Here is a 115,343-nt window from a genome sequence, read left to right on the forward strand (position 1 = left end):
TCAGTAGGATGATGAAGTTGTCCTTTGCGGATTATCTGTAACAGCTCAATACTAGGCGGATACACTGAGCAATAATATCGACGGGATAATGCAGGCGATAGAAGGCGTCTCGGATCAGAGACATGGGCAGGTAACATCACAAAAAAAAACAGCATGTTACCTAACAACGTCTTAATGCGACAGAGCCTGCTATATCCCATTCGCTCTCATCGGGCTAAATTTGTACTAAATTGATTGGGACTTTGATAGATAAAGTCTGTGATGAAGATAAGTACTCACTATTTACTGACTTACCACTATTAATGCAACACAGTCGTATAACCATCAATTCGTATTTATTTGAATAATTAATAAAAGCATCTATTTTTATTAAAACAATTCAACTTTATATGAATTATAATCCTTTGTTTTAATTCAATATTAAAAATTAAATTTGAATAAATAAAAATAAACTCGATCTCCCTTGCATTTTATATTTACCAGCTATAATTAATTTTGCATGACTACTTAGCGAATTATTCATCATGCATGTTCATTTGTTGGTTAATTCTTCTGAAATATTACGAAGGTGGATGCCCGTGTTTTTAATTTAATATTAAATTAATTTATCGGCTGTGTTCCGTTCAATGATGATTAAGTCCAATTACGTGGAAATTTATCTATGAAAGCAAGTAGTAATAAAGTTGTCGATCAGCTTGATGCCGCGATATCACGGAGTGGTTATAATGCAGTAAGCGAGTTTTTTCAGTATCATGCGCGTGGTGAAGACTTAGTGATTAACGGTAAGCCTTCTTACTCCAATGAAGATGCTGGATTACAAATTACTCGCACTGATCAAACGTGGAATGGTAAATATATTTTTGATCAGCCGGTAAAGCTGACTTATTCATTTTTAGATAGTGTTACTCGAATTCCGGGGGGCGATAAGGGTTTTGTTAAATTTAACCCCGCACAAATTGCCACTGCTAAATTATCATTACAGTCATGGTCAGATGCTGCCAATATTACATTCACAGAAATCACTCCCAACCAAAAAGCTAATGTTACATTTGGCAATTTTACACTTTCTCACGACGGGTCACTGGCTGATTCACAGGCCTATGCACTTTTGCCCGGCAGTGGAAGTTCATCTGGTTCTACCTGGTACAATTATAACGTCGATAATATACGCCACCCGGATACCATGGAATATGGACGGCAAACACTAACCCATGAAATAGGGCATGCTCTAGGCCTTAGCCATCCCGGTAATTATAATGCAGGGGAGGGAACACCGACTTATAAAGATGTGACTTATGCGGAAGATACCCGTCAGTTCAGTATTATGAGTTATTGGAACGAAAAAAACACCGGAGGCGATAACAAAGGGCATTATGCTGCTGCACCGATGTTGGATGATATTGCTGCTATTCAGCATTTATACGGAGCGAATATGACGACCCGCACCGGTGATACCATATACGGTTTTCATTCCAATACCAATCGTGATTATTACACTGCAGCGGACAGCAGTAAGGCATTAATTTTTTCGGTCTGGGATGCCGATGGTAACGATACCTTTGATTTTTCCGGTTATAGCAATGATCAACGTATTAACTTGCATGAGAAATCCTTCACTGATGTCGGTGGTCTGAAAGGCAACGTTTCCATTGCGGCCGGTGTGACTATCGAAAATGCGATTGGTGGCTCAGGTAACGATATCATCGTGGGTAACGACGCTCGTAATACCTTAATGGGAGGTGATGGTAATGATATCTTGTTCGGCGATGGCGGTGCTGATGTGTTGTGGGGAGGGACAGGTAAAGATATTTTTGTATTTGGCAAAGTTAGTGACTCCACCCCACAAGCTGCTGATTGGATAATGGATTTTGAACGTGGCATTGACAAGATTGATCTTTCAGCTTTCAATTTTGCCAACAATGGCGGCTTCCATTTTGTTAATAGTTTCAGCGGTAAAGCAGGCGAAGCTATGCTGACTTATGATGCTGGAAGCAATGTTAGTGAGCTAGCATTAAATAATGTGACAGGCGACCATTTATTCTCCGATTTTTTAGTGAAAATAATTGGGCAGCCAGCACAAGAAACAGATTTTATTGTTTGATAACCTATATTTATGAAACAAAAATAACGTCTAATGAATTTTATTAGACGTTATTAGTAAGTTAAACCAAGAATGATGAGGTTATATAGTGATATCGTCTGTGCTTTATGCAAGTAATTAGATATTTTGGTTTTGTTGATTTTAATTGCCATTCCTTGATTTTAATAATTCAAAGCATATAATTAGAATGCATCGTGATGATTTGATAATTATTTTTTACCTATTAATTAGTCGGCAAATTATATTATGTCATAGTATAGCTTTATGTGATGCCACTACAAAGGATATGACATGGATTCACTTTCTTACATGGGAAAATATTTATCCATTAATTAATGTGGGCTGTCGACGTGGTGGTAAATTTAATTAATTACAAGGAACTTGACGTTGAAATCAATCAATAAAATAGCTAATGATCAGATCGATAACACTATTAACCAAAGTGGCTATAGTGCTGTTATTGATTTATTTCGTGACTCAGTTCGAGGTGATGGTTTTACTACGTCAAGTGGAAAGGTTAGTTTTGATTTAGGTAAGTCGGCTCTGCAGTTAAACCGTAGCGAACTAAATTGGAATGGAAAAACGACCTTAGGGCACGATGTTGATCTAACTTATTCATTCCTCGATTTGCAGTCTCAAAAATCGGATGATGTTCACTGGTTTATTAAATTCAATCCTGAGCAAGTGGCACAAACTAAATTTTCACTGCAATCCTGGTCTGATGTCGCTAATATCCACTTCACCGAGGTGGGGCCAACCGAAAAAGCCAATATTACATTGGGCAACTATTCATTAACGGCTGATGGGCAGTTGGCGGGAGGGCAGGCATATACCAGTTCCAGTTACACTTCTGGTCCTAACGAAAGAATTGCTGATACCAGCACTTGGTATAATTACAATATGGATAATATCCGAGAGCCAGAGAAAATGGAGTATGGTCGCTTGACTCTGGCGCACGAATTGGGACATGCACTTGGTCTGAGTCACCCTGCGAATTATAACGCCGGACAGGGTAATACTTTTGCCAAGGATGCGGTTTATGGTGAAGATACTCGTCAGTTCAGTATCATGAGTTATTGGGATGCTTGGCAATCCGGGGCTGACCATCAGGGGCACTACGCGTCAACGCCACTGGTAGATGATATTTTTGCAATTCAGCGTCTTTACGGTGCGAATATGGATACCCGCACGGAAGATAATATCTATGGTTTCAACTCCAACACTCAGCGCGACTCTTTTACCCTGACAGATAGCAGTGATCAGAAAGTATTCTCTGTTTGGGATGCGGGCGGCATTGATACCTTTGATTTCTCAGGCTATAGCGTTGATCAACGTATCAATCTGGAAGAAGCTGCTTTTTCTGATGTCGGGGGATTAAAAGCTAACGTTTCAATCGCCGCCAACGTGACGATTGAGAATGCCATTGGTGGTTCTGGTAATGATGTTCTGGTGGGTAATGGAGCAGATAACGAACTACGTGGTGGCGCAGGTAATGATGTTCTGTTCGGCGGCGGCGGCGCAGATAAACTTTGGGGGGGCAGCGGTAGCGATATTTTCGTTTTCGGCCGGACCACGGATTCTTCACCAAGTGCGCCAGACTGGATCATGGATTTTGAGGGCGGTATAGATAAAATCGATTTATCCGTTTTTAATACTGGCAGCGGTGGTATTCACTTTGTCGATCATTTTAGCGGTTCTGCCAGTGAAGCATTATTAACTTATGATCCGCAGACTAATATCAGCGATTTGGCATTAAATGTTGATGGCGGGCAATTATTACCTGATTTTCTTGTGAAAATTGTGGGGCAGCCAACTCAGGCAACTGATTTTATTGTTTGATGTGATTGCTATCCAACGTCTGGTTGATTTAATCAGACGTTTTTATCACGTATTACAGAAGTAGTAATTAAAAAACTCTCAACCGTGTTAGAGATGAAAATAGCATATAAATCAAGAATAATGAGTTTTATAGTTGCATGTAGAGTGGGTTAATTATTGCTGAATGCCTCTTTATATTATGAATTATGGAACAGTCTGATCTAAAGATAGCGTTTATCTTATAGGGCTGTGCTGATAAGAGTAAACCAGCGTCCGGGTGATAAGCCGAGCACTGTTTATAATGGAGTATTTATGGTGAAGAGGTCATTACGTCAACCTTATCGGTCACTGTTTAGTGCCATATTGGCGATATCAACTTTAATGAGTTCAGGAGCGATGATGGCGAGCAGTCTGGTGCTACCGAATGCCAGTGATTTAAGTGGTCAATGGCAATTACAGTTAAATAGCTCTGTTGTGAAAGTCTGCGGCATTGAGCTGAAATCCACGGCAATTAAACCCAACTTGACCTGGCATGCCAGCGGAGAATCCTCCTGCCTTAAACAGTTACTGGGTAGTGCTCCGCAGGGCTGGCGTCCAACGCCGGACGGCATTACTTTAACTGATGGGACTGGTAATGCATTGGCATTTTTTGAACGAGCACAAGAAGGTTATGAAATGACTTTGCCGGATAATACCGGAGTGGTCACATTGCGCCGTATACCGAATTAACACCAATCTACTTCATCTAATGACTTTATTTTTTTCCTTGAGAGGTAAAGCCATAAACATAATATTTCGCTTGTCAGAAAACCATTAAAGGAAAGATATGGTTTCTCATTCAATTCCTAATTATGACCGATTGCGAGAAGCGCTAGGTGCATGTCGTCAGAGTTTCTACGGTGTGGGTGTATTCAGTGCCATTATTAATATACTGATGTTGGCACCTTCCTTGTATATGTTGCAGGTGTATGACCGGGTTTTGGCTTCGGGTAATGAGATGACATTGCTGATGCTAACATTACTCATGGTTGGTTTATGTTTTTTTATGGGAGCGCTAGAGTGGGTGCGTAGTCTGGTGGTTATCCGTCTTGGTACCCGACTGGATTTGCGTCTCAATCAACAGGTTTTCAATGCGGCTTTTGAGCGTAACTTGCGTGATGGTGATGCCAAAGCAGGACAGGCGTTAACGGATTTAACTCAATTACGCCAGTTTGTCACCGGTAATGCTCTGTTTGCCTTCTTCGATGCTCCTTGGTTTCCGTTATTTCTCGCTGTGGTTTTCCTGTTACATCCGTGGCTGGGTCTGCTGGCGTTGGGGGGTGCTATTTTTCTGATCATCCTCACCTGGTTAAACCAACGTATTACCCACCACCCATTGGCGCAAGCCAATAAGCTGTCAATGCAAGCAACCCATCAGGCCAATACGCATTTACGCAATGCGGAAGTGATTGAAGCGATGGGAATGTTAGGCAATATGCGTAAGCGCTGGTTAGCGCAGCACTATGGTTTTATCCGTCAGCAGAATCTGGCGAGTGAACGCTCTGCGGCTGTGACTGCTTTATCGAAAAGCTCGCGCATTGTTTTACAATCTTTGATGCTAGGTTTGGGGGCATTACTGGCGGTAAACGGTGAGATTACCGCGGGTATGATGATCGCCGGATCTATTTTGGTCGGGCGAGTGCTTAGTCCTATCGACCAGTTAATTGGGGTCTGGAAGCAATGGGTTGCAGCACGTCAAGCCTGGAACCGCTTGCATTTACTGTTACACAATCATCCCCATCGTGAAGACAGCATGTCCTTGCCAGCACCGACAGGTGAGCTGAGTGTTGAACACATCACTTTCCGCCCCAATACCAATCAACCTCCGCGTTTGCATAATATTCATTTTTCTCTTAATGCGGGGGAAACTCTGGGGATTCTGGGTGCTTCCGGCTCGGGGAAATCCACTTTGGCACGCTTGTTAGTTGCAGTACAAGCGCCGAGTCAAGGGACTGTGCGGCTGGATTCAGCCGATATGAATCAGTTAGATAAAGAAGTATCGGGTGCATATATCGGCTACCTTCCACAAGATATTCAATTATTCAGCGGTACTCTGGCGGAGAACATTGCCCGATTCGGTACCACTGACAGTGGGAAAGTGGTTGCCGCTGCAAAGTTGGCCGGGGTTCATGAGCTGATCCTCTCACTGCCTCAAGGTTATGACACGGAGCTTGGTGAGAGTGGTGCGGGTCTGTCGGGCGGTCAACGCCAACGGATAGCGCTGGCAAGAGCAGTATATGGTGATCCTTGTTTTTTGGTGCTGGATGAGCCGAATGCCAGTTTGGATACCGCCGGGGATCGTGCCCTGTTGACGGCACTGGATGCGCTACAAAAACGCGGTTGTACCTTGGTGTTGATCACTCATCGTCCTGCGTTGACCGCTCGTGCACATAAGTTATTGATCCTGAATCAGGGGCAACAGCAGCGATTTGGTCCGGCAGGTGAAGTGATGGCCGAGCTACAGCAGCTAAATGCGTCCAATCAGCCTGAACTAAAGCGCGCTGCGCAAACAACAGGCATACCGGGTTGAGTGGCAATAAGAAGAGAAGCAAGTCATATGTCCGAACACAATAAAAAAACGGAACAGGTATTTTTGCAGGAAATACAACGCAGTGAGAATCGGGCATTGTCTTGGGGATGGGGGTTGGTATTGGCCGGTTTTGGCGGTTTTATCCTTTGGGCTCTACTGGCCCCGTTGGATAAAGGGGTTCCGATTACGGGTACTGTGGTGGTTTCTGGCAACCGAAAAGCCATTCAGCACCCCGAAGGCGGTATTGTTGACCACATTATGGTTCATGATGGCGACAGGGTCGTTGCCGGTGAAGTGCTACTGACTTTAAATGCTGTCAGGGCACGCTCCGCCAGTGATGGACTAACATCGCAGTACTATCAGTTGCTGGCGAACGAAGCTCGTTTATTGGCCGAGCAAAAGGGGGATAAACAGTTGGTGGAGACGCCTCGTTTACAACAGGTGAAGCGGCAGACTGGTATGGATGAAATACTGGCCTTACAACAACTATTACTTGATAGCCGCCAACAGGCATTACAGTTGGAAAGTGATGGATTACGCGCCAATATTGCCGGTTTACAGGCCGCGATGGGGGCGCAGAAGCAAGTTCTTGGTAGCAAGAATAGCCAAAAGCAAGCATTGTCCCAACAGTTGGACGGATTGAAATCGTTAGCGGATGAGAACTATGTCCCGCGCAATAAAATGCTGGAAAGTAAGCAGCTTTATGCGCAACTTAACGGCGAAATAGCGCAGATTGTCGGCGAAATCAAGCGGGGCGAGCGGGAAATACAGGAACAAAATTTCCGTATCCAACTGCGTCAACAAGAATATCGGAAAGAGGTCAACACCCAGATGGCGGAAGTGCAGTCCACCATAACTGAAGTGTTCAGCCAGTTGGAAAAAGCGAATTTCGATCTGGCAAATATACAAATGCGGTCGCCGGTAGCCGGTACCGTGGTGGAGATGAAAGTCTTTACCGAAGGTGGTGTTATCGCTGCAGGCCAGTCCTTGATGGAAATTTTGCCTGATGACCAACCGCTCTTTGTGGATGCGCGAGTACCGGTAGAAATGGTGGATAAAATCCACTCTGGCTTAGTGGTGGAATTGCAGTTCACAGCGTTTAATCAGAGCACTACGCCGAAAGTAGAAGGGACGGTAAAATTGTTGTCTGCTGACCGGATATTAGATGAACGAACCCAAGAGCCTTATTACAGTTTATGGGTAGAAGTCAGTGAGGCGGCGCGGCAGAAGTTGGATCACTTAGAAATCAAGCCCGGTATGCCGGTTCAAGGATTTGTCCGTACCGGTGAACGCTCAATGATTAATTATCTATTTAAGCCATTGATGGATCGCTTGCACATAGCATTAACGGAAGAGTAGGGAGCATTGGATGCCATTAACTTTACGAATCATTTTTTTCATCCTGTTAGTGTTACCTGAGCGGGGAGATGCACTGGGATTACTCGATGCATGGGAATTGGCAGTACATAATGATCCACAATTTCGGGCTGCGGGTTATGAGCGGGATGCAGGGCAAGAGGAGGTCGCTTTGGGTTTATCTGGCTTATTACCCTCCTTGCAATACAGCTATGGGGCGAACACCAATTACTCCACAGTGAGTCAGGCTGATAACCGTAGTAACAGTAAGGTGAAACGGGATTACGATAGCTATGTCTCCATGCTGTCTTTGCGGCAACCATTAATTGATTACGGCGCCTATGCCCGCTATCGCCAAGGCATTGCGCGTAAGTTATTCGCAGATCAACGCTATCGTGATAAAAGTCAGGAATTGATCGTCCGGCTGTATCGGGCTTATAGCAGCGCCTTATTAGCTCAGGAAAAAACATCCCTATTAAATGCCCAATTACGTGCTTATGAGGAACAGATCCAACTGAATCGTCGGTTATTGGTTGCCGGGGAGGGCACACAAACAGATATTGATGAAACGGCTGCACGCCTGACGTTGACTCAGGTACAACTTATTGAGCAACAAGATGCGTTGGATAGCCAGTTAACCGAACTGGAAAATATGATGGGTCGATCGGTTAATTTGGCAGAGTTACGGCCATTAACGTTGGACACTCTGCCACAGAATATCAGCGATGACCGCACACTGGCGCAGTGGCGCTGTCTGGCTATTCGCTATAATGCCCGTCTTGCCGGCCAGCGGGAGAATCTGGATGCCAAACATTATGAAATAGAAAACAGTCGTAGCGGTCATCTGCCGACCTTGCAACTGGTGGCCTCCTCCCGTAATTCTCGCTCTGAAGCGGAATATAATTATAACCAGAAATATGATACGCAAAACATTGGTCTACAGTTGAATGTGCCTATTTATGCGGGGGGGAGTGTTTCCAGTGCGACTCGGCAGGCAACGGCACATTATCAACAGTCGCAGGCGGAGCTCGATCAAGAAACCAGACAGGTATTGGCGGAACTCAAACGCCAGTTCAATCTCACGAGTAGTGGTGCCGCCAAAATACGTGCGTGGCAAATGACGGTAGATTCAGCGCAAAAGGTACTGCTGGCTACCCGGCGCAGCGTATTGGGCGGTGAACGAATCAATCTGGATGTCTTATTGGCTGAGCAGCAACTGTATAACTCGCGGCGGGATTTGGCAGAAGCGAAATACAGTTGGCTCCAATCATGGCTAGAGCTACGCTACAACGCAGGGACTTTGCAAGAAAATGATATTCTGCAATTAGCTGCGTGGTTTGAGCCAGAGAAACGCTAAAACTGGTTGTCACTCCCAACCTCAGAGCAGACACTTCAAGCCTGAATGTTCCGAGATAACGTTTTTGCATCAATAAGCTCCTCTTCTATAGCGGCTTAGACATCAAGTTTACGGCCAGTCAGCCATTCCACCATTACCGGGTCGCGATGCGAGAAGAACGCGCTGGTTGCGGTATCAAGAGCTGCTATCTGTAGCATGTCTTCAGAACTGAGTTCAAAATCGAGAATGTTGATATTCTCTTCCATACGCTCTTTTCGCACTGATTTTGCCAGCGAAACGATGCCGCGTTGGACGATCCAGCGCAGGATAACCTGACCCACGTTTTTGCCGTACTTCTCACCAATCGCAGTTAATACGGGATGCTGGAATAGCCCGTTTTTCCCTTCAGCAAAAGGTGCCCAGGCTTCAGGTTGAATCCCATGGTTTTGCATCCACGGTAGTGTTACGTGCTCCGAAGGCAGCTGCCAATAGCCGTTCCCCGCGTATTTCAGCCAGTAGCGGCATGCGACTCATTAGGACGGATAAGAAAGAGTATGTCAGCGGCCTGCTGGACTCTGACCTGTGGGAAATCACCCGCGATGAGTGGAATGCCCTTCAGATCAGCTGATAGTAGTCATGGATTGTCCGCTCACAGCGGACCTGATGACCTTGCTATCTGTTCACATATCATTCAGAGCCCACACCAATTGTCTTAACGTTCGTAAAGGCGGAGACCAAATGCTGATGGATAAAGGGAACTAAACTATTTGGCATCAGTGGTTATCTCGCTGGATGCACGATTTATGCTTACGACCCAGTAATCAAGCAAGTATTCAGTTGCTCTGCTATGAAGAAAGAATTCCTAAAACTGTTGTTTGAAGAGTCGCGAACAAAAAATTGATACCGTAATAAACGTGAGATATCCCTATGCCGATATTCTAGAAAGTAGCTCACTGGCCGCTACTGGGTGGCCAGTTGCCGCTTGCTCACTGGGAGGAACGAATACCATTGATATAATAGAAAGATAATTTTCAATAGGAGCAAATATTATTGCCAGATAATTCTTAATCTAGAATCGTACTCGATTAACCATGCAATATAAGAAGAGGTCAGAGTTCATTCACCTTTATAAGATATGTTATGCTGACCAGATTAATGCCACATAAAAATAAATTAAAATATTTGGTGAAGTAATTTAGTAAGTAGACAAGGGAAATGGAGATAAAAATGGATAAAAGCTATATTATCAATGGGAATGTCATATTCTATCCTGGCAGCGGTATAGTATCTTCACTATTAACTGGTAATACAGTTAAACTTAATGCCCCTACGGCACAATTATTAGAGGCTTTTGTCTCCCGTGTGGGAATGACAATTTCACAAAGTGAACTTTATAATATTGCCTGGGGTGAAAAAGGTTCGAGTGTCACTCCTAACACGTTGTATCAAAATATCTCTTTATTACGAAAAGCACTCAAAGATGTTGGTGTTATCGGTGAGTCTGTAACAACTGTTAGAGGGAAAGGTTTTATTTTTACTATGGCAACAGTTATAGAGAATATGACTGATAACGAGATTGTGAAAAACATCAGTTTAGAGTGTAGCGATAACAAAACAAAAAAAAAGATGATTATTGTATATTCAATAATGATGGGGGTTTGTTTTATACTAATTTTACTGTACTTTTTTATAAAATCACAACCTGGTTATTTTGTTGCAAGAAAGTCTGATGGATTTTCCTTTAGTCATATAAATGAAAAATGTTTCATATATTATGATAATAGTAATGATATGAATTCAATCATCCCCGATATAGATGTTTTTTTAGAAGGCACTCTATCATCTTGCCAAGTTTACCCCTATGTTTATATATCTCTGAGTGAACTTCACTCCACTATTTCACTAACATCGTGTAAAAATGAAATCATAAACAACAGTAAAAATGTATGTAAGACAGAGTTGTTTTATGATTTTGACTCACTAAATAGATAATACTGCATTACCGTACGTCAGATAATAATGCTGTATAACCAGATTGTTTTTTGAGCGATCAATACCTCTTCTAATGTATTCATCTAATTTTTCAGTATATCCCCACATTTTAAATAGATATAAATTAATTAAGGGAGCCAAGGTGTGAGTATTGTACTCATACATGGCTTTAGGTTATCAAGAGGATGGTAAAAATGATATTTTTAATATTAATCAATATGTTGCATTTGAATTTCGGATGGGCGTTAAGTAGGATAGGCAACTGAAAAATTTAAGTTATCTATCTTAACTATATATATTGTGCTAGTTAAGAATTAATTAAAACTGTTTTATTTTATTTTTTGCAGACATGAAGTAATAATCCCACCTCTTAAAAAACGAAGAGTGGAAGTTTAGTTATGTGCAAAAGGAATAAAGATATTATTAAGGATGGTGGTAATTTAAGAACAAAAATTGCCACCATTGTGTGTTTCGCATTTTCAGTACTCTCTACTTCACCTCAAGCTGCGGCTGAAGATGGCACCATTACTTTTACGGGAGCAGTCTCTGCTGTTACTTGTAAAATTACTGGTGGAACAGAAGCAGGGAGTGCCGGGACTAATGATTTTACCGTTCCGCTTAAAACTGTCAGTACTTCTGCATTATCAAGTGTTGGTCAACGTGCGCAAGCAACTAAATTTTATATAGCACTAACAGGAGCAGAATGTACTGATGGCGCAAAAGCAAATGTGAATTTTGAAAGAGCCAGAGGCACGATTGACGATAGCACTGGCAATTTGAAGAATTCTGCTGTAGACGCTGCAGCTAATGTGCAAATTAGTATTCTAAATAAAGATACTACTCCTTTAAATTTAGCGGTAGCAAATGATAAACATCAAGAAGAAACTATTTCAGGTAACAGTGCTCGATTTGATTATTGGGCAGAATATGTAGCCACCGGAGTGGTGACTGCGGGTAATGTAGAATCAAGTCTTATTTATTCTATAGTTTATAACTAATTTTTGGGGGCTTGCTCTTTAAGAGCCAGTCCCCGATGATTATTTTTTTCAATGGTTTTAGGATGTAGGAAATGAAGTTATTAAAAATACTTCTAATAGGTTTTTTTGCGTGTGGAGGATATTCGGCCTATGCCTCTATTCAAATTATGGCAACGCGAATAATTTTTGATGAAAAAAGTAAAGAACAAGTTATTAGAGTCAATAATATTGGGGGGCTCCCCTCATTAGTCCAAGTGTGGTTAGAATCCGATAGGGATTCCATAGATTCTGGTGATGTGGAAAAAGAAGATTTGCCTTTTGTTATTAGCCCTCCAGTTTCGCGAATAAATGCAGGGAAAGGAAAGTCGTTTAGAGTTTTTAAAACAGAAGAAGCAAAAGTAAAATTTCCCCGTGATAGAGAGACATTGCTCTGGGTAAATGTGCTTGATATACCACCAGAGGTGGAAAATGATAATGCAAAAAATAAGCTAAATCTTGCATTTCGTACACGCTTAAAGTTCTTATATCGCCCAATCGGCTTATCTTCAGATCCAAGAGTTGCGGCTGAAAGTGTTAGTTGGGTGGCAAAAAGGACAGGTAAGGCGATTAATATCAAAGGTGAGAATAAGTCACCGTATCACATATCAATCGGTAAATTTGTAGTAACTGATGGCAGCAAGAAAATTGATTTAACGGGAGGGATGATCCTTCCTTATTCGAACTATGAATTTGATTTTAAGGTTACAGACCTTAGTAATCAGCCTATTAAATTATTTTATAGCTATATTACTGATTTAGGTGCATTTGTAGAAAAGGAAATAATATTAGAATAATAAGTTAAATATAAAATAACAATACAGGCGCTATGATTATAATGAAATTTTTCATTTTTGGTATTACCCTATGTTTTTTCCCACTACAGTCATTTGCTGTGGGGAAATATAATTCTATTCCACAGGGACAGGTTAAATTTAAGTCTGGCTTTATGAAGTTTTATGATCATGGGATTAATTTAGAGGATTTTGATGGTGAAGATACAGTAAAAGCTGGAAAGTATTATGTAGAAATGAATTTAAACTCAAAAAATATTGAAAGTTTAAGTGTTAACTTTATTGAAACAGATAAAGAACAAGGTGTTCAACCTTGTTTCACTCCGAAAGATATACTGGCTTTTGGTGTAAGACTGAGCATGCTCCCTCAGGACTGGCAAGGCAATGGTTGCATCTTAATTAACGATATTATCCCAGATGCAACAATAACTTTTGACGATAGCGATCAGAAGCTATATCTGACGATACCACAGGTCTATGTGGAGAGTACGCCTAATGGATATATTAGACCAGAGTTATGGGATGAGGGTGTACCAGCATTAACCTTAGCTTATAGTTTTAATGCATCTAATTATAAAAACTCATCTGAATATAATGATAATAAAAAAAACAAACAATTTTATTATGGCAGCTTGAATACATCAGCAAAGCTAGGACCATGGCGATTTTATACTAATGGTATGGCAAATAGTAGTAGTGATGAAAGTGTAACGTGGAATAACCAATCTGCTTATATACAGAGATCATTCGCGGCCAATCAGTCACAATTTATCCTTGGAGATGTGAATACTACTGGGGCTATGTTTAATACCACGCCACTTCGGGGGCCAGTCTATATACTGATGATCGCATGCTGCCAAATTCTATGCGGGGATATGCACCAGTAATCAGAGGGGTCGCCGATAGTAATGCCTTGGTCACCATCCGACAAAATGGCAATGTTATCCATGAAACAAATGTTCTCTCCTGGCGAGTTTATTATAAATGATTTAAATACAGCCGGTTATGGTGGGAATCTTGAAGTAACTATCAGAGAAGCAAGCGGGAATATAAGAGTACAAGTTGTGCCTTATTCTAGTATTCCTCAACTTTTACGTGAAGGATACTCAAGATACACGGCCACAGTAGGTGAAATAAGAAGCTCAAACCTTAGTGATCCACCTATGTTATTTGAGGGGAGCTATCAATATGGATTTAATAATTATATTACTGGCTATGGTGGTATACAGAAAACTATATCAACTGATTATTTTGCATTGCTTGGTGGGGTTGCATTTAATACACCAATCGGTGCGTTAAGTTTTGATGCGACACGTTTTCAACTTCAGTTAAAGCAGATGATGAATCGCAATGTGACTCTACATTTTGCAATATGAGTTTTAAAGTAAGCCTGGCGAAGGTCGTTGAACCAACAAAAACTAATTTTAGCTTAATGGCATATCGCTATTCAAGTAGTAATTATTTTACATTAATGGATGCGCTTAATACCGTTGAGGCCCAAAAGAGTGGCAAAGGTATTCGGACTGAAAATTATCGCGAAGTACTTGAAGCAAATATAAATCAAAATCTATCCCCTGGTTGGGGAAGCCTCTTTTTAACAACCTACTATGGTCGATACTGGCATAAAGATGTTAATGAGAAGAATACGTTAAACTACCAAGTTGGCTATGCAAACTCGGTAGGGTCAGTCAATTATAGCTTAGGTTTTAATCGGTTAAATAATCGCTATGGTAATGGTGAGAATACCTTACGTTTATCACTCAGCATTCCATTAGATACGGCTTCAAGTTATCGTAATAGGCCAAGATTAACGTCGACAATAAGTCATAATGATCGCGAGTCCCGATTAAAAACAGCGATTAGTGGTACTGTGGGCGAACATCAAGAATATAGCTATGGATCTTGGATCGATGGAACAAGCAATAGTGATCGCAATTTCGGCGTTAACGGTGGATATAGTGGTAACACATCATTAATAAATCTTGGTTATAGCCAAGGTAGATCGAACTCTATGGCTTCAGTAAATTTAAGTAGTGGTATTGTCGTGCATGCCGGCGGAGTGAACCTATCGCATTCTATTAGCGATACCCTGGGTATTATTGAAGCCAAAGGTGCGACTGGAGCCAGTATTTATCCTTATACAAATGCGCGGGTAGCTAAAAATGGATATGCTATTTTACCGTATTTGTCACCATTTCAATATAATGATATCTCTCTTAATGTAAAAGATATGCCAACTAATATAGAGATTGAAGAGGATAGAATTAAAATAGTGCCAACAGCAGGTGCTTCTGTATTGGTTAAGTTTGATACTAAAAATATTAATAACCAAATTCTTAAGATTAAGAATGAAGAAGGACACTATATCCCCTTTGGGGCCAACGCCTATAATGCTGCTGGTGATTCACTAGGTGTGGTTGGTCAAGGTGGGAATATCATTCTCTCGAGTGAGAAATCGCAGAGTATTACTATTGTTTGGAACAGTAAAGAAGGTATACAGAAATGTTTTATCAACTATATACCTGAACTCTATTCTGACTATGAAAACATAAAAATCGTCAACACTATTTGTCGTAATGAAAGTAGCCAACCTAATTGAGGTGAATGTTATATGTTAATTATTAGGATGTTAACCCTTATTGCTTTGTCGTTAGGTTGGATGAGTTCGAGTGTAATAGCTGCAACCTGTTCGGGAAATGTAGCAACGGTTGCTATGCCTCAATTGGTTCTTAACCCAGCAGAAAATGGAGCAATAGGTACTGTTCTTGGATCGCGGCTTATTCCCGTTAATACATTAAATTATACCTGTGGGGTGGGGGTAAAAACCCGCCTAACGTCTACTTATACGCGCGGTAATTCTTTATCAGCTCTTCCTGATGTATACAGTACTGAAATTGGTGGTGTAGGAATCAGAATAAAATGGCCCGTTAGCCGTGACGCTGCTTATTTTCCAACGATTCAAGATTGTCAATCGCCTTGCACCATAAATAATGACGGTTTATTAATCGAATTTATTCAAATCGGAAAAATAACAGCGGGGGATATCCCCCAGGGTGAAATTGCAAAGGTTGTCCTTACTGCAGCTGAGGAGACAAGCAATAGTGTAACATTATTATCTATAGTGTTAACAGCCAATACTTCAGTTGTTGTACGTTCCTGCATGATCGCAAATTCAAATTTAAATATTGATTTGGGCAGCTATCCTCTTTCTGATTTCAATACAGGTAATAAACATGGAACTCAAGTTCCATTTTCAATCTCAGTATATTGTCCACAGGCGTCTTCTGTAAAAATAGCATTTACCACTGTTGAACAACAACCTGTAGGCTCCTCTAGAGGGGTTATCCGAAATACTATTCCCGTTGAAAATGGTGGTGCGAAAGGGAATAGGGACAAGGATGTTAACTGGGAATGGGATTATTGCTCAACAGGTGGATGGTACAAAATCATCCGAAATTATATTTAACGTAGATGAACATAAAGATCTGAACTATTTTGCTCAAATATACATAGTGGATTCAGATAGGAAAAACATCACATCAGGAAATGTTGCTGGCCAAGTTTATTTCAATTTAACGATAGAGTAATATCATGTTTGGTATCGTCAGAATGGTTATTATTAATAGGATGTATTTAACAGGCTGCATTGTCGCGCCATTCGCATTTATGTGCGCACAGGTTAATGCTCAAATACAGCCACCACAATTAAATACTCAAGCATCAAACGCATCCAGAGAATTAGATAGACTGGAACGTAGCCGTACACGCTCAATGATTCAAGATGAAAAACGTAGAGAGAGCGAAATAAGACGTCAGAATAATATTCTCAATGAGCAGCATGAGGATAGTCTTTTGAAGTCAAAATATACGTTTTTTATTCATCATATTAGTATTGAAAACGATGATATCTATGCCAATTCACCACAAAGGCAGAAGATTATTATGCAATTCTTAGATACTGAGATGGGACAAAAGGAGATAATGGAATTGGTTAAGGATTTGACCAATTTCTATGTTGGCAAGGGTTATGCGACAACGCTGGTGACTGTTCAACCGGGTAGTTTACGTGAGGGGGTACTTAAATTAGAGGTATTATGGGGGAAGATTTCAGGATTTAGTGTCGAGGGGAATCCACCCACATTCTTTGAAAAAACCAGACTGTTTAGTGCAATTCCTTTTGCCCAAGGGAATAAGCTTAAAATGTCAGATATTGACCAAGGGTTGGATAACTTACTTCGAGTTTCGAGGACTGATAAATTACAAATTGTTCCATCGGATGACTTTGGCTACTCAACTTTAGATCTCAGTAATTCAGCGTATTTCCCTATCTCACTCTCTGTAGGGATGAATAACTCAGGCCGTGAGGCTGATGGTTGGCATCAATACAATTCGACTTTGACAGTAAATAATTTTTCCGGATTTAATGACTCTTTATCTTTCTATTATGCTTACAATGATTTGTATGCCAAAACCGATAGTCAAAGTTCTTGGTCTATGAATTACAGTTTACCACTTGGCTATTGGTTGCTAGATGCTTCCTTATATCGTTTCGAATATGAGAAGGTTATTGGTGGATACTTTGGTGGCTATCATAGTGAAGGTTCTTCCCAGCGAGCTTCTACTAAATTAAGCCGAGTTATTTTTCGAGACGCAGTGGGGAAGTTTAGTGCTTATACAAAAGTCGAAGGCCGCGATAATACTAATAAAATAGAAGATATAAAAATAGGGTTAGTAGTAAAAAATACAGCAGTATTGCCCTTGGGGTAACTCGGGTTGGCACACTTTGGGGGGGCGGTTTATTTTGGGATCTGAGTTCGACTGCGGGTGTTCCCTGGTTTGGTGCAGCATGGAAAAATGAACCTGACTTAAAAGGGTTTGATCTAAACTACATAAAATATAATGGCATAATTAGCTGGTCTAAGTCATTGGCCCAATATGGTCCAGTGAGTTTATCATATGAAGTTAACTCAGGATTTCAATTTACAAAAGATATATTAGTGAGTGATGGTAAACAATCAATTGGTGATGAATATACCGTTCGTGGTTACAAAGAAAGTTCAGTATCGGGACATAACGGTGGTTACATTTCCAATACAGTTCAGCTGCCCATTGCTATCAATAAATTGGGGATATGGCAGGTGTCGCCTTTTGCTGGCTATGATCTTGGTTTTATTAAAAACAACTGTACTGATGATATGGGCTCGTGCCCTGCAGAGTATTTAACTGGAGCTGCTCTTGGCCTTAAGGCTGTAGGTAGTCATTTCTCCACTTCATTAACATTGGGTTATCCTCTAACCAAACCATCAACATTAAGGAATTCTGATATTGATTCTAGAACACTAAGTTACAGGTTTGATTTACGATTCTAAATAAATAATAAATTCTATCTTAATAAAGTTATATCCAGCAAACCGCAGGAGCTTTACGCATGAGCAAAAATAAAGGTAAGACCAATAATTCTACATCATCTTTTATTGGGAAACTAACTCAAGAAAATCTACATAAAAAGTTGTGCCCTATTTATTTGGCATTGGTTGCAGTATTGCCCAGTTTGTCTTATGCAAACTTAGTTCCCGATACAAGTTCAAATGCGCCAACGATTTCAGAGTCAGCCAATGGAACACCGACAGTAAATATTATTAATCCAAACGGTAATGGGATTTCTCACAATAAGTTTGACGACTTTAATGTTGGCCCAGATGGTTTGATTTTTAATAACAGCATGCAGGATGGTGTCAGTAGCATAGGTGGTTATATAATTAAAAACGGTCAGCTACAACAAGAAGCTAGCGCTATCATTAGTGAAGTTACGGGTGCCAAGGGATCGTATTTAAATGGCACAATGGAAGTGTTTGGGAAAAAGCTGACCTTATCATTGCAAATGAAAATGGCATATCTGTGAATGGCGTATCAACCATTAATGCGAATAACTTAACTCTCAGTACAGGTCGAGTGGAATATGGTGAGAATGGTAATATTCAATTAAATGTTAATAAGGGTATGATTGCAGTAGAAGGACAGGGACTATCTACTGAAGGATTAACCCACTTTGATATGATCAGCCGTACGGTAAAACTCGATGGTGAAGTCTCTGGGAGTGCCGATATTAAAGTTGTTGCGGGGCTAAATACTTACGACACACAAACGCGACAGCACCAGATTCGTAACTTATCGGCTGCAGATACCCCTAAAGTTGCTATTGATGGCAGTTCATTGGGTTCCATGTATGGGGGAAGAATACAGCTAATCAGTACCGAAAGCGGTGTTGGGGTTAGACATAAAGGTAGCTTAGTCGGTAATCAGACTGTTGAGATATCGGCCGATGGTGATTTAGCACTGACAGCAATTAGCAGCAAGTCAGGTGATGTTAATTTATCTGGCAACAATATCGATATTTCAGTTAATGAAAATACAGGCTTTGGTGGTGTTATCAGTAATGGTGACCTAATTATTAGAGCTTTATCTCAAGCTAAACTCAGTGCTGATGCAGTATCAAAAAATGGCAATATTAGAATTACTGCTGACTCATTGTTGCAAAATGCAGCACGTATTTTTGCAATGAGCGGTGATAGTGACAAAATAGATGTAACATCAATTTTCATTGATGTTAAGGGTGAATATAAAATAACAGGGACACTTTTCGCTCTTGATGCTTCAGGTAAAAAAATAGAGAATGCAATTATATCCCTTGTGGATGGTAATTATATTGTATCGATTAACGGCGAAACTATTGATTCCGCAACTATAAGTTTCGATGCTGCTATTAGCAGTCAGTCAGGCAATGTTATAGTTAATGCTAATTCATTTTTAAATCAAGGTGCGGGAGTTAATAGCCAGAAGGGGACGTTAAGCTTCACTATTAACGAACTATTTGACAATGATGGTGTTGTCAATGCGAGTGGTCCGCTGAGCATTGTCGCTAATGATTTACATAATAAAGGTGTTTTATATACTGAGCAAGACGCAAATCTTATTCTCGGATCTCTAATTAATAAAGGATTACTGCAAGCTGATAAAAAAAATACCATTAAGTCAAATAGTATTAATAATAGTGGGCGAATTGTCTCAGCCGCCTCAATGTTAGATATTTCCATTGTCAATGGAAGTGCCATTAATAGTGGTGTATTGTCCGGTAAAAATGTTGCTATTCGCCAAGTTAGTGATGGCGGTTTATTGGAAAATACCGGGGTAATTAACTCAGAAGAATCTATTGATATAACAACAGAAAGTGTTTTCAATAGTGGTGATATCACAGCAGCTAAAGATTTATCACTAAATATCAGTAAGGAAGTTAATAATCAAAATGGGGGTAGTATACTCTCAGGTGCCAATCTGAAAATAAATAGCAGTGGGGTTCATGCAGTTAATATAAATAATAACAACAGTTTAATTCAAGGTGGTGCTATTGAAATTAGTAACGCTAACACTATTACAAATAGTAATAATGCAAAACTAATTTCAGAAGGCTCACTTAAGCTTGATGACATTAAAGAGTTAAATAACAAAGGTAGTTCGTCACTCATTCAAGCGAACGAGATTATATTAACGAATATTGATAGCATTAAAAATACTGATGAAGCAAAAATACTCGCGGCTGATCAGTTGTCAATTAGCCATTCGTCAGAATTAATTAATCAGAACTCATCTATACTCGCCTCTGGTGATATTCATTTGAGTAATATAGAAACGATAAAGAATGTAGATGGATTTATTAATGCAGATGGAACTGTAAGCATAAATAATAGTACTAATCTGTTTAATACAGGAACTGGAACCACCCAATATTCTGGTTCAGGGATAATCGCGAATAATATTGATATTCATTCTGTTGCCAATGTGGAAAATTCCGGTGGAAGTTATATTTCAGCATTGGGAGAATGGTTAAAACTAGAACTTATTAATAGTATTATAAATGATAAGAGTGGTGTTATAACATCAGATAATGGCCTAATGATATCTAATATAGATAATCTAAATAACAAAGGCGTTATATACTCTGGTGCTGATATGTCTCTAGCTAATATTGGGTCTTTATCCAATATAGGTGATGGGACGGGAAATGTTGGTGTTATTAATGCGGGTAGAAATTTATACGTCAGTTATGTCAGTAGTTTTATTAATTCCATTGCGGCAATTATTAATTCTGATGGTGACGCCACCTTCAAAAACATCAATAAACTAGATAATATTAATGCGATAATTCAGGCATCAGGGATATTGTCCGTAGAGGCTAATACTATTGTAAACAGTAGTGATAAAGGGTCATCAGCTGGTGACGCTATCATTATTGGTGTTGGTGGGCTTACAGTGGAGTCAGACTCTATTTCTAACCTGAATGGAGCGACCTTATTTTCTGATGCTGATATTTCTATTAGATCAAAAAATGTAAATAACAGTGGCTCTAATATCAGTGGTAATAATGTTGATATTCAATCTGATAACTTAAATAACAGTGTCGGTTATATTTATTCGGCTAAAAATTTATTAATTAAGCTAGCTGAATCTTTGAATAATTTATCTGGTGACATTTTTAGTGATAATAATCTCTCTTTAATTCTCTCTAAAGATTATCGCTACAATGATGATAGTGGTGATATTAATGCTAGAGGTGAGTTTCTATTAAGACTACGGGTTCTATCATTATTGACCGTATTCTGGAAAGTGCTGCAAGCATACTACTTAATGCAGATGAGAACATTAAAATTTCAAGTAATCAATCTATTTTGAGTCTTAAGGATGTCATTCTTAAGGCAATTAATATTACTAATAGTAGTGGGGCTTTGATTTTCTCCTCGCAAGATATTATTATTGATGCAGAGAAAGGTAAGTTTCTAAATGAAGAAAATGCTAATGTTCTTAGTATGGGTAAAATTGATATTGTTGCAGAGAATATAAAGAATGATGGTGGTAATATTCGTTCTCAAGGCGATATGGCATTAGATGCTAAAATTATTGATAATATTAGTAAGTATGATAATCCTGGATGGGTTACAGGCCCTGCACAAAATGCTGAAGGTTCACATGAATGGAAGCAAGGGTTTATTAGCCTGGTATATTATAACGCAAAACTCTCAGGTTCAATTCCAACGTGGATTGGTGATTTTAAATTAACTAAAATGGCCGAAATTTCATCCGGCGGTATTTAAATATTAATCAAAAGAATATTTATAGTACTAAAACGTTAAATAATACAGGTGGTATTATTCAATCAAGTAAGGATATGATAATATCTGGAACTGTTAATAATGCACCTGAATATAATGAAATGTCATTTTTCTATTATTTGACGGAGACGCTGAGTACCCCGATTGAGCTGGAGGTATATAGAAAAGTGATAGGTAGCGATTCTGGTTATGCTCAGTTTAATACGCTATATCAATTGCTGGACTTTTATTTCGGTGATGGAAGTCCGGAGTCTGTCTCAGGGCAGGGGTCATATATATATGATTCTAAGTCCAACAGCTTTAATAGCTTAAAAGAAATGGCCAAACAGAGTGAACAATTAAACAGTGTTATGAAAAGATTGTTCGGCGATGCATGGTTATCTGAAAGCCAAGAAAAACTATCACAAGATTGGGCCAGGGTAACTGGCTCCAATAATGCTTCTTTGAAAGATTTAAAAGATTATGGTTTGTCGGATAATAACGGTGGGATTATCGCAGGCGGTAATCTGACTCACAATGGTGGAGCATTTAACAATGGATTATTCGGTGCGAAACTTGAAGGTGAAAAAATAACAGTTGCCATCGGTGATAAGGAGGTTGTGGTAACTCAAAATCCTTATGAAATTAATATTGGGTTGAAAACAATTGCCGCCGAACGACGAAAGGATTAAGTACCACAAAAACCTATACCGAACTCGCTAAAATTCAGGGGTTATTTGTTTCTAACCAGAAATGGAAAGATGTTGATTTCACTGCCAAGGTCGGGGATGGTGCCAGTAACCCTATTTATCCGTTTTATGAAACTCGAACTGAGATGATTGATCAGAGCCTTTTCTTTGGTTCGCAATATTTCTTTGACCAAATTGGCTATATACCAGAAACACCTGTTTTGGTTGTGGGCGATAATTATTTTATTAGTGAAGTTATTCGCCGCCAATTAAACGAGTCTGTTGGGACATTCTTCAGTGTGCGCGATGGTGTTGATGGCACCGAGTTGGTTGAGAAATTAATGTCCAATGCTGCAACTGTGAATGGAGTAGAAGATTTTACCGTCGGTAAAGCTTTAACTGATGAGCAGATTGCCGGACTGGATAAAGATATTGTTTGGTTTGTAACGGAAAATATCGATGGTCATGATGTACTCACACCTAAAATTTATTTCGCAACAACGACGTTAGAACAATTAGAAAGTGGCCGCTATGATGGTTCCGCCATAGTCCACGCTGGCGGTAATATGGATGTTGATGCATCCTCCTTTAATAATGTTAATGGCCAGATCAGTGCCGGTGGCAATATTAATATTCAATCAGAAGGCAATATTAATAATAGTAGTGTGGGCATGAATGGTGGTATCACTTCAGGTGGAGATTTATCATTGGTCTCCAGTGGTGGTTCTATAACCAACAGTGGCGCTGCTCTTAGTGCCGGTAATGATCTCACTTTGCAGGCAGATAATGGTTCAATTGAGCTTACTGCCAGCCAAGGCGCTAATGTTTCCGGTAATCAAGAACTTCATTATTATAATGATGGTGTCACCGCCGGTGGTAGCATTGACATGAGTGCCAAAGATATTACGGTTAATGCTGTTGATATTGCTGCGGAAAAAGATATCAGCCTGACTTCAACTGAAGGTGATGTCACCTTCAATAATATGTATGAGGTTGAGGGGAATTATGAATACAGCCATAAATCTACGGGGATACTAAGTCACGAATCGACAGAAACTGTCAGCTCAAGTGCTACGAGTGTTGATAGTTCGGTCAACGCCGGCGGCAAGTTTACCGTTAATTCCGCGAATGATATTGTTCTCAAAGGTGGTGAATATAATGCCCAATCGGGTGAATTGAAGGCTGCTGGCGATGTAGACATCCAAACATCACAAGATTACAGCTATTCTGAAACCACGGTTGAACGCACTGATCTAAAATTTGGTGCAGGCGCGAGTGGTTTTGGGCAATCGGCAGGTTATGATATTAGCGGTCTGGATGGGGAAAGTAGTAGTACCAGCACCGGTGAGCATAATAATCTTGGGTCGGATATCACCAATGCCGGGTCTAAGCCTGGTCGTGCTCCAACATCTTCCTCGGGTAATTTCCAAGCCGGGTTAGAAACCGTCACGACGGTTGATACTCAGCAAACGACGACAAATAATAATGCTTCACTTAACTTTACCGATTCTATGACATTAGAAGCGGGAAACACGGTTGATATTGGCGGTGGTAATTTTAACACTGAAGGTGCGTTGACTATTGTTGCCGATGAAGTCAAGTCTACAAAGTATGAAGATGAAGTGATAACCACGAGTGAGGAAACCGTTTCGTTTTATGGCGTAAAGGGTGAAGCTCATGGTTCAGTGGCTGATGCTGCTGATAAAGTCGGTAATTTGGTTGAAAAGGGCAATGACGGGCAAGAAATTGATGCCGGTTTAACGGCGGCAGAAGTGGCAGGTAGTGCTTCTAACCTTATGTTTAATGATTTGCTTGGAGGCTCAGTCTCAGTTGGATTCGATACCACGACGACCAGTAGTTCATCGACGACTAAAAGTGAAAACATCACTAATATAAATGCTGGTAATGTATCAATTACTAGTAATGGCGATACCACGTTAAAAGGTGTCGAATTATCGGCAGACAGTGTAGAGATCACTACTGGCGGTGATTTGAATATTTTAGCCGCCGAGTCCTCAACTGAGAGTTGGTCGCAAAAAGATACCCACTCTGCAGGCGTCAGTGCCGGGGCCTCCGCCGCTCCTACAGGAGCTGGCGCGGGAGTTTCTGTTGATTACCATGGCAGCACTTCAACCTCAACTGGCTCAAGCCACACATATACTAACTCCAACCTTAATAGCAGTGATATTAGCATTAACACTGGGGGAGATATGACTTTAGCTGGCGGTAATATTCAGTCAGAAACCGCCAACCTTAATATTACTGGCGATCTGAATGTGCAGAGTGTGCAAGATACGGTCAATAACCAGACTAATAGTAATGAGTGGGGTGGATCAGTCGGGGTTGCTGTTTCAACCAATGGAGGACTTATCCCAACATTGGCTGGGAACTACGGCCAAGGTGGCGAACATTATGATTCGAAGACTACAGGGACCCAGACCGGTATTAATACCACCGGTGAGCTGAATATCTCTACAGGAGGGGACCTCAATCTTACTGGCGCGCACATTGTTTCTGATTCCAAAACCGGTACTGTAGATGTTGCGGGCAATATTAACGCAGTCGAGCTATCAGATACTATTGATCAAGATGGTGCTTACGGTGGTGGTGGTGGTGGTATTTCTAAAACAGGCTTACCGACAGTCAATGGCTATTACAACACTGTGGAAAAAGTTGAATATCAGGAAGATCAAAAAGCGACCATCGATGTTGGTAATATTAAAGGAAATGTACAAGGTGAACTGAATACCGATGGTGAAACACTTTCTCAAGTAAATGTTGATAAAGTTACAGCATCAAATAGTATTTCATTTACTGCTGGCGGTTTATCGAGTTCAAATAAACCGGCAAAAAATGGCAATACATCAAAACCACCGAAAACCGCGCCGGTGAAAACTGACAAACCGACACCACCGAAACCTACTCCGGTGGAAACTGACAAACCGACACCACCGAAACCTACTCCGGTGGAAACTGACAAACCGACGCCACCGAAACCTACTCCGGTGGAAACTGACAAACCGACACCACCGAAACCTACTCCGGTGGAAACTGACAAACCGACACCACCGAAACCCACTCCGGTGGAAACTGACAAACCGACACCACCGAAACCCACTCCGGTGGAGACTGACAAACCGACACCACCGAAACCCACTCCGGTGGAAACTGACAAACCGACCCCACCGAAACCCACTCCGGTGGAAACTGACAAACCGACACCACCGAAACCCGCTCCGGTGGAAACTGACAAACCGACACCACCGAAACCCGCTCCGGTGGAAACTGACAAACCGACACCACCAAAGAATCGACCATCAAAACCAGTGAAAGGAGAGGAGAAGCCAAATCATATGAGCCCTAGTTATCCAGGTTCTAAACTAGGTGGTGATTTCAAAGGTCATTTACCAAAAGATGATAAAAACTCTTCTCGGTGGATCAAAAAAACTGCCACAGGAGATGAGCCAGTATCATACCCTAAGCCATCCGAGATTCGGCAGTCTACACCGCCGTCTAAAGCGCCAGTTTCTTCGGGTAAGCCGCCTGCAGAAAGCAATCCAAATCATATGAGCCCAAGTTACCCAGGCTCGAAACAGGATGGTAGTTTTGTCGGTAGTTTACCTAAAGATGATGGTACATCGTCAGGTTGGATCAAACACCCGACAATATCAGTGCCAACGGATTCGTCCAAACGATAGCCTAGACTAGGTCTATCGAGATAATACTAACAACAGGCTGCCATTACTTTGCAGCCTGTAATTTAACAATAGGATCTATTTATCCAATTCTTTCTACCGATGCTGAGTTTTAAAGGTGATATAACATGATGGAGATGATTCGGTATAATAAGGCTGTTATAAAAGCCGAACAAATTGTACCTACTTAATTATAATGGAATTTAGGATCATCTTTACGAGATGAAAATAGAATGTTTATGAAAAATATACTCTCCATCTGCATTAAAAAAAATTTGAAGATTTCTATTTTTATTTTTATCATGATCTCTATTTGTTTGTTTCTCTTTTTAAGAGGCAGTAATGATGAAAAAGAGAGAGGATTAAATGTAATAAAATGTAATGCTGAAGTCATCATTCACAGTAATGTACCTGGTATGGTTGCCAATGTTAACATTGATTTTTCAGTCAATTCTACTAATGGTATTGTTTCTATTGATGGTAAGCTTTATAAGGATCATAAGAGTATAGGGGTGATTAGTCGCAGGATTATTTTTTACGTCTACTCGATTAATGATATACTCTTATTAAGATCAGTAAACAATTGGGCTAGCGAGATAAATAGTATTGATGATACTTTGATTAATGAAGTCATGATCCATGAGTTCTACACCACACCAAATAGAAAAATGCAAATTACGTTCTCGAAAAAAGAGGAGGGCTATTATGGGATATCTACAAAAAGCATTCCATTTATATATTGCTCGCCACGGTAGACTTGCTGATGAGTATAATTGTTGATGGTTTTAATTTTTACAAACAGTCCTTACTTTAGATAGCACATGTCATTTAACTGCTATATTGCTCCAGTCGTTATGGTATATAATATTTAAAATTGTGGTGAGGATCCTGGCTCGTCGTTCTTCAACCCTAGAAACGAAATGTAAGTTCAAGTTGCATTCATCTGTCGCTACTCATTCAGTTTACTGTGAAAAAAAGTAGTCTTAGCAGAGAAGTACTGCACAATACTCTCAATGGGTCGTATCTTACTTAATCTGATATTGTCAATCCGAGTCAGATTAACCTTTGTGACGAACTGCTAATCCTTGGTAGATTTGCCATCGCAATGTTCTCTTTTATTGATTATTATTGCTGACTATCTATAATAAATTTTTGATACGTATCATTGGAAATAATTGGCATGAGTAAATGTTATACTATAAATGATAATATTACATTTTACCCTGAAAGTGGTATCCTCTCATCCTCTTTGGGTGGCGCTCGCATTAAGATCAACGTGCCAACAGCACAATTACTAGAGGCGTTTGTTAATAGAGTTGGTTTGATAATATCGCAAAGTGATTTGTATTCAATTGCTTGGGGTGATAATGGTGTGAATGTCACACCGAACACTCTGTATCAAAACATTTCATTATTACGTAAAGCATTGCAAGATATCGGGTTGTCTGGTGAAGCCATCACGACTGTAAGAGGAAAAGGGTTTATCTTTACGGTCACTAAAGTTGCAGAATGCGAAGTCGATATTGACCCTGAAGATGAAGTTGATGAAATTATTATCGAGAATATTGTCCCTCAGCAGCAAGATGAGAAATTAGTAACCAAAAATAAATATAAAATATATAATATAGTATTACTATTCGCATCTGTGTTGATTTTCTTTGGCGCTGTGTTTTATTTTATCCATAAAAGTATTCCTAAGCGTATAATCGATTATCCTAAAAACTTCACATTTTTATCAAAAATTGATGGGTGCAGTATATTCACCAGCACTGAATTACATAACTTGGAAAGTCAGGAGAAAGTTAATACGTTTCTAAGTGGCCAATCATTAGAGTGTAATAATTACCCTTATATTTACTTAAACTATACAATAAGACACCCTACAATATCAGTTATTTCTTGTGAGTTTGAAGTTAATTATAGTAAGAAGAATAATTGTAGAACTGAAATATTCGTCAATCATGGTGGTTTTAATGAAATCAAATACTAAATACATACTGCTGATTTTCATCTCAGTCATCATGATTGTTTCCGCTATTGCTTATGCTTATTTTTTAGCGGATAACAACAATAAAAAACTAAATTGCCATGGTGTGCATTATACGTATAGTAAAAATTTTAACATCAAGTCCAATGTTGAAATAAATCTATATAGCAAAAATGGTTATATGATAATAAATGGAATTGTTACTAATAATAACATACCCTATCAATTGACCAGGAAGACACTATTTAATATCTCTGATATTGATAATAAAACGATTCTGACTTTTACTGGCGTTGAGATTAGTCTTTCAGACGAAGTGAGCCGAACTGATCTTGAGCAAATGCTACCTAGTTTTATGTCTCAAGTAGGTAGTAATCTCTTAATTTCTATTTATAGAATTAACAATAATAATTATATTATTGAGTCTAATGGTGTGGCAAGTTTTCTGTGTAATAAGGATTAGTTTATTGGGTGTTCTGCTTAAAGGTCGGCATGGTTTTGACTATTTTAAATAGAGATATTTAAGCAGTTTTTTATCATACCCTATATCTTTATTATTTCTTTTTAAGGTTATATTCATTATTCTGAATATTAACCAAGTCTTAACTTGGCTAAATTCCGCTCAACTAAAGCCCATTTTCCTCTCGCAGTTGTAGTGAAATTCCCATGCAAGAAAATGACATAATTATTCTTTATTTCAATATGTTATGGTGCATACGTGACACTTTGATATGGGCTTCTTTGCATAATTTCATTAATTAATTTTTATTAAGACCTTATGATTTATATTATTTTTTAGCTTATGTTTTAATTGCTGCTCTAATTTTTTAATTCAAGTAAAGAGTACATTTCTATGCGCTGCATGGTAACTATATCTGACCACAATAATTTTTTTTCGTATGGGTTGTATCATTTATTTAAGAGCCACCTTAAAGTTTGTTTATTGGTTAAGACTACGAGTCTTGACAATGAAACTGATGATGGCTTTATCGCTATATCCTTTTGTGAGAATGTCAGCGTTACTCTTAAAATTAGAGACAAAAAACATATGGCAAAAGAACTGGCTTCGGAAGTTGTCATTTTTAGGAATGACAGCATTAATCAATTAAGCCGTAAAGTTGAATGTATAATCGCCAATATGTTAAAGCATGGTCACGGGCATGATGTTATCTATAATGATCGTGGGGTAATTAAATTAACGTCAACTCAAATAAAAATTTGCAAATTTTTTTATGATGGGATTACCACTAAGACTGCTTCTCTTTTGCTGAATTTAAGTGAGAAAACCATTAGCACTCACAAACGAAATGTTATGAGGAAGATAAATGTTATTAATAATCAAGGGCTATATCTCTGGATTGAAAAGAATAAGAATCACTATTTTTAAATAGACGTGAAAATAAATTAATTTAAAATAATAAGGTTTTGCTTTGATGAACGATGTTGCTCTTGTTAATAAAATTTATTTCATATTGAAAATAATACTGTCTATCGTGTTCGTCTATTCCGTTTCATTTTTACTGCTAAAATTTAGATATGATAAAAATGATGTTATTAATTGTAATGCGAATCTGACCATTCATAGAGAAGAGTTGGGACTAATGACAAAACTTATGGTCGAATTTTCTATGAATAATAAAAATGGAATTGTCTATATTGATGGCGTTGTTTATAAAAATAATGAGAAAGTAGGCACGATAAGTCGTAGAACCTTTTTTGATGTAACAGCGATTAATGATGATTTGTTATTAACATCGAAGAGAAACTGGGTGACTGAAACTAATAATGTGGATGAATCTTTATTTTCAGATCTGATGCTATCGAGGTTTTATTTAGTTGATGATCATCCCATGGCTGCTTTCTTCACTAAAAATCGTAACGGAAGTTATTATATTTCGACTAAAACAATGCCCTATGTGTACTGCTCTAAGGTTTTAAGAGATCGCTAGAGTTTAGCTTTTTAGAAATAGTGCTCTATTAGCATACTGAGGATATCATTGCTGGTCAGCCTCCTGTAAGTAACCCGTCAACGCGAACCACTCATTCCGGCATACTGATTATGTCCCCTGGAGGAGACAGCCATGTGCAAGCTCCATTATCTGTTAATTGTCTTTATGCAGTCTATTGGGGTTAGGGAACCTGAAAAGATGTCGGCCAGCAAAGCTGGGCTATCTCAGGTAACTGACTTCAACACATAATCCCAATTGGTGGATTTAGCTGTCATGTTTCAAACATATTCGGACTGATATTCTGTATTGTCGGTGTTGAACAATACATTTAAGAGTAAAGTTAAATGTATTTAAAATCAATTGGTTAGATATTTATTTTTATTAAAAGTAAACCTGAAGAGTCTTAACTCCACCTTAATTAGACTAAATCATTAAATTTTTAGCTCTCTCTAGGACACACTCAAATCCTTAATCAACGTGTCATTAGAGGAATAAATACATGCGTTCAACACTTTTAACTTTATCACCTGCCGCTTTGTTATTGTTGGCTTCGGCTGGAACGGCCTTTGCAGCAGAATCTGGGCGTAATGCTATGATAACGATAGAGGCTAGCATCGTAACTGCCACCTGTGATGTATCGGTCACTGACCGATTGAATTTGAATAACCACACAGCAGCCGTTTTCACTGCCGCTAATACTTTTATTGATACGACGGCACAAAATTTTGATGTGAGACTTATGAATTGTGGAAAACCGTCGGCGGAGGATGATAAGGCGAGCTTGCGTATTTCGGGTTCAACACTGAGCGGTGGCAGTAACAATATCTTTAACAGCGATAATAGCTCTAGTGTTGGTGTCATGGTCAAACATGAAGGCACCATCCTACAAAGTGGAGACTCTATTCTTGTTGGGACTGCGGGTAGCACGCCAGCACCTGGAGATTTTGAAAAATCGATTTCTTTAAGTGCCGCGTTAGCTACCACTAATATATCAGCCATCGAAAATACAACGATTAGTGCACCAATTACATTTAGTTTTGTTTATAACTAACCATTTCTGATGGCAGGTGATGATAACTCCCTGCCATCAGGCAAGAGGAGTTTGAGTAATGAAATTTTTATTTCGCACGCTGTCTTTGATATTTGTTGGTTTGACTGCCACTCAAACCGTTCAGGCTGGCGGATTTGGTATTAGTGCCACTCGGCTGATTTACCCACAGGGAGCGTCGAGTGTTTCACTCACTTTGCGCAATACGCAACCAGATGCTCCTTATTTGGTACAGACCACAGTCAGCACTTCTATTGATGGGAAAGGAGTCGCCCCTTTTTTGGTCACTCCTCCGTTATTTCGCCTCGAACCAAATAGTAGCAACCAAATTCGGATTTCTGCTAATGGCGGGGCTTTGCCCAGTGATCGTGAATCGGTTTTCTATATTAATGCTCGGGCTATACCCAGTAGTGTTGCAGGAACAGGAGAAGATCAGCAACAAAGCGTGGGTGGTGAAGTAAAACTGGGCGTTGCGAACGTCATCAAGTTATTTTATCGCCCTGCTGGATTAGCCCCGACTGTCGCCAATGCCCATAAGAATCTACAATTTACCCTAGTGAAAGAGGGATTACAGGTTAATAACGCCTCACCCTATTTTATTAACTTTTCTGGCATCAGTTTTGCCGGAGAGGCGCTATCTTTGGCGCGCGCCGAAGCCAGTATGATTGCCCCTTTCAGCAGCCATATCTTCCCGACCAAAGTTAAACAAGGGGAGATCCGCTGGCGGGTGATCAACGATCTTGGAGGTATCGATGCCTTTACTAAAGTGGTGCCGTAATGCGGGTTCTGCGAGCTTTTTCATCTGTGTAGTCGCTCTGCCGGTACAAGCTGCTGAAATAGTGGATTTCCGTGCCACCATTGTTCCTGGAACTTGCGAAATTAAGCTAGATCAAGAGTTTTTGGATTTGGGGAGCGTCCAAACAAGCTCGTTGTTATCGGGAGCCGTGGCTGCATCCAATACTTTCTCTCTGAAAGTACAAAATTGTAGCGGGACGGCACCTGGTAGCAAAAAACCTGTCATCCAGGTCACTGGCAATGGTGATGGCAGTGGCAGCAAATGGCTGTTTCGTGACGCTGACTCAGACGCTCAAGGGGTTGGTGTGCTGCTAACTCAAAACATGAATACCGTTCGCCATGCTGACAAGCTGCAATTTCAAGGAATAGTCCCGCCAGCCACTGGTGCCGCTATGGCATTTTCCGCAGGGGTATCCTGTATTGATTCGGGGGGCTGTAATCCAACCACCGGTAAACTCATTGCTCGAGTTACCTTCAATTTTCTTTACGATTAAGAGCACATTATGATTCGAGCCCTTCGTTTCCGAGACTTGCAACTTATCAGTGGCTTACTCCTTAGCCTCTGGGGAAATAGCGTTTTTGCTGCTGATGGCGGAATAAGCCTTGGACAAACGCGGGTCGTATTTAATGAAACTGATCGGGCGCGCACTGTTCTGGTTAAGAATGATGGCGATAAAACTTATTTAATTCAGTCTCTGGTTCAACTGGGCCCAGATAATAAGCAAGCAACACCATTTATCGTGACACCACCCTTATTTCGGCTGGAGCCTAATAGTCGTAATTTGCTGCGTATTATACGTCAGAATGAAGGAACATTATCGCAGCAACATGAATCGGTGTTTTATTTATCTGTTCTGGCGATTCCTGCTCAAGCCTCCGAGCTGACAGAGCAGGCCCAGTTATCAATGGGAATTCGTTTTTTGATTAAGCTGTTCTATCGCCCCGATGGGTTGAATATGACCCCGGAAGACGCTTACTGCAAATTACAATTTACCCAAGTCGCTGAGGGTATCCGTGTAGAAAATCCTACACCCTATTTTTTAACGCTGGGGCAATTGAATATTAATCATCGCGCCGTTAGTTTCGAGCAGTACCCGGCAATGATTGCCCCTCACAGTAATCAAATTTATCCAGCTATTTCACCGTTGGCAATGGCTGACTGGCGAGTGATTACCGATTACGGGATCCTCTCGCCGAAATGCGAATATTCACCGCCATAATTTCTGGAGAGTAAATGAAAAGTTTCTGGACTCGCCTGTCATTAATAATGATTGGGAGCTTACTGATGCTGAACAGTTTATCGGTGAGCGCAAATCAGGCTGAACTTAAAGGTATTTCCTTTTATGTGATGCGGGTTATTTACCCGGAAAAAGCCAGTCAGGGTGTTGCATTAACCGTCTATAACAAAAGTGATCAGCCTTTTTTAATGCAATCTTGGATTCGGAGTATGGATCCTCAAACTGGCGGCGTTGCACCGCAGGGCAAAGTCGTTACTCCGATGCCCTTTATTGTCACTCCGCCGCTGCAACGACTGGAGCCTAATAGTGATTTGACCTTGCGTATTCGGCGTACCGGAGGGGAGTTAGCACAGGATCGGGAGTCAGTATTTTATATTGCTACCAAGGCTATCCCATCTACACCTGCGAATATGGCGCAAAACGGCGGTCAATTAACGTTAGCTGTTGTCAGTAATCTTAAACTATTTTACCGCCCGTCCAGCCTGCCGGACAGTGGGGTGGCAGGTGCTGCCTCACAATTACGCTTCCATCTGGAAGGTAATACGCTGGTTGCTGAAAACCCAACGCCGTTTTGGTTGACATTTTCTCGGTTAAAAGTTGGTAACTATTTGTTTGATAATGCGGCTATGCGCCTGATGGTTCCACCAAAAGGGCAGCAACGCTATAACTTGCCTGCGGGTACAAAGGGGCCAGTTGAGTGGCAATTGCTTGATGAGACAGCGTGGAATACGCCATTAGAACAACAAAAATCACTTACTGGCTCATCTCGATATTGATATCCAGTTTACCGACAAACTTATTTTAACTGCTGGTTAATCATATGTTTTTAATTCCAATTTTGTGTATTGGCAAAACAGATAAACCAGGTTGAGCTAAATATCATGAAACGACACGTTAATGGGATAAAAATATCACCTATATTTACGGGTGCGATATTACTTACGTCTGTTCTGCCCGCTTGGGGCCGGGATTATTTTGATGCCGGGCTACTAATGCTTGATCAAGAGCAGTCTGAAAAAGTGGATTTGACTCAGTTTGAGACTACCGATCAGGTGCCTGAAGGGGCCTATCTGGTGACGGTATTTGTTAATCAGATTGAGCGCGGCGAGCAAACAATCACTTTCCAAAAAGGCTCGCGGAATAAGGTTGAGCCACTCCTCACACCAGCGTTACTGAATGAGTTAGGCGTGAATACTAGTGCACTGCCGACATTCTCAAATTTACCACTGGATAAGCCAGTGGAGGATTTGCCTGCCCTGATCCCTCATGCACAGGTGCAATTTTCGTTGGCCAAGTTGCGGCTGGATATCAGTATCCCCCAAGTCGCAATGCAGCCAAATAGCAGCAGTCAGGTTGATCCCTCATTGTGGAATCAAGGTATTCCGGCATTTTTGCTGAATTATAACTTGAACGGCAGCCGCAGCCGACGTTCTTCCCAATCAGACTTGGGAACATCAGAGCAAACAAGCCTCTTTGCCAACTTACGGGCGGGGTTGAACTTTGATGCCTGGCGTTTACGCAGCCTGATTACCCATAGCCGGAATACGACGAATGGTGATAATCGCGCGGGTGAAAGTACGCAGGACACCCAGTTTATCAATAGCTACCTGCAGCGGGATATCCAGGCTTGGCATTCTGAAATATTGGCAGGTGAAAGCAGCAGTGGCGGGGATGTTTTTGACAGCATTCCGTTCCGTGGTGTCAAACTTAACTCAACCGAAGAGATGTTGCCCAACAATCTGCGTGGCTTTGCTCCGGTTATCTCTGGTGTTGCGCAAAGCAATGCGAGGGTAACCGTGAGGCAGAATGGCAACATTGTGTATCAAACCTATGTTGCACCAGGCCCGTTTACGCTAAATGACTTGGGGCAGAGTGGTTCTTCAGGTGATTTGACGGTAACGATAACTGAAGCTGATGGTTCCGTTCGCACCCAGACTGTCGCCTATTCAACACTGCCGGTAATGTTACGTCCTGGTGCATTTAAGTATGAACTGACCAGTGGGAAATATAATGGCAGCACCACTGTTGGTTCTCAGGAGTCAACCTTTGGACTCGGCACTTTGGTTTATGGCTTGCCCTATAATCTCACGCTGTATGGTGGTGGACTGGTCGCGGATGATTACTTCTCAAGCGTGGTGGGGAGCGGGCTGTCTTTAGGGAACTTTGGCGCATTGTCTGCGGATGTCACTCAGTCGAACGCTAAGCTGAAGGATGTGGATGACCGGCAAAAAGGGGAGTCATATCGGTTGCGCTATGCCAAAAATATTGCCAGTACCGGCACATCAATTGATGTCGCGACTATGCGCTACTCGACCCGAAATTATTACAGTTTTTCCGATGTTAACAACAATGGCTACCAATTACGCGACGATCAGTTGCCCTGGTCACAAGACCGTAAGCGCAATAGTTACCAGTTACGTTTGTCTCAGAATATGGGGGATTTAGGATCGCTATATATCTCTGGGATGCGGGATAACTATTGGGACAACAGTAAGGTCAATAACAACCTTACTGCGGGCTATAGCAACAGCTACCACGGGGTGACTTACGGCATGAATTACAGTATTGACCGCATTAAAGGGGACAATAGCTGGCCGGAGAACAGACAGTTATCCATGAACGTTCAAGTACCATTAAGTTTGTTGAGCGGTTCATCACTTGCTAACCGTAGCTTCGCCAGTTATCAGATGACAAATAACAACCAAGGTAGTGTTCAGAATCAGGCGGGTATTAACGGAACATCAATGGATGACCGTCTTTCTTACAATGTGACACAAGGCTGGTCTAACGACGGCAGCAGTGACATGGGGTCGGTGAATACTGGTTACCGTGGCAGCAAGGGCATGGCGAGTATGGGATATAGCTATGGTAGTGGCTACCGCGCGGTGAATATGAATGCCAGCGGCGGGGTGGTGGCACATGCCGACGGAGTCACATTGAGTCAACCTTTGGGCGATACCGTTGCATTAGTCAGTGCACCAGGCGCCAGAGGAAGTAAGGTGATGAGCGGCAATAATCAGGTGGACAGTCGTGGTTATGCGGTGGTGCCTTATCTCTCAAACTACCAGCGCAATAATATTAGCCTGGATCCGGCAACCCTACCTGAAGGGGTTGACATAACGCAGTCAAGCCAAAATCTCTACCCAACTAAAGGTGCAGTGGTTAAGGCTAACTTTGCAACACGCGTCGGTTATCAAGTATTGGTTACTTTGAGTAAAAGTGGCGGATTAATACCTTTCGGTGCCGTGGTTGCCGTTGAAGGGAGTGCGGGTGAAGAGCCGAATACCAGCATTGTTGGAGATGCAGGGCAGGTCTATCTCAGCGGGCTACCAGAAAGTGGTCGTCTAAAAGTGAAGTGGGGGGGGGATACTAGCCAGCAATGCAATGTAGCGTTCAATTTGGCGAACACTCCAGCCCCGTCAGCGGCTAATCCGATACGTCATTTGCCATTACGTTGTGAGGTTTAACATGTTGAGCACCGAGAATTCACCCAATAGAGGGGTAAACACCGTGACAAATAAAATAAGCACCACTGGTTTTACGCGGTTACGAATAGGGCTTTGTCTGCTGTCGTTGGGCGTTATTATGCCATTACAGGCAGCTATCATTGAGATTGGTAGTGGTAGCCAACAATGGGCAGGCCCAGCCATTAATCAAAATATTTCCACCAGTTTTGGTGACTACGATATGTATATGACGCTCAATCCAAATTATGGTCTTGTTGCCATCACGGGGGCGGGAATTCCTGAAACCTTGGGTTGCGTTAATAACACCGCCCTAAGTGATGTTGATGGAATTCAAGGGTATAAGATTGCTCAAGGTATTTTTTTGGTACCGCAGGCATCTTTCACTATGATTTATCAGTTAAATGCTGGCTTATCAGAAACCATGAGCGGAACTTTTAGCAATTCGGGAGTCCAGGGGACAGTCTCTGGATCTGGAAATGCTGCTGCAACGCCTGCAAATTCTGCCTGGTGTTTATCACCCCGGGCAATCTCGACACCCTCTTTTTTCGAGGAATCTAGCGTCCGCAGTGGATCAATAACGGGCAATTGGGTCATTATCACCGATGGGACCCAGCAAGATGGAGTATTCCCCATTCCTGAGATGTATTTTAGCAGCAGTGCATTATCGAGTGCTACGAAGGCAAGTATTCTTACTGGCTATCAGGTTAAAGTTTCCACACGGCAATGCTCGATCAATATTAACAAATCGATCAACTTTGGCGAAGTAGAACATAATTCGACTTTGGGGGCTGAATTAGAACTAGTGAAGGATAGTCTGGTGGTGGGATGTACCCAAAATGGCGCTAATCCTGCCGCTAATATTAATATAAAATTTCAGGCTAATTCAGGGCTTTATAATGGTGAGACGACTCGATTATCCCTCAATGAGGGAGGCGGCTATATCACAGGTGAAATAACGGGAGTTACAGGAGCTGGAACATGTAATCTCACGCAAGGTCTGAAGTTTAATGGTGAACCAATGAAATTAGGTTCAATTAATGCGGGTGAATCTAGTGAAGTTTTCTCAAATGAACTCACCTGGCGACTATGTTCCGGTGGCGACACATTACCTGTTGGTAACGTTACCGCCTCGGCAACTGTCGATGTTATTTTCAACTGATAGTCGAATAAGTCTAGTGAACATATATTATTATATTTAATCTACAGTATATAAAAATATTCTAATTTATAGATAAATAAACAAGTAACTGGAGTGGTGGCATGTTGGGATCAGCATGCCGTGTCGTATTCTTGTATGAAAATCCTTCATTGAGGCTAAGAAGTTATTCTCATCGAGACAGTCAGTGACATACTCATTAGAAATTTGAGTATGGAATACCTTAGGTTTAGACGACCTGTATCATTGAATCGGCCTAAAAAACCATTTAGGCCACTCAATTATTATAGAGATAATAGGCGAAATGAAGAGATTCTGAGCTTTAAAATAACAGTAATACAGTCGGATTTTACACTTGAGGAAACTTGATTTAATCAATTAAAACAAAAGGTTAACTCTTAATTTAATTTGATTAAGACTGTGTTTCTTTCTTTTGAAAACAATAAGTATTAAATTTATATCACGTTTTAGATATCGGGAAACTGAGGGACTAACAATGAGCGAAATTATTATGGATAGGAAAGTGAGACGACGTTTTTTATGTAAAGATGTTAACGCTGGCACCAGAGGTAAACTGGCTTTAGGTATTGTACTTGTTTTTATTGGTGCAATGGGGATGCTATTTGCAATTACTCAATAGTTTAGTCAAAAGCCCTGAGTTGGCAAAATTTCATCAATATTATTTATTTCATATTTTAAGATGGATGTAAGAGTGACATGTTATGACATCCATCTTTATTACTCCATCGATACACATTGTTTTCCTAAAAATGATATGCATACCATGTTAATTAAAATGGTCAAATTTCCACTATCACTAAGCCATTCTATCCTGCTGTGAACCTATCTCTGCAAATAACCTTCTTCAGTCTCTAAAATTATTATCCAGAATCATAATGTTTTACTTAACCCCCTATGAAATGGATAAATGAGTTTTTAGTTTAGATTGTGGGATTTTAGTATTAAATGTAAATATTTGTTTTTATTTTTAACTTCGTCTATCACATATTAAAAAAAATTAAAATAGGATATATCGTCTTTATAGTGCGACATAATGCCTCACTTTATGATGAATATTTAAACATAATATCATCATTATTTTAAAACAAAATGACTTATCATTAAAAATTGAAAATATTTTCAATATCATTAAATTCTTGTTTTATTTTTTTAATATGTGCTCTATGTTTTAATCGTGGATTGGCCGAGAGGTTTATCCATGCTGAAATCTTAAATTATATTATCTAAATTCTATTAAAGGATATTCCTATGAAAAAGATTAACGTAATTATGTTAGCTGCAACCTCAGTATTATCAGCATGTTCCTTTTATGTATCAGCCGCTACGGTTGATGTATCGAAATTGATGAAGGATACAAGTTACACACAAAATACGTCCATGACCTCCGACTTGATGTTGATTAAGCACGGCGGCCATGGTGGTGGTCATGGAGGGAATGGAAACGGAGGCAACGGTAACGGCGGTAACGGCAACGGTGGTAATGGTAACGGTGGCAATGGTGGTAATGGCGGTAATGGTAACGGTGGTAATGGCAACGGCGGCAATGGAGGTAATGGGGGGAACGGGGGCAATGGTGGTAGTGGTAATGGTGGTAACGGCAATGGGGGGAATGGTAGCGGTGGGAATGGTAACGCGGGCAACGGAAGTATGTAATAACGAATCCCCCCTTATTGGGGGGATATCAATTACGCCTGGGAATTAATAGCCATAGATGAAATATAAATACATTGTTAAACAGGGGTTAAACAAAAGTTAATTTAATTTATATTTTATGTTGATCTAAGCAATTTTGTAATCTATGTTTCATTTTATATATATACGTGACTGATTAAAATGAAAATATTACAGGCACTACCTCAGCATAAGAAGCTAGCTATCATTACTTGGGCTAGGATTTTTGCAATATGTAGTCAGCTTCTATTAAGTGTTATTTTATTTAAAGGGAAATCAAACTACATCTATTCATTTGTATTCCCCATTGCTATTATTTTATTTTTATTGTTACTCAGTATCGTTGTGACATTATACAGGATGAGGCTTCCTTCACCACTAGAAGAAAGAGAACTTGTTGCTCAGATTTGTATTGACTTACTTTTATTTACTCTCTGGGAGGAGTTGAATTTCCATGGAGAAATATTAAGTGTTTCATTTTACCTTCCAAGTGTAGTAATGGCCTTTGCTATTCTATCTAATAAAAACATTGCATTCATAGTGATTTACTCGGCTATTTTATTTTATATTTCATCTAAGTTAACATTATCAAATCATCTCGAAATTACGCATAGACCTAAAAGTATAGAATACTATGCTCCGTGGGTGAGTTTTTTAATGTCCACATTTATTATCATTTTCTTTATAAAAAAGATGAATGACGTGTCAATTGAATACAATAATGATTTAATTCGCTCAAAAGAATATCAAAAACAGTCGGATATAATATTTTCTTTTGGTCTGCAAGCTGCGTCTTCTGCCCACGACATATCAAAACCTATATCAACAGCGGTTCTGGCCTTAGAGGAGATTAAGCTATTTAAACCAGGGGAGCGATCGGGTAAAGAGTTTGATGAGTATTTAAATTTAGCCTTGGAACAAGCAAAAGAGTGTACGGAAAAATTAGCTAATATGTCATTTTCATTAGGATTTAATGAGTTTGAAAATGAAGAAGCTATCAACTTATGTTTATGGCTTGACGGCGTATTTGGTTCATTTAAACTTAAGTGTAATAAAAATATAATTTATAAATTACCCAACACCTGCGTATATATCAAAAATGCTGGCATTCTCCATACTATTATTGTTAATTTACTTGAGAATGCTAATTCGGCTATTCCCAGTGACAATGGTTTCATTCAATGTGGTTGTAAGATAGAAAATGGTAATGCAATTATAAGCATAACTGATAATGGATGTGGTATACCAAATGATTTAATCAACCTCCTAGGAAAACAACCGGTAAAAAGCACAACCTCTGGATATGGTATTGGCTTGATGTTAGCCTTTTCTAATGCAGTCAGAATTGGTGCTAAAATAAAACTATACTCAGATTATACCGGAACAACAGCCACTATTAGGGTGAGATTGTTATGATGGAAAAGATCTTAATTTTGGATGATGATGATGTATTTACTAATACGCTATCAACGATTCTGCTTAGAAAAGGATTCTTTGTTAATATAGCAACCACTGGAGTGCAGGCCGTCAGAATGGCCGAATCTACTCAGCATATGTATATTGTGATAGATCTGCAGTTGAAAGATGACTCTGGGCTAGCATGGGTTTCTGCATTAAGACATCTTAACCCATTATCTAGAATTTTAATTCTGACAAATTACTCTAGCATCACTTCAGCCATCATTGCGTTAAAGAAAGGGGCTGATAATCTTCTGCAAAAGCCAGTGAGTGTGGATAACATTCTATTAAGTCTTCGTAATGAAATACCAACATTAAAAAATGATAAGGGTAGCCCATTTACCTACCCCTCACTAGAACAAATGGAATGGGAGTATATAAATAAAGTTGTGGATGATCATCTTGGTAATATTTCTGCTTCGGCAAGAGCGTTGAATATGCATCGACGAACATTACAACGCAAACTTTTGAAAAAGAATATTCCTAAACCTTCATAGAAATGATTTATGCTGGAGAGGTATATTTCAATGTTTAGTTTACTGGCCGAAACTTACCGTTTTTCTCAATAACTATTTCTGGTTCTGTCGCATTAAGGTGCCGTTCGGTAACATGCTGTTTTTTGAGATGTTACCTGCTCATGTCTCTGATCCGAAACGCTTTCAGCCGCCTGCATTATCCCGTCGATATTATTGCTCAGTGTGTCCGCTGGTATTTGGCTTACTCACTGAGTTTACGCAACCTGGAAGAGATAATGGCAGAGCGTGGTATTGTCGTTGACCATTCAACGCTGCATCGTTGGGTTAAAAGTGGTGCCAACACGGCAGCGCTGACTATACTCAACGCCGACAAACCAGAAGAAGAAATCATTACTGTCAGGCAGAACAAGTATCTGAATAATCTGGTTGAACAAGATCATCTGAATATTAAACGCCGCATACGCCCGATGCTGGGATTCAAATCGTTTCGACGGGCACAGACGATCCTGGCTGGCATCGAACTGATACATATGATACGCAAAGGACAATATCAACCTCCGAAAAATGAGGGATTGTCACCAGCAGAACAATTTTATCTGTTGGCTGCCTAAAAAAACGGCAGCCCAACCTTTGCTGACTGGCCTACGCTAATGCGACAGAACCATAAAAATGCTGCCTATCAATTCCTTAAACGGGTGTTAAAACCCTATCCTGTTGAAAGACAGCAGAAAATACTCAATACCGATAAACATTCGTCATACGGTTACGCTATTACTCGTTTGATGAAAGAAGGAAAGCTACGGGATGATGAGAAGCAGCGGCAAGTCAAATACCTGAATAATCGTATCAAGTCTGACCATGTCCCCATCAAAAAATTGGTAAAAGCGGCCGGGGGGTTCAAACGGCCAAATCGAACCTGGTCAACGCTTCAGGGATTTGAAACATTGCGACGACTGAATAAAGGTCAATTTGATATTTGGCTACGCGGTGACGAACCTGAATATCGAGTGCGGGAAAGATCCGCCTTTATGAATCGGCTCTTTAACATTGAGACGGTTTTAGCCTAATGATTCCACCCATCAATGAGTAAAATCACCGACTCTCATTATTTGCAACAAGCCCATTTAGATGGGGTAACCATACTGGTTAAAGGAAATGTGAGCAATCAACACTACTCGGCTGTAAGAGTTTATATGGGTTATGGGTACCGACGAAAAACCCAAAAATATCAGCTATCGCGTTGATGTTGATAGTAAAATAACTGAACCAATGATATGTAAAAAATTAAATAAAATTGTAAGTTATCTCTTTTCAAGAGTATCAAATTATGCGATCTTAATAATTCAGTTCCAACTTTTTTTTAACTTATTTTTACCATATCAATATACAAATACAAGGAAGGTTAGTCACTATGCAAATTCCAATGGTAGCTCTCATTCTCGGGGTTATAACCCTATCCGGGTGTGCTACGCCTAAACAATGGGAAGCAACTGGAGGTGGAAAGTCTGATGGGATCGTTCAGATTTCTTATGAACAAGGCCAGTTTGAAAACGGACAAAGTTCAGACTCCCAAGGTTTAACAGTAGCCACAGAGCGTTGCAAATTTTGGGGATATAAGAGTGCATTGAAGTCGGGTACTGAGAAATCTATTTGCAAGACTATGGGGAAGTACAATTGTTTGCAAACGACAGTAACTCAGGATTATATCTGCGAGAAATGACTTTAGAATTCACTTAATCTTTTGTGAGCTCCTGCTAAAGGGGCTCAACTGTTTGTCAGCCTCCATTAAGGCTCTGTCGCATTAGCGTAAGAAGTTAGCAAAAGTGGCACTGCGAGTTGTTTAGGCCGCCAACAGATAAAATTGTTCTGCAGGTGGCAATCCCTCACTTTGCGGATGTTGATATTGCCCTTTACGTATCATGTGGATTAATTCGATGCCCGCCGGAACGATGTGAATCCCAGCATCATGCGTATCCGACGTTTGATATTTCGGTTATCCTCGGCGATGGTTAGCAGTTGTCCCAATTGGCCCGGGCAATCCCAACCTTGGCCTTTGCAGTACAAAAAATCATCTTAACGTACAATATTTTCCGTTTCCCAAACGGAGTCCATAATGAGGAGCAAAGGCTGGGATATAAAATGTGGGAGAAGACTTGAATAACAATAAACATATAAAAACCACTACTTACATATGGAAATACTTTTCATCCAAGCGCTCTAAATAAACCATTGAATATGATTCAGCGATGTGAGTATTTACTGCTAATTAAAAATTAATAATTGTCTGAAGTTTATATATTCATTAACGAGTTACAGTAAAAGTCAGACTTTCGCACCACAAATTAGCTCATTAAATGCACTATTAGTGCTTCTTTTATGAGCTTTAATGTGTAGAATGCCGCTCTCCAGAAGGATTTTAGTCAATGTGTTAACCAAGGAAAGCCATTCACCTCATATTTCAGATACCCTTATGTTTAAGACTATAACCCCCGTTATGATTGCGATTGTCTCTTTATTTACATTTCCCGCGCTTGCCGAACCCTCAGGGAAATTGGTGAGCTCATCATCCTTACAAAATGCGTCAATCCAGTCTGCGTCTGGGCGTCATGAGACACAAAAACTCAAAAAAATCCTGACCCATTATGATGAGTGGGAAGGTGTCAGTTACAAGCTTGGCGGGAATACACGTAAAGGTATCGATTGTTCTGCTTATATGCAGCGCATTTTTGAAGATGAGTTTTCCCTGAGTTTGCCAAGAAGTGCCCAGGAACAAATGAAACAAGGCTCTCGGATCACCAAGGAAGCTTTAGATACAGGCGATCTGGTTTTTTTCAAAACCTCACGACAAACACGACATGTGGGTGTTTACATCGGGGAGGGCAAATTTATCCATGCCTCGAGCAGCGTGGGTGTGACCATCTCAAAGCTTGATAATAAATACTGGGGAGCGCGGTATGAGCAAGCACGGCGTATTAATCATACGGAAGCATAAACTCACTATACCACTACAATCATAGCTCTTACCCATTGCCGCCAGTTCCTGGCGCATTCCCGAGCACTGTGCGGACGACAGATTTTGACATGTTGCATCAATTGCAGCATCAAAAGCTTTATCCTTCGCATCAAGGTCACTTACCAGATTCTCAGTCTGAGTTTTCTTCTCACCTTCCAGATACGGCAGTGACCATTTCGCATCCTGACGTTGTTTCTCGTTAGTCGCATTCAGCGCATTATTTTCCACTAAAAATATATTTTGAATCAACGAGCTAGATCTTTAGATAGTAAAAGAACCAGTAGGCACATCCAACACCAACCCCCACTAAACTAGTCTTCAATACTTTATGAAAGTTATCATTCAAATATCCTAGCATCTGATCACCATCACCATCACCAATCCAATACCCAAGCACTTGAAAAATAAAACTTACAAAAAAAAGCATTAAAGAGAAAGCAACGCATAAATACAACAGTACCAGTAGTGATTTTTTACTTATTAACATTGCTATTCTCCTTATTTTTTATTGAGTTTTGTAATGCATCTATCGCCGGTGCTTTTCTTAATCACTTCAGCCAGATACGGGGCTGAGGCGCCTGCTAGCGTTTTCGTCATATCGCCACCTGCCAGGCCCTGTATGGCCGCTGTTGCCGCCTGAAGACCTTGTTGCAGTGCACTGCCGGTGCCGTATTTTTGCATTTCGGCTTTGTATTCTTTTGTCTCACGCAAGGCTTTCAACTCAGGATGGCGTTTCAAAGCTTCCTCAAGCCCGAGGATATCTCCCTGCGTCCGCGCAATATCCATTGCCTGACCGCCAATTTCGCCAGTCAGTTGCGCTTCTTTCAGGCGATTCTGCTCTTTCTCTTTATCAAAGATCGGATTGATGCTGCCATTGGCATTGTCGGTGTCGCGGCTCAGGTCATCGACATTCTGCTGTTGTTTATCGGTGTCACGAATAGTGATGGTAATGTTCTCTTTCGCCCGCAGATTAATGTCGTTATCGGCCACCACATGACTGCCGATGACCGCGATATTGTTGCCGCTGACATCAATGCTGCCTGCCGATAGCATGGAGCCGACCGCCAGTGTCTGACTCAAGCTATCTTCGGTGCGCGTGGTGGTGCTGGAGGCCAAGGTGATCTCCTGCGGGTAGTCAACAGCGGCAAGATTTAGGCGCGGATTGGGTACGGCAGAGCGGCGAACTGGTGATTGGTGGCGACTGGCTTACCGAGTACGGGATCACCGATGTTGAGCAACGGGAGATTACCGCTGCGCCCGGTGTTATTCGGTTGCAGCGGCGGGGAGTTGGAGTGTTTAGGTCTTAAAGGCAGTAACCCCGGCTTTGGCCGGTGTAATAGGTCTAAGATTATTGCCCAAAATATTTCCATGCTAGTGCATGCTTTTTTGATTCAACATGCAGATAACTTTCAATTTCTTGCCAAACTGACTCATTTTCATCAGATGCTGTAATTAACGATTCAACAAGCCCAGTTGCAACAGCAGTAGCTAGCTCATCATTATCAGACCGCATACCTGTTTCGATGTGCTGGAACAAGGTTGATTTCTCCAACTGGCTTAATGAACCTAGCTGGTTTACCAGTGCTTTACCCACTAGTGAAAACAGCAAGATCGTAGGCGGAGGTTCTGGCAACCAATATTCGATACATCTGTTTACTTCATTTTTTATATACTCTGATGTTTGAGCAAAAACACTCAGATAATCATCAATACATTTATCCATTATTACTTACCCTTAAGAGCATTTTGCATGTCTTTCAGAACGTTTTCTGCCGCAGCTTTATCACTTGAAGAAGCTTGAGGATTCTTATTTAGCCAATCTTGCAATGCCTTGGAATATGTTTGAGCCTTTTCAACGTGCCCTCTACCACCAACTTTTTCTCCAGTAGCTAATTCGTAGCGAACAGCATCCGCTGTACTTCCACTGCCAACTTTGGCATTCGGTCGGTATAAGTCATCAATTAAGTTTTTAAGATTTTCATCTTTAACATTTGGTTTTTCCATCGATGCACGTAATGAGTCCACATATTCTTCATGCTGCCCCCTACTTTTAGGGTCTGATGAAGAGTTACTATTTCGTCCTGCTTCCTCATCCTCTGGCCCCCACCCTCCCGGTGTTCCTGAACCCGCCCCACCAATCTCTTTCTTCTGTTCATCCGTCAGATCCTTGCCGATATTCGGATTCTGGCTACCGTTAGAGTCTGATTGGTTCTGCGCTGCAACCACCGCCAACAGCACACAGCTTGCATTTTTCAGACAGGCCGCGTCTAACCCTTCCTTCACTTTCTTGGTCAGCGCCAGCGCGGCTTGCTCGTTAGCTCCGCCTTTGCCTGCTTCGGCCATCGCGGCGGCGTTCAGCGTTTCTTGCGCCATCATCTGCGATATGAGGCCAAGACTGGTCATATTGTTGCTGAGTTCGTTCTTACCTGCCTGCGCACCGGATACCGCGCCAGCAGTATCACCACCGGCCAAGCCACCAGCCAGACCCGCCGCCAAGCTACCCAGTGCAACCAGCGTTTGCTTCTGCTCTTCGCTCAGTTGGCTGACCGGGATATCACCGTACAGTGATTTCTTGATGTTTTCACCGATCAGCGCCGAGGTTGCCGCACCCGCAGCTCCCGCCAGACCGCTGTTACCACTGGCCTGCGCCACCACTGCGCCCAGAACCGCATGAGCCATGACTCGACTGGCTTCATCCGGCGCGTACTGTTTTATGATTTCCGCCAGATACGGCGCTGCAGCACCACTCAGCGCCTGCGCCATATTCCCACCTGCCAAGCCTTGCACCGCCGCCGTAGCAGCTTGGATGCCTTGCTGCAATGCGCTGCCAGTGCCGTATTGGGCTTGTGTGGTTTTATAGGCGGAAGTGCTGGTTAGCAGCTTGTCATACATCGCTCGCTCTTCCGGTGTCGCGTCCTGGCCTGGTGCCTTGATGCCTTTCGCTTCCAGCTCCGCTTTACCGGCGTTTGTCGCCAGGATCTTACCTTGCGTTGCCGCAATGTCTATCGCCTGACTACCAATATCACCAATCAACTGCGCTTCCCGCAGCCGGTTTTGCTCTTTCTCTTTATCAAAGATAGGGGAGAGGGCGTTGTTGGCGTGTTCAGCATCGCGGCTCAGGTCATCAACATTTTGCTGTTGCTTATCCGTGTCACGCACCGTGATAGTGCCATCGGAGACTGCGGCATGGGTGGTGCTGTCGGCGTGGCCTTCATTGTTAGCCCCGACCAGCAAGCCGTTGGCCATATTCCCGGCAAACTGACCGCCGATGCTACCGCCGGTACTGATGCCGACACTTTGATGCTCTACCTTGAAGTCCGCTTTATTACCGATATCACTGAACCCCAGCGTGCCGGTATCCAGACTGTTTTTGCTCTTGTCCGCGGTGCTGGCAATCACTGCGCCATCGAGCTGAGTGTGTTCACCCACGGTGATATCAAAGCCGCCAGAGCCTGCAAAAATACCGGTCTGCTCCTGTACCGAGTCATAATTGCTGTGCAACTTGTCTTTACTGATGCTCAGGTTGGCAGAGCCACCGCCGCCGACCACCGCCATGCTGACACCGCCGCTGGTACTGGTCTGCTTCGAATCATAGTTATCGCTGTCTTGCTGGCTTTGCAGCAGCAAGTCGCGGCCGACATCGACCTTGACGGTTTCGCCGCTGGCTTGCGCACCTATCAGCGAAGTGTCACGCCCGCTGCTGAGCGACAGTGTGCCGCCTGTGTCAATCTGCGTTTCAGTCCAGAAGGTGCCGTCACCGTGCTCATTGCCCTGACCCTTGTTGGCATTGGCAAAGATGCTCAGACCACCGCCAGCGCTACCGAACCCCAGACTGACACCCACGCTTCCGCCGCTGCTGCTGTTGCTGCCGTCGGTTTTCTGCGTGTTGGCGGCACCGAGCAACAGCACATCACGCGCCGCATCCAGGGTGGTGTCGCCGCCGGCTTTGAGCTGGCTGCCTTGCACCACAATATCGCCGCTGTTCGCCGGGTTCCCCTCACCGGTGGCCGTCACGCTCAGGTTGTTGCCCGCCGTCAGAGTCGAGCCTGTCACACTGGTCTGTTCCTGATGTTGCTGCGAGGCCGATTTTTGTGAGCCTAATGAAGCGCTGACGCCGAACATGCTGGCAGTATCGCCCCCTTGCGCCTGTACCAACTGACCGGCTTGCACCGCCTGCGCACCACTGAGTGCCGCTTTAACCCCTTGCAACGCAGACAGTCGGCCATTGCTCTCTTCGCGGGCATCTTTGGCGGTGGTGACCGCGGTATTGAGGGCGCTGCCAACCGCGCCAGACAGTGCCAGTGTCAGGCCGCTACTTTTTTGCTCAACGGTATGGGTCTGGCTGCTTTGATTCTCCGCCGCCAGAATAGCGACGTTTTTGCCGGTCAGATTGATGTCTTTCCCGGCCAACACATCAGAGCCTTGCACCGTCAGGTCTTCACCGGCAGTCATGCTGACATTGCCCAGTACGCTGCCCACCGTGCTGCCGACAGTAGAAATCGATTGACCGGTATCGATCATTTTGGTGCTGTTGCTGCCCACGGTGACACCAATCCCGCCAGTACTCATCAGGCCGGATTTTTTCTGCTCGAACAGGTGAGATTCACTCTTGCTTTTCCTCGCAGTACCGCATGAACATCACCTTTACCCCCGAACCGATCCCTGAACTGACACTGGCAGTCGGCACGTTGGCCGCATTGGGATTTACCACTGATACCCCGTTGCAACTGACACGCCAGCATCACACGCTCTGGATCACTGTCGTCACTGCCGAAGCCACCTAGGAAGTGCTGTGCGAAGCCAGCCAAGACCGGCAGGATTTAGGGGCGGATTGGGTGTTGGATAACGGCGAGCTGATTATCGGCGGCGACTGGCTCACCGGGTCCGGCATTGCCAGCTCTAAACAACTGGATGTGACCGCTGCACCCGGTGTTATTCGGTTGCAACGGCAGGAAGAAGGAGTTTTTAGGGCTTAAAAGTAAAGTTCCCGGCCAGTATGGTATGACTGGGAACTTTTCAATTTTTTATTGTGAAAGAGATATAGATGTTGTCGCCCTTTAATTTGTTTAAATGCTCTTTAGCATAATTGCAGCTATCAGAAGAATCGACCAAATTGCAGTACCAGTCCGCATAAAAATTCTTCATCTTATTATCTTCATGCTGATAAACGTCTCCCCCAAGTACAATCCACTTAGCTTCAACAAATAGCTCCAAAGCCTGATTTGTTACAGACATCGGCAGGACTGCATCATTAAGTCCGTTATCTAGGAGGCTTTTTCCACAACGTGCGTACAACTCTAATATTTTATTTATCATTTTCCAAACCACTTCCATTTATTATTTAGGTACAAAGAGGCGATGATTTATGGCTCCACTTGGCTCACGGATATATTCGAATACACCTTCTTTTCCACGATAACTACCAGATATCTCTAGCTTTAGACGCTCCACACCATCACCCCCTGTAATTACTGATATTTTCCCCTGACCAGCATGACCATCTACTGATTCTGGGAACGAATGGAAGTCCCCAGAAGAAGCTTGTTGTTTGACTTTATCTGTGTACGCCGTCCCTTTGAAGAAATCACCTGCACTAATAGGGCTATTTTTATCGGATGACTCAGAGATATAACCAGTATTTGTATTATCTATCGGTTTAGGATTGATGAATATTCCATCATTTTTCCCTGGCTGGGTTTCAGGAGATATAGTGATAAGATAGCTATTCTTGTCGGCCTGATTCGGCGTAACTAACGTAGTTCCCTTATTCACATCCTGTACAGGATTTTCCAGCTTACCTGAGCTTTCCGTACCCGCTTGTTGGTCACCACCGGTATGAGCAGGAGCATATTTATCCTGAAGCGAACTAAGATATTTACTGGTGATCTCATCGTTACCCATCATCTGCAGGGTGATTAAGTGATCTAGTTCGTCAGAAGTCATCTTATCGGCAACTTCTTTGGCTGCCGCACCGGCTAACCCTGCGATACCTGCTTTTGCCCCTATCTCCAGCAACTGCTCTGCGACCTTGCTACGACATGGAGCAGCGATGGCACAACCTTCTGCAACAACTTTGAGGAAGTTATTCTCCACCGCATTTTTCCCAGCTTGCGCACCCGCAACCGTATCAGCGGTGCTGTCACCCGTCAATCCACCAGCCAATCCTGCGGCCAGAGTCGCCAATGCACTGACCGTTTGCTTCTGGTCTTCGGAGAGATTGTCCTTGTCCCAGCCCATTGCGGCGATAATCGTCGGAGCCATCAACTCGGCAGTGGCCGCGCCCGCAGCACCCGCCAGCGCACTGTTGCCACTGGCATAAGCGGTGACAGCACCCAGCACGGCGTGTGCCATCACATTAGCCGCCTGATTATCTCCGGTGCTTTTCTTAATCACTTCAGCCAGATACGGCGCAGAAGCCCCCACCAGTGCCTGCGCCATATTTCCTCCGGCCAAGCCCTGTATGGCTGCTGTCGCGGCCTGAAGACCTTGTTGCAGTGCACTGCCGGTGCCGTATTTCTGCATTTCAGCTTTATATTCTGCGGTCTCACGCAAGGCTTCCGCATCGCCTTTCAACTCAGGATGGCGTTTCAAAGCTTCCTCAAGCCCGAGGATATCTCCCTGCGTCCGCGCAATATCCATTGCCTGACCGCCAATCTCGCCAATCAGCTGTGCTTCTTTCAGGCGATTCTGCTCTTTCTCTTTATCAAAGATAGGAGTAATGCTGCCATTGGCATTGTCGGTGTCGCGGCTCAGGTCATCGACATTCTGCTGTTGTTTATCGGTGTCACGAATAGTGATGGTACTCTCACTGACCGCTGCCTGTGTGGTACCGTCGGCATGGCCGTCATTACCCAAACCCGACAGCACCACGCCGCCCAGATTGCTCAGCAGGTCAGACCCCACCGGGCCACCGGTGCTCAGGCTACCGCCCTGATGTTCAGCCTTGAAATCGGCTTTATTTTCAATATTGCTAAAGCCCAGTGTGCCGGTATCCAGACTGTTTTTGCTCTTGTCTGCGGTGCTGGCAATCACTGCGCCATCGAGCTGAGTGTGTTCACCCACGGTGATATCAAAGCCGCCAGAGCCTGCAAAAATACCGGTCTGCTCCTGTACCGAGTCATAATTGCTGTGCAGCTTATCTTTACTGATGCTCAGGTTGGCAGAGCCACCGCCGCCGACCACCGCCATGCTGACACCGCCGCTGGTACTGGTCTGCTTCGCATCATAGTTATCGCTGTCTTGCTGGCTTTGCAGTAACAGGTCACGGCCGACATCCACTTTGACAGTTTCACCGCTGGCTTGCGCGCCTATCAGCGAAGTGTCACGCCCGCTGCTGAGCGACAGTGTGCCGCCTGTGTCAATCTGCGTTTCAGTCCAGAAGGTGCCGTCGCCGTGCTCATTGCCCTGACCCTTGTTGGCATTGGCAAAGATACTCAGGCCACCACCAGCGCTACCGAACCCCAGACTGACCCCCACACTGCCACCGCTGCTGCTGTTGCTGCCGTCGGTTTTCTGCGTGTTGGCGGCACCGAGCAACAGCACATCACGCGCCGCATCCAGGGTGGTATCGCCACCGGCTTTGAGCTGGCTGCCTTGCACCACAATATCGCCGCTGTTCGCCGGGTTCCCCTCACCGGTGGCCGTCACGCTCAGGTTGTTGCCCGCCGTCAGAGTCGAGCCTGTCACACTGGTCTGTTCCTGATGTTGCTGCGAGGCCGATTTTTGTGAGCCTAATGAAGCGCTGACGCCGAACATGCTGGCAGTATCGCCCCCTTGCGCCTGTACCAACTGACCGGCTTGCACCGCCTGCGCACCACTGAGTGCCGCTTTAACCCCTTGCAGCGCAGACAGTCGGCCATTGCTCTCTTCGCGGGCATCTTTGGCGGTGGTAACCGCAGTATTGAGGGCGCTGCCAACCGCGCCAGACAGTGCCAGTGTCAGGCCGCTACTTTTTTGCTCAACGCTGTGGGTCTGGCTGCTTTGATTCTCCGCCGCCAAAATAGCGACGTTTTTACCGGTCAGACTGATGTCTTTACCGGCCAACACCTCGGAGCCTTGCACCGTCAGGTCTTCACCGGCGGTCATGCTGACATTGCCCAGCACACTGCCCACCGTGCTGCCCACGTTGGAGATAGATTTGCCAGTGTCGGTGGTTTTTTGGCTGTTGCTGCCCACCGTGACACCAATGCCGCCGGTGCTCATCAGGCCGGATTTTTTCTGCTCGAACAGGTGAGATTCGCTCTCGCTCTGTTGCGCCGTGCCGACGGTAATGTTTTCTTTCGCCCGCAAGTTAATATCATTATCGGCCACCACGTTACTGCCGATGACCGCGATATTTTTGCCACTGACATCGATAGAACCGGCTGACAGCATGGAGCCGACCGCCAGTGTCTGGCTAATACTGTCTTCGGTACGCGTGGTGGTGCTGGAGGCCAGCCCTTTTTTGGTGCCGGTATGAGTGCGCTGCGCATCATGCTGTTCAGTCTGGGTAGTGAGGGTGACATCGCCGCCCGCCGCCAGATTCAACGCACCGTCGGTTTGTACCGCACTGGCACTGATATTGATGTCTTTTGCCGTCTGCAAATTGATATCGCCGGTGGCGTTCAACTGGCTGCCGCGCAGCGTTTCATCGTAGAGATCCACTGAACTGGTATGGCGCTTGCTCGACGATTCGCCAGTGACGTGCAGGCTGTCGGTCGCTGCACTGAGGTTAATATTCTGCGCCTGTATATCAATGGTGTTGACATTAATATTAGCGCCTACGGCAGTTAAATTGTCGACGTTAGCGGTTAGCGCGCCGCCGACATTCACCTCGCTGCCCAGATGGCGGATATGCTCACTGGTCGAACTGCCATAACCATAATTCGCACTTATCTGGTCGCTGCTTTGTACGGTATTCAACAGCCAGTCGCCGCCGGTATTCACCTGAAGATCCTGACCCACATTGAGGCTGGCACCTTGCAGGATAAAATCACGTTCGGTATTGATAGTCGCGTTATGACTGACATTGATACTCGCCAGCGGCCCCAGTACGGTTTGGCTGCGCTGAACCGCACCATTATCACTGCTGAGTTGCTCACTGCTGGTGCGCAGGATCACATCGCGGCCGCTATCGAGTTGCAGGTTGGTGGCATTTAACCGCGCGCTGGTCAGGTCAATATCGCTGTTCAGTGTACTGAGCAACATATTATTACCGGCCTGAAGCAAGCCGCCACGGTTATTGAGCGTGATGTCCTGCGCCATGCTGATGCTCAGGTCATTGCTGGCTTTAATCGCCCCCTGATTGGTGAAACCCTGCATATCGGTTAATTCGATATTATTCGCGGCAATCAATGCCCCGTTGGCACGCAAGTCGCCTGGTTTCACTCCCGCCAGATACACCACCGGTACCAACACGGTTTGCCCGGCAACGTCACGGCTTTCCATCAGCACGATATTACTGGTCAATGCCGCCATCTGTTCCGCACTGAGGTGGGTGCCGAGGGCAAGATTGAACGTCTTGCTGTATTCGAGGCCCGCGGCAAACAGTTGCTCGAACTGCTCTTGGGCGCTGCGGTAATTACTGGCCACCGCCTGACCGGTCAACGCTAGCACCTGATCGCGCACCAGACGCTGTTCATAGGCGTTATCCCCCAGGCGTTTGAATATCACATCCGGGTTACTATTCAACTGTTGGAGTACGTAGTCTGATCCACGCCAGTTATTCAGATTGGCAAACGCCGGGTTAGTTTCAATCAGATAACCGCCGCTGACGGTGTAGTCGGTATTGAACTTATACAGTCCACCGTTGGGCTGTGTCAGCGAGATACCGTTAAACTCGATGGCGATATCTTTCCCGCTATTGTCGCTACCTGTAGGGGGCGCAATGGCACCAGGGTTGGCACCGTTATTGATCGTGGTGCCACTGCCGCTGAGGGTTTGTGCGGTAATACTGGAGGCATATTGGTTAGTCGCGTGCTCTTTGACCTCTGGCCCCCAACTTCTGCTCCACAAGCCGCCTTTATAGTTACGGTAATTCCACTGACCGCTGGAGGTGGTGCGTTCGATCAGGCGTTGTGCGCTGCCCCAGCCATCCTGTTGCAAAGTGACGCCAGAGAGTGAAATCTCGCCCTGTGCGCTCACTTTACTCCAGAAGTTTTCCAGCGTGCTGACCTGCGGCGTCAGGTTCCCGCCGGCCAGCAGTTGTGCCTCTGGGCTGATTTGATCAATGCTGTTATAGGCAATAGTCGACGTATAATCGGTGCCGATATAATCGCTATTATTTGCCCCGCCATGTTCGGGTTCACTGTAGCGTCCGCCTGGAATATCAGGGTTTTCTTCTGTCCAGACCGCCGACCCATTCACGGTGTCGGCCACAACAAAGTTACTATTGGCGGTGAGAATATGACGGCGATTGGTCAGCGTCGTGGCGTAAATCAACATATCTTTGCCGGATTCAATCAAACCCGAAATATTGAGCACCTGAGCCGCCGCCAGATAATTGCCGCTATTGTCCAACGCACCGGCAAAGATAACCTTGCCCATGCCTAAAAGGGTGGTGGTTGGGGCGGAATCAGTGTTGGTGACGGTATCACTGTTTTCAATTACCGGTGCCAACAAGGCTAAGGTGCCGTTTTCATCGGTGGCACCGATCAGGGCACCAGGGCCGGAGTTGGTAATACGCTCCCGTGCTTTAAGCGTGGCTTCGGCACTGATCAGGGTGCCGGTGTTGAACAGGGTATTGGAGTCGGTATCAAGTCGCCCGCGGGTTAATATCTCACCACGGTTAATTAATGCGCCCGCTGCCCTGAGGCTGGCTTGCGTCGCAATAATATGGCCACTATTGAGCAAGCTGCTTGAGCCGGTGCTGAGTTTGCCGCCCGCTAATAACTGCCCGTCATTGGTTAACGCGCCGCGGGTGGTTAAGGTTAAATCATGTCCGGCCTGCAGTGTCGAGTCGGCCAGATTGCTGAAATCACGCTGTAAATCAAGGGTCAGATCCTGACTGGCGGTAACCTTACCGGCGTTATTGTCAAGCTGGCCCAGATTCAATGCGATGTTATTCGCCGCCAGTGTGCCACTTTGGTTATTGAGGGTTTGCCCGGCACTTGCCCCCGCATTAATGGTCAGCGTTCCAAGGGCGAGAATATTGGCGCGCTGCGTACTGATATCGCCACTGTTGGCGGTGATGTCTATCTCTCGGGCTTGGGTATGGCTGTCGGTCAAATCAACCCGGCTACCGGTTAGCGTCATTGCACCGGCGGCGAGGGTCTGCCCTTGCGCGATCAGCTCCTGACGGGTGGTTACCCTCAAGTCACCGCTATCCATCAGGCGGCCATCACTGTGTACGCCCGCCGCTAACAGGCTGCCCCCGTTGCTATCCAGGCGCTGTGCATTGACCGCCACATTGCCTTTAGAGAGCAGGGTGCCACCCCGGTTATCGACATCACCCGGCAGATTCAGGTTGAAGTCCGTGGTACCGGTTTGCGCTATCACGCCGCCAACATTGGAGAGCGATTGGGCGTTCAGCGTGACCCTCTCCGCAATCAGTCTGGCGCTGTCGGTACGTAACAGCGCGGCGGTCGACGCAGACAGGTTGCCACTGGCTAGCAGTTCAGCGCCGGTGAGATCGATAGCGCCACCTTGTGCGGTGAGTGTCAGGTCACGGCTCTGTGTTTGGCTGCCACTCAGATCGATACTGTGCGCGTTAAGCACTTGCGCCGTCCCGCTAATATTTTTGCCTTGGGCGGTTAACTGCCCGCTGGCATCAACGCGCAAGGTGCCACTGGTGATCGCGCTGTTGTCGGACTTGACACCGGCACCCAGTACCGAGTTGCGGCTACTATTGACTTCTGCCGCGCGCAGCGAGGTATCACCCGCCGCCGCGACAGTACCGGTGTTATTCAACTTGCCTGCGGTGGTGAGCTGGGTATTGCCCTGCGCATAGAGCACACCTGCGTTCGCTATACCGGCGGCGGTCTTCACCGCCAGATGTTGAGCACTGTTGATCTGACCGCTGTTGACCAGCATGCCATCCGCCGTGATAGTGATATCACCGGCTGACGCCCCTATCTCACCGGCATTGCGCACCCCGACACCGGTTTCAGTCCCGATCAGGCGAATTTTACCGGCGTACATGCCACCCAAATTGGCGACATCCACCGCCACGGTAGGGCGGGCGCTGCCATCGTCGGCTTTGGTGGTAATATTTTGGTGCGCGGCGTCAACCTGATTGCGTCCGGCGGTGACTTTTAGATCATTGGCCCAGATACCGGCATTGACTTTAACCGAACGGGCGATCAGGTCGGTATGGTCCTGACGGCTGCTGTCCAGACCTTTGCCCTGAATAACAATCTCACCCCGATCGACATCGTAGCCAGTGAGTTGGCCGTTATTGAGCTGTGCCTGACCGGTGGTTAAGGTCGCACGGTTGGCGTTGATAAAGCCGCAGCCATCACAAGTAATGCCTGATGGGTTGGCGATAACCACCTGCGCTTTGCGGCCAGCGACCTCGATATAACCGTTAAGTTTACTTGGGTCGCGGCTGTTGACTTCGTTGAGGATAATACTGGCTTCACCGCGCGCCAGCGACGGATTACCGTTGACAAAACCGCCGAGTTGGGTCTGGTTGACACCGTGGCCGTTATTGAGGATCACGCCGCGATTATCAACATCGAACTGGCTGTAAACGTTACGCGAAACCCCACCGCTACTGGGTGTCTGGATATTGACCTGTGGCGTACCGTTGGCACTGCTGATAATGGTCGGCTGTTGGTTACCCGGCGCACTGGCATCGGCGACAATATTGGCTTGCGCGGATAACGAGACGCAGCCCAAGGCCAGTAACAGACTAAAACTCAGCGACGATAAGGTACTGATACGGCGGCGTTGAGTATGTCCAAGACCTGATGAGGGCGACGAGGCGGCCCGACCGGAGGCGGCGATATCGGCTACCACCATTAATAAGCCACGCGCCTTGTTAAATACGATACGGTACAGGTTCTTATTCATGGTGACTCTCAACAGCTAAAGGGTTAATAAGGTGCATCAGTATTGCCAGTTCAGGTTAAAGCCCACCGTCACTGAGTCGGCTTTGAAGCCATCAGGTTTTGACAGCGGCTTGCCAGCAAACAGGTCATAACGGGTATTGAGCACCGTGCCGCGCACACCGACGACACTGCCCGCCAGATGGTGGCCCAGCAGATAAGGGTCGCTGCGACCGCTGACCTCGCCGTAATCCACGCCGACATACAGTTCATGGCCTGGTAGCGGGGTATACCAGCCGAGATCATTGCGCACCGTCCAGCCGCGATCGGCATTCAGCGTGCGTTCGCCATCAAATCCGCGCACTGACCAGCGGCCGCCGATGGAGAATTGATCCTGTGGCGTCAGGGGGGTGTTGGTGCTTTGCCGCTGATATTGCAGGTTGTAATGGACGTTTTGCGTCGCAATCACAAAAGGAATATCCAGTTGCGCATTCAAACGCAGAATTTTGCTCAGGGCAGTGGCTTCGCCGAAATACTCTTCTTGTGCCGGTACTGCACCCAACCAGCGGGTGCCGCGCTGGTAACTGATACCTGCGTCCAGTGTGGCCTGCGAGATAAAGTGGCGATGTTCCAGCCCGACACGCCAGGCCGAGGTACGGCGGCGCTGCACTTCAATTTCGGTATCATTGATATAGTTTTTCGACGAGCGGGTCAGCACATCGTAGGTCAGGGTAGTTTTTTGGCTGGCATTGCGGTGCAGCAGGCGGCTGAGTTGCAGCGTTACGTTCTCCGACTCCCCCCGGTAATGGATATCGCCATTGAGGCCCGCCACCGTCTGGTGGTAGTCATAGCTGCTGGCGGTGATGCCCGCGGTCCAGTAACCGAATGGCAGCGAGTAGTGGCCGGTCAGGTTATTGGTGCCTTTATCGCCGCGATCCTTTATTGACCCCCCGGCAGAGACATAAAACAGGTCACTCAGCGAAAGCGGATTATCGAGAAACAGGGTTGCGCCACCTTGATAACGGCCGGTACTGCGGGTGCCGGAGTCATCCAGTGAGGCCGCCAGCCGCCACATTTTACTCTGCTTCCAGCTCAGGGCGATATCGGTCTCGCCGGGGGCATCACCCGGGACCAATTCCATGCTGGCTTGCACGGTGGGGACGCGCTGTAGGTTCTCCAGTCCTTGCTCGATATCACGCAAATCCAACAGGTTACCAGGGCGGGCAGGGAAGGCACTGAACAACGTGACATGGCGGTCACTGCCGGGCGTCAGCTCAACATGGCGTATTTTGCCGGGCACCACGTGTAACGCCAGCGTGCCGCGGTTTAAGTCCTGCTGCGGGGCCAGTACCCGGGTGGTGACATAGCCATGGTCGATCAGGCGGTTTTGCATCTGGCTCATCAGCAGGTTAATGCCCTGGCCGCCCAAACACTGGCCTTGCGCCTGATTGGCGATACGTTGCAGTGGCAACCAGCGAGGTAATGGCTCTGCGCCACTGATTTTTATACGATCAATGGCAAAGCAGGGGTGCTCAACCGGGAATACAATACGGCCCAAAGAGGCCGCTGGCGCTGATAAGCGCACATCCGGTGTTGCGGGGGCCAAACGCTCTTCCAGTGCCCGTTGCCGGGCCTGTTGATGAATACTTTGCTCAACGGGGGGGAATTCCGCGCCATAACTGGCGAACGGTATAGTCAATACTGGCGATAATACGCCCGCGATTAATATAAAATAACAGGCGCGCAGCACAGGGCATATCCTCTTTGCCCGGCTGGGGCAGAATAAAAGGGCTGAATAAAATTTCGCCGCATTATGCCTAGGTAAAAGTTATTTTCAATCTATTTTCAGAATATAAGAAAATATGAGAAATAACTCGTGTGATTCATGGGAAATATCCTACAAAAAGGCGTTTTTGTGGGAAATATCTTGTTGATTGTCTTTTTTTGAATAAAAAATAAAAGAGAGGGAGTAATAAATATCGCCGTAAATAAGATGCCCCTCAGAGGAGGGGCAGAAAAATTAGAACCGTAGGCGGAATCCGATATTAGCTGTTACCGGTGTTTCAATTTTTGAACCATTGAGATAATTCACTTCAGCAAAAATAGAAGTGTTACTGGCAACGGTGGCATCAATACCCACACCATATTTGCCGACATTACCGGAGAAATTGTTATCGAAGCCAATACCGTTAATGGCGACGGTATTCGTTTTGATAAATTCACGGGCAATAGCCAGTTTAACGTAAGGCTTGACTGCCATTTGATTGACGGTATAAGAAGCCGACAATATCGTGCCTAACTCACCTTGCACACTGTCTGCTTTCGCCACGTCCGCAGCCATTCCGTTACTGAGGGTATAATCTGCACTACCTATACGTGAATAACTCACTTTGCCATAGGGTTCCAGTACCAGGTTGTTATAAACAGGTAACTGATAGCCACTTTCTACCGAGGCGGTAAACGCATTCTGGCTGTATTCCGCCCGCGCGCTTTGCGTACTCAGTTCATTATTAAAACGGTTAGCTTTCAACACCGTATCAATATAAAGTCCGCTTTTATCCAGGTAGGTTAGGTAGAGGCCACCACTGTAACTGCGAATATCACCATTGGCCCCCGCACTGTGAGTGGCTTTGACATCGGATGAACTGTAGCCGGTAAATGCCCCAATTAGCACATTACCCCGGTTCAATCCCAATTGTTTATCTGCCCCGATCTCCATACCGTTCAAGGTATTCTTGAAAGCGACGTTTTTATTGTCGGACAAGCGGCTATCATCGGTGAGATAACGCGCCCAAACGCCGACGGTGCCATCAGCATCGGTTTTCAACTCGCCCTGGCGCTGGCGCAAGGTACTCAATTCCGCATTCAGGATATGCCGTGGTGCTGCCGCCATATTCAACACACCTTGTGCCGCAGAGCTGAGCACGGGAACCGCCGTGTTTGGCCTGTTCGGCGTTATGCCGGGGAGGTCGGCTGCCTTGGTAGCTAAATACCAGTCAGTACTGCCATTGCTTTCCTGACTGTATAGCCCGTATTGGTAAACGCCTAAATCCACCACGCCGCCCGCATTAAGCAAACGGAACTGAGCATCGCCACGATTAATATGCACCAAGGCCAGGCTGTTGGCAGATTGCGGTTCTTTACCGCTGTCCTGAACGGTAATACCAAATTGGCCGGTCGCCTGCTGCGAGACCGTAATAAAATCACCGGCATTGCTGGCAAGCTGGGTAGTCATCGCAAAATTACCCTGACCAGACAGATTCTCTATCTCCAGCCGGTTAAATTGCCCGCCGGCAGAATAGGGCAGCAGGTTGATATCCCCCCCTTGCATCGTCACATTATTGATGCGGGTAACCAGCACCGGTCCCAAGACTTCAGGAGGAGAAACCGGCACCACACTTGCTCCTATCCAGGAAGGGCCAATGTCGACTAAGCCAGCCACATTGAGGTTCTCAATGGTAACATTGGCAGGCAGGGCGGGATTGTTGGTGGTCACATCGCTGGTATAGGTATCGTTATTGGTAATAAACAGTTCCGCACCCGCCGCGATATTAAGATAACCTTTCGACTGGCTATTGAGTCCTAGATTCATATAGCCGCCATTATTTATCTGGCTATCTGTCACGATCCCTGCGGTTTTAACCTCAAGCAACCCGCCCTGATTAACAACAGTACCGGTTGCAAAAGCATCGGTAACCTGTAACCAACCGCCATCACCCACGGTGGTATTATTGGCTGTACCGGCACTGCTCCCGTTGGTGATAGCAATTGCGACTCTCGTCATTATTCCATTATTGGTGGAGCCATAAACCCAGCCATTATTAATGACGCCACCGTTACGTACAATTTGTTCGCCACTATCGACGACTTCATTGTTGACGGTTATTCCCTCTACAATCGGTGTAAAAGCCAATACCTGAGCAGGTAATGTAATCAAAGACAGACTAATTGCTCCGGCCAAAAATGTTTTGTCCATAAAACCTCAAAAAGATTAAACGTAATGTAATGATGTTATGTAACCCGTTGCAAAAAGAGAGGCTCTGTCCTTGGAACAGATTAAATATAATGTTTATCCGTGGTGATATGCCTTGGGAGGAAATACGCTGAGTCTCAAGAGTTATTTACTCCAGATAAAAGAATATTACCTTATATTTTTGCGCGATGAAGGTATCACATTTTCTCTTGGAACTATAATAGGATTAAAGCTGTTTTTTGATAGATGCGGCAAAGAATGAAGTGAGTTCCTATTGTGTGAGACTTTTCTTGATTACGATCAAGAAAAGTCTCAAATAACATCAAAACTATTCTTGTAAATAACACCAGATTTATTGCTGGTAAGGATGGCGGGTATTTAGGCTATTTCTGGATTCACCCATGAAGAACCTGATAACACGCCACCATCAATGGTAATCGCTTGCCCGGTCAAATAGGCCGAGGCAGACGAGCTTAAAAAGAGTACCGCGCCAATCAAATCATCTGGGTTACCTAAACGCCCTTGCGGAATAAAGTTCTGGAACCATTTTGAACGATATTCGTCATCCCACAAGGGGCGCGTAAATTCGGTTTTAATAAAACCAGGTTCAATCGCATTAACTTGAATATTGTCACCCACCCATTCGCGGGCCATCGCCTTGGTTAATTGGCTGACGGCTGCTTTTGATGCGGCATAAACAGAGATCGTATTGAATGCATGTTTCGCGCTAAGTGAGCTGATATTAACGATTTTACCGCCACCCTGTTTCGCCATATAGGGTTGGACGGCTTGTGCCAAAAAGTAGACGCTACGTAAATTAATATCAATGATGGCATCAAAGTCTTCAGCAGTGACATCTTTAATAGGTTTTCTGCGATTGACACCAGCACTGGTGAGCAAAACATCAATCTGCCCCAGTTTGTCATACACGGTATCGACCAACTGTCGGCAAGCCGCGACATCACTCAAATCAGCGGTAATCGATAAGGCGTTGCCTCCTTCAGCTTCAATCGCTTCTTGCACCGGTTTGATACGTGCGATGTCAATATCGTGTAATGCCACGGTCGCACCAGCATTTGCCAGCGCCTTACTCAGCACACTGCCAATCGCTCCGCCAGCCCCAGAAACCAGCACCACTTTGCCCTGTAAAGAAAACAACTTATCAATAATATTACTCATAGATACCTTCAGATAGTGACCTGCTGACGCGACAGCCAGCATTGAGATAAAATGTTAAACGCCGTATCTCCACGAAAAGCTACAATTCAACGGCACGGGTGGGATCAATAATCCATTCACTCCAAGAACCTACATAATGTTTGGCATCCCCCAGACCGGCATGCGCTACAGCCAACAGATTCTGTGCCGCAGTGACCCCAGATCCACAGTAAAATACTGTGCGATCAATCGGCACATCCCCCAATAAGCGGGTGTAATGCTGGCGTAACTCTTGTGGTGAGCGAAATTGCCCATTGCTATCGAGCGTGTTCGCACGGTCAGCCAACCTGGCGCCAAGAATGTGGCCACGAACGGGATCATGATAGACCCCCCCGCCATGGAAACCTTCTTCCGAGCGGGAATCAAACACCGCCCACTCAGGGTTCTGGCGAACGTTATCGACCAGCGTTACGTTCGCGATATAATCAGGGCGCTCTTGCGCAACGAAGGTGGCAAAAGCCGGTGGCGGAATCTCGATGGTGGTTGGGTAACCGGACTTAAGCCATAAAGGCCAGCCGCCATCCAATACCGCCACCGCATCATGTCCCAACCAGCGCAACATCCACCATGTTCGTGATGCAGCCATCAATCCCCCGCTTGCGTCATACACAATAACTTGGGTGTTGGGGCCAATTCCCCACTGAGACAGCGTTTTTGCAAACACATCAATTTGTGGCAGTGGTCGCCGGCCGGTATGCCCTGGAATGACGGTGCCAGATAAATCAGTGGCCAAATTTGCATAGTGAGCGCCGGGGATGTGCCCCACCAAGTACTGACTTTGCCCCCAACTTTCATCATCCAGTGTGAAGCGTGCATCCAAAATGACCCAATCGGTATCATGTAGATGTTCAGCTAATTCTTTGGCAGAAATTATTGTTTTGTATGTCATAAAACCCCCTGGTAAAAATAACGGGTCTGCGTTTATACCGGCAGGCCGGGTAGTGGAATATGTTCCGCAATCAACCCCTGTGTTCTTAAGGTATGCCAAAATGCTGTTGGAATAGGGTGCTGAAAACTCAATGAATTTTGCGTAACTTCAGCGAATCTGGAGGGGCCGTACAGCACACTAGTGACGGCACTGAATCCTAACGGAAATTGCAAGGCGGCCGCCGCGAGTGGCACCGCAAAGTCAGCCGCGACGGCTTGCAGTTTTTTGACTCTATCAGCAACAGAAACCGGTAATTTGCCATAGTCATAACGTGCGCCATCATGGATGCCGGTCGCCAATACACCGGAGTTAAATACGCCGCCAATGACAATGCCGGCCCCTTGTTGTTGCGCCCGCAATAGCTCGTCAGCGTAGATCTCTTGCTCCAGTAAGGTGTAGCGAGACGCTACCAGAAACACATCTAAGGGATAGCGATCCAGAAAGCGGTTAATCATACCCGGCTCATTAATTCCAGCCCCGAACGCGGCAATCTCACCGGCTGCTTTCAACTCTTCCAATGCCCTGAAACCGCCAGACTCCAACTCTTTTAACTTGCCAAGTAACGCTTGCTCATGGGGGAAATAGCCAGTATCTAAGTCATGGATATATAAAATATCGACTTTATTGATCCCCAATCGCTGTAGGCTGTCTTCATACGAGCGCAAGATGCCGTCATAGGTGTAATCATGGACATGGTCAAAGGCCAGGCCACCTTGCCAGGGTGCTGTTTGGAAGGTGTCACGCGAGCGGGGCGCTAACAAGCGTCGGCCTACTTTGGTTGACAGCACATAATCGCCACGATGCTTTCTATACAGAAATCGCCCGGTTCTATGCTCTCCTTGGCCGCGCCCATACCAAGGTGCGGTGTCATATAAGCGGATACCACTATTCCATGCGGTTTCTAGTGTTGCTTGCGCATCCTGTTCAGTAATTTCTTCGAACAATTCGCCGAGTGGGCATGTTCCTACCCCAATGGTCGGTATTTGCAACCCTGATCTTCCCAGCGGCCGTGTATTTTCTAATCCCATCATTTCACCTCGTGATACTTAATCTCTCTCGGGCAGAACTTGCTGCGCAGTGGCCGCTGACAAATAGGCCGCCTCAAGCAAACCATAGGTTAATAAACTGTCCCGCCCCGACGTCTCCGGTTCGCGATTCTGGCGCAAACACTCAATAAAATGGCGTTGCGTATGCACCACGCTGTCCTGAATCTGTTTCCATGGCTCACTCGTCCATGAACGCGCGTCATGTTCGATCTTTTCTTGCCGGGACTCACCCTGGGTATGGAGGGTTAGCACCTGATCGGCGCCAATTAACAAGGTGCCTGCGGTACCTTCAATCTCGACCAATGTTTGTGGGAAGGGGTCTGGATAGCGTTGTGAGGCATAGCTGAAATCGAGCACTGTCGTTGCGCCATTCTCATGTGAGAGCAAGAGGGTGGCAGCATCTTCACCGGCAATACCCACCTTGATTTGCTGCGTGCGGCAAAACACCCCCTGAACCTCGCCAAATAGGAATCTCGCCAGATCCAATAAGTGGATCCCGACGTCCATGATCATGAAACGTTTAACTTTTATCAGATAAGGTTGGTTCGAATAGACATCAATGGCGGTTCGCCAGGAGAGCCGGCCAAAGGTTAATTGGCCCAATTCACCACGGTCGATAATTTTTTTGGCGGCCCTGAATACATTCTGAAAGCGAAAGTCTTCATGGACCATCAGCGGCACATTCGCGGCTTGTGCCATGGCAACCATCCGTCGGCATCCCGCAAGGTCGGGCGCAAACGGTTTTTGCACAATCACCGCGATATGGTGTGACACCGCAGTGCGAACCAAGGCTTCATGGGTTTCCATCGTGGTGGGAAGATCGACAAAATCTAATGTTTGTGCCGCCAACAGCGCATTAGCATCGTCGGTATAATGCGCGATGCCGAATTTCTCTGCCGCTGCTTTGGCTTTCTCAATATCCAGATCACATACCGCGACAATGTCGACATCTTCAATATCTTTCCAACCGGCCAGATGATTTTGGGCAAAAAAGCCACAGCCAATAACGGCCCCTTTCAGTTTTGAAGTCATTTATTTAATGGTCTCTGATAACTGATTCTTGCGACCGCATAGGCATCCAGACTGATGCCCTGACCAATATCCCGTGCCTCACTTGCTTGGCGGAATAGCTGTGGTGATAGTGCGGCCTGCTCACTGTGAGCAACATCCAGGATACGAACCTTTACAAGATCCACATCTGCCACCGTGACATTCACCGGTTCACTGGCAAGATTGGCAATCAACAAGATGTTTTCACGGTTTTCCTGCCAGCCAATAACGGCCAGTTTTTCATTGCTTGATGTCACCTCAAGGCGCGGTTTACCACTGGCGGAAGCCAAATCAGCCACCACATGAAATAACGGATACACGCTACCTTCACTCTGTTCATCCCACCACTGGCGGGCATAGCGCTGTTTAGTTGAAATCACGCCAAACGGCCCGGTCGGTGCCGCCAGAACCAAGCTATCAATGCCATATTTTGCGATTACGGCGGCGTAGCCAACATGCCACGCCGCAGCAAATAGGCCGCGCTGGCGAGGATCATTCGCGGCCAGCCCCACGCGGGCAGAATTCGGATTAACGACCGGCCCCTCGCCATATGGGTTTAACCGCGCGCCAATCCCAATAGGGCCAATGCGATATGGCACATTGCCAGCGATGTGCCGAGCGGAGCGAATGATGTGTGGTAATGACTGCAAGGTTTCTATTACTGAGGCATCATCCGCCGCATGAACGGTGGGTGTTGTCGCATGTGTAATAAAATCAAATGCACCAAGAGAAGGGCGCTTGCGGTTGAATTCAGTAAAGAATGCAGGGCTTCCGCCCCCTACCGGAATACCAGGGAAGGCGTTTTTAGCTTCAGCATAGATAGTGGTATCAGTAGGGGATGGTGGGCGAACCTCACCGGGCTGGAATGAGCGTTCATCCGTTTTAGCGAAAATAGCCACTGATACCGGCGAGATGCCAACATCTTGCAACAGTTTTGCTGCCTGTGCTATCTCCGGTGCCGGGTCATGGCTGGCGGTTAACAGTAATTCAACCGCTACCGGAAACGTTGTGCGGGAAGCCAGTTGGCTTGCGGCGGCGAGATGTTCAATATTGTGTGACGAGGAGGGGTCATAGCGCAGCAAAAAATGTACCGGGCCAATATTGGCCAGTTGTGATGTATAAGCGATAGCCTGTGCACTCTCATCAGCAGACAGCCCCAAGCCAATGGCTGGCATGGATTGTTGGGTTAGCGCGCCAACATCCACGCGGGCAATGGGTGCCGCATCAATGACCGATTTATCTGGTGATCGGTTGGTGTTGTCGCTGATATGAATGATGACTGATTGATGCAACACCTGCTCTGGTAGCAAGCGATAGGGATAAGGCAAACCAATAGGGCGGTTGTATATCTTAAAAGAGGCATCCGACCAATTGCGATGGTCTTCGGCTTCAAAAATATCACCATCAAATCGAGTGACAACGGAGATATTCTCAATCGGCCGATGGGTAATTGCCCGAATATTGAATATAGGTTGCCCAGGGCTGATGGCATCAGGGATGGTTAAATCGGTACTTTCTCCCGTCGCATGTTCGACATGAACGGTGGTACCGGCAAACCCGACCAAGGGATACAGTACAACAAAACCGGTACGATTGGTTTCAAAAGAGGTGTCGGCAGCAATACGGGCGCTTGCTGACAATGTTCCATCGCTACGGCCTGCAAAGTGGATATTGACCCTGAGTTGTTCGCTGCCATTAACGTAATGTGCCTGATAGTTCACTTCAAAGGCATCATCACTCTGATGAATATCCAACCCACTAATCTGCGGTTCTGGCGTTCCCCATCCCGGAGTGCGAACCAAGAAGGTCACCGCCCGTAAAATTTCTACGCCATGCCAGCGAATCCAACGTAAAGATCCATTGTCAAATTCAGCGGATAAAGAGGTTGCTGACAGAGTTTGTTTGGCCGCCTCGATGACAGAGGTGCCGGTAAGGAAAATAGCTCTGCTCATCTTTTTTGCCTCTTGATGAAAATATCAAATGTCACGGCTGCAACAATAATGATGCCGATCAGCAACTGCTGTATGTATGGGGATATATTTAGAATGACCAGTCCGTTTAACAACACACCAATCAGCAGTGTGCCAATTACCGTTCCCCAAATACTGCCGGTTCCGCCATACAAACTGGTGCCACCAATAACTACCGCCGCTATCACATACAATTCATACTGGTTACCCGCCACGGCTTCTGCCGAATTCAGGCGTGCGGTGAGTAAAAAGCCGCCTAGCCCGGCGAATAATCCGGTTAGCGCATAAACACTGGTCACCACGCCTTTCACATTCAGGCCACATAAACGTGCCGCTTCAGGATTCGATCCAATGGCATAAATGGATCGGCCATAGCGGGTAAAGTGCAACGTGAGTGAGGCAATAATCGCGACCAGCGCAAAGACGATGACTGGCACCGGAACCGGGCCAACCATGCCACGCCCCCACCAACCAAAGGCTTCATCAACCCCACTGACCGGGCTGCCATTACTTATCATCAACGTTAGCCCGCGAAATACGGTCAGCCCGCCCAAGGTCACGACAAAGGCGGGTACAGTCAGGCGGGCAATAATCAATCCTTGTAATGCGCCCGCTAGTCCGCCGGTGATAATTGCGGCCAATGCTGCCCATTGCCAGGCAATTTCCCGCCCATCAGAGAACAGCATAAACTGGCCTTCAATACCGCCTTTGGCGACTACCGCGGCGACCATTCCCGATAAAGCGGCAATCGCCCCGACGGATAAATCAATGCCACGGGTCAGAATAATAAATGTCATTCCCACCGCGATAATGCCGTAGATAGAAACTTGCCTGACAATATTAAAAAGATTGATTGATGAGAGAAAACGCGGAGCCAATAACGTAAATAGCGCCATCAGCAACACAAGAAAAATAAGTGGGGCATAACGCGCCAGAAGAGCTTTTTTCTTATTGCTGTTTTGATTTTTAATCAGGATTGTCGAGCTCATAGTCATATCTCTAATCCAATAAATTAATTCACACTTGCGCAATAGGGCGCGTCATTAATTGCATAACGTTTTCTTCATTCGCTTCCTGTGCCGACAACTCCCCGGTCAATTGACCGGCGCGCAGAGTGAGAATACGGTCACTGACGGCAAGGACTTCAGGTAAATCCGAGGAAATCAGAATGATAGCGACACCCTTTGCCGCCATATCACGTAGCAACCGGTGGACATCCGCTTTTGCGGCAATATCGACGCCGCGCGTCGGCTCATCGACAATCAGCAACGCTGGGTGCTGAGCCATCCAACGAGCCAGTACTACCTTTTGCTGATTGCCCCCTGATAAGGTGGCAATATTGGCCCCTAAACTGACGGCGCGCAGGTTTAGCTGTTTTTTAAAATCAAGAAAGGAAATCCGTTCACGTTGACGATCAATGACGTGGCGGGTCGTGCGTAAAGGGGAGTAGATAATCGCGAAATTCTCTTCCACCGTGAGCGACATAAACAAGGCTTGCTGCTTACGGTCTTCCGGCACCAGACCAATACCGGCAGCAATTGCATCACGGGGGGAGGCCGGGTGGTAGGCTTTGCCCTTAATACGTAATGTCCCGCTTCCTATTGGGTCTGCGCCAAATAACAGCCGGGCAATCTCAGTTCTTCCGGCCCCTACCAGCCCGGCAAAACCGACAATTTCACCCGCCCTGACCGTAAAGCTGACATTACGTACGGTGACACGTTCAGCTCCCGTCGCTGCACTCGACAGGTTTTCGACTTCCAGAATATTGCTACCTGTAATATGGCTCGCATTGCGGTCGAACTGTGCTAAATCGCGCCCTACCATCAAACGGACCAGACTCTCAATAGAGATATCTTTGACGTCTCCTTCTCCGACCAGTAGACCATCTCTTAACACGCTGTAGGTTTGGCATAAGGCTTTAATTTCTTCAAGGCGGTGACTGACGTAAATAACAGCCACTCCGCTTTTAGCAATGGTACGTACCACCTGTTGTAATTTATCCACTTCCGTTGGACTTAATGCAGCGGTTGGCTCATCCATAATAATTAATCGGGGTTTGGAGGTTAGCGCCCGTGCAATTTCAACTAACTGCTGTTCAGCAATGCTTAATTCAGCAATCTTGCGTAAGGGATTGATAGTCACGCCAAGTAATGCCAATACGTGGTGCGCATCTTTCACTATGGTGTTCCAACGGACAAAACCAAATCGATTCACCGGTAAATGTCCGGTGAAAATAGTTTCGGCCACCGTTAAATCAGGGAACAGGCTAAATTCCTGATGAATAGTTGTAATACCCGCCTTCCAGGCATCAAGTGGTTTATTAAATGAGGCCGTATGACCTTGCAAAATAATAGTGCCGCCATCAGGTTGGTGCACGCCACTTAATATATTAATTAGTGTTGATTTACCGGCCCCATTTTCGCCTAATAACGCTCTTATTTCCCCCACCTGCAAAGAAAAAGAGACGTTATCAAGCACCGTCTGACCAAAAAATAATTTGGTCAGATTCCTGACACTAATATATTCATCTATTTCCCGATTGATTTCCGGAGAATCGGGTGGCGATGAGAGTGATAACATAGTGGACGACATTATTTTACGAGCCAGATTCGTTCTGCATCATTAAGATTTTTGCTGGTAATTGCGACAGGGCTAACCAAGACATCTGCTGTTGCCGGGCGAGCACCTGTACGGATGTAATCGGTCAGAATTTTTACTGCCTCTCGGCCTTGTTTCCCTGGGTACTGATCGATTGTCGCGGTGAGTACACCGTCTCGTACCGCTTTCAATGCATCAGTTGAACCATCGTAACCAAAGATAGCAATCTTGCCTTTTAAGCCTCGCGCTTCAACCGCTTGGGCGGCCCCTAATGCGCTGTCATCATTAGCTGCAACAATAACTGTTGGGGTCTCAGCCAGGCCAGTTAACAGATTTTCTGTAACAGATAAGCCCTGGTCACGGTTAAAGCGTGCGGTTTGCTCGGCAACAAATTTGTAAAGTTCAGGCTGCTTATCCAACGTGTCATGCACACCCTTATTACGATCGTTTGCTGTTTTGTCGCCCGGAATGCCCTGTAAGTTAATAATAGTGGCTCCTTGAGGGAATAATTTTGCTACGGCTTCCCCTTGGCGCTGTGCACCAATCAAATTATCTGCGGCTACATTGGCAATAACTTCGGGTACCCCATTTACCGGGCGGTCAATAGTGACCACGGAAATACCTTCTTTAATCGCATTACGTAATACGGGAGCCAGAGCGGTTGCATCGGCTGGGGCAATAATAATGCCATCAACCCCTTGAACAATTGCTGCTTCAATATCGGCAATTTGTTTAGGTGCGCTTAATTGGCCATCAGAGCGAATGATTTTTATATTACCTAATTTTTTAGCTTCATCTTCAAGTTGCTCTTGTAGAAAAACAAAATGAGGAAAACTGTATGTTAATGCTGAAACTAAAATCGTCACCGGAGCGTCTTTGCCTTTCGGCGCAGCATTAGCTGACAATGCAAAGGTGCTCAGTGTGATAGCTAATGTTGTTATTAAATAAGTTATTTTGCGCATAAGATAGTACTTCCCCGTTATATAAAATTATCTAATATATAGTTTTTGTAAAAACAACATGAAAAGAGTGGTTAATTACACTTATTGTGAATCTTATTGGTGAAATAATAGGATTTGACTATATCATGAGGATGATTATTTGAAATGGCAGTTCTACAGAATAATTTCGTCTTTAAATATGCGAAAAATAGAATATCAATTTCAGCAAATAATTAGCTAAAGAATATATTGATAATATGACTGTCGAAGAGCGACTACCTTGCACAGGCAGCTAAGATATTAAAATAAGTCAGACCAGCATGTTAAAATTATACCGGTCGGCAACGGAGAATATTGTTTAAAACCGGTATGGGCGGTGGGCAGCCCTGAGTCAGGGAGGGTAACACTGGCGACTTGAAATCCGGTCTGCTGCGGGGCAGATAATCAGCATGCGACTCAATATGCCGATATCTGGTGCAGAGGACATCGTTTAAGAACACGTGGGTTCAGTCAAATAAACCACTGTTTACTGGCTATTGTCGCAGCGCCGCTGGCACCGTTAAATGCTGACGATGAAGCTTGCACGAAGCGCACTACGTCATGGGAAAGCGGGCGGCGCAAATAAGTTCGTATTTGCCGGATCAATGCTTCTAGTGGGAAACCCGGCATATCCATCACCCCTCCGCCGAGCACTATCGCATGGGGATCAAACAGGTTAATGCTGGTGGCAATAGCTTTTGCCGTCCGTTGCATAAACTGCACAATAAATGGCTGCCCAGCGGCATAGAGAAACAGTTCACTTAGCTCAAATTCGCGCGGCGTGCTGTCATACCATCGGCGTAATGCCAAACCGGAGCAGGTGGTTTCCAGACAGCCGTAATTGCCGCATCCACACTGTTTTTCATCATCCCCCATGGGGATATGGCCCAATTCACCTGCCACGCCGTGTGCTCCAGTCCAGGGGGCGCCATTCATCCAGATAGCAAACCCCATGCCGGTACCAAGATAAGCACCGAGGACCAATTGCCGCTCAAGTTGATGTTCATGTACGTCATAGGAGAGTTGCATATTAACATCACGCTCGAATTGAACCGGGCAGTGTAGCGCCGCACTCAGCTTATCGGCCAGCCCCGCCAGGTCAGTCGAGGTTAACGGTAAATTTGGCGTGGAAATAATGCTCTTTTTGTCGTTCTCTACCAGTGCCGGGAACCCCATGACCAGCCCTTGGCAGCATGCATTATAACGTTCAAGATATTGATGCAGTCGGGCGCTTAATCCAGCAACTAACCCCGAGGCAATGACATCAGCGGTACGTAACTTCTCACAATGAAGCATCACACCATCGCGCTTGAGTAAACAAAAGCGGATATGGGTCGCCCCCATATCGACCCCGATCACCACGTCATATTTAGGCATGCTGTAACACCTCACTCTTGGCATGAATGATTTGTTGCGACATCAGCGCCCAGGCTTTATCGATATCAGAGGCATGATTGAACAGCCCAGAAGAGCCAACAATTAGCACATCGGCCCCAGCCTCAATCAGACGTTGGTAAGTTGCCTGATTACAAGAACCATCAATTTCAATTTCATAATTAAGCTGGTTTTTTTCACGCCAGGCTTTCAGTTCAACAATTTTATCTAACATTTCAGGGATAAATGGCTGTCCGGCAAAGCCAGGGTCCACCGTCATGACGGTTATTTTATCTGCTTTATGAATGTAATATTTCATGCTATCGACCGGTGTTTCTGGATTGAGGATCAGGCCGACTTTCATCCCTAAACTGCGGATCTCCTCGATCAAGCGAAATGCTTGCCCGTTGAGGGTTTCTGGGTGCAGCGTGATAAAGTCTGCGCCCGCTTTTGCCAAAGGAGCAATGTAATCCTGTGGGCGCGTCACCATTAAGTGGCAGTCCAGTGGTTTGTTGGCGATACGTTTCACTTGGCTGACGAAAAAGGGGGACAGTGTCAGGTTAGGCACAAAATGGCCATCCATAATGTCGATGTGAAAATAGTCCGCATTTTGGTCAATAAATTCAATTTGCTCTTTAAATTTCAGCAAATCCATACACATCAGGGAGGGAGATATCTTCATTATCGAGTCCTTACTTACTGATAAGTCGGTCGAGGGCGACAGCGGCAATAATCAGGCCGCCCATCACCACCAGTTGGTAATAGGTTTGTACTTGGAGAATATTTAGACCGTTATTGATGGTGCCTATAATCAGGCCACCAATAACCACAGAAAAGATGCGGCCCTTGCCCCCAAAGAAGCTGGTACCACCAATAATGGCACTGGCGATGGCATAGGTTTCAAACCCCATCCCGGCCAGCGGTTCAGCCGCGCCAAGGCGGGCTGTCGAAACCACGCCAGCAAGACCGGCACAAATACCCGAGATGATAAACACGACTAGCATGTGAAATTTCACATCGATGCCGGAATAGAAAGCTGAGTTTTTATTGCCGCCCAAGGCGTAGATATTGCGACCAAGGCGTGTACGGGTGGTCAGAAACCAAAGCACTATGGCGATAAACAGGGCGAATAACACCGGTACCGGAATGCCTAACACACTGGCAGCAAAGAAATTTACAAACTCAAACGAGAAGCCATACACCGAGTTGGCATCAGAAATCACTAAGGTGATACCGCGAAAAATGGCATTGGTGCCAAGAGTGATGATGAAAGGGTGCAGGCCGGTCCAGTTGACCAGACAGCCATTGATGGCCCCCAGCGCGCCACCTACCAGCACACCACCAATCAGTGCTGCGAATATTGGATCGACCCCAGCCAGCATCAATTTTGCGGTAACCATGCCAGACAGCGCCAGAATCGCACCAACAGACAAGTCTATCCCCGCCACTAAAATGGCAAAGAACTCCCCCATCCCAATTAATACGGTGACCGAGCTTTGGACGAATATTTGCGTGATGTTATTGGTAGTAAGGAAATACTCCGACGAAATAGAGCCAAAGATAGCCACAATGATCGCCAGAATGAAAAAAGTGCCGTATTTATCCCAAAAAGCGGCGAAGTTAAACGGCTTTTTCCCAGCCGTATCCGATTTCACTCTTGTGGTAATGCCCATGCCATAATCTCCTCTTCGCTGATGTCATCGCGGTTGGTCAGGATTTGCGTCAATCGTCCTTCACAAAACACCGCAATACGGTCGCAAACGGTAATAATTTCGGGAAGCTCAGAGGAGACCATCAGAATGACTTTCCCCTCATCCGCAAGGGTGCGCATCACTTTATAGATCTCGGCTTTAGCACCCACATCAATGCCTCGGGTGGGTTCATCAAAAATAATCACGTCGGGATGACAGCATAACCATTTAGAAATCAATACTTTTTGCTGATTCCCGCCAGACAGTTCTGTGATGTTTTGCGACACCGAATGGCACTTTAGTGCCAGTAGGCTTCGTTGTTCTTCGGCAATTTCCTGCTCAAGCTGTGGCTTAACCAACCCCATTGCACCTTTGTAACCCCCTTCTTTTAAGCTATGGCTGATAGCCATGTTTTCAGCGATAGAGAAATTGCCGAAAAAACCGTTTTCACGCCGGCTTTCAGTGATATAGCCCATGCCTTTTTTCAGTGCATCCAGCGGGGAGCGGGGGGTGATATTTTTGCCATTCAGCCAGACTTCGCCATGGCTGGTTTTGTCGACACCAAACAGGCAATTCATTAATTCGGTGCGGCCAGAACCCACCAAACCGGCAAACCCGAAGATCTCGCCCCGGTTGACAGCAAATGAAATATCGCGGACTTTTTTCTTATCGCGACTGGTCAGGTTTTTCACCTCAAACACCGTGTCGCGTACTACGTTGCCGGTATTTTCTTTGAAGGCAATAAAGCGGTTTTGTAATTCGCGCCCGACCATCAAGCGCACAATATCGTCGTTAGTGACATCCTGAATCATGCCGCTACACACACTGCTACCATCTTTCATTACTGTATAGCGATCGCAAATACGGCGGATCTCATTCAGTTTATGAGAGATATAAACAATGGCTGTGCCCTCCTTGCGCAACTGATTCATAATTAAGAAGAGATAATCCACCTCTTTATTAGTTAGTGATGAGGTTGGCTCATCCATAATAATAACTTTAGCATCGAGCATTAATGTTTTAGCAATTTCCAACATCTGTTTATGACTGATAGATAAATTAGCCACTTTTTCATCAAGGCTGACTTTTAAACCCACGCGCAATAACATTATTGCTGCCTGGATACGCATTTTTCTCCAGTCTACAATGTTTATACCGCAGACTTTTTTCGTCAGGTGACGGCCAATATAAAGATTTTCTAATACTGTCAATTCATCAATAACACTAAGTTCCTGATAAATGATTCCGATACCTAATTGCGCTGCCTGTTTATGGTCCAGTTTGTCGTAATTAATATCATTAATAGTTATTGAGCCACTCGTTGGAGAGTGAATACCTGACAATACTTTCATTAACGTTGATTTACCTGCGCCATTCTCACCTAATAACGCATGAATTTCATGTGTGAAAACAGTTAAATCAACGGACTTTAAGGCATGAACCGGCCCAAAGGATTTGCCGATCCCCGCCATAGAGATATAAGGCGTGACCATATAATCACCTTAGTTTTTTATTCCTACCGAAATCTACCCTTACCCGACCTAACCCGTAAGAGGAAAACCGAGTGAGTGGCTCTGCTCTTTAATCGGATATTAGCCGGGTGGGTACGGCTATAATGCTATTTGGTGACCAGTACAGAATCCACTAGCGTAAACTGCGGCTGTTTATCCAATGGGATCACTTTCCCCCGTTGAACCGCTTCCACCAGCAGCTTCAACCCGGTAGCACCGATATTCGCTGGGTTTTGTGCAACCGTGGCGGTCATTTGCCCGGCATCTACCATCTTACGTGCTTCGGGTATTCCGTCGGTGCCGACAACCAGAATCTTGCCAACTTTACCTGCATTGGCGACTGCCTGTGCTGCCCCCATCGCCATGGTGTCATTGGCACAATAGATAGCTTTCAGATTGGGGTTGCGCTGCAAAACATTGGTGGCGACATCTAGCGCTTTAATACGATCCCAATCAGCAGGCTGGCTGGCAACTAATTTGATTTGGCTGGCTTGCTTAAATGCTTCCGTTGCTCCCGCACGGCGTGCTTCACCAGAAGCGTTACCCGCTTTACCTTCGATAATAGCGACTTCACCACCGGTAGTGCCTAATTTATCAATAATAAAAGCCGCTCCTTTGGCACCTACCGCATTATTGTCGGTCGTGACAAAGGCCTCGACATTGCCTTTAGCTTTTTTCAGATTATCCATATCAATTTTCTCGTCGAGATTGACCAGATAAATTCCTTTTTGCCAGGCACGAGCCACAGGCATAACCAGGTTAACTGAAGACAGTGGCGCAAAGGCTATACCTTTGTAATTCTTATTACTCAGATCTTCGAATAATTGCAGTTGAGACTGAAAGTCACCTTCAGAGGGGGACGCAAATATATCTACACTGACACCTAATACTTTTGCCTCCTCTTCAATTCCTTTTTTCATATCCACCCCAAAAGGATTAGAGAGCGTTTTTAAAATAACCGCATACTCTGCGGCAGCGAACGCACTGGTGGATAACATCATACCTATGGCTGCACCACTAAAGAGTTTTAGAAGTTTATTCATGGCTCATTTCTCATTGTAGGGAGAGAGTTCCGGCATGTCTTAAAATAGAGACATGCCGGTTTTTTATTACTATTATTTATCTCGCCGGAAAAAGTCGACAATAGCGCCGGTTTTTTCCAGATTAATCGTGGCTCGTTCAATATCTTGTTGTGCTACAGAAACAAAAAATGCATCTAATAATGTGAGTTGTAATATACGCGCTGAGGCGTTTCGCCCTAATAAAGGGGTCTCTGGTGCTGGCGAACAAATAATAAAATCAGCCAGTTTGGCAATAGGGGAGTGATAGCTATGAGTAATACATATAATCTTCGCTCCATTCTTCTTTGCCAATTCTACAGCGGCTTTTAAATCACTGGTGCGCCCGGAATGGGACACTACCAGCACCACATCACCTTCTTTCAGTAATGCAGCGGACATCATCATAATGTGTGCGTCTTGGTAAGCCTGGCAACGCACGCCTATACGCAGTAGTTTATGCGCGATATCGGCACAAATCGAATTCGAGCCACCCACGCCGTATAAATCACGCTGTCTGGCACCATAGAAAAAGCGTGCAGCACGGTGGATTTCATCGACGTTAACGATCGATTGCCCTTCCATAATCGTGCGCAGGGTGATGTTAAATACCTTATTAACCACATCCTCTGGCGCTTCATCAAACGATAACTCAGCCGGTAACACCTGTTCAGACTGCGAGAAGTAATCAATCAACGTACTGCGCAGATTGCGAAAGCCACTAAAACCCAGCAGTTTTGAAACTTTAACAATCATTGCTTCCGACACCATGAGGGTCTCGGCAACATCCTTAATCGCCGGTGCGGCACTCAAGTTCCCAGGTGTAAGAAACCATTCAACAATACGGCTTTCATTTTCCGTCATCCCCTCCTGCTTCATTCGTAGGTAGGGGGCGATACCGATCCCGTTAGGAATACCTTGATCAAACTCTGACTGACTCATCTCGGTCCCATGTCCAAAAATTGAAGACGTCACTATATCACCACAATGTGTTGACGAAATATGCAATCAATTTCACGGAATTTGATAATTTATAAAGTAACTATGGTTTGTATAGTTTCTCATTGGCGGGGTTAAATATTATAAATCAATTTATTATAATTAAAATCAATTGGTTGTGTGTATTGCGTAGAGGTTATTTAACGGGATGTTCTTTATGGTTACTACACAAGTTATTTAAATTCGATGATTATTGTGCGTAAAATGGACACATTGCTGCGGCCATTGTCGGGGTTTTTAACTAAAAGTATCGTTTTAGCTCACATAAAAATGAAATTTGTGAAGTTTGGCTTACTGACGAATGAGAGGTTATTCAATGAAAAGTATTGCTCTGGGTTGCGATCATGTTGGATTTATTCTGAAAGCGGATATTGTTGCTCACTTACAAACGCGTGGCATCAAGGTGATTGACAAAGGTTGGTGGTCTACAGAACGTACGGATTATCCACGTTATGCCAATGAAGTTGCTGAGGCGGTGACGGCTGGGGAAGTTGATGGTGGCGTCTTGATTTGTGGTACGGGCGTAGGCATCTCGATTACGGCAAATAAACATCCCGGTATCCGCGCGGTAGTGTGCAGCGAACCTTATTCGGCACAGCTTTCCCGACAACATAATAATACTAATGTACTGGCTTTTGGCTCTAGGGTCGTAGGGTTGGAACTGGCTAAGATGATTGTGGATGCCTGGCTTGATGCAGAATTTGAAGGGGGGCGACATCAAACACGGGTAGACGCCATAACCGAGGTGGAAACACGATTTAACGCATTGTAATAAGACCGACCACTATTCCTGTCGATATGTAGAAAGGGTTCGTTATCCCCCCATCTTGCGAGGGGGGATAGACTTATTTGCTGATGCGCTCGACATAGCCTTGACCAATGACAAGGCGGCCTATGGGGCAGCCACTTTATAATCAGGGCCATTTGTCTTCTCACTGGTGTTAAAGCATGGCTTATCAACTTAATCTTAATTGGCCCGAATTTTTAGAGAAATACTGGCAAAAACAACCTGTTATATTAAAAAATGCCTTCCCTAACTTCATTGATCCTATTACGCCAGACGAACTGGCGGGTTTGGCGATGGAAGCGGAGGTAGATAGCCGCCTAGTCAGCCATAGTAATGGTCAGTGGCAGGCCAGTAATGGGCCGTTTGAGCATTTTGATAATCTGGGTGAGACCGGATGGTCGTTGTTGGCTCAGGCAGTTAACCACTGGCATGCTCCGTCTGCCGAACTGGTGCGCCCATTTCGCGTGCTGCCGGACTGGCGTTTAGACGATCTGATGATCTCTTTTTCCGTACCGGGTGGGGGTGTTGGACCGCATATCGACCAATACGACGTCTTTATCATTCAGGGGATGGGCAGCCGCCGCTGGCGCGTGGGTGACAAATTACCATTGAAGCAGTTTTGCCCACATCCGGCGCTGCTCCACGTTGAGCCTTTCACACCAATCATTGATGAAGACCTCGAACCGGGTGACATTTTATATATCCCGCCGGGCTTTCCGCACGACGGTTTCACCCATGAGACGGCGCTCAATTACTCTGTCGGATTTCGCGGGCCGAATGGCAGGGATCTGATCAGTAGTTTTGCTGACTATGCGCTGGAGAAAGATCTCGGCGGTGAGCACTACAGTGATCCTGATTTAACCTGCCGGGAACATCCGGGGCGGGTTGAGGAACACGAGCTTGATCGCTTGCGCCAGATGATGGTTGATATGATTAATCAGCCGGAAGATTTTAAGCAGTGGTTCGGCCGCTTTGCTACCACGCCGCGCCATGAGTTGGATATCTCTGCCGCGCAACCACCCTACGAGCAGGATGAAATTGTGGGTGCTTTGATGGATGGTCAGATCTTGACGCGCCTGAGTGGCTTACGTGTTCTGCAAGTTGGCGACAGTTTCTTTATCAACAGTGAACGGCTGGAAACGACCGATGCTAAAGCTGCTGACGCACTGTGTCGTTACACCATGATTGGCAAGAAAGAGCTAGGTGAGGCACTAAATAACCCAGCTTTCATGGCTGAGTTAACCGAATTGATTAATCAGGGTTACTGGTTCTTCGACGAATAAAAATGCAATCAAGAGTGGCTTCCGAATGCGAATATCATGATGAGATTCGGAGGCCGCAGTGATTTTCCCACCTTGTATACAAACCAAACGATTAACCAAGCCGGGGCATTTTTATGGCTATAACCGATCTTTTATTGGCGATTTTTTATAAAGTTAATTTGATTTGAAGGGGAATAAGATAAGAAATAATTTAATGATAATAAAATAAATTACGGATGGCTGAGGGGATGTTTAATACTACAGGGATAAATGTAAAGGCATTAATAAATAGCCCCACTTAATCTAAGTGGGACTTTATGCTATTATTTTGTCTTAGTTTTTGGCTGTCTGATCAGTGGTGGTAGTATTCTGACCCTGGCTGATAGAGTAGGTCCCTTTATAGCTATCACTGTCGCCGATATTTGCCATTGAAACAGTTGGTGCCAGGATTGCTGCGATAAGTGCGATTGCTGCGATGGTAGTTTTCATAATAAATTCTCTTCTATTTGTGTATGTGAAAGCGGGTTGCTTTCGATAGGAATAATGTTACTCCGATCACAGAATTTGAATACTAAAGAGAATTGTTCATCTTGTTCAAAAAAAATGAATGAATAAGGGCGATGGACCCTTTGTTATAATGAGCATAATTTATCACTGCACAGAAACAAGAGGCGCGCGGTTGCGCAACTCGCTAACTATTGATGAGTTTCATCTGCTTTACCGTTGCTCAACAGGGTACTTACGCAGGCATATCAATGAATGAGGAAAGTGGTCTTCTAAAATCTTCAGGATGTGGGGATAACGCCACTGTTCGTAAATGGCGATTACAGATAAACCATATCTCATCGCGGTCATTAGACAATATATAGTAAGCATCTGAGGTTTCTGATGGATTGAATAGACCTAATGCTCGATAGGCAGATGTTTCATTAAAGCCGCTCTGAAGTGGTAGTGGCCTTGGCCCATTGTCCATTTCACTGACTCTTAGATACAGCCCTTGTTCCAGCCACACCATCAGATAACCTCAAATTAAGTAAATTTGCATTAATTATAGTGCACAAATATTTATGATTTATAAGACTCGTCTGTTAATCAAAAAAAGAGGGGCAAGTGAAGTGAGTTTCCCCATTGATTCCCTATCATCCTAGGGGCAGGACAACTCAGCATAGGTCGCTAAATTTTACGGCGACAAGATATTGATAGCCTCATTAGGCCATTCCACTTATACGTGGCAGAATATAAAAAAATAAATACAACTATTTCACCTGAGATGACAAATAGATAAATATGGATCGTTCACGCTTACTAAAGTTCCTGCTGCCTTATCTGTGGCCTAAAAATAACCCTAAGCTTCGCTATTATTTGGTCGCTGCGGTGATATTTATGGTGGTTTCCAAGGTCAGTACCACTCTGGTCCCACTGGCCTATAAGGCAATGGTTGATACATTAAGCAGTGAGAACGCCAAGATGCTGGCTATTCCAATTGGTTTCATTATTGCATACGGCATCGCCAGAATTAGCGCCTCCTTATTTGAGGAACTGCGGAACGTGATGTTTGTACATGTTAGCCAGAATGCGACTCGGTTACTCGGCTTACGTGTATTTAAACAATTGCATGAGCTAAGTTTGCGCTTTCATCTGGACCGACAAACCGGTGGTTTATCACTGTCAATTGAGCGAGGAACTCAAGCCGTTGCTACTGTACTTTCGCGCTTGCTGTTCTCTATCTTCCCAATTTTGTTTGAAATAACACTGGTTTCGTTGATCATGTGGCATCTATTAGATGGCTGGTTTGCTATCGCGATTTTGGTGACGGTTGGGTGCTATATCTTGTTTACGGTTATGGCCGTCAGTTGGCGAACCCGCTTCAGGCGTGAGCTAAATAAAGCCAATGCCGATGCTAACACTAAGTCTATCGACAGCTTGCTCAATTATGAAACAGTGAAATATTTTGGTAATGAAGCGTTTGAAGCGCAGCGTTTCAACACCTCACGGCAACTCTATGAACATGCGGCAATCAAAAATCAATTCAGTTTTACTGCATTGAGCCTTGGGCAGACTGCAATAATCTCAATTGGATTGGTCGTCATGATGGCGATGGCGGCGCAAGGTATCACGCAGGGCAACATGACTATCGGTGATTTCGTATTAGTTAATGCCTATCTGCTTCAGTTATATCAACCACTTAATTTCTTTGGGTTTATCTATTCTGAGATCAGACAAGCACTGATTGATATGGAAAATATGCTCGATCTGCTGATGGTTAAGAAAGAAGTGACTGATAGACCAGATGCATTACCTTTGAAACTGACACAAGGTGAAGTCCGTTTTGAGTCGGTCAGCTTTGGTTATGACCCTCGCAGACCTATTCTGGATAACGTGAGTTTCAGCATCCCTGCAGGTAAAACAGTCGCTGTAGTGGGGGCCTCCGGTGCGGGGAAATCAACGCTTTCACGTTTATTGTTCCGTTTTTATGATGTGACGGGCGGCGCGATTTATATTGATAATCAGGATATTCGGGCGGTTACCCAGTCAAGTTTGCGCGAAGCGATTGGCATTGTACCGCAGGATACCGTGCTGTTTAATGACACATTGCGTTATAACATCGCTTATGGCAGAACGTCTGCAACTTTTGCAGAGATAGAACGCGCGGCAAAACTGGCACATATCCATAAATTTATTACTAGCCTGCCAGATGGGTATGATACGCGGGTAGGGGAACGGGGGTTGAAGCTTTCCGGTGGCGAAAAACAGCGGGTAGCCATTGCGCGCACTATTCTCAAAAACCCCGCAATATTGGTATTCGATGAAGCGACCAGTGCGTTAGATACGCAAACTGAGCGCGAAATTCAGGCTCATCTGCGAGAAGTTAGTCGCGACCATACTACGTTGGTGATTGCCCATCGCCTATCAACAATCATTGATGCGGATGAAATTATTGTATTGGATGCCGGCGCAATTGTAGAGCGAGGTCGCCACGACGCACTATTACTGACCAATGGGCGTTACGCCGCTATGTGGCAAAATCAATATCATGAGGAGGAGCAACTCGTAGTGTAACTCGCCGCCCGTAAGGGTTATTCAAAAGAGTGCATTAAGATGAAGGTGCCCTCGCTTCTTTGGTATCGGTTGATTTGTGGAACCAATTCTCTGAAATGCGCAGTGGCACAATGTATGTCTAAAGCGGCTTGATCTGGCCATTCCTCAACAAAAATAAAATGGCCAGGGTCTTTATGGTTGATACATAAGTCATAGGATATACAAAGTGGTTCACGCTTTGTACTGGCCACTAATTGTTTATACAGCGGCATAACATCGATAATGTGTTCCGGTTTTATAAAATCTTGGGCAATAACTTTTAGCATTTTTTACTTATGTAACCTCGATTCAATGGAGATAAATAACGCGCGGTGCCAGAAAATGTTATGTAGAGATCGCTCTCTGGCAATTGTCTCATTGTTGGATGATGGCTACGCCCCGGTAAAGTAGGTATAAGCGAATACCGCCAGTGCAATGGCTATCATAATCATGGTTGTCTTTCTCATTCCTGCTCCGATTCTGTGGTCTGTTTTTGTTTTGAGGTTAATCCAACAAGATAACGGAAAATAGCTTAAAAGACACTGATGTGCAGTTCAATATGAGAAATGATCCCTGCGAAAAATTGATCTGTGGATGGCATCGCTGTCACCCCAGCGATGCTATTTAAGTATGGTATTACCTGTGCCGCCAAAATAGTGATAGATAGTTTCAATTGAAGTAAACATGCGCATGTCATTTTAGTGATCTTTCTCACGGTATTGGCGTGATGATTTGTGTTAATTATATTTGTGTGGTAGCGAAGTAGGGGGTGTGAAATGTCAGCACTAGAGAAACTGGTTTCTGAATATTGCCATACCAGCCTGGACTTTGTGGCATCCACGGTTGCTTTTATGGAAAGCCAAAAGAAGAACATTGATGTTGATGAAGTTGAGGCCAGCCTTTCGTTGGACGAACGAGACTATTTCCACGAAAGATTAGCGCATTACAGGGGCATATACCGGCCTTTGTAACAGTGCCTCAATGCTAAATAAGCCGCCTAAGGGCGGCTTATTCGATCATGATATGCCATTCTCACCAAGCAAATCGGTGATTACGCTTGGTGGCGAGGATCACACTTGATGCTTTAAAAGGAGCAGTTACCTCACTTCTTACAACCAACGCCATTTCCTCAAGACTTTCATTGGTAATCACTGAAATAAGTGCCAGCCTGTTGGCGGTAACGGCTTGAACCACAGAAAATAGAGATATTTACTGCTCAAAAAACATTCAAGTAAGCTAAGGTTAATACAGGCCATACACTGACTGTGGAGCCTGGTATGTACCATAAAATAGACGGCAGCGAATACCAACGTATCTTCGTGGTTGGAGATATTCATGGCTGCTATAAAAAACTGATGGATGCCTTGGAACGTGTTCAGTTTGAGCGTTCGACTGATTTACTGGTCTCTGTCGGAGACTTGGCTGATCGGGGTTTGCAGAATATTGAATGTTACGAACTGCTTAATAGCCGCTGGTTTCATGCGGTGCGTGGTAATCATGAACAGATGGCAATTGATGTGTTAGCGGGTGGAGAGGTTGACACTTGGATAGCAAATGGTGGGCGATGGTTTTTTTTACTAGATGTAAGTAATAAACATCTGGTAGAACAACTCATTAGGCGGGCAGAACAATTACCTTTAATTATTGAGGTTAACACTGACCAGGCGAAATATGTTGTTGCTCATGCTGATTATCCTTCAGATGAATATGTCTACGGCAAAGCTGTTAGTGAGCAATTAGTGCTCTGGAACCGTAAGCGTCTTAACGCATCGATGAAAGGGGAAAACCACGAAATTGTAGGGGCAGATAAATTTATCTTCGGTCATACACCGCTGGTGAAACCCTCACTATTTAAAAATCAGCTTTATATCGATACCGGTGCGGTATTTGGCAATACGCTAACCGTGATTCAAATCCAGTAGCCGGTCAACCCCACTGCTGCCTTCTTAACGACCTCAAGACGAGGTACAACCAGGCATAATCAAAAGCTCTGGCTGGCCTATTATCACGTTTGGTCGGCCAGCCGATAGCAATTAAAATGAGATAAAGCGGGATGTGTACTTATTGAGTAATAGGATACGCGACAATAATACAGAAGCAGCAAACACTGACAGTAGTAACGTAAATCTCAGCGTGACGTCGGATAAGTTATATGCACTGGCAATGAAATAGAAAATTCCATCATGCAGTATATACACCCCGATCATTGAGGGGCTGATATAGGCCAATGTTTTCTTTATCCATTGGTGTTTAGTGTCAAAGTTATCAAATATGACAAATAAACATAAACTTAGTATTAAAACGTGTAAGTTATCAAGGAAATAACCTGCATTCACTGTTTTATATACATGTATCGACATAAAACTTTCGTAAAAATACATTGAGATTGCTGTTGGCAGCAGCAGCACTTTAGCGATGAGACGCACTCTCGGTAACTTGGTTATTTTCTGGCACATCTTTGAGCAGAGGAACCTACCGGTTATATAATAGAAAACCCAAGTCCATAATCTAAAATATTGTGGGAAATCAATTAAATATGGCCTTTCAGTGAAGGCGCTGATCAGATCGATCGTAATCGAGAAAATAACCAGACACGAAAGGGTTATGATGGCCGTTCTGTTGCTTTTCAAAACCTTCGAGATTATCGGGTTAAGCAGATAAATAATGGCAATGCTGAACAAAAGCCAACTTTGTAGGAAATACCCTCGTTTGAAGCCATCCTCATTGATAAAATAGAAAAGGACGTTCCAAAAGATAATAATCGTTATTATAGATTTTAATTTACTGAGGATATCCTTTTGATCTATCTCATCATTAGAGTCGATATAACCGATGATCATGAAAAATAATGGGGTAGCAATAATCGATAAAAAGTATAGAACACTCATTACTTCGCCGCCTAAAAAACACTGGTCAGTACAGGTTTTACTTGCAGAGTAGAAAGTAACGGCAGAAAAGCAGCTTAACGTTTTTAGGGCATGTAAACCGACGTTTCTCATAAAGTAGTTTGACTTAAAATAAGGTTAAATGAGAGATGCAGCTTCATAGGGTGTATGGTTTGCATCAGAACCTTCCTATTCAGACTACTAATATTTTTACATTTTTGCATACAATCTGAATGCTGTCACGTTTGGCAAACTGAAACAAAAATAAAAAATAAGGAAATATTCCACAGAGAAACAGACGTTTCCTACACCCTCCGGTGTTGACATCCTATATCGCTCTCCTTTCCCCTATGTTCTACTAACAAGTAGGAAAGTATATTGTGTTATCTATTTGATTTATAATGATATTTATTTCATTGCAAACAGATATGAGTTAACCATTCATGGGGTGCTGAAGCGCTAACGGGTGTGGCCAATATGATAAGCTGTATGATAGTCGATAACGATAAATATCAAACACTGGGTATGGTAACTGTCGTAAAAAAAATATTTGCATCGTTAGGTTTTAAAAAAGAGATTAAATTCTATCGAAAAGCATTTTATTCAGCAGATGTGATTTTTATTGGTGTTGATGAATTCAGCTTTTTCGAAGCGCTGAAACGTTTGGATAAGGCTCCTTCTGAAGCCGATGTTTTTTTGATTTGTGATGCCAGACTGAATAGCTTTTTACAAGGTATTCCTAGGTTCAGCAATGTAACCATGATCTTCAGAGAAGATTCGGTTGATACAGTAATCAACAAGATTACCTCTGTATTTAAACGAAAACTGCGCGGACTTAAAGAGAATCTGGTCGAACGTAAAGTTACCAAGGTGTTGGGGCTGGCATCATCAGAGCGGCAATATTTGACGCCAAATGAAAATATTGTGTTGAAACTATTTAATGAAGGTTTTTCAGGCGGCGATATCGCCAGAATTTTGAAGAAAAGTGAGAAGACAGTTAGCGGACAAAAACGTTCTGCTATGAAGAAACTAGGTGCTCGTACTGACGTTGAGTTGATTAAAATGTTTATGTTCAAGTAGTTAATGAAAATAATCTGATTTTTATTATTTCTAGCGTCAACACCAGAGGATATCAAAGGGATGTTCTTGCGTTAGCGGGCAGGGATGCCAGCATCTAACTTTCCGGGTAGACCGGACAGCCCCAAAGGCATTTGGGGCTGCTTGAGGGTGCTGATATCCCCTAGTTTCAAGAAAAATAGAATCAGTATTAAATACTCTTCAATTTAGCAACCGTACTCTCGATATCAACCTCATGTTCAGAAAACGTATAAGTTACATTCTGGAATGTCGTAATTGATAACATTTTCAATGGCACGGTTTTTTCTGAAATATCTTCTTCCTGCGGCCGGATTTTGTTCATCAGTAAATTTACTGAAAGTATAGTATTAGCCTTGTCTACCTCGGCCTGTGCAGGGACTTCTTTAGTAAAAGTATTGAATGACTTGATGCTGGTGAGTTTGATTCTCTCGTTAGCAATGAATATGTATTTACTCTCGATTGCTACTTTTACCGCAAATGCCGACAACCCTTTGGTATTGGTTGTTGGCTCAAAGGTAACCTCGGCCCCTTTTTTGATCATCTCGGGATTAGCAACTTTAATAACGTGAAAATAACGGTTATCTCCGTTCTCATCGGTGATAAAACCAAAGCCTTTATCTTCAAAAAAAGTTGTTATTCTACCGTTCATCATGCGTCTCATATTAGCGTATCCAATGGCTAAGTATAATACAGGTGAATAGCGTTCAGATACAGCCTGTCAGTTCGCTGAGGCGTTTATCAGCGCCATAATGGTGAACTACAAAAGCAAAAAAATGTGGTTTTCTGTGCTAGAAACAGAGCCAAAAAACGGCGTTTTTCACTTTTTCTCTTCTTTTTGTGATCTCGGCTGTGGACAAAAAACGGTTCTATTGCTGTACTGTAGTTGACACACTATTTGTGTCCAACATTCACGTAAAGGTAAGTTTGATGTCTAAGATTAAAGGTAGCGTTAAGTGGTTCAATGAGTCCAAAGGTTTCGGCTTCATTACCCCAGAAGATGGCAGCAAGGACGTTTTCGTTCATTTCTCAGCCATCGCTAGCAATGGTTTCAAAACTCTTGCTGAAGGCCAGCGTGTAGAATTTGAAATCACGAACGGTGCCAAAGGCCCATCTGCTGCTAATGTTATCGCTATCTAAGTAGCCCATATTTGTTAAAACCCGCCTCTATAGGCGGGTTTTTTATGGGTATTACCAATAAGATAAAAAGAGGGCTTTTGTTGAACGACACGACACAACTCGTTGTTTTACAATCAACAAAAGTAGAATTGAGAGAAGTAACACATCAAAGTTAGAACAGATAGGCTTTGAGAAATATCACGGTGATGACCAGGCAAAAAATAACTGTTAGCCACTCAGCCCGTTTTTTTGGTAATCCAAACATAGTGTTATCCAACACATCAGTCACCACCATCGGCTAACTGTTCTCTGGCAAATGATTATCCGGTTCGTAGATTAAGAAAACATTAAGACGATACCACCCGACCCGTGACTTTCTTTATCTTGCACGTTTCCGGGCAATATAATGGACTACCCGGAAAGTTAAACTATTTATAGTTACTCGCTATTATTGCCCCGCGAAGTGATTGACCAATATAAAGGCCAGCATCGTCATCGCAAGTGACCCGGCCAGATTAAGTAAAACAGTCCCCGCCGCCCATGCCAGCTTACCTTCCTGAATGAGATAAACCACTTCCACAGAGAAGGTGGAAAATGTCGTTAGACCACCACAAAAACCTGTCGTAATCAGAAGCTTCCATACGGGATCAATATGTGCAATGCGGGTAAACAGCGCTAATGTCAGACCAATGATAAAAGCACCTATCAGGTTTACCAGCAGTGTTCCCACGGGGACATGGGGTGATAAGCTGTTTAGCTTCATACTGACCAGCCAGCGAGCAACGCTGCCCACGCCACCACCAATAAATACTGCGAGTAATGTATTAAACATAAATACCTTTCATTATGGATACCCATCGTGCGGGGTAGTTGGTCATTATTAATGGGCTTTTCAGAAAGGCTTAGGCGCAATACTACGCACCTTAATGAAAAGGTTACGTAGACATCATCAGCCTTGAAGGGCGGTTATGGAGGAATGTCATCTCCAGAGCTTACGAATCAATAATACACTGACTTTTTACATCATGAAATCTATTGGGAATAGTTTTTAACTGGCCAGCTCAATACGATTACGACCATTATCTTTTGCCTGGTACAGTGCGGAGTCAGCCGCTTTCAACCATTGCTGATAATTAATCATGTCGTGCCTGTAATCAGCAATGCCAGCACTTACTCTAAGTTGCAGCGTGGGGGCTTGCGTAAAGGCTAATTCAGCTAGTTTTTCTTGAATTCGCGTTAATACTTCGCGGGTTTGTTCGGCGGTGGTATTGGGCAAAATAGCACCGAACTCGTCGCCACCATAGCGACCGACAATATCAATGGCCCGCAGCCCTAATAATAACTCCTCAGCAAGAACCGTAATGGCTTCATCGCCGACGGCATGGCCAAAGGTGTCATTTATGGCTTTGAAGTTATCAATATCAAGTAAAATGAGTGTTGCGCCGTGCTGATAGCGCCGGCAACTGTCAAATTGATTATGTAACTGGTGTTCCCAATGTCTGCGGTTATACAAACCAGTTAACCCATCTCTTACACTAATACGTAATAGCTCTTCTTTGTTTTCGGCCAAACGCTTGGCAGTTCGATAGGTTACTAATCCGAGTAGGGAAGGGTAGATAATTATCATCGGCAAACAAGCATAAACCTGAATGGGGGAAGTTTCAGGTTCAAAGGGCAAGTTAAATATCCATGCGGTCAATAAGCTACAGGAGATTTGCAAGGCTAAACCTTTGCAAAAAATGTTCTTACCCCCGGAAGCAATATTATTCATACTCATCATGGATAGAATAACAATGGATGGCAAAGCATTGAACGACATTATTGCCACCCAGACGCCACCCAACGCAGAGTCTATTTTCATGTTGATTATTTCTTGCTCAAACGGTTGTTCAGACCGCAACGCCAGCAAGAATGCAATATGTGGCCATATCAACCCATTAATAGCTAACATCAGCCATAGCCATAATGGGGAATGCTGTGTGTAGAGCACTGAGCCTACACAAAACATACCTACACCTAAGCCAAATGCTCGAGGTAAATAAGTTCTTTTAGCAAAACTTAACCCTGACCGACGGGTGTTTATTCTACTTGAATAAGGCAATTGGCGGCTCCCTCTTTCTTTTTGCTTTGGGGGGATGTTAACGGCAATGTCTCATCCGGAATGAGTCAAAATAAGTGATAATAGACTCTGAGTAATCATAGTTCACTAACGAAATCTGTTACATATTACTGTTGTTTTAATCGGTAATTTATTCGTAAATAGGCCATTATTTAACAATATCCAACGTCATTGGCGTTGTCGCTCGCGAGTGAATCCCACCATTCTGACTCATGTGAGTGATTCAGGGCGTGAGATGTGCTCACATTGGCGCAATATCCAGTAAGAAGGATATATTCATTGTTTAATGAACAGAGCTAATCAAGAAGGTGAGTATGGAAGGTATCAGTATTACCAAATTGTTGGTAGTCGGCATATTGATTGTGTTGTTGTTTGGAACCAGCAAATTGCGCACGTTGGGCGCGGATCTGGGGGCTGCCCTGAAAGGCTTTAAAAAGGCTATGGGTAATGATGATGCACCTGCGGCGACGCCTGTTGCTGAAGCTAAAACGGCCGTTGAAACCAAAACAACACCGCCAATTGAGCATAAGGACTGATTGCCCTCGCTCGATATAACCGGTATTCCGGTGAAAGCGGCAGGATGAAAATTCTTTAACTTAGCTATTATCAGCAAACTTATTATGTCTGATAACAGAAAACGGATCTCCAGTGGAAATCCCTTTTTGCTTGTCTGGCATTTAAGGTGTAACTAAATATTTCATAAAATTGGCCTGAAAGTCTCATCAGGCCAATTTATTTATTTTACTTCCAACCCTTTTGCTTGCAGATCGGCATGATAAGAAGAGCGAACAAACGGGCCACAAGCAGCGTGGGTAAAGCCCATTGCCATAGCTTCTGCTTTCATTTCGTCAAACTCAGCCGGGCTGACGTAGCGCTGTACGGGTAAATGGTGGCGGCTTGGTTGCAAATATTGCCCTAGAGTCAGCATGGTTACTCCATGGCGGCGCAGATCATGCATAACCTCAACGATTTCAGCATTGGTTTCCCCCAAGCCAACCATCAAACCTGATTTAGTCGGAATATCAGGATGAGCCTCTTTAAAGCGCTCAAGTAATTTAAGCGACCACTCATAGTTAGCCCCAGGTCGCACTTGGCGATACACCCGTGGTACGTTTTCCAGATTATGGTTAAACACATCCGGTGGGGTGACAGTCAAAATATCTAACGCGCGATCCATACGGCCACGGAAGTCAGGCACCAATGTTTCAATTTTTATGGTCGGATTTTTGGCTCGAATGGCTGCGATACAATCTGCAAAATGTTGAGCGCCACCATCGCGTAAGTCATCACGGTCAACCGAGGTGATAACCACATAGCGTAATCCCATATCTTTGATTGTTTGAGCCAGCTTTTCTGGCTCATTGGCATCAGGTGTAACCGGACGACCATGGGCAACGTCACAGAATGGGCAGCGGCGGGTACAAATTGCGCCGAGGATCATAAAGGTCGCCGTTCCGTGGTTGAAGCACTCTGACAAGTTAGGGCAGGATGCCTCTTCGCAAACCGAGTGCAGACCGTTTTTACGCATTGCTGCCTTGATACCCTGAATGCGGCTGGAGTCAGCGGGTAGCTTGATTTTCATCCATTCGGGTTTACGTAACAGTTCCTGACGTTCGGTAACCACGGTTTTAATCGGGATTAACGCCATTTTATCTGCGTCGCGGTATTTTACGCCACGTTCCATCTGAATCGGTTTACTCATAATCGTGCAGGTTCCAGTTCTGAATCTCTCAATTTGAGATTTTTCATTAAATTCAACGTGATATGGCTTGCGTTGAAAATTTTTTGAAAATTGTTTAAAAATTATATCATCATTACCCTATCCTATTCAGCCCCCAATTACGTGGGCTATCTTAAAAGAGTCAGGGCATTCACGATTTCAATTGGCTAACTTAGGATACGTCAGATGATAAATAGTCTGCCAGTGACCATGGCTGCTGTTCCGCTTGCGGATAGCCCAATTGGCGGGTAAATTCGCGCACCAAGATTGGCTGGATATCAGCAACAGTTGTCCCTGTTTTTAAGGCACTGACTTGGGTCATTTGCATGCCAGCATAACCGCATGGGTTTATGCGTTGGAACGGCTCCAGGTCCATATCGATATTCAAGGCCAGCCCGTGAAACGAGCAACCTCTACGGATGCGTAATCCCAACGAGCATATTTTCTGCTGGCCGACATAGACACCGGGGGCATCTGGGCGGGCTTGTGAGTCAATAGCAAAATGAGCCAATGTCTGAATCACGGTATTCTCAATCGCTGTAACCAATTGCCGCACGCCAATTTTGGCACGCTTGAGGTCAATCATGACATACATGACTTGCTGGCCGGGGCCATGATAGGTGACCTGACCGCCTCTATCACTTTGGATAACCGGAATATCACCGGGCATCAGCACATGTTCGGCTTTTCCCGCCTGACCTTGAGTGAAAACGTGCTGATGCTCAACCAGCCAGATTTCATCTGGAGTGGCGTCAGTACGGAACTCAGTGAAATTATGCATAGCTTGAGATACGGGGGCATAGGGTTGTAGCCCTAGCTGACGTAAAATGATCTTGTGTTGTTGCAAGCGAGGCATCATCTGGTTACAGAAATGGTGGCGTCAGTATACCAGCCCAGCGATGTGGGGCTACTATTTTGACATTTAAAAAAGCAGGTTTGCGGTTCAACCATGGGGTTAAAAGGCAAAATAAGGCCCAGAGCGTGAATAACCGCTCCGGGCCATAATAAGGCGGGCTTGGTACAAATTAGGTATCTTGCTCGTAGGCAATATGGACTTAACTCGATGGTCCTAACTATATGGTCCTAACTATATGGTCCTAACTATATGGTCTTAACTACAGTACCATTCGCACCAGTTCAAGGTCGGCCAGCTCTTTATACAGGATTTCCACTTGATCAATATGGGTGGCTGTAATGGTGATGGAGACGGAGTGAAAGTTGCCTTTGCTGCTCGGTTTTACCTGCGGGGTATAATCACCCGGAGCATGGCGCTGTACCACTTCTACCACCTGGTTTACCAACTGTGGTTCTGCAATGCCCATTACCTTGTAGGTAAAAGAACAAGGGAACTCAAGCAGTTCGTTCAGTTTAGTTTTCATGTGCGCTCCTGGGGTGTTGACGGACAGATTACTGCCGGATAGGTGCTAGGATAAAGAAAGAATTATCCGACCTTAAAATTATAACTCCCGCCGGGGCGGGAGTTTCAGATTATTTATAATATGGGGATAGTCTGCTGATTTTCAAGCCCGCCAACTAACCGAACCAGCGGTGGAACATCAGTTTGATGTAGTCCACCATGCGACTAAAGAATCCGCCTTCTTTAACTTCATTCATCACCACTAATGGGCGCTGATCGATAGTTTTGCCATCTAACTGGAAGTTAATCATGCCAACAACCTGATTCTTCGCCAGTGGCGCATGAATCTCTGGGGTATTCAGTACATAGCTGGCTTTCAGGTCTTTCATACGGCCACGTGGAATAGTCAGGTAGACGTCTTTATCAACACCCAACTGCACTCGGTCACTGTCGCCGAACCAGACTGGCTCTGACGCAAACTCTTTACCCACTTTCAATGGTGCGACAGTTTCAAAGAAACGGAAGCCCCAGGTCAGTAATTTTTTACTCTCGGTTTCACGGCCTTTATAGGTGTGACCGCCCAGCACGGCTGAGATCAAACGCATTTGACCATCGGTAGCGGAGGCCACCAGATTGTAGCCAGCAGCATCGGTATGACCGGTTTTAATACCATCAACATTCAAACTGGTATCCCACAGTAAACCGTTACGGTTCATCTGACGGATATTGTTGAAGGTGAATTCTTTCTCTTTGTAAATGGCATACTCATCCGGTACATCGCGAATCAGTGCTTGACCAATCAGCGCCATATCGCGCGCAGAGCTGTACTGGCCTTCAGCATCTAAACCGTGAACTGTTTTGAACTGGGTATTTTGCAGGCCCAGTGCTTTAACGTAGTTGTTCATCAGGTTGACGAATGAGTCCTGGCTGCCAGCAACATAATCAGCCATCGCGACACAGGCGTCATTACCGGATTGCAGATTGATACCCCGAGTCAGTTTAGAAACCGGTACACGGTCACCGGGTTTCAAAAACATCAACGAAGAGCCTTTGAATTCTGGATTGCCGGTTGCCCAGGCATCTTTCCCCACGGTAACCATATCTTCTGGCCCGATTTTGCCTGCTTTGATTGCTTGGCCGATAACATAACTGGTCATCATTTTGGTCAAGCTGGCCGGATTACGACGCGCATCAGCATTCATTTCTGCCAATACTTTGCCGGAGTTGTAATCAATCAGCACATACGCTTCTGAGTCGATCTGTGGCACGCCGGGGATCATGGTTTTCAGATTGACGTCATCAGCGTTTGCAGCAGACGCTGTGCTCATAACAATAACAGTGCTGAGCGCCAGGCTCTTGATAATGCGAGAAGTAGTTACATATTTCATGATCAGGACAACAACATCCGTGGGAGTAAGTTAAGAAAGTGCCACACTATACCATACCCTTACTTACTTAACGTTGTAGCGGCGTTAGCGGCACTCACTCATCCGAATCACATGTTCATCGGGATGCATTCATTTGCGGCCTTGCTGCAACGCCAATAAATTTGGCTATACACCTGTGTGGCGTTTATTGGTTTCACCGTAACATCCTGTTTGCACAAGGGGTTACGGTTATTTTTATCTGACAGACCTTAAATTGCTACAAGGTATGTATGTTTTAAGGCGCCGCGACCACAAATGATTGCTGCTGAGCTTCGCTCGATAGGCGCTGTTGCAGTTCTACGGCTTGTTGGCGGCTACTGAATGGCCCAAGTTGGACACGATGCACGCTACCATTGGTGTCTACTTTACCCGGTACCCCAAAACGTTGGCTCAGGCTTTGCTGCCAAGTTTGCGCCCGTTGAGCATCACTCAACGCACCGACCTGAACCACATAACCACCAGAGGTCGCAGCACCTGTTGTTGCTACTGATGAGGTCACGGGACCGGGGTTGGCAACAACCGGTGGTGTCACCGGCCCTGCACCCAGAGTGGATACAGAATCCACGGCAGGTTCTGAGCTTTCCAACACGCCAGCCGGTACCGGGGTCGATGCCCTCAGGAAGCCGCTACTTTGTGGCGCGACCGGTTGAGTGGCATCCGCACCAGACAAATTACTGTTAGCGATAGGGCGCACTGGCGCACTTACTGCGGGCGCATCCTGTTGCACTGGCGTCCCCATCCCGCTGGAGGTCAAGTCCGGGCGGCTTGGTAAGGCATAACTTTGCTTGGCAATGGTGGTACCGACCATACCTGGGCCTGACAGCGAGCCATCAGGTGCGACATTGATAAAATCAATTTTCACTTTGGTATTATTCGAAATATTCAGGCGATCAGCGGCCGCTTTGGATAAATCAATTACTCGCCCAGGGGTATACGGGCCACGGTCATTCACGCGCACCACAATCTGGCGGCCATTACTGACATTGGTGACGCGCACATAACTTGGAATGGGCAAAGTAGGGTGGGCGGCGGTCAATGCATTAGGATCGAACGTTTCGCCAGTGGCGGTTGTATTGCCGTTAGCTTCTTCGCCATACCAAGCGGCAAGACCCACCTGAGTGAAGTTTTGTGGATCTTTAATAATGCTGTAAGACTGGCCATTGGCTTTATAATCCTGATTAAAATTAGGATTAAAGGGTTCATAGCGCGGTTCTGCCCCGCCAATCTCTTCAACCGGGCCGTTGTACGTCTGTTGCACCTGTTGCTGGGGTGCCGGAGGCTGACTGGTACATGCTGATAACAGCACGCCTGCGATGCCTATCCAAAGCCATTCCTTACGCATTGCTCACCTCTATAAATTCTTCGATAACATTTTGCGATGAGTATGTATCGACATCACGATACCAAACCCGGCCATCAGAACTATCAGTGCCGAGCCTCCATAGCTGACCAAAGGCAAAGGTACGCCAACCACAGGTAAAATTCCACTGACCATACCTATGTTAACAAACACATATACAAATAGTATCAGCATTAATCCTCCTACCATCACTCGGCCGAAGGTGGTTTGTGCGTGGGCGGCAATCACCAAACCACGCATAATGAGACAGAGATAAAGCGCTAATAGTACCAGCACGCCAATTAAACCTAGCTCCTCTGCCAGTACGGCAAAGATAAAATCAGTATGGCGTTCCGGTAAAAACTCCAGTTGTGACTGAGTTCCGTGTAGCCAGCCTTTCCCTGATAAGCCACCTGAGCCGATGGCGATTTTTGATTGGATAATATGATAACCGGCGCCGAGCGGATCACTTTCCGGGTCCAGCAGCATCATCACGCGGTCGCGCTGATAGCCGTGCATCAGGAAGAACCACAATATCGGGATAAATGCGGCGACCAATACGGCGGCAATAGCGATTAAACGCCAACTCATACCGGAGAGAAACAAGACGAACAGGCCAGAGGCCGCAATTAGGATCGAGGTACCCAGATCGGGTTGAGCGGCCACCAATAAGGTCGGCATAAAGATTAAAATCAGCGCAATACCGGTATTTTTTAATGAGGGTGGACAGACGTCACGGTTCATAAAGCGTGCTACCATCAGCGGAACCGCAATTTTAGCAATTTCAGAGGGTTGGAAGCGAATAAAACCCAAGTCCAGCCAGCGCTGTGCACCTTTACTGATTTGACCAAAGGCATCAACCAATACCAACAAAATTACGCAAACGAAATAGAGGTAGGGTGCCCAGTTTTCATAGACGCGCGGCGGTATCTGCGCCATAACCAGCATGACAATCAGGCCCATAGCGATTTGACCAACTTTGCGTTCCATCATGCCGATATCTTGCCCGCTGGCGCTCCACATCACAAAGGCGCTATAAGCCAACAGCGCCAGGATGCAAATCAAAAACGGCAGATCGATGTGCATTTTGTACCACAAAGAGCCTTTTTGTTGATTATCAGTCATGAGTTACCTTCGTCCGCTTCAATTAATCTGCTTCAACACCTGGAGGCAGAGGGGCCGCATCCGGTAATTCAGTATTATTATCACCCAACAAAATGTGGTCGAGTATTTGGCGGGTAATAGTCCCCACCGCAGGCCCGGCACCTCCATTTTCTAAAATCATGGCGACAGATACCGTTGGATTTTCGTAAGGCGCAAACGCAACCATCAATTTATGGTCACGTAAGTGTTCCGCCACTTTATGGGCATTATAGGTTTCATAGCTATAAACCTGCGCGGTACCGGATTTTGCCGCTGCTTTATAAGGTGTACCTTCAAAAAACTTACGCCCCGTTCCGTTCGGACGGTTGGCTACACCATACATGCCATCTTTAGCAATTTCCCAATAACCGGAATGTATATCACCAATTTGCGTGCGATCTTCTTGTTGATAGGGGACTAACTCTCCATTAATCCGGGTGCTTTGTAGCAGATGTGGCGTTTTAACCGCGCCATCATTAATCAGCGTCATTAACGCTTTTGCCATCTGGATTGGGGTGGCGGTCCAATACCCTTGGCCGATACCCACCGGAATGGTATCCCCTTGGTACCACGGTTTTTTGTGGCGTTTTTGTTTCCACTCACGGGTCGGCATCAGGCCCGCGCGCTCTTCGGATAGATCGATACCAGTATATTCGCCGTAGCCGAATTTACTCATCCATGAGGACAAACGATCAATCCCCATGTCATAGGAAACCTGATAGAAGAAGGTATCCGCCGACTCTTCCAGCGCCTTGGTGACATTCAACCGACCATGACCCCATTTTTTCCAGTCGCGAAAGCGTTTTTCTGAGCCAGGCAGTTGCCACCAGCCAGGGTCAAACAAGCTGGTATTTTTGGTGATAACCCCGGCACTCAGGGCGGAAACGGCAATATAGGGTTTTACTGTAGACGCAGGGGGGTAGACACCCTGGGTGGCACGGTTAATCAGCGGGCGGTCAGGATCGTTCAACAACCCCTGATAATCTTTGCTGGAGATCCCATCGACAAATAGGTTCGGGTCATAACTTGGGTTCGATACCAAGGCTAAGATAGCGCCGGTGCGTGGGTCCGTGACCACCACTGCGGCGCGGCTGCCACTCAGCAGTTTTTCAATATAGGTTTGCAGATGTAAATCAAGCGTCAGGTAAATATCTTTACCGGCCTGCGGCGGCTGCTCATGTAGCTGGCGGATCACCCGGCCACGGTTATTGACTTCAACTTCTTCATAACCGGTTTTGCCGTGTAATACGGATTCATAATAGCGCTCAATACCCAGTTTGCCGATATCGTGGGTTGCGGCATAGTTAGCCAGAATACCTTCTTTATCCAACCGTTCGACATCTTTATCGTTAATTTTCGATACATAACCGATAACGTGAGTCAGGGCCGAACCATAGGGATAGAAGCGGCGTTGATAGCCTTTGACTTCAATACCGGGGAAGCGGAATTGGTTAACGGCGAAACGGGCGACCTGCACCTCGGTAAGGGGGGTCTTAACGGCAATGGAGGTAAAGCGGCGTGAGCGCTTACGCTCTTTTTCAAAATTAGCGATATCCTCATCCGTCAGATCCACTATCGGGCGTAGTGCATTGAGTGTCGCGGGGAGGTCTTCGATTTTTTCCGGCATCAATTCTAATTGATAAATGGTCCGGTTCATCGCCAACGGGGTGCCGTTGCGATCAAATATCATACCGCGGCTAGGAGCGATAGGGACCAGCTTAATGCGGTTTTCATTGGAACGGGTGCGATAGTCTTCGAAACGCACTATCTGCAAATTGTACAAGTTTACAGTCAATATTCCGCTTAGCAGCAGGATACCGAGGAAAGCCACAAGGGCGCGGCGGACAAACAAGGCTGATTCAGCTGAATAGTCGCGGAAAGGGTTAGGTTCTTTTTTCATCCCGCAGCTACTTCATCTTGTCCAAAACCAACACGTTACTCAAAGCCATCACTTTACTCAGGTTCATCGCCGCTTATTCCCGATGATAAGGGTGATTGGTCGTAATACTCCAGGCGCGATAGAGGCTTTCAGCCACTAAAACACGCACTAAAGGATGGGGTAGCGTAAGCACAGAGAGCGACCAGCTCTGCTCTGCGGCAGCTTTACAGGCTGGGGCTAATCCCTCCGGCCCGCCAATCAGCAGACTGACATCACGGCCGTCCTGCTTCCAGCGTTCTAATTGCTGAGCCAATTGTGGAGTTTCCCAGGGAGTGCCTGGGATATCCAGCGTGACAATGCGGTTATTCTTGCCAACCGCCGCCAGCATCAGTTCGCCTTCTTTTTCCAAAATGCGTTTAATATCCGCATTTTTGCCCCGCTTACCGGCCGGTATTTCTACCAGCTCGAAGGGCATATCTTTGGGAAAGCGGCGCAGGTAATCCATGAAACCTGTCTGCACCCAGTCTGGCATTTTGGTGCCGACAGCCACCAGTTGCAGTTTCACCGCTTAGCTCCAGAGTTTTTCCAGTTCATACAGACGGCGGCTTTCTTCTTGCATGACATGCACAATGATTTCGCCTAAATCCACAACAACCCAGTCAGACACACCCTGGCCTTCTACGCCCAGCGGTATCATGCCTGCCACACGGGATTCCTGCACCAGATTGTCTGCCAGCGCCATAACATGGCGGGTAGAAGTCCCGGTACAGATGATCATGTAATCAGTGATGCTGGACTTACCCTGAACATCCAAAGTGATAATGTCCTGGCCTTTCAAGTCATCGAGCTTGTCGATAACAAATTCTTGGAGCGCTTTACCTTGCAAAGGTTCCCCCTCGGGTGATTTCTGTCCATACCCTTCGTCCTTGAAGTTGCTGGGGTGTTAGCTGCACTTTCTCACCCGAATCACTTACTCATGTAAGCTTATCGGGATTCGTGCGCTGGCTGGCTACCTGCAACGTCAAGTTCTTTGGGTATTAACGTTCTTCCGTATTGTTTGCAGGAGTTCCCACGAACAGTTACCGGTATGAACAGTTAGAATGTAACGGTTTTTCAGCGAATACCTGAAATTTAGCGGCGGAGTATAACATGGGTGAATGCGTCGCGATATAAACCCTCAGTTCCTCAACCGCGATATAAACCTTGTAACTCAATATATCGCTGGACAGCACGCGGCAGCAGGTCATCGCAGCTCTCACCATTATGACGCCGATGACGAATATCGGTAGCTGAAATATTCAATAAAGGTGTATCAGCCAGATAGATTAACCCTTGTGGTTGCAGGTTTAATGCTTGCGGATCCAAGACCCGTCGCTCATCAAGCCATTGTTGTAACTCAGGTGTTTCCAGCGTTTGTGAGTAACCAGGGCGGGCGCAAACCAGCAAATGGCACACATCCAATATCGATTGCCAGCGATGCCATTTATGCAGCGATAATAATGAATCCTGCCCAATGATAAACGCTAACGGCAGTTCAGCACCACGTTCTTTACGCAGTGATTCCAGGGTATCAATGGTGAATGAGGGGGTATCGCGCAATAACTCCCGCGAGTCGACGCTGAACAGCGGGTTACCGGCTACCGCCAGTTCCACCATTTTCAGCCGTTGCTGTGCATTGGCCTCGGGTTGTGGGCGGTGAGGTGGGACATTATTGGGTAATAAAATAATATGTTGCAGACCCACTTGTTGAGCCAATGCTTCAACCGGCGTCAAGTGGCCGTAATGAATGGGGTCAAAGGTACCGCCGAACAGGGCATGTAGGGCGCGAGTCGGGGATTTATTGGGCATCAAAAAAGCTCTCAGGTAATATTTTGCCACACATCAGCATAGATAGCGTTTCTAATTCAGGCCAGATTGACTGACCATAATCCTGTTTCAAGCGAACTTCTATCTGTGCCAGCAAATGAACGGCTTGTTGCAATTGTGGCAGCGAAAGGCGTTGCAGAGCCTGCGTCATCATGGGCCGGCGATTTTGCCACACTTTTAACTGATCAAATAGCGTACGCAGTGGCACCTGATCCATGCGGCGCTTCAACGTTAGCAGCAAGAGCAGTTCTCGCTGTAAGGTGCGCAGCAAAATAACCGGTTCACTCTCTTCCTGCTGCAATTGTTGCAGGATATGCCAGGCGCGTTTGCTCTTCCCAGCTATTAGGGCATCGAGCCAGTGGTAAGGGGTGAAATGCGCGGCATCGTTGACCGCTTGCTCAACTTTAGGCAGCGTCAGTTTACCGTCAGGGTAGAGCAACGATAACCGTTCCAAAGCTTGTGATAGCGCCAGCAGATTGCCTTCGTAGCAGTAACAAAGCAGTTGAATGGCGGGGTCATCGACCTCCAGATTCAGGCTTTTGGCCCGTGTACTGACCCAACGTGGCAGTTGTGCCTGCTCCGGCGTTTGGCAACTGACAAATACGCCATTACTACCGAGTGCTTTAAACCAGGCACTGTTTTCTTGTGCTTTGGTTAGTTTATTTGCGCGCAAAATCAATAAAATATCTGAATGTAACAGGCCCGATAACTTAACCAATTGTTCGTTCATTGGTGCCGTTAAACCACTGTCAGGGAAGCTCAGCGTCAATGTCTGGCGGCTGGCAAATAGACTGAGTGCCTGACAAAGACTAAAGATATTGTCCCACTCGGTATGAGTATCCAGCGCAAAACTGAAATGTTCGGTGAAATCATGCTCTATTGCTACCCGACGAATGTGGTCCTGACTTTCTTGTAACAGCAATGGCTCATTGCCGCATAACAGATAGCAAGCGCGCAGCCCCTCATGGAGCTGCGCGACAAGTTGTTCAGGATAGACTCGGATCATTGGGCCGGGGTACTGACTGCGGGTTTGCCAATATTGATTTCTTTAGTTTCTGCCATCTTGGCGGCGCCTGTTGCTGTATTATTGCCAACCGGCTTGTCACCATTTTCTTGCGCATTTTTGACTTCTGCAGCATGTACGGTCAGAAGCTGACGTACTAACTGCTGAGCGGCTTGTTCACGCATTTCCTGACGGAGAACCTGAGCTTCAGCATCTTTGGCGAGCGCTGTTAACGGGTTATCGAAGAATGTGCGGAAGATATTAACCCGTAATGGGTAAATATCATGGCCCGGTATCAATACCTGCGCCTGCACATGCAACACTAACTGATACTCCGCCGTTACCCCGTTGCGGAAGATTGACACGGTATCCTGATTTTCTGATGAACCAAGGATCCGCAAGGCGGGTAAGTCTTTACGCATCGGGTCATCAACAATGGTGACATTGCTTAAACGCAACTGTTGACGTACAGCTCGGGTTAACGGGCCATAAGGGTCACTACTTTCCAGCAACAGTTTTTGCAGTTCAGGTGGCACCTGAGTGGTGCCTCGCAGATTAAAGCCACAGCCAGCGGTGACCAGCACCGCTAACCCCAGCAACAATGTCAGAATACGATGTCGCACAACTCCTCCTTGTCTTAACCTACAACCAGGTTAAGCAGTTTGCCAGGGACGTAGATTACTTTACGCACAGTAACCCCATCCAGGTATTTAGCCACCAGGTGCTCTTGACCAGCGCGTTCGCGAACTTGCTGTTCAGTGGCATCGGCAGGCACAGTAATTCTGCCACGCACTTTACCATTAACCTGTACGACTACTAATTTAGAGTCTTCGACCATCGCCTGTTCATCAGCAATTGGCCATGGTGCGGTATCGATATCACCTTCACCACCCAGAGCTTGCCACAAACTGAAGCAAACGTGCGGGGTGAATGGATAAAGCATACGTACCACTGCCAGTAATGCTTCTTGCAGCAGAGCACGATCTTGCTCAGTTTCCTGAGGTGCACGGCCCAGCTTGTTCATCAACTCCATCACCGCAGCGATGGCGGTGTTGAAGGTTTGACGGCGGCCCACGTCATCAGTGACTTTGGCAATCGTTTTGTGCAGATCACGACGCAGTGATTTTTGCTCTTCCGTCAGGCTGGCAATATCCAGCGGCGCAGTTGCACCTTTGGCAGTGCTTTCAAACACCAGACGCCAGACACGTTTTAAGAAGCGGTTAGCCCCTTCAACGCCAGACTCCTGCCATTCCAACGTCATTTCTGCCGGCGATGCAAACATCATAAACAGGCGCACAGTATCGGCACCGTATTTTTCTACCATAACTTGCGGGTCGATACCGTTGTTTTTCGATTTCGACATTTTGCTCATACCGGCATACACCAGTTCATGGCCTTGCGCGTCGGTCGCTTTAACAATCCGCCCTTTCTCATCACGCTCGACAATAGCATCAGCCGGTGAAACCCAGATACGTTCACCGCTGGTACCGGTGTAGTAGAAGGCGTCAGCCAATACCATGCCTTGGCACAACAGACGTTTGGCTGGTTCGTCGGAGTTCACCAGACCGGCATCACGCAGTAGTTTGTGGAAGAAACGGAAGTACATCAGGTGCATGATGGCGTGTTCAATACCGCCTACATACTGATCAACGGGCAGCCAGTAGTTGGCGGCGGCAGGGTCCAGCATGCCCTCGTCAAATTGTGGGCAGGTGTAGCGTGCGTAATACCAAGATGATTCCATAAAGGTATCGAAAGTATCAGTTTCACGCAGGCCCGGCATCCCGTTAACGGTGGTTTTCGCCCACTCAGGATTAGCCTTGATCGGGCTGGTAATACCGTCCATTACAACATCTTCTGGCAGGATAACCGGCAGTTGGTCTTCTGGTGTTGGCACGACGGTGCCATCTTCCAATGTCACCATTGGGATAGGCGCACCCCAATAACGCTGACGTGATACACCCCAATCGCGCAGGCGATAATTCACTTTACGCTGGCCAACACCGAGAGCCACCAGTTTGTCAGCAATGGCATTAAAGCCCGCTTCATAATCCAGACCGTCGAACTCGCCGGAGTTGAACAGGGTGCCTTTTTCGGTCATGGCTTCCTGACTCAAATCAGGCTCGCTACCGTCAGCGGCTAAAATAACTGGCTTGATTGGCAGGTGGTATTTGGTGGCAAATTCCCAGTCACGGGCATCGTGGCCTGGAACCGCCATTACCGCGCCGGTACCGTAATCCATCAAGACAAAGTTAGCGGCCCAGATAGCCAGCTTCTCACCTGTCAGTGGATGGATGGCGTATAGGCCGGTCGCCATGCCTTTTTTCTCCATCGTTGCCATTTCAGCTTCGGCAACTTTGGTATTGCGACATTCAGCCACAAAATCAGCTAGCGCCGGGTTGGTGGCAGCTGCTTGCAGTGACAATGGGTGACCGGCAGCAACCGCCACATAGGTCACACCCATAAAGGTGTCTGGGCGGGTGGTATAAACTGACAGTTTTTCTTCGCTATCTTGCACGTCGAAAACGATATCAACCCCTTCGGAGCGGCCAATCCAGTTGCGTTGCATGGTTTTCACCTGCTCTGGCCAGCTTTCCAGCGTGTCGAGATCATTAAGCAACTGATCAGCGTAATCGGTGATTTTAATAAACCACTGCGGGATCTCTTTGCGTTCAACCTTGGTATCACAACGCCAACAGCAGCCGTCGATTACCTGTTCGTTGGCTAACACGGTCATATCTTGTGGACACCAGTTAACCGCAGAGGTCTTTTTGTAGACCATGCCTTTTTCATACAACTTGGTGAAGAACCACTGTTCCCAACGGTAATAGTCAGGTTTACAGGTGGCAATCTCGCGATCCCAATCGTAACCGAAGCCCAGTAGTTTCAACTGGTTCTTCATATATTCGATGTTGTCGTAAGTCCATGGGGCCGGTGCGGTGTTATTTTTAACTGCTGCACCTTCTGCCGGCAGGCCAAACGCATCCCAGCCAATCGGCTGTAGGACGTTCTTGCCCAGCATACGTTGGTAGCGTGAGATAACATCACCAATGGTGTAGTTACGAACGTGCCCCATATGTAGGCGTCCTGAAGGGTATGGCAGCATAGATAGGCAGTAATATTTTTCTTTGCTGGTATCTTCAGTGACTTTAAATGTTTGCTTCTCTTGCCAGTGAAGCTGTACTTGCGTTTCGATATCTTCTGGGCGGTATTGCTCTTGCATGGCGGCCAGTGGTCCTATAGTGAAAAACAGCTACGCCTGTAGCATCATCTGTTTCATATCATAAAGAGAGATCCGCATAGCATAGCTGATAAGCGGCAGGCGCAACAACACTCAGCATCCCGCAGAACGGTTTTTCTGCGCGGTGAATGGCAGAAATCATCAAAGTGGGGGAGTAACAACCTTATGATGACGTGACTTCAGTCATTTACGGCTAAAATAATAAACGTTAGCTTTAATATCAGAGTAAGTACCAGCAGACAACAGCAGCGGGGCAACCCTAAGCAGGCGAGAGATTGGCTCTATCACTATTTTCTTTGTAACAACCTTTGCTGTATCACAATCGCGGATCGAGGAGACAGTATGAACAAGGTAGCTCAATATTATCGTGAGTTGGTGGCATCACTGACAGAACGCTTGAAAAATGGTGAACGTGATATCGATAAGCTGGTGGAAAGCGCCGAGCAGCGGTTAGACGCAGTAGAAGAGTTGAGCCGGAGTGAGGTTGAGCAAATCATTCAGGCGGTGCGCCGCGATCTGGAGGAGTTTGCCCGTAGTTATGAAGAGAGTAAGGACGAATTCACTGATAGTGTATTTATGCGGGTGATTAAAGAGAGCCTGTGGCAGGAGCTGGCGGATATCACTGATAAAACACAGCTAGAGTGGCGTGAAGTGTTTAAAGATGTCAGCCACCATGGAGTGTATCACAGTGGTGAGGTGGTTGGATTAGGGAATCTGGTGTGTGAAAAGTGCCATCATCGCCTGGCTTTCTATACCCCTGAAGTGTTGCCGCTCTGCCCTAAGTGTGGGCATGACCAATTTAACCGCCGGCCATTCCAGCCCTAACATTAATTTGGGCTAAAAAGAGACACTCCGCAGTGGCGGAGTGTCATTCGATTATTCGCTGTAGCGGGCAACCCGTTCAACCAGCAAATCAATAAATCCTTTCCTGTCGATACCCATCAACACTTCTGCATTAGGCACATTATCTGTGAGCTGGTAATAATCGACCACCGTCATGCCTTGGGTGTATTCACCACGCGTTTCGATGCCGACCCAGCGTTCAATGCTAGTGAATAACTCGGGGGCCAATAACCAGGCAATGGTGCAAGGGTCATGTAGCGGGGCACCTTGAAAACCCCAGCGTTCCTGGCGGTGATACAGCATGAAGAAGTCCAGTAAGCCTGCTACCACGTCGGCGACCGGATTATTCAACTGACGAATGCGATCGATATCTTCATCCATTACTTGTGCCTGATGGGTCACATCCAACCCGGCCATAGTAAGCGGAATACCTGATTTAAATACCCGATCAGCGGCCTCAGGGTCGACAAAAATATTAAATTCAGCAGCGGCGGTCCAGTTTCCTAGCATCACGGCCCCCCCCATGATGACTATACGCTCTATTTTGGCCGTCAGAGCGCCATGACCGGCCAGCAGCAAGGCAATGTTAGTCAATGGGCCTGTAGCCACAAGGGTCACCGGATGAGGGCTGGCACGCAATATTCTCGCCATTAGCTCCACCGCATTGTCAGTTTGCGGGGCAAAATCTGGATCCGGTAATGAGGGGCCATCTAACCCGCTTTCACCGTGAACATTGTCGGCAATAATCAATTCGCGCAGTAATGGTTTGAGTGCGCCGCCTGCCACCGGGATATCCTGACGCTTGAGCAGTGTCAGAATGCGCAGGGCATTACGCAAAGTTTTGTCGGGAGTTTGGTTACCGGCACAAGTGGTAACCGCTGCTACGTTGAGTTCGGGGGAGGCCAACGCCAGAATCAATGCAATAGCATCGTCATGGCCGGGATCGCAATCAATGATAATAGAGCGGGGCATCACTTTTCCTCTTGTTAGTCACAGTGTTAATCAGAGGATGCGCACAAAAAAACGGATAAGCAATCACGCAGGGCGTAAAAAGAGAACAGACGCAAATTTCCTCCCCTACGGGCGCAGGGGAGGTGGTGTGATTAATGCAGGATTTTTGCCAGGAAATCTTTGGCGCGATCTGATTTAGGATTATTAAAGAAATCATCTTTGTTGCTGTCTTCGACGATTTTCCCTTCATCCATAAAAATAACGCGGTTAGCCACTTTGCGGGCGAAGCCCATTTCGTGGGTAACTACCATCATGGTCATCCCTTCCAATGCCAGTTTGACCATCACATCCAACACTTCGTTGATCATTTCCGGGTCAAGTGCGGAGGTGGGTTCATCAAACAGCATGGCAATGGGGTCCATGCAGAGTGCGCGGGCAATTGCCACGCGCTGCTGCTGGCCACCCGATAACTGAGAAGGAAATTTATCTGCATGGGTAGAAAGGCCCACGCGATCTAACAGTTTCAACCCCTTTTCACGTGCTTCTGCTTTATCACGTTTGAGTACTTTGATTTGCGCCAGCGTCAGATTTTCAATGATAGACAGGTGTGGGAACAGCTCGAAATGTTGGAACACCATGCCCACTTTGGAACGCAGTTGGGCCAGATTAGTGCCTTTATCATTCACACCAATACCATTAACTGTAATGCTGCCTTTTTGAATAGGTTCCAGCCCATTAACAGTTTTGATTAAGGTTGATTTGCCTGAGCCTGAAGGACCACAGACCACCACAACCTCACCTTTTTTAACTTCGGTGGTGCAGTCAGCCAGCACCTGAAAGTGGCCGTACCACTTAGAAACATTTTTCAGGGAAATCATCAAACAGTCCTTTTCTTCAAATAGTTAACCAGCATCGACGCGGCAATACTGATAACGAAATAAACCAAACCGGCAAACAGCACCATTTCGACCTGAGTACCGTCCCGTTCGCCAATGGTGGTGGCGGTGCGGAAGAAATCGGCCAGGCTAAGGACATACACCAGTGAAGTATCCTGAAATAACACTATCCCCTGAGTTAACAGCAGCGGCACCATTGCGCGGAAAGCCTGGGGCAGGATAACCAGCCGCATTGACTGCCCATGGGTCATGCCCAATGCCAGCGCAGCAGAGGATTGCCCACGGGAAATACTCATGATCCCGGCGCGGATAATTTCTGAGTAATAGGCCGCTTCAAACAGCGAAAAGGCTACCATGGCTGAGATTAACCGAATATCAGTTTTTGGTGATAAGCCCAGCACATTTTGTAATAAGCTCGGGACAACCAAATAAAACCACAGCAGCACCATCACCAACGGAATAGAGCGGAACACGTTGACATAGGCAGTTGCAAACCAACTGATGGCTTTAATCGGCGACAAGCGCATGACTGCCAGAACCGTCCCCCAGATAATGCCAAATACGATAGCGGTAATGGTTATCTTGGCGGTGACCACTAACCCTTGCAGCAGATAGGGCATGCTGGGGGCGATAGAACTCCAATCAAATTCGTACATTATTTACTCCCCAGATTGCCGGGTAACTGCACTTTCTTTTCAACTAATCGCATCAACAGCATGATCACGGCGTTGATCAGTACATAACCAAGAGTGATGGCGGTGAAGGACTCATAGGCGTGAGCTGAATAATCCAGCAATTTACCTGCTTGAGCGGCCATATCGACCAATCCGATTGTTGAAGCAATGGCGGAGTTTTTTACCAGGTTGAGCATTTCTGAGGTCATCGGGGGAATGATCACCCGATAAGCATTGGGCAGTAACACATAGCGATAGGTTTGTGGCAGGGTCAACCCCATAGCCAAACCCGCTGCTTTCTGGCCTCGAGGCAGTGACTGAATCCCGGCACGGACTTGTTCACAAACACGTGCTGCGGTAAATAAGCCAAGGCAAAGCATCGATGAAAGAAAGAACTGTATGTTCGGGTCAAGTTCACTTTTAAACCACATGCCAATATCAACTGGCAACAGTTCAGGTACCACCAGATACCAGGTAAAGAATTGCACAATCAAGGGTACGTTACGAAACAGCTCAACGTAGCAGGTCCCAATCCCTGACAGGATTCGATTGGGCACGGTTCTTAAAATACCAAACAGTGAACCGACAAAGAACGCGATCACCCAGGCGCACAGTGACAAAGCGACGGTGACTTGAAAGCCGGACCAGATCCAGCCGAGGTAGGTGGTATTGCCGAAGGGGGCAGGTTGCAAGAAGATGCCCCAGTTCCAGTCTATTGACATAACAAACTCCCTTAAAAGGATGGATAAGCCACCCTGATGACTGATGATTTAATGCGTAGCGACCTTGAGGACTCACAAAAAAATGCGGAGTGGGGAACGGCCACCCCGCATCCTGTCTTTACCCTGCATCTTTCAAATTGCAGATGTGTTGGCTGCCCTCGTTCACCTGAATCACTTATTTGTATAAGCTCATCAGGATTATGAACCTCATCAGAGGCTCACCCTACGGGCCAGCACAAGCGCTGTTCAAAATGGTTTACAACCAATTTGTCTCTTGCTTGCCGTCTTCCTGCACTCTGAAATCTATTGGGTATCTCCTATCGGCCCATCATCAATCGAATCGGGCAGGTAACCACCCGCCCTGATTTATTATTGTTAGTTCAATGCTTTATCGTTAGGTGCTTTGAACAGCGCCTTCATTTCATCAGACAGTGAGAAATTCAGGTTAAGATTTTTAGGTGGAATTGGGTTTTTGAACCAGCGATCGAATGATTTTTCAGCTACACCAGAAGTTTGTGCACTGGCAATGGTTTCATCCAATAAGGCTTTAAAGGCCGGATCATTTTTGCGCAACATACAGCCGTAAGCTTCCTGAGACTGCGGAGTACCGACGATATCCCATTGGTCTGGTTTCTTGGCTTTGGCTCGCTCACCGGCTAGCAGAGCATCATCCATCATAAAGGCCACTGCGCGGCCACTTTCCAAGGTGCGGAAAGAGTCACCGTGGTCTTTGGCGCTGATGATGCGCATATCCATTTTGTCTTTTTCATTTAGCTTATTCAGCAGGACTTCAGATGTCGTACCTGAAGTTACAACCACTGCTTTACCGGCCAAATCTTTGAAATCTTTAACTTCAGACCCTTTTTTGGTCAGTAAACGGGTACCGACTACAAAAATGGTATTACTGAACGCCGCTTGTTGCTGACGCTCCAGATTATTGGTGGTGGAACCACACTCAAAGTCAAAGGTGCCGTTTTGCAGTAGTGGAATACGATTCTGTGAGGTGATTGGGATCAGTTTGACCTGTAAGTCTGGAGCATTAAGTTTTTTCTTAACTGCATCAATGATCAGATTAGAATAATCTTGTGCGTAACCAACAACTTTCTGCTGATTATCGTAATAAGAGAAGGGAACGGAAGATTCACGGTGACCCACTACGATAACGCCGCTGTCTTTAATCTTTTTCAGAGTATCAGCCTGGGCTTCAGCTTTCGCTGCGGGTTGTGCTGCCGCTTCTTCTGCTTGGGCTACGCCACTTGCCATCCCAGCTAACAGTAGCGCTAACGCCAATTTACGCATATGCATGGTCCAACTCCTTTGCTGTTGTTTTATTACTTGATGTTGTGATGCTAAAAATACGTTGTTGCTAAATCTCGTCAGGCGAGAAATCGTTTTGTTTCGTTTCAGCGGTACAACCACCGATGTTTTGTTGGCCAGTACGTGGTTTTCGCTGTTACTTGTATCAGATTATCTTTAAAAAATAGCCAAATGTTATGCGAATGATGAATAAATGTTTGTTTTTTGGGACGCAAATCGCACCAAATAGAGGCAATAAAACAGCAATGCACTTCTATGGTGCGGGATATGCCCTATAAACGAGCGTGTAAATAATCCTGATCCCGCATTTGAAACGCTGTGTTCCCTACTTGTTGCGGTAATCCCCGACAACGGCTAAAAGATTGGCGGGCATTGGCAGAGAGTTAACACATAATGGTTAGAAACAATGCAAGGTCTGTGCCAGTCGCGGCGAAGAGATGAGGATAATAGCTCTACAATTGAGAGCTATAGAATACCCACGGGGAGTTGTGGGTATTAATCAGCCGCCAAACAGCGGCTTTACTGCCAGTTAGCCTAATTGCTGGTTGTTGATAGCCACATGGGCCTTAAACACATCCAATGCTGTCGGAATGGTCTCTTTTGCGGCGTGTTTTTCTGGGCTCCACAGCTTGGCAAAGGTAATCGCGCGGCCACAATGAATAAACACTTCATCAACCTCGATCACTAACACACTGCGGGCGGGGTGGCCATTTTGGCTAAAGCGCTCACACAGTTCAGGATCGACCGAAATCTTAGCCCGGCCATTCACCCGAAAACCTTCGTCCCAGTTGGGGATCAGGAACAAGATACCGATAGCGGGGTTATGCAGCAGGTTGCGGATACCATCCAGGCGGTTGTTCCCCGGGCGGTCTGGTAGCATCAGGGTTTTACTGTCCTGTACATGGATAAAACCCGGTTCCCCACCTTTGGGTGAGCAGTCGATACCATTGGCGCCGAGGGTACCCAGTACGGCGAAGGGGGCTGCCGCGATGAGTTTTTTAGCATAATCATCAATGTGATCTATCTGTTTCTTCAACACGGTTTCAAAGGGGGCGGCGTAGTGCTCGCTGAGTTGTGCTTCGCTGGTGAGGATAAATTCAGGCTTCAGTGACATAAGGCTCTCAAGATTAACGGGCATGCAGATAACATGCCCACATATTATGTTATTTGTTATCAGAACGACTACGGATCGCGCGGTACAGCGTGAGGGCGCCAAGCACCAGCGTGATAATCCACATCGGCCATGAACCCAAACGGGCATAGGGGGTGACGCCCGTTGTTGGTGTAACTTTGGCCTCTAACACCTGTTGGGTAAATTGCGGGATCTGGGCGAGCACTTCACCGCTCGGGCCAACCACCGCAGTGATACCGTTATTGGTACTGCGCAGCAGAGGGCGACCCAATTCAAGCGCGCGCATCCGTGCCATCTGGAAATGTTGCCATGGTCCAATTGAGTGGCCGAACCAGGCATCATTCGAGACGGTCAGAAGGAAATTGGTATCAGGATTGAAATTATCCCGTACCTGCTGGCCTAACACGATTTCATAACAAATAGCCGCAGTCAGGTTATATCCTGCCACCTTGAGCGATGGTTGCACATAACTGCCACGGCTGAACGTTGACATCGGTAGGTCAAACAGCGGTGCCAGCGGACGCAGTAAGGATTCTAGCGGCACAAATTCACCAAATGGGACCAGATGGTGTTTGCTGTAACGGTTTCGGCTCGGATATTGATACGGTTCTTTATCGCCTAAGACGATGACGCTATTAAAGAAATGATACCCCTGACCTTCAGGCCGACGCTGGGCATCGACAATCCCCGTGATCAAGCTGCTATGATTGGCTCGCATCAGATCATCAACCATTGTCAGGAAGCCGGTTTGATCGGTTTCAATATCAGGAATGGCAGATTCCGGCCAGATGATGATCGGCGCTTTGCCCATAAACGGGCGAGTTTCATCCAGATAGACTTGCAGGGTCGAAAGCAGGACTTTAGGGTCCCACTTCATGGACTGAGCAATGTTACCTTGCACCATGGCGATATTGACAGCGCGCTCCGGCTCTGGCGTGAACCAATGCACTTGGCGCAGTGGCCATGGTAACAATAACAGTGCCATCGCCACTATTGCCGCAGTCACCCGGCGCTGATAGCAGGCGTAGACCAGTAATCCACTGATTGCCATCAGTACAAAGGTGATGCCATCAACCCCGAGTATTGGGGCAATCCCACGCAGCGGGCCATTAATCTGGCTGTAGCCAAATTGCAGCCACGGGAAGCCGGTCAACACCCAGCCGCGCAAGAATTCCGTCAGTTGCCATACAACCGGGGCGGCAATCGCTAGCCGCCACCATGTCGCTTTTGGGCTGAGACGCGCTAACACACCGGCAAATAGCAGGGTGTAGAGCGATAGGTAGGCCGCCAGTAGTACCACCAGGAAAATATTGATTGCCGTTGGCATTCCGCCGAACTCGGAAATACTGACATAGACCCAGTTAATACCGCTACCGAATAGCCCCATTCCCCAACAAAAGCCAATAAAGGCGGACTGCCGGGTATTACGGTTCAGGGTTAGGCTGAGTAAGCCAAACAGTGAAACAATGGCTGCGGGCCAGTAATCAAACGGTGAATAGGCCAGCGTACCGCAGGCACCAAAAAATAGCGCCAGTAGGGCGCGAACCCACTGGCGTTGAAGATATGAAGCAATAGGCATCAAGGATTTATTCTTCCAGTTTGGGTTGCGGAGCATCATCCGGGATTTTTACATGAACCTGAATGATACGTCGGCTATCCGCCATGGCAACTTTAAATAAGTAACCTTCAATTTCAATGGTTTCACCCCGGGCAGGTAAATGGCCAAATGCCTGCATTACCAAGCCACCAATGGTGTCAACCTCATCGTCGCTGAAATGGGTATTGAACACTTCATTGAAATCTTCAATTTGCGTCAGCGCACGAATGGTATAGGTATGCTTGCTGAGTTGACGCACATCTCTGTCTTCTTCATCGTCATACTCATCTTCTATTTCGCCAACGATCAGCTCAAGAATATCTTCAATGGTCACCAGCCCTGACACGCCACCAAACTCATCAATGACAATAGCCATATGGTAGCGCTGGGAACGGAACTCCTTCAGCATCCGATCGACACGCTTACTTTCTGGCACTACAACCGCCGTCCGTAACACTTTATCAATACTGAATGGCTCGGAGTCGGTGCGCATAAACGGCAACAAATCCTTGGCCATCAGGATACCTTCGATGTGATCTTTATCTTCGCTAATCACCGGAAAGCGGGAGTGAGCAGATTCAATAATCACATCCAAACACTCATCCAGCGTTTGGTTACGCTTTAATGTGACCATTTGAGAACGGGGGATCATGATGTCCCGCACGCGCTGCTCGGCAATATCCATCACGCCTTCCAGCATGTCACGGGTATCGGGATCGATCAGATCGTTTTGTTCAGAATCACGGATAAGCTCTACCAAATCACCACGGTTTTTAGGTTCACCGTGAAATAACTGGTTAAGGATAAGAGTAAAGAACCCTTTCTTGGGACTGGGGCTATCGTTGTTTTGTGAGTGGTCGTCGCTCATGGCGTTTTAGTTAAGTTTACTCATGTTATACCCTTGTATCTGATGCCGTAGGGGCTAGCGAGGTTTGCTTGCCTCCTACCTGCAATTCCAATGACGTTGGGTAAAGATTATATTTTATCGGTAGCAGTAGACTCACACCGCCGACAGTTTTCCCCGACTAACAGGGCATTATAACACCCGATATGATGGGTTTATTCGGGGTCTTTCTCCGAAATATACGGATCTGGATAACCCAGACTTTGCATAATTTCAGTTTCGATTGACTCCATTTCTTCTGCTTCATCGTCCACGATGTGGTCATACCCTAGCAGATGGAGACTGCCGTGAACAACCATATGCGCCCAATGAGCTAATAGTGCTTTTTCTTGCTCGATAGCTTCTTGTTCAACCACCTGACGGCAAATGATTAAATCACCCAATAGTGGCAGTTCAATTTCAGGTGGGGCCTCAAAAGGAAAAGACAAGACATTGGTCGGTTTATCTTTACCGCGATAGGTTAGATTCAGCTCATGGCTTTCAGCTTCATCAACCAACCGAATGGTCACTTCTGCTACGTCTTGAAACTGCGGTAATACCGCCTCTAACCAACGCTGAAAGTCAGCTTCGGCAGGTAAACCCTGGCTATCGGCGCAGGCAATTTGTAAATCGAGTATAACTTGGCTCACGGAGCCTCCTGCTCAGACGGGGTATGGTTTTCCCGCTTACGTTGTTCGGCAATAGTCTCTTTGCGTTTTTGTTCCGCCGCTTCCCAGGCCTCATAGGCAATAACCACACGGGCCACCACGGGGTGACGCACCACATCTTCGCTATGGAAGAAGTTAAAGCTCAGCTCTTCTACCTCAGACAGCACTTCAATGGCATGACTTAAGCCAGATTTTTG

General features: G+C 45.4%; 98 protein-coding genes, 9 pseudogenes and 1 riboswitch (2 of these 108 running past the window's edge). Of the genes and pseudogenes, 50 read left to right on the forward strand and 57 right to left on the reverse strand.

The annotated features are described in order from the left end of the window. A pseudogene (locus Q2T72_RS06190) lies at positions 1-50 on the reverse strand (IS6 family transposase) (its annotated part extends 46 nt beyond the left edge of the window); the annotation flags it as partial. Between the two features lie 611 nt (positions 51-661). On the opposite strand from Q2T72_RS06190, the gene Q2T72_RS06195 reads away from it, so the two are divergent. The 6 genes from Q2T72_RS06195 (at position 662) to Q2T72_RS06220 (ending at position 9,201) form a co-directional block, all read left to right on the forward strand. Beyond that, on the forward strand, positions 662-2,101 hold the full coding sequence (locus Q2T72_RS06195) for a serralysin family metalloprotease (protein WP_372568821.1): 1,440 nt from the start codon (positions 662-664) through the stop codon (positions 2,099-2,101). 387 nt (positions 2,102-2,488) lie between these two features. After that, on the forward strand, positions 2,489-3,940 hold the full coding sequence (locus tag Q2T72_RS06200) for a serralysin family metalloprotease (RefSeq protein ID WP_372568822.1): 1,452 nt from the start codon (positions 2,489-2,491) through the stop codon (positions 3,938-3,940). 291 nt (positions 3,941-4,231) lie between these two features. After that, the gene (locus tag Q2T72_RS06205) at positions 4,232-4,648 is read left to right on the forward strand and encodes a protease inhibitor Inh/omp19 family protein (protein WP_372568823.1); all 417 of its coding nucleotides are present in this window, start codon (positions 4,232-4,234) and stop codon (positions 4,646-4,648) included. Positions 4,649-4,745: 97 nt separating this feature from the next. Continuing rightward, on the forward strand, positions 4,746-6,488 hold the full coding sequence (locus Q2T72_RS06210) for a type I secretion system permease/ATPase (protein WP_372568824.1): 1,743 nt from the start codon (positions 4,746-4,748) through the stop codon (positions 6,486-6,488). A 27-nt stretch (positions 6,489-6,515) separates the two neighbouring features. Beyond that, positions 6,516-7,847: an HlyD family type I secretion periplasmic adaptor subunit gene (locus Q2T72_RS06215; protein WP_372568825.1), complete on the forward strand. Its 1,332-nt coding sequence runs from the start codon at positions 6,516-6,518 to the stop codon at positions 7,845-7,847. A 10-nt stretch (positions 7,848-7,857) separates the two neighbouring features. After that, on the forward strand, positions 7,858-9,201 hold the full coding sequence (locus Q2T72_RS06220; protein ID WP_372568826.1) for a TolC family outer membrane protein: 1,344 nt from the start codon (positions 7,858-7,860) through the stop codon (positions 9,199-9,201). Between the two features lie 95 nt (positions 9,202-9,296). Here Q2T72_RS06220 and Q2T72_RS06225 read toward each other — a convergent pair. Then, positions 9,297-9,641, reverse strand: a pseudogene (locus Q2T72_RS06225) (aldo/keto reductase); the annotation flags it as partial. Between Q2T72_RS06225 and Q2T72_RS06230 the strand changes: the two are divergent. The 32 genes and pseudogenes from Q2T72_RS06230 to yecR all read left to right on the forward strand — a co-directional run. Next, a pseudogene (locus Q2T72_RS06230) lies at positions 9,641-9,808 on the forward strand (GNAT family N-acetyltransferase); the annotation flags it as partial. The pseudogenes Q2T72_RS06225 and Q2T72_RS06230 overlap by 1 nt on opposite strands. A gap of 599 nt (positions 9,809-10,407) precedes the next feature. Continuing rightward, positions 10,408-11,172, forward strand: a complete 765-nt coding sequence (locus Q2T72_RS06235) for a transcriptional regulator (protein WP_372568827.1) — start codon at positions 10,408-10,410, stop codon at positions 11,170-11,172. Between the two features lie 398 nt (positions 11,173-11,570). Then, complete coding sequence (locus tag Q2T72_RS06240; protein WP_372568828.1) at positions 11,571-12,170, forward strand: fimbrial protein; 600 nt, start codon at positions 11,571-11,573, stop codon at positions 12,168-12,170. A 71-nt stretch (positions 12,171-12,241) separates the two neighbouring features. Continuing rightward, positions 12,242-12,982 carry a molecular chaperone gene (locus tag Q2T72_RS06245; protein ID WP_083159786.1) on the forward strand — a complete coding sequence of 247 codons (741 nt, stop codon included), beginning with the start codon at positions 12,242-12,244 and terminating at the stop codon, positions 12,980-12,982. A gap of 41 nt (positions 12,983-13,023) precedes the next feature. Then, positions 13,024-13,967, forward strand: a pseudogene (locus Q2T72_RS06250) (FimD/PapC N-terminal domain-containing protein). Beyond that, complete coding sequence (locus Q2T72_RS06255; protein ID WP_372568829.1) at positions 13,888-14,355, forward strand: fimbria/pilus outer membrane usher protein; 468 nt, start codon at positions 13,888-13,890, stop codon at positions 14,353-14,355. The pseudogene Q2T72_RS06250 and the gene Q2T72_RS06255 overlap by 80 nt, the downstream one beginning before the upstream one ends. After that, entirely contained in the window at positions 14,352-15,578 is a 1,227-nt protein-coding gene (locus Q2T72_RS06260) for a fimbria/pilus outer membrane usher protein (RefSeq protein WP_372568830.1), read from the forward strand. The genes Q2T72_RS06255 and Q2T72_RS06260 overlap by 4 nt, the downstream gene beginning before the upstream one ends. Positions 15,579-15,590: 12 nt before the next feature. Continuing rightward, complete coding sequence (locus tag Q2T72_RS06265) at positions 15,591-16,445, forward strand: fimbrial protein (RefSeq protein WP_372568831.1); 855 nt, start codon at positions 15,591-15,593, stop codon at positions 16,443-16,445. A gap of 305 nt (positions 16,446-16,750) precedes the next feature. Next, positions 16,751-18,348: pseudogene (locus tag Q2T72_RS06270) on the forward strand (ShlB/FhaC/HecB family hemolysin secretion/activation protein). 59 nt (positions 18,349-18,407) lie between these two features. Then, a pseudogene (locus tag Q2T72_RS06275) lies at positions 18,408-21,706 on the forward strand (filamentous hemagglutinin N-terminal domain-containing protein). Then, positions 21,703-22,125: a hypothetical protein gene (locus tag Q2T72_RS06280; RefSeq protein ID WP_372568832.1), complete on the forward strand. Its 423-nt coding sequence runs from the start codon at positions 21,703-21,705 to the stop codon at positions 22,123-22,125. Before Q2T72_RS06275 ends, Q2T72_RS06280 begins: the two are co-directional and overlap by 4 nt. Positions 22,126-22,199: 74 nt before the next feature. Then, positions 22,200-22,814 (forward strand): hypothetical protein, encoded by a 615-nt coding sequence (locus Q2T72_RS06285; protein ID WP_372568833.1) that lies wholly within the window; start codon positions 22,200-22,202, stop codon positions 22,812-22,814. 143 nt (positions 22,815-22,957) lie between these two features. After that, positions 22,958-26,509, forward strand: a complete 3,552-nt coding sequence (locus tag Q2T72_RS06290; RefSeq protein ID WP_372568834.1) for a hemagglutinin repeat-containing protein — start codon at positions 22,958-22,960, stop codon at positions 26,507-26,509. Positions 26,510-26,745: 236 nt separating this feature from the next. Beyond that, the gene (locus Q2T72_RS06295; protein ID WP_372568835.1) at positions 26,746-27,261 is read left to right on the forward strand and encodes a hypothetical protein; all 516 of its coding nucleotides are present in this window, start codon (positions 26,746-26,748) and stop codon (positions 27,259-27,261) included. Positions 27,262-27,686: 425 nt separating this feature from the next. Next, complete coding sequence (locus Q2T72_RS06300; protein WP_083159777.1) at positions 27,687-28,496, forward strand: winged helix-turn-helix domain-containing protein; 810 nt, start codon at positions 27,687-27,689, stop codon at positions 28,494-28,496. Further along, positions 28,480-28,956, forward strand: a complete 477-nt coding sequence (locus Q2T72_RS06305; protein ID WP_227746554.1) for a hypothetical protein — start codon at positions 28,480-28,482, stop codon at positions 28,954-28,956. Before Q2T72_RS06300 ends, Q2T72_RS06305 begins: the two co-directional genes overlap by 17 nt. A gap of 585 nt (positions 28,957-29,541) precedes the next feature. Further along, positions 29,542-29,880 carry a helix-turn-helix transcriptional regulator gene (locus tag Q2T72_RS06310; RefSeq protein WP_372568836.1) on the forward strand — a complete coding sequence of 113 codons (339 nt, stop codon included), beginning with the start codon at positions 29,542-29,544 and terminating at the stop codon, positions 29,878-29,880. A gap of 46 nt (positions 29,881-29,926) precedes the next feature. Further along, positions 29,927-30,442: a hypothetical protein gene (locus Q2T72_RS06315; protein WP_083159773.1), complete on the forward strand. Its 516-nt coding sequence runs from the start codon at positions 29,927-29,929 to the stop codon at positions 30,440-30,442. Between the two features lie 499 nt (positions 30,443-30,941). Continuing rightward, positions 30,942-31,493, forward strand: coding sequence for a fimbrial protein (locus tag Q2T72_RS06320; RefSeq protein WP_083159771.1), 552 nt, complete (start codon positions 30,942-30,944; stop codon positions 31,491-31,493). A 58-nt stretch (positions 31,494-31,551) separates the two neighbouring features. Then, on the forward strand, positions 31,552-32,268 hold the full coding sequence (locus Q2T72_RS06325; RefSeq protein ID WP_372568837.1) for a molecular chaperone: 717 nt from the start codon (positions 31,552-31,554) through the stop codon (positions 32,266-32,268). Further along, on the forward strand, positions 32,243-32,779 hold the full coding sequence (locus tag Q2T72_RS06330) for a fimbrial protein (protein WP_083159767.1): 537 nt from the start codon (positions 32,243-32,245) through the stop codon (positions 32,777-32,779). The genes Q2T72_RS06325 and Q2T72_RS06330 overlap by 26 nt, the downstream gene beginning before the upstream one ends. A 9-nt stretch (positions 32,780-32,788) precedes the next feature. Continuing rightward, positions 32,789-33,505, forward strand: coding sequence for a molecular chaperone (locus Q2T72_RS06335; RefSeq protein WP_083159765.1), 717 nt, complete (start codon positions 32,789-32,791; stop codon positions 33,503-33,505). Positions 33,506-33,519: 14 nt separating this feature from the next. Next, entirely contained in the window at positions 33,520-34,299 is a 780-nt protein-coding gene (locus tag Q2T72_RS06340) for a molecular chaperone (protein WP_083159763.1), read from the forward strand. Between the two features lie 105 nt (positions 34,300-34,404). Continuing rightward, on the forward strand, positions 34,405-36,990 hold the full coding sequence (locus Q2T72_RS06345) for a fimbria/pilus outer membrane usher protein (RefSeq protein ID WP_372568838.1): 2,586 nt from the start codon (positions 34,405-34,407) through the stop codon (positions 36,988-36,990). A 43-nt stretch (positions 36,991-37,033) separates the two neighbouring features. Then, the gene (locus Q2T72_RS06350) at positions 37,034-38,149 is read left to right on the forward strand and encodes an adhesin (protein WP_372568839.1); all 1,116 of its coding nucleotides are present in this window, start codon (positions 37,034-37,036) and stop codon (positions 38,147-38,149) included. 493 nt (positions 38,150-38,642) lie between these two features. Then, positions 38,643-38,786 carry a hypothetical protein gene (locus Q2T72_RS06355; protein ID WP_193784703.1) on the forward strand — a complete coding sequence of 48 codons (144 nt, stop codon included), beginning with the start codon at positions 38,643-38,645 and terminating at the stop codon, positions 38,784-38,786. 629 nt (positions 38,787-39,415) lie between these two features. Continuing rightward, on the forward strand, positions 39,416-39,820 hold the full coding sequence (locus tag Q2T72_RS06360) for a hypothetical protein (RefSeq protein ID WP_372558303.1): 405 nt from the start codon (positions 39,416-39,418) through the stop codon (positions 39,818-39,820). A 180-nt stretch (positions 39,821-40,000) separates the two neighbouring features. Further along, a complete protein-coding gene (locus Q2T72_RS06365; RefSeq protein ID WP_372568840.1) occupies positions 40,001-41,254 on the forward strand; it encodes a sensor histidine kinase in 1,254 nt (417 codons plus the stop codon). After that, positions 41,251-41,793, forward strand: coding sequence for a response regulator transcription factor (locus tag Q2T72_RS06370; RefSeq protein ID WP_083159755.1), 543 nt, complete (start codon positions 41,251-41,253; stop codon positions 41,791-41,793). The genes Q2T72_RS06365 and Q2T72_RS06370 overlap by 4 nt, the downstream gene beginning before the upstream one ends. A 140-nt stretch (positions 41,794-41,933) precedes the next feature. After that, positions 41,934-42,383, forward strand: a complete 450-nt coding sequence (locus Q2T72_RS06375; RefSeq protein ID WP_083159753.1) for a DDE-type integrase/transposase/recombinase — start codon at positions 41,934-41,936, stop codon at positions 42,381-42,383. Between the two features lie 45 nt (positions 42,384-42,428). After that, positions 42,429-42,839 (forward strand): annotated as a pseudogene (locus Q2T72_RS06380) (DDE-type integrase/transposase/recombinase); the annotation flags it as partial. A 356-nt stretch (positions 42,840-43,195) separates the two neighbouring features. After that, the gene (yecR, locus tag Q2T72_RS06385) at positions 43,196-43,492 is read left to right on the forward strand and encodes a YecR family lipoprotein (protein ID WP_372569860.1); all 297 of its coding nucleotides are present in this window, start codon (positions 43,196-43,198) and stop codon (positions 43,490-43,492) included. 120 nt (positions 43,493-43,612) lie between these two features. Here the strand turns inward: yecR and Q2T72_RS06390 are convergent. Then, positions 43,613-43,779 (reverse strand): annotated as a pseudogene (locus tag Q2T72_RS06390) (IS6 family transposase); the annotation flags it as partial. 418 nt (positions 43,780-44,197) lie between these two features. Here Q2T72_RS06390 and Q2T72_RS06395 point away from each other — a divergent pair. Next, positions 44,198-44,764, forward strand: coding sequence for an NlpC/P60 family protein (locus Q2T72_RS06395; protein WP_372568841.1), 567 nt, complete (start codon positions 44,198-44,200; stop codon positions 44,762-44,764). On the opposite strand, the gene Q2T72_RS06400 is transcribed toward Q2T72_RS06395, so the two are convergent. The 6 genes and pseudogenes from Q2T72_RS06400 to Q2T72_RS06425 form a co-directional block, all read right to left on the reverse strand. Continuing rightward, on the reverse strand, positions 44,693-45,013 hold the full coding sequence (locus Q2T72_RS06400; protein ID WP_372569861.1) for a DUF6862 domain-containing protein: 321 nt from the start codon (positions 45,011-45,013) through the stop codon (positions 44,693-44,695). The genes Q2T72_RS06395 and Q2T72_RS06400 overlap by 72 nt on opposite strands. Before the next feature lie 25 nt (positions 45,014-45,038). Then, entirely contained in the window at positions 45,039-45,272 is a 234-nt protein-coding gene (locus Q2T72_RS06405) for a hypothetical protein (protein WP_083159745.1), read from the reverse strand. A 41-nt stretch (positions 45,273-45,313) separates the two neighbouring features. Further along, positions 45,314-45,733 (reverse strand): annotated as a pseudogene (locus Q2T72_RS06410) (hemagglutinin); the annotation flags it as partial. Positions 45,734-45,936: 203 nt separating this feature from the next. Beyond that, a complete protein-coding gene (locus Q2T72_RS06415) occupies positions 45,937-46,155 on the reverse strand; it encodes a hypothetical protein (RefSeq protein WP_372568842.1) in 219 nt (72 codons plus the stop codon). Next, positions 46,134-46,508 carry a hypothetical protein gene (locus tag Q2T72_RS06420; protein ID WP_083159741.1) on the reverse strand — a complete coding sequence of 125 codons (375 nt, stop codon included), beginning with the start codon at positions 46,506-46,508 and terminating at the stop codon, positions 46,134-46,136. Before Q2T72_RS06420 ends, Q2T72_RS06415 begins: the two co-directional genes overlap by 22 nt. A gap of 2 nt (positions 46,509-46,510) precedes the next feature. Continuing rightward, complete coding sequence (locus Q2T72_RS06425; protein ID WP_372569862.1) at positions 46,511-49,306, reverse strand: hemagglutinin repeat-containing protein; 2,796 nt, start codon at positions 49,304-49,306, stop codon at positions 46,511-46,513. A gap of 110 nt (positions 49,307-49,416) precedes the next feature. Here Q2T72_RS06425 and Q2T72_RS06430 point away from each other — a divergent pair, with 110 nt between their 5' ends. After that, complete coding sequence (locus Q2T72_RS06430) at positions 49,417-49,569, forward strand: hypothetical protein (protein ID WP_372568843.1); 153 nt, start codon at positions 49,417-49,419, stop codon at positions 49,567-49,569. A gap of 3 nt (positions 49,570-49,572) precedes the next feature. After that, positions 49,573-49,761 carry a hypothetical protein gene (locus Q2T72_RS06435; protein WP_372568844.1) on the forward strand — a complete coding sequence of 63 codons (189 nt, stop codon included), beginning with the start codon at positions 49,573-49,575 and terminating at the stop codon, positions 49,759-49,761. 40 nt (positions 49,762-49,801) lie between these two features. Here the strand turns inward: Q2T72_RS06435 and imm40 are convergent, their stop codons facing one another. The 18 genes from imm40 to alsR all read right to left on the reverse strand — a co-directional run bounded on the left by imm40 (position 49,802) and on the right by alsR (position 78,089). Then, positions 49,802-50,101: an Imm40 family immunity protein gene (gene imm40, locus Q2T72_RS06440; RefSeq protein ID WP_083159735.1), complete on the reverse strand. Its 300-nt coding sequence runs from the start codon at positions 50,099-50,101 to the stop codon at positions 49,802-49,804. Positions 50,102-50,122: 21 nt separating this feature from the next. Further along, positions 50,123-57,775 carry a hemagglutinin repeat-containing protein gene (locus Q2T72_RS06445; RefSeq protein WP_372568845.1) on the reverse strand — a complete coding sequence of 2,551 codons (7,653 nt, stop codon included), beginning with the start codon at positions 57,773-57,775 and terminating at the stop codon, positions 50,123-50,125. Positions 57,776-57,811: 36 nt separating this feature from the next. Beyond that, entirely contained in the window at positions 57,812-59,497 is a 1,686-nt protein-coding gene (locus Q2T72_RS06450) for a ShlB/FhaC/HecB family hemolysin secretion/activation protein (RefSeq protein ID WP_372569863.1), read from the reverse strand. A 273-nt stretch (positions 59,498-59,770) separates the two neighbouring features. Then, positions 59,771-61,726, reverse strand: a complete 1,956-nt coding sequence (locus tag Q2T72_RS06455) for an autotransporter outer membrane beta-barrel domain-containing protein (RefSeq protein WP_372568846.1) — start codon at positions 61,724-61,726, stop codon at positions 59,771-59,773. A 375-nt stretch (positions 61,727-62,101) separates the two neighbouring features. Further along, positions 62,102-62,902 (reverse strand): glucose 1-dehydrogenase, encoded by an 801-nt coding sequence (locus Q2T72_RS06460; protein WP_227746551.1) that lies wholly within the window; start codon positions 62,900-62,902, stop codon positions 62,102-62,104. 79 nt (positions 62,903-62,981) lie between these two features. Next, complete coding sequence (locus tag Q2T72_RS06465) at positions 62,982-63,830, reverse strand: sulfurtransferase (protein WP_083159729.1); 849 nt, start codon at positions 63,828-63,830, stop codon at positions 62,982-62,984. 32 nt (positions 63,831-63,862) lie between these two features. Then, complete coding sequence (locus tag Q2T72_RS06470; RefSeq protein ID WP_372568847.1) at positions 63,863-64,900, reverse strand: aldo/keto reductase; 1,038 nt, start codon at positions 64,898-64,900, stop codon at positions 63,863-63,865. 15 nt (positions 64,901-64,915) lie between these two features. Continuing rightward, positions 64,916-65,947: a Gfo/Idh/MocA family protein gene (locus Q2T72_RS06475; RefSeq protein ID WP_083159725.1), complete on the reverse strand. Its 1,032-nt coding sequence runs from the start codon at positions 65,945-65,947 to the stop codon at positions 64,916-64,918. Next, positions 65,944-67,917 (reverse strand): hypothetical protein, encoded by a 1,974-nt coding sequence (locus tag Q2T72_RS06480; protein WP_372568848.1) that lies wholly within the window; start codon positions 67,915-67,917, stop codon positions 65,944-65,946. The genes Q2T72_RS06475 and Q2T72_RS06480 overlap by 4 nt, the downstream gene beginning before the upstream one ends. Then, positions 67,914-68,924: an ABC transporter permease gene (locus Q2T72_RS06485; RefSeq protein ID WP_083163817.1), complete on the reverse strand. Its 1,011-nt coding sequence runs from the start codon at positions 68,922-68,924 to the stop codon at positions 67,914-67,916. The genes Q2T72_RS06480 and Q2T72_RS06485 overlap by 4 nt, the downstream gene beginning before the upstream one ends. A gap of 28 nt (positions 68,925-68,952) precedes the next feature. Beyond that, complete coding sequence (locus Q2T72_RS06490) at positions 68,953-70,527, reverse strand: sugar ABC transporter ATP-binding protein (RefSeq protein ID WP_372568849.1); 1,575 nt, start codon at positions 70,525-70,527, stop codon at positions 68,953-68,955. After that, the gene (locus Q2T72_RS06495; RefSeq protein WP_372568850.1) at positions 70,527-71,495 is read right to left on the reverse strand and encodes a substrate-binding domain-containing protein; all 969 of its coding nucleotides are present in this window, start codon (positions 71,493-71,495) and stop codon (positions 70,527-70,529) included. The genes Q2T72_RS06490 and Q2T72_RS06495 overlap by 1 nt, the downstream gene beginning before the upstream one ends. A gap of 489 nt (positions 71,496-71,984) precedes the next feature. After that, positions 71,985-72,890, reverse strand: a complete 906-nt coding sequence (gene alsK / locus Q2T72_RS06500) for an allose kinase (protein ID WP_372568851.1) — start codon at positions 72,888-72,890, stop codon at positions 71,985-71,987. Continuing rightward, positions 72,883-73,569: a D-allulose 6-phosphate 3-epimerase gene (gene alsE / locus Q2T72_RS06505; RefSeq protein WP_083159717.1), complete on the reverse strand. Its 687-nt coding sequence runs from the start codon at positions 73,567-73,569 to the stop codon at positions 72,883-72,885. The genes alsK and alsE overlap by 8 nt, the downstream gene beginning before the upstream one ends. A 10-nt stretch (positions 73,570-73,579) precedes the next feature. Next, positions 73,580-74,560 (reverse strand): D-allose ABC transporter permease, encoded by a 981-nt coding sequence (gene alsC, locus Q2T72_RS06510; RefSeq protein WP_049605299.1) that lies wholly within the window; start codon positions 74,558-74,560, stop codon positions 73,580-73,582. Continuing rightward, the gene (gene alsA / locus Q2T72_RS06515) at positions 74,539-76,071 is read right to left on the reverse strand and encodes a D-allose ABC transporter ATP-binding protein AlsA (protein WP_372568852.1); all 1,533 of its coding nucleotides are present in this window, start codon (positions 76,069-76,071) and stop codon (positions 74,539-74,541) included. The genes alsC and alsA overlap by 22 nt, the downstream gene beginning before the upstream one ends. Positions 76,072-76,196: 125 nt before the next feature. Further along, positions 76,197-77,132, reverse strand: a complete 936-nt coding sequence (alsB, locus tag Q2T72_RS06520) for a D-allose transporter substrate-binding protein (protein ID WP_372568853.1) — start codon at positions 77,130-77,132, stop codon at positions 76,197-76,199. A 72-nt stretch (positions 77,133-77,204) separates the two neighbouring features. Further along, the gene (gene alsR, locus Q2T72_RS06525; RefSeq protein ID WP_083159713.1) at positions 77,205-78,089 is read right to left on the reverse strand and encodes a D-allose utilization transcriptional regulator AlsR; all 885 of its coding nucleotides are present in this window, start codon (positions 78,087-78,089) and stop codon (positions 77,205-77,207) included. Positions 78,090-78,462: 373 nt separating this feature from the next. Between alsR and rpiB the strand changes: the two genes are divergently transcribed. Together rpiB and Q2T72_RS06535 are read left to right on the forward strand one after the other, a co-directional pair. Beyond that, on the forward strand, positions 78,463-78,918 hold the full coding sequence (gene rpiB, locus Q2T72_RS06530; RefSeq protein WP_050286045.1) for a bifunctional allose-6-phosphate isomerase/ribose-5-phosphate isomerase RpiB: 456 nt from the start codon (positions 78,463-78,465) through the stop codon (positions 78,916-78,918). A gap of 176 nt (positions 78,919-79,094) precedes the next feature. Then, positions 79,095-80,216 carry a cupin domain-containing protein gene (locus tag Q2T72_RS06535; RefSeq protein WP_083159711.1) on the forward strand — a complete coding sequence of 374 codons (1,122 nt, stop codon included), beginning with the start codon at positions 79,095-79,097 and terminating at the stop codon, positions 80,214-80,216. A gap of 312 nt (positions 80,217-80,528) precedes the next feature. Here the strand turns inward: Q2T72_RS06535 and Q2T72_RS06540 are convergent, their stop codons facing one another. Both Q2T72_RS06540 and Q2T72_RS06545 read right to left on the reverse strand, forming a co-directional pair. Continuing rightward, positions 80,529-80,684, reverse strand: a complete 156-nt coding sequence (locus Q2T72_RS06540; RefSeq protein ID WP_193784700.1) for a hypothetical protein — start codon at positions 80,682-80,684, stop codon at positions 80,529-80,531. Positions 80,685-80,934: 250 nt separating this feature from the next. Beyond that, positions 80,935-81,210 (reverse strand): hypothetical protein, encoded by a 276-nt coding sequence (locus Q2T72_RS06545; RefSeq protein WP_083159708.1) that lies wholly within the window; start codon positions 81,208-81,210, stop codon positions 80,935-80,937. 272 nt (positions 81,211-81,482) lie between these two features. Here Q2T72_RS06545 and Q2T72_RS06550 point away from each other — a divergent pair, with 272 nt between their 5' ends. Continuing rightward, entirely contained in the window at positions 81,483-83,255 is a 1,773-nt protein-coding gene (locus Q2T72_RS06550; protein ID WP_083159706.1) for an ABC transporter ATP-binding protein/permease, read from the forward strand. A gap of 17 nt (positions 83,256-83,272) precedes the next feature. Here the strand turns inward: Q2T72_RS06550 and Q2T72_RS06555 are convergent, their stop codons facing one another. Continuing rightward, positions 83,273-83,560: a putative quinol monooxygenase gene (locus Q2T72_RS06555; RefSeq protein ID WP_083159704.1), complete on the reverse strand. Its 288-nt coding sequence runs from the start codon at positions 83,558-83,560 to the stop codon at positions 83,273-83,275. A gap of 489 nt (positions 83,561-84,049) precedes the next feature. On the opposite strand from Q2T72_RS06555, the gene Q2T72_RS06560 reads away from it, so the two are divergent. Together Q2T72_RS06560 and Q2T72_RS06565 are read left to right on the forward strand one after the other, a co-directional pair. Further along, positions 84,050-84,244 carry a glycogen synthase gene (locus Q2T72_RS06560; protein ID WP_083159702.1) on the forward strand — a complete coding sequence of 65 codons (195 nt, stop codon included), beginning with the start codon at positions 84,050-84,052 and terminating at the stop codon, positions 84,242-84,244. A gap of 306 nt (positions 84,245-84,550) precedes the next feature. Continuing rightward, positions 84,551-85,195 (forward strand): metallophosphoesterase, encoded by a 645-nt coding sequence (locus tag Q2T72_RS06565; RefSeq protein ID WP_083159700.1) that lies wholly within the window; start codon positions 84,551-84,553, stop codon positions 85,193-85,195. A gap of 111 nt (positions 85,196-85,306) precedes the next feature. On the opposite strand, the gene Q2T72_RS06570 is transcribed toward Q2T72_RS06565, so the two are convergent. Beyond that, positions 85,307-86,272, reverse strand: coding sequence for an acyltransferase (locus Q2T72_RS06570; protein ID WP_083159698.1), 966 nt, complete (start codon positions 86,270-86,272; stop codon positions 85,307-85,309). A gap of 375 nt (positions 86,273-86,647) precedes the next feature. On the opposite strand from Q2T72_RS06570, the gene Q2T72_RS06575 reads away from it, so the two are divergent. Then, positions 86,648-87,238: a LuxR family transcriptional regulator gene (locus tag Q2T72_RS06575; RefSeq protein WP_102970450.1), complete on the forward strand. Its 591-nt coding sequence runs from the start codon at positions 86,648-86,650 to the stop codon at positions 87,236-87,238. Positions 87,239-87,425: 187 nt separating this feature from the next. Here the strand turns inward: Q2T72_RS06575 and Q2T72_RS06580 are convergent, their stop codons facing one another. Next, positions 87,426-87,905 (reverse strand): cold-shock protein, encoded by a 480-nt coding sequence (locus Q2T72_RS06580; protein WP_083159694.1) that lies wholly within the window; start codon positions 87,903-87,905, stop codon positions 87,426-87,428. Positions 87,906-88,183: 278 nt separating this feature from the next. On the opposite strand from Q2T72_RS06580, the gene cspE reads away from it, so the two are divergent. Next, positions 88,184-88,393 carry a transcription antiterminator/RNA stability regulator CspE gene (cspE, locus tag Q2T72_RS06585; protein WP_002210315.1) on the forward strand — a complete coding sequence of 70 codons (210 nt, stop codon included), beginning with the start codon at positions 88,184-88,186 and terminating at the stop codon, positions 88,391-88,393. 427 nt (positions 88,394-88,820) lie between these two features. Here cspE and crcB read toward each other — a convergent pair whose 3' ends face one another. Both crcB and Q2T72_RS06595 read right to left on the reverse strand, forming a co-directional pair. Continuing rightward, positions 88,821-89,204 (reverse strand): fluoride efflux transporter CrcB, encoded by a 384-nt coding sequence (crcB, locus tag Q2T72_RS06590; RefSeq protein WP_083159692.1) that lies wholly within the window; start codon positions 89,202-89,204, stop codon positions 88,821-88,823. A gap of 101 nt (positions 89,205-89,305) precedes the next feature. Continuing rightward, positions 89,306-89,368: riboswitch (Fluoride riboswitch) on the reverse strand. A 52-nt stretch (positions 89,369-89,420) separates the two neighbouring features. Beyond that, positions 89,421-90,473, reverse strand: coding sequence for a diguanylate cyclase (locus Q2T72_RS06595; protein WP_083159690.1), 1,053 nt, complete (start codon positions 90,471-90,473; stop codon positions 89,421-89,423). A gap of 332 nt (positions 90,474-90,805) precedes the next feature. On the opposite strand from Q2T72_RS06595, the gene tatA reads away from it, so the two are divergent. Next, positions 90,806-91,027: a Sec-independent protein translocase subunit TatA gene (gene tatA / locus Q2T72_RS06600; protein WP_372568854.1), complete on the forward strand. Its 222-nt coding sequence runs from the start codon at positions 90,806-90,808 to the stop codon at positions 91,025-91,027. A 200-nt stretch (positions 91,028-91,227) separates the two neighbouring features. On the opposite strand, the gene lipA is transcribed toward tatA, so the two are convergent. The 13 genes from lipA to leuS all read right to left on the reverse strand — a co-directional run bounded on the left by lipA (position 91,228) and on the right by leuS (position 105,445). Continuing rightward, positions 91,228-92,193: a lipoyl synthase gene (gene lipA, locus Q2T72_RS06605; protein ID WP_083159686.1), complete on the reverse strand. Its 966-nt coding sequence runs from the start codon at positions 92,191-92,193 to the stop codon at positions 91,228-91,230. A gap of 190 nt (positions 92,194-92,383) precedes the next feature. Beyond that, entirely contained in the window at positions 92,384-93,070 is a 687-nt protein-coding gene (gene lipB, locus Q2T72_RS06610; RefSeq protein ID WP_083159684.1) for a lipoyl(octanoyl) transferase LipB, read from the reverse strand. A 256-nt stretch (positions 93,071-93,326) separates the two neighbouring features. Next, positions 93,327-93,590: a DUF493 family protein YbeD gene (gene ybeD / locus Q2T72_RS06615; RefSeq protein WP_032905731.1), complete on the reverse strand. Its 264-nt coding sequence runs from the start codon at positions 93,588-93,590 to the stop codon at positions 93,327-93,329. A 154-nt stretch (positions 93,591-93,744) separates the two neighbouring features. Next, positions 93,745-94,956: a D-alanyl-D-alanine carboxypeptidase DacA gene (gene dacA, locus Q2T72_RS06620; RefSeq protein WP_083159682.1), complete on the reverse strand. Its 1,212-nt coding sequence runs from the start codon at positions 94,954-94,956 to the stop codon at positions 93,745-93,747. 274 nt (positions 94,957-95,230) lie between these two features. Next, positions 95,231-96,337: an endolytic peptidoglycan transglycosylase RlpA gene (rlpA, locus tag Q2T72_RS06625; protein WP_083159680.1), complete on the reverse strand. Its 1,107-nt coding sequence runs from the start codon at positions 96,335-96,337 to the stop codon at positions 95,231-95,233. Positions 96,338-96,346: 9 nt separating this feature from the next. Further along, positions 96,347-97,459: a peptidoglycan glycosyltransferase MrdB gene (gene mrdB, locus Q2T72_RS06630; protein ID WP_005182719.1), complete on the reverse strand. Its 1,113-nt coding sequence runs from the start codon at positions 97,457-97,459 to the stop codon at positions 96,347-96,349. Between the two features lie 22 nt (positions 97,460-97,481). Then, entirely contained in the window at positions 97,482-99,377 is a 1,896-nt protein-coding gene (mrdA, locus tag Q2T72_RS06635) for a peptidoglycan DD-transpeptidase MrdA (RefSeq protein ID WP_083159678.1), read from the reverse strand. 73 nt (positions 99,378-99,450) lie between these two features. Next, positions 99,451-99,921 carry a 23S rRNA (pseudouridine(1915)-N(3))-methyltransferase RlmH gene (rlmH, locus tag Q2T72_RS06640; protein WP_083159676.1) on the reverse strand — a complete coding sequence of 157 codons (471 nt, stop codon included), beginning with the start codon at positions 99,919-99,921 and terminating at the stop codon, positions 99,451-99,453. 3 nt (positions 99,922-99,924) lie between these two features. Then, positions 99,925-100,242: a ribosome silencing factor gene (gene rsfS, locus Q2T72_RS06645; protein ID WP_083159674.1), complete on the reverse strand. Its 318-nt coding sequence runs from the start codon at positions 100,240-100,242 to the stop codon at positions 99,925-99,927. A gap of 299 nt (positions 100,243-100,541) precedes the next feature. Then, on the reverse strand, positions 100,542-101,204 hold the full coding sequence (gene nadD, locus Q2T72_RS06650) for a nicotinate-nucleotide adenylyltransferase (protein ID WP_083159671.1): 663 nt from the start codon (positions 101,202-101,204) through the stop codon (positions 100,542-100,544). Beyond that, a complete protein-coding gene (holA, locus tag Q2T72_RS06655; RefSeq protein WP_372568855.1) occupies positions 101,194-102,228 on the reverse strand; it encodes a DNA polymerase III subunit delta in 1,035 nt (344 codons plus the stop codon). The genes nadD and holA overlap by 11 nt, the downstream gene beginning before the upstream one ends. Continuing rightward, the gene (gene lptE, locus Q2T72_RS06660; RefSeq protein WP_083159667.1) at positions 102,225-102,848 is read right to left on the reverse strand and encodes an LPS assembly lipoprotein LptE; all 624 of its coding nucleotides are present in this window, start codon (positions 102,846-102,848) and stop codon (positions 102,225-102,227) included. The genes holA and lptE overlap by 4 nt, the downstream gene beginning before the upstream one ends. A 14-nt stretch (positions 102,849-102,862) precedes the next feature. Next, positions 102,863-105,445, reverse strand: a complete 2,583-nt coding sequence (leuS, locus tag Q2T72_RS06665) for a leucine--tRNA ligase (protein ID WP_083159665.1) — start codon at positions 105,443-105,445, stop codon at positions 102,863-102,865. A 360-nt stretch (positions 105,446-105,805) separates the two neighbouring features. On the opposite strand from leuS, the gene Q2T72_RS06670 reads away from it, so the two are divergent. After that, positions 105,806-106,288, forward strand: a complete 483-nt coding sequence (locus Q2T72_RS06670) for a zinc ribbon-containing protein (RefSeq protein ID WP_083159663.1) — start codon at positions 105,806-105,808, stop codon at positions 106,286-106,288. Between the two features lie 51 nt (positions 106,289-106,339). Here the strand turns inward: Q2T72_RS06670 and rihA are convergent, their stop codons facing one another. The 10 genes from rihA to Q2T72_RS06720 all read right to left on the reverse strand — a co-directional run. After that, entirely contained in the window at positions 106,340-107,278 is a 939-nt protein-coding gene (gene rihA, locus Q2T72_RS06675) for a pyrimidine-specific ribonucleoside hydrolase RihA (RefSeq protein ID WP_083159661.1), read from the reverse strand. Between the two features lie 131 nt (positions 107,279-107,409). Next, the gene (locus Q2T72_RS06680; protein ID WP_025377565.1) at positions 107,410-108,135 is read right to left on the reverse strand and encodes an amino acid ABC transporter ATP-binding protein; all 726 of its coding nucleotides are present in this window, start codon (positions 108,133-108,135) and stop codon (positions 107,410-107,412) included. Continuing rightward, positions 108,135-108,809: a glutamate/aspartate ABC transporter permease GltK gene (gene gltK / locus Q2T72_RS06685; RefSeq protein ID WP_032905734.1), complete on the reverse strand. Its 675-nt coding sequence runs from the start codon at positions 108,807-108,809 to the stop codon at positions 108,135-108,137. Before gltK ends, Q2T72_RS06680 begins: the two co-directional genes overlap by 1 nt. Further along, a complete protein-coding gene (locus tag Q2T72_RS06690; protein ID WP_005182751.1) occupies positions 108,809-109,549 on the reverse strand; it encodes an amino acid ABC transporter permease in 741 nt (246 codons plus the stop codon). Before Q2T72_RS06690 ends, gltK begins: the two co-directional genes overlap by 1 nt. Before the next feature lie 375 nt (positions 109,550-109,924). Continuing rightward, positions 109,925-110,854, reverse strand: coding sequence for an amino acid ABC transporter substrate-binding protein (locus Q2T72_RS06695; RefSeq protein ID WP_083159659.1), 930 nt, complete (start codon positions 110,852-110,854; stop codon positions 109,925-109,927). 541 nt (positions 110,855-111,395) lie between these two features. Continuing rightward, the gene (locus Q2T72_RS06700; protein WP_372568856.1) at positions 111,396-111,980 is read right to left on the reverse strand and encodes an MSMEG_1061 family FMN-dependent PPOX-type flavoprotein; all 585 of its coding nucleotides are present in this window, start codon (positions 111,978-111,980) and stop codon (positions 111,396-111,398) included. Between the two features lie 49 nt (positions 111,981-112,029). Further along, the gene (lnt, locus tag Q2T72_RS06705; RefSeq protein WP_083159655.1) at positions 112,030-113,577 is read right to left on the reverse strand and encodes an apolipoprotein N-acyltransferase; all 1,548 of its coding nucleotides are present in this window, start codon (positions 113,575-113,577) and stop codon (positions 112,030-112,032) included. 7 nt (positions 113,578-113,584) lie between these two features. Further along, entirely contained in the window at positions 113,585-114,463 is an 879-nt protein-coding gene (gene corC, locus Q2T72_RS06710; protein ID WP_083159653.1) for a CNNM family magnesium/cobalt transport protein CorC, read from the reverse strand. 191 nt (positions 114,464-114,654) lie between these two features. Then, positions 114,655-115,128, reverse strand: coding sequence for an rRNA maturation RNase YbeY (gene ybeY / locus Q2T72_RS06715; protein ID WP_083159651.1), 474 nt, complete (start codon positions 115,126-115,128; stop codon positions 114,655-114,657). Next, positions 115,125-115,343, reverse strand: the 3' portion of a protein-coding gene (locus tag Q2T72_RS06720; RefSeq protein ID WP_193784699.1) for a PhoH family protein. It continues 855 nt past the right edge of the window; the window shows 219 of its 1,074 coding nt (coding positions 856-1,074); the start codon falls outside the window, past its right edge; it ends in the stop codon at positions 115,125-115,127. Before Q2T72_RS06720 ends, ybeY begins: the two co-directional genes overlap by 4 nt.

This window comes from Yersinia sp. 2466 StPb PI, assembly GCF_041538325.1.
Lineage (GTDB): Bacteria > Pseudomonadota > Gammaproteobacteria > Enterobacterales > Enterobacteriaceae > Yersinia > Yersinia enterocolitica_E.

Excerpts from the sequence above, each read along its gene's own strand:
- Q2T72_RS06195 (WP_372568821.1), top strand. The coding sequence starts at position 662 with ATGAAAGCAAGTAGTAATAAAGTTGTCGATCAGCTTGATGCCGCGATA.
- Q2T72_RS06205 (WP_372568823.1), top strand. The coding sequence starts at position 4,232 with ATGGTGAAGAGGTCATTACGTCAACCTTATCGGTCACTGTTTAGTGCC.
- Q2T72_RS06210 (WP_372568824.1), top strand. The coding sequence starts at position 4,746 with ATGGTTTCTCATTCAATTCCTAATTATGACCGATTGCGAGAAGCGCTA.
- Q2T72_RS06215 (WP_372568825.1), top strand. The coding sequence starts at position 6,516 with ATGTCCGAACACAATAAAAAAACGGAACAGGTATTTTTGCAGGAAATA.
- Q2T72_RS06220 (WP_372568826.1), top strand. The coding sequence starts at position 7,858 with ATGCCATTAACTTTACGAATCATTTTTTTCATCCTGTTAGTGTTACCT.
- Q2T72_RS06235 (WP_372568827.1), top strand. The coding sequence starts at position 10,408 with ATGGATAAAAGCTATATTATCAATGGGAATGTCATATTCTATCCTGGC.
- Q2T72_RS06240 (WP_372568828.1), top strand. The coding sequence starts at position 11,571 with ATGTGCAAAAGGAATAAAGATATTATTAAGGATGGTGGTAATTTAAGA.
- Q2T72_RS06245 (WP_083159786.1), top strand. The coding sequence starts at position 12,242 with ATGAAGTTATTAAAAATACTTCTAATAGGTTTTTTTGCGTGTGGAGGA.
- Q2T72_RS06255 (WP_372568829.1), top strand. The coding sequence starts at position 13,888 with ATGCCTTGGTCACCATCCGACAAAATGGCAATGTTATCCATGAAACAA.
- Q2T72_RS06260 (WP_372568830.1), top strand. The coding sequence starts at position 14,352 with ATGAGTTTTAAAGTAAGCCTGGCGAAGGTCGTTGAACCAACAAAAACT.
- Q2T72_RS06265 (WP_372568831.1), top strand. The coding sequence starts at position 15,591 with ATGTTAATTATTAGGATGTTAACCCTTATTGCTTTGTCGTTAGGTTGG.
- Q2T72_RS06285 (WP_372568833.1), top strand. The coding sequence starts at position 22,200 with ATGATAATATCTGGAACTGTTAATAATGCACCTGAATATAATGAAATG.
- Q2T72_RS06290 (WP_372568834.1), top strand. The coding sequence starts at position 22,958 with ATGATTGATCAGAGCCTTTTCTTTGGTTCGCAATATTTCTTTGACCAA.
- Q2T72_RS06295 (WP_372568835.1), top strand. The coding sequence starts at position 26,746 with ATGAAAAATATACTCTCCATCTGCATTAAAAAAAATTTGAAGATTTCT.
- Q2T72_RS06300 (WP_083159777.1), top strand. The coding sequence starts at position 27,687 with ATGAGTAAATGTTATACTATAAATGATAATATTACATTTTACCCTGAA.
- Q2T72_RS06305 (WP_227746554.1), top strand. The coding sequence starts at position 28,480 with ATGAAATCAAATACTAAATACATACTGCTGATTTTCATCTCAGTCATC.
- Q2T72_RS06310 (WP_372568836.1), top strand. The coding sequence starts at position 29,542 with ATGGCAAAAGAACTGGCTTCGGAAGTTGTCATTTTTAGGAATGACAGC.
- Q2T72_RS06315 (WP_083159773.1), top strand. The coding sequence starts at position 29,927 with ATGAACGATGTTGCTCTTGTTAATAAAATTTATTTCATATTGAAAATA.
- Q2T72_RS06320 (WP_083159771.1), top strand. The coding sequence starts at position 30,942 with ATGCGTTCAACACTTTTAACTTTATCACCTGCCGCTTTGTTATTGTTG.
- Q2T72_RS06325 (WP_372568837.1), top strand. The coding sequence starts at position 31,552 with ATGAAATTTTTATTTCGCACGCTGTCTTTGATATTTGTTGGTTTGACT.
- Q2T72_RS06330 (WP_083159767.1), top strand. The coding sequence starts at position 32,243 with ATGCCTTTACTAAAGTGGTGCCGTAATGCGGGTTCTGCGAGCTTTTTC.
- Q2T72_RS06335 (WP_083159765.1), top strand. The coding sequence starts at position 32,789 with ATGATTCGAGCCCTTCGTTTCCGAGACTTGCAACTTATCAGTGGCTTA.
- Q2T72_RS06340 (WP_083159763.1), top strand. The coding sequence starts at position 33,520 with ATGAAAAGTTTCTGGACTCGCCTGTCATTAATAATGATTGGGAGCTTA.
- Q2T72_RS06345 (WP_372568838.1), top strand. The coding sequence starts at position 34,405 with ATGAAACGACACGTTAATGGGATAAAAATATCACCTATATTTACGGGT.
- Q2T72_RS06355 (WP_193784703.1), top strand. The coding sequence starts at position 38,643 with ATGAGCGAAATTATTATGGATAGGAAAGTGAGACGACGTTTTTTATGT.
- Q2T72_RS06360 (WP_372558303.1), top strand. The coding sequence starts at position 39,416 with ATGAAAAAGATTAACGTAATTATGTTAGCTGCAACCTCAGTATTATCA.
- Q2T72_RS06365 (WP_372568840.1), top strand. The coding sequence starts at position 40,001 with ATGAAAATATTACAGGCACTACCTCAGCATAAGAAGCTAGCTATCATT.
- Q2T72_RS06370 (WP_083159755.1), top strand. The coding sequence starts at position 41,251 with ATGATGGAAAAGATCTTAATTTTGGATGATGATGATGTATTTACTAAT.
- Q2T72_RS06375 (WP_083159753.1), top strand. The coding sequence starts at position 41,934 with ATGTCTCTGATCCGAAACGCTTTCAGCCGCCTGCATTATCCCGTCGAT.
- yecR (WP_372569860.1), top strand. The coding sequence starts at position 43,196 with ATGGTAGCTCTCATTCTCGGGGTTATAACCCTATCCGGGTGTGCTACG.
- Q2T72_RS06405 (WP_083159745.1), bottom strand. The coding sequence starts at position 45,272 with ATGTTAATAAGTAAAAAATCACTACTGGTACTGTTGTATTTATGCGTT.
- Q2T72_RS06415 (WP_372568842.1), bottom strand. The coding sequence starts at position 46,155 with ATGGAAATATTTTGGGCAATAATCTTAGACCTATTACACCGGCCAAAG.
- Q2T72_RS06420 (WP_083159741.1), bottom strand. The coding sequence starts at position 46,508 with ATGGATAAATGTATTGATGATTATCTGAGTGTTTTTGCTCAAACATCA.
- Q2T72_RS06425 (WP_372569862.1), bottom strand. The coding sequence starts at position 49,306 with ATGATCGATACCGGTCAATCGATTTCTACTGTCGGCAGCACGGTGGGC.
- Q2T72_RS06430 (WP_372568843.1), top strand. The coding sequence starts at position 49,417 with ATGAACATCACCTTTACCCCCGAACCGATCCCTGAACTGACACTGGCA.
- imm40 (WP_083159735.1), bottom strand. The coding sequence starts at position 50,101 with ATGATAAATAAAATATTAGAGTTGTACGCACGTTGTGGAAAAAGCCTC.
- Q2T72_RS06445 (WP_372568845.1), bottom strand. The coding sequence starts at position 57,775 with ATGAATAAGAACCTGTACCGTATCGTATTTAACAAGGCGCGTGGCTTA.
- Q2T72_RS06455 (WP_372568846.1), bottom strand. The coding sequence starts at position 61,726 with ATGGACAAAACATTTTTGGCCGGAGCAATTAGTCTGTCTTTGATTACA.
- Q2T72_RS06460 (WP_227746551.1), bottom strand. The coding sequence starts at position 62,902 with ATGAGTAATATTATTGATAAGTTGTTTTCTTTACAGGGCAAAGTGGTG.
- Q2T72_RS06465 (WP_083159729.1), bottom strand. The coding sequence starts at position 63,830 with ATGACATACAAAACAATAATTTCTGCCAAAGAATTAGCTGAACATCTA.
- Q2T72_RS06470 (WP_372568847.1), bottom strand. The coding sequence starts at position 64,900 with ATGATGGGATTAGAAAATACACGGCCGCTGGGAAGATCAGGGTTGCAA.
- Q2T72_RS06475 (WP_083159725.1), bottom strand. The coding sequence starts at position 65,947 with ATGACTTCAAAACTGAAAGGGGCCGTTATTGGCTGTGGCTTTTTTGCC.
- Q2T72_RS06480 (WP_372568848.1), bottom strand. The coding sequence starts at position 67,917 with ATGAGCAGAGCTATTTTCCTTACCGGCACCTCTGTCATCGAGGCGGCC.
- Q2T72_RS06485 (WP_083163817.1), bottom strand. The coding sequence starts at position 68,924 with ATGAGCTCGACAATCCTGATTAAAAATCAAAACAGCAATAAGAAAAAA.
- Q2T72_RS06490 (WP_372568849.1), bottom strand. The coding sequence starts at position 70,527 with ATGTCGTCCACTATGTTATCACTCTCATCGCCACCCGATTCTCCGGAA.
- Q2T72_RS06495 (WP_372568850.1), bottom strand. The coding sequence starts at position 71,495 with ATGCGCAAAATAACTTATTTAATAACAACATTAGCTATCACACTGAGC.
- alsK (WP_372568851.1), bottom strand. The coding sequence starts at position 72,890 with ATGCCTAAATATGACGTGGTGATCGGGGTCGATATGGGGGCGACCCAT.
- alsE (WP_083159717.1), bottom strand. The coding sequence starts at position 73,569 with ATGAAGATATCTCCCTCCCTGATGTGTATGGATTTGCTGAAATTTAAA.
- alsC (WP_049605299.1), bottom strand. The coding sequence starts at position 74,560 with ATGGGCATTACCACAAGAGTGAAATCGGATACGGCTGGGAAAAAGCCG.
- alsA (WP_372568852.1), bottom strand. The coding sequence starts at position 76,071 with ATGGTCACGCCTTATATCTCTATGGCGGGGATCGGCAAATCCTTTGGG.
- alsB (WP_372568853.1), bottom strand. The coding sequence starts at position 77,132 with ATGAATAAACTTCTAAAACTCTTTAGTGGTGCAGCCATAGGTATGATG.
- alsR (WP_083159713.1), bottom strand. The coding sequence starts at position 78,089 with ATGAGTCAGTCAGAGTTTGATCAAGGTATTCCTAACGGGATCGGTATC.
- rpiB (WP_050286045.1), top strand. The coding sequence starts at position 78,463 with ATGAAAAGTATTGCTCTGGGTTGCGATCATGTTGGATTTATTCTGAAA.
- Q2T72_RS06535 (WP_083159711.1), top strand. The coding sequence starts at position 79,095 with ATGGCTTATCAACTTAATCTTAATTGGCCCGAATTTTTAGAGAAATAC.
- Q2T72_RS06540 (WP_193784700.1), bottom strand. The coding sequence starts at position 80,684 with ATGAAAACTACCATCGCAGCAATCGCACTTATCGCAGCAATCCTGGCA.
- Q2T72_RS06545 (WP_083159708.1), bottom strand. The coding sequence starts at position 81,210 with ATGGTGTGGCTGGAACAAGGGCTGTATCTAAGAGTCAGTGAAATGGAC.
- Q2T72_RS06550 (WP_083159706.1), top strand. The coding sequence starts at position 81,483 with ATGGATCGTTCACGCTTACTAAAGTTCCTGCTGCCTTATCTGTGGCCT.
- Q2T72_RS06555 (WP_083159704.1), bottom strand. The coding sequence starts at position 83,560 with ATGCTAAAAGTTATTGCCCAAGATTTTATAAAACCGGAACACATTATC.
- Q2T72_RS06560 (WP_083159702.1), top strand. The coding sequence starts at position 84,050 with ATGTCAGCACTAGAGAAACTGGTTTCTGAATATTGCCATACCAGCCTG.
- Q2T72_RS06565 (WP_083159700.1), top strand. The coding sequence starts at position 84,551 with ATGTACCATAAAATAGACGGCAGCGAATACCAACGTATCTTCGTGGTT.
- Q2T72_RS06570 (WP_083159698.1), bottom strand. The coding sequence starts at position 86,272 with ATGAGAAACGTCGGTTTACATGCCCTAAAAACGTTAAGCTGCTTTTCT.
- Q2T72_RS06575 (WP_102970450.1), top strand. The coding sequence starts at position 86,648 with ATGATAGTCGATAACGATAAATATCAAACACTGGGTATGGTAACTGTC.
- Q2T72_RS06580 (WP_083159694.1), bottom strand. The coding sequence starts at position 87,905 with ATGAACGGTAGAATAACAACTTTTTTTGAAGATAAAGGCTTTGGTTTT.
- cspE (WP_002210315.1), top strand. The coding sequence starts at position 88,184 with ATGTCTAAGATTAAAGGTAGCGTTAAGTGGTTCAATGAGTCCAAAGGT.
- crcB (WP_083159692.1), bottom strand. The coding sequence starts at position 89,204 with ATGTTTAATACATTACTCGCAGTATTTATTGGTGGTGGCGTGGGCAGC.
- tatA (WP_372568854.1), top strand. The coding sequence starts at position 90,806 with ATGGAAGGTATCAGTATTACCAAATTGTTGGTAGTCGGCATATTGATT.
- lipA (WP_083159686.1), bottom strand. The coding sequence starts at position 92,193 with ATGAGTAAACCGATTCAGATGGAACGTGGCGTAAAATACCGCGACGCA.
- lipB (WP_083159684.1), bottom strand. The coding sequence starts at position 93,070 with ATGATGCCTCGCTTGCAACAACACAAGATCATTTTACGTCAGCTAGGG.
- ybeD (WP_032905731.1), bottom strand. The coding sequence starts at position 93,590 with ATGAAAACTAAACTGAACGAACTGCTTGAGTTCCCTTGTTCTTTTACC.
- dacA (WP_083159682.1), bottom strand. The coding sequence starts at position 94,956 with ATGAAATATGTAACTACTTCTCGCATTATCAAGAGCCTGGCGCTCAGC.
- rlpA (WP_083159680.1), bottom strand. The coding sequence starts at position 96,337 with ATGCGTAAGGAATGGCTTTGGATAGGCATCGCAGGCGTGCTGTTATCA.
- mrdB (WP_005182719.1), bottom strand. The coding sequence starts at position 97,459 with ATGACTGATAATCAACAAAAAGGCTCTTTGTGGTACAAAATGCACATC.
- mrdA (WP_083159678.1), bottom strand. The coding sequence starts at position 99,377 with ATGAAAAAAGAACCTAACCCTTTCCGCGACTATTCAGCTGAATCAGCC.
- nadD (WP_083159671.1), bottom strand. The coding sequence starts at position 101,204 with ATGCCCAATAAATCCCCGACTCGCGCCCTACATGCCCTGTTCGGCGGT.
- holA (WP_372568855.1), bottom strand. The coding sequence starts at position 102,228 with ATGATCCGAGTCTATCCTGAACAACTTGTCGCGCAGCTCCATGAGGGG.
- leuS (WP_083159665.1), bottom strand. The coding sequence starts at position 105,445 with ATGCAAGAGCAATACCGCCCAGAAGATATCGAAACGCAAGTACAGCTT.
- Q2T72_RS06670 (WP_083159663.1), top strand. The coding sequence starts at position 105,806 with ATGAACAAGGTAGCTCAATATTATCGTGAGTTGGTGGCATCACTGACA.
- rihA (WP_083159661.1), bottom strand. The coding sequence starts at position 107,278 with ATGCCCCGCTCTATTATCATTGATTGCGATCCCGGCCATGACGATGCT.
- Q2T72_RS06680 (WP_025377565.1), bottom strand. The coding sequence starts at position 108,135 with ATGATTTCCCTGAAAAATGTTTCTAAGTGGTACGGCCACTTTCAGGTG.
- gltK (WP_032905734.1), bottom strand. The coding sequence starts at position 108,809 with ATGTACGAATTTGATTGGAGTTCTATCGCCCCCAGCATGCCCTATCTG.
- Q2T72_RS06690 (WP_005182751.1), bottom strand. The coding sequence starts at position 109,549 with ATGTCAATAGACTGGAACTGGGGCATCTTCTTGCAACCTGCCCCCTTC.
- Q2T72_RS06695 (WP_083159659.1), bottom strand. The coding sequence starts at position 110,854 with ATGCATATGCGTAAATTGGCGTTAGCGCTACTGTTAGCTGGGATGGCA.
- Q2T72_RS06700 (WP_372568856.1), bottom strand. The coding sequence starts at position 111,980 with ATGTCACTGAAGCCTGAATTTATCCTCACCAGCGAAGCACAACTCAGC.
- lnt (WP_083159655.1), bottom strand. The coding sequence starts at position 113,577 with ATGCCTATTGCTTCATATCTTCAACGCCAGTGGGTTCGCGCCCTACTG.
- corC (WP_083159653.1), bottom strand. The coding sequence starts at position 114,463 with ATGAGCGACGACCACTCACAAAACAACGATAGCCCCAGTCCCAAGAAA.